This is a genomic window from Megasphaera vaginalis (ex Bordigoni et al. 2020) (assembly GCF_900240295.1).
Lineage (GTDB): Bacteria > Bacillota > Negativicutes > Veillonellales > Megasphaeraceae > Megasphaera > Megasphaera vaginalis.
Window position 1 is genome coordinate 173,015 of record NZ_OEQB01000002.1, and the last position, 115,343, is coordinate 288,357.

At 49.6% G+C, this 115,343-nt stretch carries 92 protein-coding genes, 2 tRNA genes, 1 pseudogene and 2 riboswitches (2 of these 97 running past the window's edge); of the genes and pseudogenes, 79 read left to right on the top strand and 16 right to left on the bottom strand.

Translation table 11 applies throughout. The features are described 5' to 3' along the window. From C0977_RS03455 to C0977_RS03465, 3 genes are all read right to left on the bottom strand, one after another. Positions 1-311: the 5' portion of a uracil-DNA glycosylase gene (locus C0977_RS03455; RefSeq protein WP_101912450.1), read on the bottom strand. 346 nt of this gene lie to the left of the window's left edge; 311 of the gene's 657 nt are visible here — the first part of the coding sequence; it begins with the start codon at positions 309-311; its stop codon lies beyond the left edge, outside the window. After that, positions 308-823 carry a Cys-tRNA(Pro) deacylase gene (ybaK, locus tag C0977_RS03460; RefSeq protein ID WP_101912451.1) on the bottom strand — a complete coding sequence of 172 codons (516 nt, stop codon included), beginning with the start codon at positions 821-823 and terminating at the stop codon, positions 308-310. Before ybaK ends, C0977_RS03455 begins: the two co-directional genes overlap by 4 nt. Positions 824-914: 91 nt before the next feature. Continuing rightward, on the bottom strand, positions 915-1,772 hold the full coding sequence (locus tag C0977_RS03465; RefSeq protein WP_234987558.1) for an EamA family transporter: 858 nt from the start codon (positions 1,770-1,772) through the stop codon (positions 915-917). Between the two features lie 215 nt (positions 1,773-1,987). Between C0977_RS03465 and C0977_RS03470 the strand changes: the two genes are divergently transcribed. From C0977_RS03470 to C0977_RS03635, 33 genes and pseudogenes are all read left to right on the top strand, one after another. Next, positions 1,988-2,776 carry a carbon-nitrogen family hydrolase gene (locus C0977_RS03470; protein WP_101912453.1) on the top strand — a complete coding sequence of 263 codons (789 nt, stop codon included), beginning with the start codon at positions 1,988-1,990 and terminating at the stop codon, positions 2,774-2,776. 15 nt (positions 2,777-2,791) lie between these two features. Continuing rightward, on the top strand, positions 2,792-3,739 hold the full coding sequence (locus tag C0977_RS03475) for an AEC family transporter (RefSeq protein ID WP_234987559.1): 948 nt from the start codon (positions 2,792-2,794) through the stop codon (positions 3,737-3,739). A gap of 30 nt (positions 3,740-3,769) precedes the next feature. Next, positions 3,770-4,945, top strand: coding sequence for a M20/M25/M40 family metallo-hydrolase (locus C0977_RS03480; protein WP_101912454.1), 1,176 nt, complete (start codon positions 3,770-3,772; stop codon positions 4,943-4,945). Positions 4,946-5,125: 180 nt separating this feature from the next. Further along, positions 5,126-5,269 (top strand): acetyl-CoA hydrolase/transferase C-terminal domain-containing protein, encoded by a 144-nt coding sequence (locus tag C0977_RS03485; RefSeq protein ID WP_234987560.1) that lies wholly within the window; start codon positions 5,126-5,128, stop codon positions 5,267-5,269. Between the two features lie 164 nt (positions 5,270-5,433). Then, on the top strand, positions 5,434-5,886 hold the full coding sequence (locus tag C0977_RS03490) for a flavodoxin family protein (protein WP_023053514.1): 453 nt from the start codon (positions 5,434-5,436) through the stop codon (positions 5,884-5,886). Between the two features lie 232 nt (positions 5,887-6,118). Beyond that, positions 6,119-6,886, top strand: coding sequence for an ABC transporter substrate-binding protein (locus C0977_RS03495; RefSeq protein WP_159459023.1), 768 nt, complete (start codon positions 6,119-6,121; stop codon positions 6,884-6,886). After that, positions 6,822-7,067, top strand: coding sequence for an ABC transporter substrate-binding protein (locus tag C0977_RS03500; protein WP_145995067.1), 246 nt, complete (start codon positions 6,822-6,824; stop codon positions 7,065-7,067). The genes C0977_RS03495 and C0977_RS03500 overlap by 65 nt, the downstream gene beginning before the upstream one ends. Positions 7,068-7,377: 310 nt before the next feature. After that, a complete protein-coding gene (locus C0977_RS03505) occupies positions 7,378-8,337 on the top strand; it encodes an ABC transporter substrate-binding protein (RefSeq protein ID WP_101912458.1) in 960 nt (319 codons plus the stop codon). Continuing rightward, positions 8,337-9,344 (top strand): FecCD family ABC transporter permease, encoded by a 1,008-nt coding sequence (locus C0977_RS03510; RefSeq protein WP_101912555.1) that lies wholly within the window; start codon positions 8,337-8,339, stop codon positions 9,342-9,344. Before C0977_RS03505 ends, C0977_RS03510 begins: the two co-directional genes overlap by 1 nt. Then, complete coding sequence (locus C0977_RS03515) at positions 9,341-10,144, top strand: ABC transporter ATP-binding protein (RefSeq protein WP_023053516.1); 804 nt, start codon at positions 9,341-9,343, stop codon at positions 10,142-10,144. The genes C0977_RS03510 and C0977_RS03515 overlap by 4 nt, the downstream gene beginning before the upstream one ends. Positions 10,145-10,255: 111 nt before the next feature. Beyond that, positions 10,256-12,400 (top strand): TonB-dependent receptor plug domain-containing protein, encoded by a 2,145-nt coding sequence (locus C0977_RS03520; protein WP_234987561.1) that lies wholly within the window; start codon positions 10,256-10,258, stop codon positions 12,398-12,400. Next, positions 12,388-13,302 (top strand): ChaN family lipoprotein, encoded by a 915-nt coding sequence (locus tag C0977_RS03525; RefSeq protein WP_081696491.1) that lies wholly within the window; start codon positions 12,388-12,390, stop codon positions 13,300-13,302. Before C0977_RS03520 ends, C0977_RS03525 begins: the two co-directional genes overlap by 13 nt. A 58-nt stretch (positions 13,303-13,360) precedes the next feature. Next, entirely contained in the window at positions 13,361-15,085 is a 1,725-nt protein-coding gene (locus tag C0977_RS03530; protein WP_023053527.1) for an ABC transporter ATP-binding protein, read from the top strand. A gap of 56 nt (positions 15,086-15,141) precedes the next feature. Next, entirely contained in the window at positions 15,142-15,936 is a 795-nt protein-coding gene (locus tag C0977_RS03535) for a pyridoxamine 5'-phosphate oxidase family protein (RefSeq protein ID WP_023053524.1), read from the top strand. 21 nt (positions 15,937-15,957) lie between these two features. Then, the gene (locus C0977_RS03540; RefSeq protein WP_023053522.1) at positions 15,958-16,899 is read left to right on the top strand and encodes a helix-turn-helix domain-containing protein; all 942 of its coding nucleotides are present in this window, start codon (positions 15,958-15,960) and stop codon (positions 16,897-16,899) included. Between the two features lie 217 nt (positions 16,900-17,116). Then, positions 17,117-22,079 (top strand): annotated as a pseudogene (locus C0977_RS03545) (TonB-dependent receptor domain-containing protein). Positions 22,080-22,303: 224 nt separating this feature from the next. Then, positions 22,304-27,052 (top strand): TonB-dependent receptor plug domain-containing protein, encoded by a 4,749-nt coding sequence (locus C0977_RS03550; RefSeq protein WP_101912460.1) that lies wholly within the window; start codon positions 22,304-22,306, stop codon positions 27,050-27,052. Positions 27,053-27,435: 383 nt separating this feature from the next. After that, positions 27,436-28,065, top strand: coding sequence for a MotA/TolQ/ExbB proton channel family protein (locus tag C0977_RS03555; RefSeq protein ID WP_101912461.1), 630 nt, complete (start codon positions 27,436-27,438; stop codon positions 28,063-28,065). Further along, positions 28,058-28,462: an ExbD/TolR family protein gene (locus tag C0977_RS03560; protein WP_081696548.1), complete on the top strand. Its 405-nt coding sequence runs from the start codon at positions 28,058-28,060 to the stop codon at positions 28,460-28,462. The genes C0977_RS03555 and C0977_RS03560 overlap by 8 nt, the downstream gene beginning before the upstream one ends. Before the next feature lie 4 nt (positions 28,463-28,466). Further along, positions 28,467-29,228, top strand: coding sequence for a TonB family protein (locus tag C0977_RS11205; RefSeq protein ID WP_200814202.1), 762 nt, complete (start codon positions 28,467-28,469; stop codon positions 29,226-29,228). 51 nt (positions 29,229-29,279) lie between these two features. Next, the gene (locus C0977_RS03570) at positions 29,280-29,801 is read left to right on the top strand and encodes a flavodoxin family protein (RefSeq protein WP_023054632.1); all 522 of its coding nucleotides are present in this window, start codon (positions 29,280-29,282) and stop codon (positions 29,799-29,801) included. Next, on the top strand, positions 29,802-31,367 hold the full coding sequence (hutW, locus tag C0977_RS03575) for a heme anaerobic degradation radical SAM methyltransferase ChuW/HutW (RefSeq protein ID WP_101912463.1): 1,566 nt from the start codon (positions 29,802-29,804) through the stop codon (positions 31,365-31,367). A 134-nt stretch (positions 31,368-31,501) separates the two neighbouring features. After that, complete coding sequence (locus C0977_RS03580; RefSeq protein ID WP_234987565.1) at positions 31,502-32,320, top strand: class I SAM-dependent methyltransferase; 819 nt, start codon at positions 31,502-31,504, stop codon at positions 32,318-32,320. Position 32,321: 1 nt separating this feature from the next. Then, entirely contained in the window at positions 32,322-32,933 is a 612-nt protein-coding gene (locus C0977_RS03585) for a class I SAM-dependent methyltransferase (protein WP_159459024.1), read from the top strand. Positions 32,934-33,142: 209 nt separating this feature from the next. Then, positions 33,143-35,047 (top strand): fructose-1,6-bisphosphatase, encoded by a 1,905-nt coding sequence (locus tag C0977_RS03590; RefSeq protein ID WP_101912466.1) that lies wholly within the window; start codon positions 33,143-33,145, stop codon positions 35,045-35,047. A gap of 205 nt (positions 35,048-35,252) precedes the next feature. Further along, positions 35,253-35,888, top strand: a complete 636-nt coding sequence (locus C0977_RS03595; RefSeq protein WP_023054656.1) for a GTP pyrophosphokinase — start codon at positions 35,253-35,255, stop codon at positions 35,886-35,888. Continuing rightward, positions 35,888-36,562, top strand: coding sequence for a response regulator transcription factor (locus C0977_RS03600; RefSeq protein WP_306306238.1), 675 nt, complete (start codon positions 35,888-35,890; stop codon positions 36,560-36,562). Before C0977_RS03595 ends, C0977_RS03600 begins: the two co-directional genes overlap by 1 nt. A 17-nt stretch (positions 36,563-36,579) precedes the next feature. Continuing rightward, entirely contained in the window at positions 36,580-37,836 is a 1,257-nt protein-coding gene (locus C0977_RS03605; protein ID WP_101912467.1) for a sensor histidine kinase, read from the top strand. A gap of 66 nt (positions 37,837-37,902) precedes the next feature. Further along, on the top strand, positions 37,903-38,466 hold the full coding sequence (locus C0977_RS03610; protein ID WP_101912468.1) for a flavodoxin family protein: 564 nt from the start codon (positions 37,903-37,905) through the stop codon (positions 38,464-38,466). A gap of 312 nt (positions 38,467-38,778) precedes the next feature. After that, positions 38,779-39,102, top strand: coding sequence for an efflux RND transporter periplasmic adaptor subunit (locus C0977_RS03615; RefSeq protein ID WP_145995068.1), 324 nt, complete (start codon positions 38,779-38,781; stop codon positions 39,100-39,102). Next, the gene (locus C0977_RS03620; protein ID WP_159459025.1) at positions 39,060-39,929 is read left to right on the top strand and encodes an efflux RND transporter periplasmic adaptor subunit; all 870 of its coding nucleotides are present in this window, start codon (positions 39,060-39,062) and stop codon (positions 39,927-39,929) included. Before C0977_RS03615 ends, C0977_RS03620 begins: the two co-directional genes overlap by 43 nt. Continuing rightward, complete coding sequence (locus C0977_RS03625; RefSeq protein WP_101912471.1) at positions 39,926-43,138, top strand: efflux RND transporter permease subunit; 3,213 nt, start codon at positions 39,926-39,928, stop codon at positions 43,136-43,138. Before C0977_RS03620 ends, C0977_RS03625 begins: the two co-directional genes overlap by 4 nt. A 430-nt stretch (positions 43,139-43,568) precedes the next feature. Continuing rightward, a complete protein-coding gene (locus tag C0977_RS03635) occupies positions 43,569-44,756 on the top strand; it encodes an MFS transporter (protein ID WP_023054617.1) in 1,188 nt (395 codons plus the stop codon). A gap of 305 nt (positions 44,757-45,061) precedes the next feature. Here C0977_RS03635 and C0977_RS03640 read toward each other — a convergent pair. Together C0977_RS03640 and C0977_RS03645 are read right to left on the bottom strand one after the other, a co-directional pair. After that, a tRNA-Ala gene (locus C0977_RS03640) sits at positions 45,062-45,137 on the bottom strand. Positions 45,138-45,250: 113 nt separating this feature from the next. Next, positions 45,251-47,155: an ABC-F family ATP-binding cassette domain-containing protein gene (locus C0977_RS03645; protein ID WP_101912473.1), complete on the bottom strand. Its 1,905-nt coding sequence runs from the start codon at positions 47,153-47,155 to the stop codon at positions 45,251-45,253. 182 nt (positions 47,156-47,337) lie between these two features. Here C0977_RS03645 and C0977_RS03650 point away from each other — a divergent pair, with 182 nt between their 5' ends. Genes C0977_RS03650 through C0977_RS10980 form a run of 3 tightly spaced genes read left to right on the top strand, consistent with a single transcriptional unit; the run spans position 47,338 to position 50,113 of the window. Then, the gene (locus tag C0977_RS03650; RefSeq protein ID WP_200814203.1) at positions 47,338-47,649 is read left to right on the top strand and encodes an ArsR/SmtB family transcription factor; all 312 of its coding nucleotides are present in this window, start codon (positions 47,338-47,340) and stop codon (positions 47,647-47,649) included. Between the two features lie 2 nt (positions 47,650-47,651). Further along, positions 47,652-49,589: an FAD-dependent oxidoreductase gene (locus tag C0977_RS03655; RefSeq protein ID WP_200814204.1), complete on the top strand. Its 1,938-nt coding sequence runs from the start codon at positions 47,652-47,654 to the stop codon at positions 49,587-49,589. A 26-nt stretch (positions 49,590-49,615) separates the two neighbouring features. After that, positions 49,616-50,113 carry a DsrE/DsrF/DrsH-like family protein gene (locus C0977_RS10980; protein WP_200814205.1) on the top strand — a complete coding sequence of 166 codons (498 nt, stop codon included), beginning with the start codon at positions 49,616-49,618 and terminating at the stop codon, positions 50,111-50,113. Between the two features lie 134 nt (positions 50,114-50,247). Here C0977_RS10980 and ychF read toward each other — a convergent pair whose 3' ends face one another. Both ychF and C0977_RS03665 read right to left on the bottom strand, forming a co-directional pair. Further along, the gene (gene ychF / locus C0977_RS03660; RefSeq protein ID WP_101912475.1) at positions 50,248-51,354 is read right to left on the bottom strand and encodes a redox-regulated ATPase YchF; all 1,107 of its coding nucleotides are present in this window, start codon (positions 51,352-51,354) and stop codon (positions 50,248-50,250) included. 13 nt (positions 51,355-51,367) lie between these two features. Next, positions 51,368-52,609 (bottom strand): LL-diaminopimelate aminotransferase, encoded by a 1,242-nt coding sequence (locus C0977_RS03665; RefSeq protein ID WP_101912476.1) that lies wholly within the window; start codon positions 52,607-52,609, stop codon positions 51,368-51,370. Between the two features lie 157 nt (positions 52,610-52,766). Between C0977_RS03665 and C0977_RS03670 the strand changes: the two genes are divergently transcribed. Both C0977_RS03670 and C0977_RS03675 read left to right on the top strand, forming a co-directional pair. After that, on the top strand, positions 52,767-53,354 hold the full coding sequence (locus C0977_RS03670; protein ID WP_101912477.1) for a flavodoxin family protein: 588 nt from the start codon (positions 52,767-52,769) through the stop codon (positions 53,352-53,354). Then, positions 53,287-53,949: a flavodoxin gene (locus tag C0977_RS03675; protein WP_231391321.1), complete on the top strand. Its 663-nt coding sequence runs from the start codon at positions 53,287-53,289 to the stop codon at positions 53,947-53,949. Before C0977_RS03670 ends, C0977_RS03675 begins: the two co-directional genes overlap by 68 nt. A 72-nt stretch (positions 53,950-54,021) precedes the next feature. Here the strand turns inward: C0977_RS03675 and C0977_RS03680 are convergent, their stop codons facing one another. The 3 genes from C0977_RS03680 to C0977_RS03690 are packed head-to-tail and all read right to left on the bottom strand — an operon-like array spanning position 54,022 to position 57,093. Further along, on the bottom strand, positions 54,022-55,239 hold the full coding sequence (locus C0977_RS03680; protein WP_023054619.1) for an ABC transporter permease: 1,218 nt from the start codon (positions 55,237-55,239) through the stop codon (positions 54,022-54,024). Next, positions 55,229-55,936, bottom strand: a complete 708-nt coding sequence (locus C0977_RS03685) for an ABC transporter ATP-binding protein (protein WP_101912478.1) — start codon at positions 55,934-55,936, stop codon at positions 55,229-55,231. The genes C0977_RS03680 and C0977_RS03685 overlap by 11 nt, the downstream gene beginning before the upstream one ends. Positions 55,937-55,953: 17 nt before the next feature. Beyond that, positions 55,954-57,093 (bottom strand): efflux RND transporter periplasmic adaptor subunit, encoded by a 1,140-nt coding sequence (locus C0977_RS03690; RefSeq protein WP_101912479.1) that lies wholly within the window; start codon positions 57,091-57,093, stop codon positions 55,954-55,956. A 725-nt stretch (positions 57,094-57,818) separates the two neighbouring features. On the opposite strand from C0977_RS03690, the gene C0977_RS03695 reads away from it, so the two are divergent. The 6 genes from C0977_RS03695 (at position 57,819) to cytX (ending at position 65,780) form a co-directional block, all read left to right on the top strand. Further along, the gene (locus tag C0977_RS03695; RefSeq protein ID WP_101912480.1) at positions 57,819-58,952 is read left to right on the top strand and encodes an acyl-CoA dehydrogenase; all 1,134 of its coding nucleotides are present in this window, start codon (positions 57,819-57,821) and stop codon (positions 58,950-58,952) included. Positions 58,953-58,964: 12 nt separating this feature from the next. Further along, entirely contained in the window at positions 58,965-60,203 is a 1,239-nt protein-coding gene (locus C0977_RS03700) for a CaiB/BaiF CoA transferase family protein (RefSeq protein ID WP_101912481.1), read from the top strand. 15 nt (positions 60,204-60,218) lie between these two features. Then, positions 60,219-61,010: an enoyl-CoA hydratase-related protein gene (locus tag C0977_RS03705; RefSeq protein ID WP_101912482.1), complete on the top strand. Its 792-nt coding sequence runs from the start codon at positions 60,219-60,221 to the stop codon at positions 61,008-61,010. Between the two features lie 63 nt (positions 61,011-61,073). Then, on the top strand, positions 61,074-62,471 hold the full coding sequence (locus C0977_RS03710) for a GntP family permease (protein WP_101912483.1): 1,398 nt from the start codon (positions 61,074-61,076) through the stop codon (positions 62,469-62,471). 479 nt (positions 62,472-62,950) lie between these two features. Then, on the top strand, positions 62,951-64,429 hold the full coding sequence (locus C0977_RS03715) for a helix-turn-helix domain-containing protein (protein ID WP_101912484.1): 1,479 nt from the start codon (positions 62,951-62,953) through the stop codon (positions 64,427-64,429). Positions 64,430-64,471: 42 nt separating this feature from the next. Further along, a riboswitch (TPP riboswitch) is annotated at positions 64,472-64,574 on the top strand. A 48-nt stretch (positions 64,575-64,622) separates the two neighbouring features. Then, entirely contained in the window at positions 64,623-65,780 is a 1,158-nt protein-coding gene (gene cytX / locus C0977_RS03720; RefSeq protein ID WP_101912485.1) for a putative hydroxymethylpyrimidine transporter CytX, read from the top strand. A gap of 2 nt (positions 65,781-65,782) precedes the next feature. Here cytX and C0977_RS03725 read toward each other — a convergent pair whose 3' ends face one another. The 3 genes from C0977_RS03725 to C0977_RS03735 form a co-directional block, all read right to left on the bottom strand. Continuing rightward, positions 65,783-67,318 carry a pyruvate kinase gene (locus tag C0977_RS03725; RefSeq protein ID WP_101912486.1) on the bottom strand — a complete coding sequence of 512 codons (1,536 nt, stop codon included), beginning with the start codon at positions 67,316-67,318 and terminating at the stop codon, positions 65,783-65,785. Between the two features lie 172 nt (positions 67,319-67,490). Further along, complete coding sequence (locus C0977_RS03730) at positions 67,491-68,588, bottom strand: metallophosphoesterase (RefSeq protein WP_159459026.1); 1,098 nt, start codon at positions 68,586-68,588, stop codon at positions 67,491-67,493. 74 nt (positions 68,589-68,662) lie between these two features. Beyond that, positions 68,663-70,738 (bottom strand): transglycosylase domain-containing protein, encoded by a 2,076-nt coding sequence (locus C0977_RS03735; RefSeq protein WP_101912488.1) that lies wholly within the window; start codon positions 70,736-70,738, stop codon positions 68,663-68,665. A gap of 391 nt (positions 70,739-71,129) precedes the next feature. On the opposite strand from C0977_RS03735, the gene ppsA reads away from it, so the two are divergent. From ppsA to C0977_RS03750, 3 genes are all read left to right on the top strand, one after another. Continuing rightward, complete coding sequence (ppsA, locus tag C0977_RS03740; RefSeq protein ID WP_101912489.1) at positions 71,130-73,517, top strand: phosphoenolpyruvate synthase; 2,388 nt, start codon at positions 71,130-71,132, stop codon at positions 73,515-73,517. A gap of 140 nt (positions 73,518-73,657) precedes the next feature. After that, entirely contained in the window at positions 73,658-74,299 is a 642-nt protein-coding gene (locus C0977_RS03745; protein ID WP_023054684.1) for a helix-turn-helix transcriptional regulator, read from the top strand. Position 74,300: 1 nt separating this feature from the next. Next, positions 74,301-75,125, top strand: coding sequence for a pyruvate, water dikinase regulatory protein (locus C0977_RS03750; RefSeq protein ID WP_023054626.1), 825 nt, complete (start codon positions 74,301-74,303; stop codon positions 75,123-75,125). Positions 75,126-75,232: 107 nt separating this feature from the next. Here the strand turns inward: C0977_RS03750 and rpmB are convergent, their stop codons facing one another. After that, a complete protein-coding gene (gene rpmB / locus C0977_RS03755; RefSeq protein WP_023054654.1) occupies positions 75,233-75,424 on the bottom strand; it encodes a 50S ribosomal protein L28 in 192 nt (63 codons plus the stop codon). 403 nt (positions 75,425-75,827) lie between these two features. Here rpmB and recG point away from each other — a divergent pair, with 403 nt between their 5' ends. The 9 genes from recG (at position 75,828) to C0977_RS03800 (ending at position 85,699) form a co-directional block, all read left to right on the top strand. After that, positions 75,828-77,870, top strand: coding sequence for an ATP-dependent DNA helicase RecG (recG, locus tag C0977_RS03760; protein ID WP_234987566.1), 2,043 nt, complete (start codon positions 75,828-75,830; stop codon positions 77,868-77,870). 172 nt (positions 77,871-78,042) lie between these two features. Then, positions 78,043-79,500 (top strand): IMP dehydrogenase, encoded by a 1,458-nt coding sequence (guaB, locus tag C0977_RS03765; protein ID WP_023054597.1) that lies wholly within the window; start codon positions 78,043-78,045, stop codon positions 79,498-79,500. 21 nt (positions 79,501-79,521) lie between these two features. Beyond that, positions 79,522-80,250 (top strand): WecB/TagA/CpsF family glycosyltransferase, encoded by a 729-nt coding sequence (locus tag C0977_RS03770; protein WP_200814206.1) that lies wholly within the window; start codon positions 79,522-79,524, stop codon positions 80,248-80,250. A 14-nt stretch (positions 80,251-80,264) separates the two neighbouring features. After that, complete coding sequence (locus C0977_RS03775) at positions 80,265-80,903, top strand: phosphatidylserine decarboxylase (protein ID WP_023054614.1); 639 nt, start codon at positions 80,265-80,267, stop codon at positions 80,901-80,903. Then, complete coding sequence (pssA, locus tag C0977_RS03780; RefSeq protein ID WP_101912491.1) at positions 80,900-81,577, top strand: CDP-diacylglycerol--serine O-phosphatidyltransferase; 678 nt, start codon at positions 80,900-80,902, stop codon at positions 81,575-81,577. Before C0977_RS03775 ends, pssA begins: the two co-directional genes overlap by 4 nt. A gap of 23 nt (positions 81,578-81,600) precedes the next feature. Then, positions 81,601-82,854 (top strand): glycosyltransferase family 2 protein, encoded by a 1,254-nt coding sequence (locus C0977_RS03785; protein WP_101912492.1) that lies wholly within the window; start codon positions 81,601-81,603, stop codon positions 82,852-82,854. Between the two features lie 9 nt (positions 82,855-82,863). Beyond that, the gene (gene surE, locus C0977_RS03790; RefSeq protein ID WP_101912493.1) at positions 82,864-83,622 is read left to right on the top strand and encodes a 5'/3'-nucleotidase SurE; all 759 of its coding nucleotides are present in this window, start codon (positions 82,864-82,866) and stop codon (positions 83,620-83,622) included. Between the two features lie 160 nt (positions 83,623-83,782). After that, positions 83,783-83,872: riboswitch (glycine riboswitch) on the top strand. A gap of 101 nt (positions 83,873-83,973) precedes the next feature. After that, complete coding sequence (locus tag C0977_RS03795) at positions 83,974-85,356, top strand: alanine/glycine:cation symporter family protein (protein WP_101912494.1); 1,383 nt, start codon at positions 83,974-83,976, stop codon at positions 85,354-85,356. 259 nt (positions 85,357-85,615) lie between these two features. Next, positions 85,616-85,699, top strand: a tRNA-Leu gene (locus tag C0977_RS03800). 143 nt (positions 85,700-85,842) lie between these two features. Here C0977_RS03800 and C0977_RS03805 read toward each other — a convergent pair. Beyond that, complete coding sequence (locus tag C0977_RS03805; protein WP_159459027.1) at positions 85,843-87,144, bottom strand: Na+/H+ antiporter NhaC family protein; 1,302 nt, start codon at positions 87,142-87,144, stop codon at positions 85,843-85,845. A gap of 272 nt (positions 87,145-87,416) precedes the next feature. Here C0977_RS03805 and C0977_RS03810 point away from each other — a divergent pair, with 272 nt between their 5' ends. The 9 genes from C0977_RS03810 (at position 87,417) to C0977_RS03850 (ending at position 98,970) form a co-directional block, all read left to right on the top strand. Continuing rightward, positions 87,417-87,920, top strand: coding sequence for a nitroreductase family protein (locus C0977_RS03810; RefSeq protein ID WP_023054616.1), 504 nt, complete (start codon positions 87,417-87,419; stop codon positions 87,918-87,920). Positions 87,921-87,992: 72 nt separating this feature from the next. Next, positions 87,993-88,289 (top strand): twin-arginine translocase TatA/TatE family subunit, encoded by a 297-nt coding sequence (locus C0977_RS03815; protein ID WP_101912496.1) that lies wholly within the window; start codon positions 87,993-87,995, stop codon positions 88,287-88,289. Continuing rightward, positions 88,267-88,977, top strand: a complete 711-nt coding sequence (tatC, locus tag C0977_RS03820; RefSeq protein WP_023054673.1) for a twin-arginine translocase subunit TatC — start codon at positions 88,267-88,269, stop codon at positions 88,975-88,977. The genes C0977_RS03815 and tatC overlap by 23 nt, the downstream gene beginning before the upstream one ends. Positions 88,978-89,119: 142 nt before the next feature. Continuing rightward, positions 89,120-92,554, top strand: a complete 3,435-nt coding sequence (locus C0977_RS03825; protein ID WP_101912497.1) for a pyruvate carboxylase — start codon at positions 89,120-89,122, stop codon at positions 92,552-92,554. A gap of 60 nt (positions 92,555-92,614) precedes the next feature. Next, complete coding sequence (locus C0977_RS03830; protein WP_101912498.1) at positions 92,615-93,172, top strand: DUF805 domain-containing protein; 558 nt, start codon at positions 92,615-92,617, stop codon at positions 93,170-93,172. A 908-nt stretch (positions 93,173-94,080) separates the two neighbouring features. Next, on the top strand, positions 94,081-95,619 hold the full coding sequence (locus C0977_RS03835) for an L-serine ammonia-lyase, iron-sulfur-dependent, subunit alpha (protein ID WP_159459028.1): 1,539 nt from the start codon (positions 94,081-94,083) through the stop codon (positions 95,617-95,619). A gap of 23 nt (positions 95,620-95,642) precedes the next feature. Continuing rightward, entirely contained in the window at positions 95,643-96,935 is a 1,293-nt protein-coding gene (locus tag C0977_RS03840; protein WP_023054613.1) for a serine dehydratase subunit alpha family protein, read from the top strand. Between the two features lie 11 nt (positions 96,936-96,946). Further along, positions 96,947-97,501 (top strand): helix-turn-helix domain-containing protein, encoded by a 555-nt coding sequence (locus C0977_RS03845; protein WP_023054689.1) that lies wholly within the window; start codon positions 96,947-96,949, stop codon positions 97,499-97,501. Positions 97,502-97,551: 50 nt separating this feature from the next. After that, entirely contained in the window at positions 97,552-98,970 is a 1,419-nt protein-coding gene (locus C0977_RS03850) for a sodium:solute symporter family protein (RefSeq protein ID WP_101912500.1), read from the top strand. Between the two features lie 878 nt (positions 98,971-99,848). Here the strand turns inward: C0977_RS03850 and C0977_RS03855 are convergent. Beyond that, positions 99,849-101,054 (bottom strand): MFS transporter, encoded by a 1,206-nt coding sequence (locus C0977_RS03855; RefSeq protein ID WP_101912501.1) that lies wholly within the window; start codon positions 101,052-101,054, stop codon positions 99,849-99,851. A gap of 185 nt (positions 101,055-101,239) precedes the next feature. Between C0977_RS03855 and C0977_RS03860 the strand changes: the two genes are divergently transcribed. From C0977_RS03860 to C0977_RS03925, 14 genes are all read left to right on the top strand, one after another. Then, on the top strand, positions 101,240-102,172 hold the full coding sequence (locus C0977_RS03860; protein ID WP_101912502.1) for an ABC transporter permease: 933 nt from the start codon (positions 101,240-101,242) through the stop codon (positions 102,170-102,172). A gap of 2 nt (positions 102,173-102,174) precedes the next feature. Continuing rightward, a complete protein-coding gene (locus tag C0977_RS03865; protein ID WP_200814207.1) occupies positions 102,175-103,089 on the top strand; it encodes an ABC transporter permease in 915 nt (304 codons plus the stop codon). Then, the gene (locus C0977_RS03870; RefSeq protein ID WP_101912504.1) at positions 103,086-104,069 is read left to right on the top strand and encodes an ABC transporter ATP-binding protein; all 984 of its coding nucleotides are present in this window, start codon (positions 103,086-103,088) and stop codon (positions 104,067-104,069) included. The genes C0977_RS03865 and C0977_RS03870 overlap by 4 nt, the downstream gene beginning before the upstream one ends. After that, positions 104,069-105,034 (top strand): ABC transporter ATP-binding protein, encoded by a 966-nt coding sequence (locus C0977_RS03875; RefSeq protein WP_101912505.1) that lies wholly within the window; start codon positions 104,069-104,071, stop codon positions 105,032-105,034. Before C0977_RS03870 ends, C0977_RS03875 begins: the two co-directional genes overlap by 1 nt. After that, a complete protein-coding gene (locus tag C0977_RS03880; RefSeq protein WP_101912506.1) occupies positions 105,031-106,617 on the top strand; it encodes a peptide ABC transporter substrate-binding protein in 1,587 nt (528 codons plus the stop codon). Before C0977_RS03875 ends, C0977_RS03880 begins: the two co-directional genes overlap by 4 nt. A gap of 24 nt (positions 106,618-106,641) precedes the next feature. Further along, a complete protein-coding gene (locus C0977_RS03885) occupies positions 106,642-107,595 on the top strand; it encodes a S66 peptidase family protein (RefSeq protein ID WP_101912507.1) in 954 nt (317 codons plus the stop codon). Further along, complete coding sequence (locus tag C0977_RS03890) at positions 107,588-108,739, top strand: amidohydrolase (protein ID WP_101912508.1); 1,152 nt, start codon at positions 107,588-107,590, stop codon at positions 108,737-108,739. Before C0977_RS03885 ends, C0977_RS03890 begins: the two co-directional genes overlap by 8 nt. A 28-nt stretch (positions 108,740-108,767) precedes the next feature. Beyond that, positions 108,768-109,442 (top strand): metal-dependent hydrolase, encoded by a 675-nt coding sequence (locus tag C0977_RS03895; RefSeq protein ID WP_023054640.1) that lies wholly within the window; start codon positions 108,768-108,770, stop codon positions 109,440-109,442. Between the two features lie 247 nt (positions 109,443-109,689). Next, positions 109,690-111,069, top strand: coding sequence for an SPFH domain-containing protein (locus tag C0977_RS03900; RefSeq protein ID WP_101912509.1), 1,380 nt, complete (start codon positions 109,690-109,692; stop codon positions 111,067-111,069). Positions 111,070-111,100: 31 nt separating this feature from the next. Continuing rightward, entirely contained in the window at positions 111,101-112,201 is a 1,101-nt protein-coding gene (locus C0977_RS03905) for a hypothetical protein (RefSeq protein ID WP_101912510.1), read from the top strand. Positions 112,202-112,219: 18 nt separating this feature from the next. Beyond that, positions 112,220-112,987 (top strand): TPM domain-containing protein, encoded by a 768-nt coding sequence (locus C0977_RS03910; RefSeq protein WP_101912511.1) that lies wholly within the window; start codon positions 112,220-112,222, stop codon positions 112,985-112,987. A 23-nt stretch (positions 112,988-113,010) separates the two neighbouring features. Next, on the top strand, positions 113,011-113,931 hold the full coding sequence (locus tag C0977_RS03915; RefSeq protein ID WP_101912512.1) for a hypothetical protein: 921 nt from the start codon (positions 113,011-113,013) through the stop codon (positions 113,929-113,931). Positions 113,932-113,948: 17 nt separating this feature from the next. Further along, on the top strand, positions 113,949-115,037 hold the full coding sequence (locus C0977_RS03920) for a nucleoside hydrolase (RefSeq protein WP_101912513.1): 1,089 nt from the start codon (positions 113,949-113,951) through the stop codon (positions 115,035-115,037). Between the two features lie 12 nt (positions 115,038-115,049). Then, on the top strand, positions 115,050-115,343 hold the 5' end (the start) of the coding sequence (locus C0977_RS03925) for a bifunctional metallophosphatase/5'-nucleotidase (protein WP_101912514.1). The gene runs 1,293 nt beyond the window's last position; the window shows 294 of its 1,587 coding nt (coding positions 1-294); the start codon lies at positions 115,050-115,052; its stop codon lies beyond the right edge, outside the window.

Here is a 115,343-nt window from a genome sequence, read left to right on the forward strand (position 1 = left end):
GCGCAGAATTTTCCTTCGTCCAGCGTCGGCGTCCGGTTGTTGCGCGGGCGGCATTTGACGATATTCGTCACGTAGACTTTGTCGCGCGTGAGGCCGACGCTCCAGAGCGCTTTGTCCAGCAGCTGTCCCGACGGCCCGACGAGGGGAACGCCGTATTCATCTTCCACACTGCCGGGGCCTTCGCCGACGAACATGAGCGGCGCCGTATCGGGACCGGAATTTTGCGTCGGACCGCGGTTTCCTTCGCGGCGTAAGGGGCAGGAACTGCAGGTCAGAAGTCCTTGCAGCCATTCTTCGCGTGTTGCCGTCATGAGCGAACCCTCCCGTCTGTTAAGATAATATCATCCATCGTCAAATCGGCGAAGGTCGCGCCGCTGAGCGCCGTCAGCGCTGTCGGAGCGAGGAGAATCTGCCGGCCCCGCTGACCGGCGCTGATGCTGATCGTTTCCAGGGTCGCCGCCGTGCGGTCGAGGTACGTGGGAAAGTTTTTTTTCATGCCCAGCGGCGAACAGCCGCCGCGGATATAGCCCGTAAGGCCGAGCAGATCCTTTACGTGTATCAAGGCGACGCTTTTATTGCCGCTGCAGGACGCCGCTTTTTTCAAATCCAGTTCCTGGTGGCAGGGAATACAAAAAACGACAGGTCCCGTTTTGTTGCCTTGTGCCACGAGGGTTTTAAAGACGCGTTCCGGCGCTAAGCCGAGGGCTGCCGCGGCATGGATGCCGGAGAGGTCATTTTCGTCGAATGCATATGCCTTTGTCGTGTACGGTATTTTTTCTTTGTCCAGAAGGCGCATGACATTCGTCTTTTTTTGTTTTGTCATGGAAAAGAACTCCTTCGTTACGTATTTTTTTTCTGTTCGCTTTCGCCGCCGGGCCGATTGTCTCTGTTGGCCGTCGGTTTGGCCGTATTCGTCATGCCGCTTTTTTTCCCAAGAGGACGACGGCCGTCAGAATGCAGATGATGCCCAGCACGCCGCTGAGCGTCAGGTCTTCATGGAATACGGCAAATCCCGTGAGCGTCGAGGTCAGCGGTTCTACCGAGGCCAGCACCGAAGCCCGTCCGGCTTCCATTCTTCGCAGCCCGAAGGTGTAGAGAGAATAAGGGAGCGCCGTTGAGAGGAGACCTAGCAGCAAGAGGAAGAAAATGACCGCCGTGTTTTCCATGGCGAGCCGGCCGATTTGGGTAATCCCGCTGAACGGAAGCAGCGCCAGTGAAGCGACGATGAAGGTCCAGCTGGTGACGGTCAGGGGCCGGTATTTTTCCAAAGCATAGTGGCCGAAGACGGAGTACAACGCGTAGCCGAGGCCGGCGCCGAGACCGGCCAGGATACCGGCTGTAGAAACGGAGCCTGCGCCCAGGCCGCTGACCAGAACGCAGCCGGAAAAGGATAGGAGCAGGCAGAGGGCTTTGAGACTCGTGAAACGTTCTTTGAAGAGAACGACTGAGAAGATCATGACGATGCTGGGCGCCGTATACAGGAGAATGGCGGCTACGGAAAGCGTTGTCAGCTGAATAGCCGTAAAATAGCAGACGTTGAAAAAGACGAGACTGCCGATACCGGTGCCGAGAAACATCCAACAATCTTTTTTTCTGATGCGCAGCGAGCGGGGATCGCGTATGACGGCGACGGCAACCAGGATGAGGGCCGTGACCAGCGACCTTCCCAGGGCCAGCTGCAACGGTGACAAGCCGAAGCCCGCAATGGTACGGGAAAAGAGGCCGATAATACCCCAGCAGATACCGGCTGCAATAATACTTAGTGTTGCCATAGTGCGTTCACCTGATTTATCGTGATGTACATTTCCTTTATTAAGCATAGCAGAAATATGGCTGCAGTACTACGGTTTTATAGAGTAAATTTCAGAAAATAACGTATGAAACAGTCGTCGGTCCGGTAGCAGGATGGCGCAGAAGGGGAGGCGTTTCGTTGCATCTGCTGCAGGACTCCTCTATAATACAGGTAGACTATAAAGGGGGCATGAGCATGAAGATTTCGTCGCTGCAAATGCACTTGGCTTTCGGTGAAACGCAGGCCAATTACGACAAGGCGTCCCGATTTTTGGAAAAAGCCGCCGCAGCCGGCAGTGATATTGCCGTTTTGCCGGAGCTTTGGAATACGGCTTTTTATCCCGATGACGTCCGGGAAATCGCCGATCATGACGGCGCGGAGACGAAGGCGTTTCTTTCCCGCGCCGCCAAACGGTACGGCATGAATATCGTCGGCGGTTCCGTAGCCAACCGCCGCGGGGAGAAGCTTTACAACACGACTTTTATCGTTGACCGTGAAGGCAAACTTGTCGGCGAGTACGATAAGGTGCATCTTTTTTCACCGGGTAGAGAAGATGTCGTTTTTACGGCCGGCGAGGCGTTGAACGTCTTTTCTCTTGACGGCGTGACGATGGCGTCTGTCATTTGTTACGATCTCCGTTTTTGCGAATGGGTGCGGCTGACGGCACTTGCCGGGGCGAAGGTGCTCTTCGTGCCTGCGGCCTGGCCGTTGAGCCGAGCCGATCATTGGCAGCTCCTCAATCGGGCGCGGGCCGTGGAAAACCAGTTTTTTGTCGCTTCCTGCAACGGCTGCGGTCAGTCGGGGCCGATGCTGGCTGGCGGCCACTCGCAGCTCATCGATCCCTGGGGCGCCGTCCTGTCGCAAGGCGGCGCGGAAGAGGCCGTACTGACGGCGGCATTCGATTTGACCGTTGTTGATGACGTGCGTCGAAAAATCGACGTCTTTGCCGACAGGAGACCGACGCTGTACGCCGGCACTACGTAACGGAAGGCCGGAATCATGTTGGATGGCGCAGTGCAGGGACTGCAGGGAATTTTTGAAATACTGTTTATCATGGCCGTCGGCTTCGGTATGGCCAGAAAGGGCTGGGTGATGGCGGCGACGAGCGCTCTTTGGACGAAGATCGTCATGAAGGTGGCGCTGCCGTTGTATATGCTCTGCCAAATGGAGAAGGATTTTACGCAGGCGTCGCTGTTGCAACTGGCGCCGGATCTGGCTCTGCCGTTGGCGTCTATGCTTTTGGCTTACGGTCTCGGCCGCTTGGCGGCAAAAGGGCTGAAGATACGAAGAAAACGGCAAGGCATCTTCATTACGTGTTTTTTCATTGCCAATACGATTTTTATCGGACTGCCCGTTAATCTGGCGCTTTTCGGCAGCGGCAGCGTACCGTCCGTCATGCTGTATTACATGGTCAATACGACGCTGTTCTGGACTGTCGGCATGTACCACATCGTCGGTGACGGTCTCGGTGCAGGCGGCAAAATGCCCCTTTTTTCGGTAATGACGCTGAAGAAGATTCTGTCGCCGCCGCTGCTTGCTTTTCTGGCAGGACTGGTGCTGGTGCTTGCCGATCTGCATTTGCCGGAATTTCTGCTCACGTCGTTTCTTTATGTCGGCAATTTGGCGACGCCAATGTCGCTTATGGTTATCGGCATGGAAATGTCGTTTCTTTCGTTGGCCGAAGTTCACTGGGGGAAGGATATTATCGGCGCCTTAGCCGGCAGGTTCCTTGTTTGCCCGCTTTGTGTGCTGGTCCTGCTGCCGTGGATCGGTGTCAGTCCCATGTCGGCCAAGGTCTTCGTCATGCAGGCGGCGATGCCGGCAATGACGCAGATGACCGTTGTGGCCAAGGTTGTCGGCGCCGATGTGGCGTATTCGACGGAGGTCAGCTTTATTTCCATTATGTTGGGAATGGTTGTCATTCCGCTTTATATGATGATCGTATAAAAGATCCGTTTGCTGAAGGGGGCTTTATGAATGGATGGGGAAAAACGATGGCAAGAGGCGTTGCAGGAATATTGCGGCAAGGCCTTTGCCTTGAATTATCAGATTGCCGGCGATCCCGAGCTGTCGGGAGCGGAATATCATGCCTGCGCCGCTTTCGTTCGGGAATGCCGTGCTTTGGGCATGGCGACGGAGGAACGGTTTACGCAGCAGCCGACTGCCTTTCGTGCCGCCGCCTGGCGTGCCGAGCGGCCGCTTTTCAGGGCCGCCGTACTGGCTGAGTACGATGCCCTTCCCGATATCGGCCACGGCTGCGGTCATGCGGCTAACGGTGCGATCAGCTTTTTGGCTGCGGCAGCGCTGCGGCGCTTGGGGCAAGCGGAGGGGCTGCCCTTTGATGTCGATCTTATCGGCACGCCTGACGAGGAACTGCACGGCGGCAAAGTTATCATGTGCCGCGCCGATGTATTTAAGGCTTACGATGTGGCTGTCATGGTGCATGTGTCGGCAAATGAGACGAATCCTAACTGCCGTTTTTTGGCGTTGAATGATTTTCTTATTCGCTTTCACGGTCAGACGGCGCATGCCGCGGCGGTGCCGTGGCAAGGGCGCAACGCCTTGAACGGGGCCATGTTGGCTTTGCATGCCATGGATATGCTGCGGCAGCACGTGCGGCCCGAAACGCGGTTGGCGTCGTGTATCCGCAACGGCGGTTCGGCTTCAAACGTCGTGCCTGACCTTGCCGAGATAGAATGTTGTATCCGCCATAGTGAACGGCCTTATTTAAATCAACTGATCAAACGGGTCATGAACTGCGTCAGAGGGGCGGCTTTGGCGACGGAGACGACCTATGACGTCGAAGAAGTCGGCTGCGCTTTTGACGACCTTCTTTGGAACGAACCGCTGACGGAAATATCGCGCAGCGTCCTACGGGATCTGGACATACCGTTTACGGAACCGGTCTGCGGCGGCAGTTCCGATATCGGCAATGTCAGCTATCAGTGTCCGGCAGTTCATCTTCACCTGGCTATGGGGGATACGTACTATCCGGGCCATACGCGGGAGATCGCCGAAATGGTGCAGCGCAAAGACGTAGAACCCGTTATCGTCAGCGGCGCCGATATTATCGGGCGAATTTTGTTTAAGCTGGCGGCCGACGGCGCTGTCCGTGAGAAGGTCAAACAGGGTTTTCTGGAAGGAACGAGATAAAGAAGGAGAAAGCATTTCACAGCAAAGAAAGTGCGCGTAATGAGTTGGAAAGAAGTTTATGCCGAAAAGATCGTAACGCCTGCCGAAGCCGTCCGAAAAGTACATTCCGGCGACAGCGTGATTCTGACTCACGCCTGCGGCGAGTCGCAATGACTGACCGCCGCCTTGACGGCCGCAGCCGTGACGACGTCACACAACGACGTCGATTATGTGGTCACGGAATACGGCATTGCGCAGTTAAAAGGGAAAAGCCTGCAACAGCGGCGGGAAGCGTTGCTTGCCATTGCTCATCAGGACTTTCGAAAAGAGCTTGCCGGAGCCTGACGTTGATGGAAAGATACAAGAGAGAAGAAATTTTTTTTCTTCTCTCTTTTTTTGTTGTAATTACAATTGACGAAAGAAGACTGTAATGGTACTATTTAATCGGAAAGAATAGATGAAATAAATTATCAATATAAACGAAGAATCTGCTGAAAGGAGAGATCGTTATGAAGTCGATTGTTTTGTATTCCTCATTCACGGGACGGACGAAAGCTGTTGCCGAAGCTGTAGCCAGCGGTTTGCCGCAAGGGACGCCTTGCGTTTCCGTCGAGCATATTCCTGATGATATTGACTCCTATGACTGCGTGTTTTTCGGCTGCTGGGTACATGACGGCGTAGCTGACGAAGGTTCTCAGCAAGTACTGGGAAAGCTTCACAACAAGCACATCGCCGTATTTGCCACCATGGCGGAAGATCCGTTTTCCGATGAAGCGTCCAAGAGCCTGCATAATGCCATTGAGATTCTGCCGCCGGGCAGCCGTGTAGACGGAACCTATATTACTATAGTGCAATCAAAAGAACATTTTATGGATATGATTACGGAGACGCCTCATGATATGGACTTGAGCGGGGCCCGGCTGTTCGCGGAAAACACGTTCAGCCGTATTCTGGCCGCTTGATTGCGGCAGCGGCGGAACCGTTTTGTGATCGCAGGCCTTACGGGGCCGGGGGACGTTGCCGTCATTGCGCTTGGGGCTGCGAAAACGGGGACGCTCTTTTGCGCGGAGAAGTGGCACGGCGTAAAAAAAAATGATAAAATTAAGGTGCATACTGCTGCAGGCGGGTCTTGCAGCAGTTTTTTTACGAATCGGGAGATGTCGCGGTACAGCTGAGCTTGATCCGGAGGGGACTATGTCGTACAGGTATGTTCGCTTTTTCACTATTATACTGGCTGCTGCTTTTGTTTGCGCCGTAGCCTGGGTTTCCTGGGGAAAGACTACTGGCCGGTCAGGAATCATGCAGCGGCTGACGGACAGTACGGGCGCCGTCGTGCTGCTGCCCGCCCATCCGCAGCGCGTCGTCATTTTGAACGCGTCCAATCTGGATCTGTATTACGGCGCCGGCGGAACTGTTGTCGGCAGGCCGCTGACCTCTTCTTTGATGCCGGAGCTGGCGGAAAAGGTAGAGGATATTCCTGCTGTCGGTTCCGTTTATCAGCCGAGTGTGGAAGAGATCGCCGCTATGCAACCCGATCTGGTTATCGGTGACGATGTTCCCTTCCACCGCAGCTTGCGTAACAGTTTGGCGGAAGAAGGAATACCGCTCTATATTAACCGCCTGCATACGTATGATGACGTCTTGCAGACGCTGCGTTTTTTCGGCCGCCTGACGGGACAGGAAGATACGGCGGCGGCCTTGGAAAAGACGATCGCCAAAGAGTATGCCGTCGTTCACGATAAAGCGATCGGTAAAAAAGCGCCGCGGACCTTGATCCTTTTCGGCACGCGCGAGGCCTTACAGATGGCTACGGGAAGATCCTTCAGCGGCGCCTTGCTTAACGAAATCGGCGGTGGTAACATTGCCGATTTCGTTAAGCAAGGCGCCGCTGGTTCCCTTGGACGAAGCCTATATTGCCGCAGCCGATCCGGAGGTCATCCTCTTCATCAACATGGTGCATGATCCGGCCGTAGTGGATTCGTTCCGCAAGGATATGACGGCAGGAAATATCTGGCAGCGTCTCAGCGCCGTCCGCAACGGCCGAGTTCGTTTTCTGCCCGGCGATCTCTTTGCCGTCAATCCCGGATCGCGCATAGCCAAAGCGATGGCCGTCCTCTATTGTCGGGTGTACAGTACGAAATAGGGCGGTGCAGGCGGCGAGTCGCGATCCTTTCCATGTAATCGACAGTCGGTACAATTATCAGCGGTGTTCTGCATTTGTGATACGAGGCATGACGGCCTGTTGCTATCGAAGATGAAAATAAGGGGCTGTAACCGGATGAGTTTATCCGGTTACAGCCCCTTATTTTCATTGTTCGGGAAAACAATAGCGGCGAGCCGTTGATGGCGAAAATATTGGTGTTATATTAATTTTATTTGACAACAATAGAGAAAAAAAGTACAATCTCATTTGAATGATAATAGATGTCATTATCTAAGAAGGAGGCGATTTTTTGGGAAAGCCAATACGTATGTTGAGGATTACAGTGGCTTGCTGCCTTGTGGTGTTGATCGGCTGGCTGGGACTGTACGGAAGTAGCGGCGGTAATAGGGCGGTGCGGCAGGTTACGGACAGTACGGGAACGGTCGTAAACATTCCGGTACATCCGCAACGCGTCGTTTTTCTGAATGTGTCCAACATGGACATGTATTATGCGGCAGGAGGTACGGCTGTCGGTAAGCCGTCGTCGGAGTCCGTCTCGCCGACGTTGCAGGAAAAGACGAAGGACGTTACGGAAGTCGGTATCATTCATAATCCAAACGTTGAAACGATTTTGTCATTAAATCCCGATCTGGTTATCGGGGTCAATGTCCCATTCCATAACAATTTGCGGGCTACGTTGGAAAAAGCGGGGATTCCGTTGTATATCAATGCGCTTGATTCTTATGATGATGTATTGGAAACGCTGCGCTTTTACGGCGAGCTGACGGGACAGGAGAAAAAGGCGGCAGCGGAAGCCGCGCGTATTGAAGAGGTACACCGGCAGATTTTTTCCCGTACAGAAGGGAAAGAAGGTCCGCGAACGTTAATTATCTTCGGCGCACCGGGCAGCTTCAGTATGGCGACGAGCAAGTCTTTCAGCGGTGATTTGCTGACACAACTTGGCGGCGTCAATATTGCTGACGGAGCGGCGGAAATGGAAAGTGGTTTTGTGCCTTTGAGTATGGAATATATTGCAAAGCGCGATCCGGAAGTTATCCTGTTTATCAGTATGGTAAAACGTCCGGCAATCATTGAAAATTTCCAAGAGGAAATGGCCGGAAGTTCACTTTGGCAAGGAGTCAGTGCCGTGCAGCAAGGAAGAATTTATTATTTGCCGGGAGAGCTGTTTGCCGTGAATCCCGGGACGCGCATTGCCGAAGCCTTTGACGTATTGTATAACGATTTGTATGGAAACGGTGCGGCGCAATGATGCTGCGTAACGAAACAACGGATAAACGGCTGGCCTTACGGTATGCCGTCTTGGCAGCCGGACCGATGATACTGGTTGTTCTCCTTTTTATCGGTATTGCCGCCGGCGCCGTTTCGATGACAATGACGGAAATATGGCAGGTTTTGACCGGCGGCGGGCAAGGTGAAAATTATCGCATTATTTATTATCTCCGTCTGCCGCGCGTTTTTTGTGCGGCGCTGACGGGGACAAATCTGGCGCTGGCAGGATGCATACTACAGGGAATATTGCGTAATCCGCTGGCTGATCCCGGCATTATCGGCGTTACGGCCGGCGCCGGATTGGCGGCGATGGCGCTGATGCTGGTCGTACCTGAAATGACGTATCTGGTTCCTTTCGCCGCCTTCCTGGGGGCGCTGGCGGCCGCTGCCGCCGTTTTTCTCCTGGCTTGGGAACGCGGCATCAACCCGTTACGGCTCATTTTGGCCGGTGTCGCTATTGCCGCCTTTTTCGGCGGCGGCACGGCGGCGCTGTCAGTGTTTTTTTCCGATAAAATTCAAGGCACCGTCAATTGGATGGCCGGCGGTTTTGCCGGTGCGAGTTGGCAGCATGTTTTCATGATCCTGCCATATAGCGCTTTCGGCATTGTCGTGGCGTTGTGGAGCTACCGTAAGCTCAACGCCTTGCAACTGGGTGATGATGTGGCCGCTTCTCTGGGCTTACACGTGGAACGGACACGTTTTTTTCTCGTCGCCATCGCCGCGCTGCTGGCGGCATCTGCAGTCAGCGTAGCCGGCCTGCTGGGATTTGTCGGGCTGGTCGTTCCACATATTATGCGTCTGCTCGTGGGATCCGACTTTGAATTTCTTTTGCCGGCTTCAGCTGTTTTCGGTGCCGTTCTGGTTATCGGTGCGGATATCGTTGCCCGGACGGCTTTCAGTCCCGTCGAGGTGCCTGTGGGAATTTTCCTTTCCTTTTTGGGAGCTCCTTTTTTCCTTTATCTGTTGAAGCGGAGAATGAGAACATGAGTGATACTTTGGAAATGTGCGATGTTGCGCTGGGGTACGGCGATCGTGCCGTTGCGGAACATATTAATTTGTCGTTTATGGAGCCGGCGATCGTATCTATTATTGGGCCGAACGGCTCCGGCAAGTCAACTTTGCTCAAGGCTTTGGGACGCTTGCTGAAACCTCGTTGCGGCACCGTTTATTTAAACGGCGACGATATTCGTTCATGGCCGTCGGCGGAAACGGCCAAACGGCTTTCCGTTTTGCCGCAGTCGGCGCAGGCTCCCGGCGATATGACGGTCCGTGATTTGGCTGCTTGCGGCAGGATACCGTACCAGTCGGCGTTTTCCCAATTGCAGGAGACAGATCGGGAGGCTATTGACAATGCGTTGGCGGCAACGGGGTTGCAAACGATGGCCGACCGTCCGCTTGCAGCGCTTTCCGGCGGCGAACGGCAACGGGCTTGGTTGGCAATGGCGCTGGCCCAGGAACCGCAGATTTTGCTGCTCGACGAACCGACGACATATTTGGATATTCATTATCAGTTGGACCTGATGGAACTGATCCGGCAGCTTCACCAGACTTTGCGGATTACGGTGATCATGGTAATGCACGATTTAAACTATGCCGCCCGGTACAGTCAGCGGCTGATTGCGGTGAAAGACGGCGCCGTCATGGCGGACGGTTCTGTGGAAGAGGTGTTTGTACAGCCTGTTTTAGAAGCGCTGTACCAGGTTAAAGCCACGGTATTGAAGGTAGGCGAGGGCGATGTGACGCAGCTTGTTTGTGTGCCGTATAAGACGGAGTGCGGCATGACCTAGAGAAGAGACGTGCTCATGGCATCTTCACCGAAGACAGGCATGCATCGGACCGTTGCGTCAGCATAAAGAATGTATGACTTGGTAAGAATAATGACAAAAGGAGATGATTTGGTGAGAAAAGAATATATACTGCGTGCCGTTATTATTTCCGCCTTATGTACAGGCGGGGTTTGCCACGGCGCCCTGGCGGAAGAGACGGCGGACAAGACGATGAAGAGCAGGGATATCATCGTTACGGCATCTAAAACGGCGGAGGAAATTCGGACGGAGCCGCAGGCCGTAGAAGTGATCACTGCCGATGATATGCGGCGAATGGGGGCTGACGATCTCCTGACGGCGTTGGCTTTGGCGAATAACTTGAATTTATCGAAGGCAACCATGACCGGAAATGCCGTACAGATTCGCGGTATGAGCACCAATCACGTGCTGATTCTCGTCGACGGCAAACGGTATGCCGCCGAAGATACAAATGTGACGACAAATGTATACAACTTGCAGCGGCTAAATGTTGATGATATTGAACGCGTTGAAATCGTTCGCGGCCCTTCCAGCTCGCTTTACGGGTCAGACGCCATGGGCGGCGTCATCAACGTGATCACGAAGGTGCCTGAAAAGGCCGGCGGTAATGTCGGTATGGTGACCGGTTCTTCGTTGACTGCCGGCGCTTTTAATTTCAATTTCGGCAAGCACGGACGTTGGACGACAAGCTTTGACGGCCGTATCGAACAAGAACGAAGGCATAATCGCTATACGCACAGTGAATCGTTGAATCCGATGACGCACCAGGTGTCTTCCGTGACGGACGGGAATACCGGCTCTTATGGCACACGCCGTATGTTCCATTTGGTTTCGCAGTATGATTTTGAAAACGCGAACAAGAATAAGCTGCGGTTTGATGTCGATCTTATGAATGAAGATGCGCGTTCCGATTTTGCGGATACGAAATCCCATATTTATGTTGGCGACGGGTATTTGATGCAAATGGGACCGTTTCCGAAAGCGCCGAAAGATTGGGTCTTGACGAATAAAAATAAACGGGAATGGTATCACAACGACCAATATGGCTTCAGCGTAGAATATACAGGAAAAACGAAACGAAATGCCTATACGTTCCGTTCCTATTATAACGAATTGAAAAAGGATTCCCATCTGTATAACGATCGTGTGCTGCCGAAGGAAAAAGTACGGGTCAACGTGCCGCCTATGTTGATTCCTAAAATAGGGTTTCCTTTTATTGATTATGACTATGGCGCCCAGTATGCGAAAGAAGATACGGATTACGCCAAATACAGCACGTGGGTCACGGAAGCGCAGGATACGCTGTACATCGGTGAGAACCATAACCTGACCTTTGGCGGTGAATACCGAACGCTGGAGTATAAGGGCACACGTCTTAGCGATTCGCCGACAGGCGTCAACAAACGGGCGGAAACACATGGTGTTAATTCTTACGCCGCTTTTATACAGGATCAATGGCAGATCAACGACAAGCTTTATTTGGTGCCGTCTCTGCGCTATGAGCATAACAGCCGCTTCGGCTCGGAAACGACACCCCGTTTAGGACTGACGTATGCGATCAATCCTTATTGGCGATTTAAAGCCAATTACGGTCGTGGCTACAAAGCGCCGTCTATCAGCGAAATGTATATGCGTATGCATCGATCGATGGGCCCCATGTCTGTCAATATTTATGGCAATCCTGATTTGAAACCGGAAAAATCCCGCAGCTACGACTTCGGCGTCGAAATGGAAAAGGGCGCCTGGTTCGGCAAGGTGACGTATTTTAACAATGATGTCAGCAACTTGATTACGACGGATAAGATTGCCGGGACCGATTCCGATTATCACTATATCAACGTAAACGAGGCCGGGATAAACGGTGTGGAAGCGGAAGTTGGCAAGCGTTTGAATAATCGCTGGACCGTTAAGCTGACGCACAATTATCTGGATGCAGTGAATCAGCGGTCGCATCAGCGGCTGAATAACCGGGCGAAGAATACGACGACGCTGCAGCTTATTTACGATGACCATAACGCGGATAAAGGATTCAGCGCGATTCTTTGGGATCAATTCTCCGACAAGTACCGGCTGAATGACCAGGATTACACGTATAATACACTGAATTTTTCGTTTGACAAGCACGTGACGAAGGATATTTCCGTTTATGGCGGCGTGGAGAATATTCTCAATAAAAAGGTGGATGACTTATACGTTGACGGCCGCTTCTGGCGTATTGGTGCGGAATGGCGCTGGTAAGGATGCAGGGTGCCGGGTGGAAAGCGGCGGTTATGGCGGCAGTGTTGTCGTTTTTTTTGACAACAGTTGCAGCTCATGACGTTACTTTTCCAACTGTTGCGCCCCCGTTTTTCTTGGAAGCCGCATCTGGCCGTTTGACGACGGCGGCAGCGCCGGCTGCGGCGGCGCGTGGTTCCCGCGTCATCTTCTTCAATGAATTCCATGACAGCGAGGACTGCCATGCGGCCGAATACGACATTTTGCAGGCCTTGTATGCGCAATACGGCGACAGACTGGTGCTTTCCATGGAAATGTTTGAACGGGATGTGCAGCCTGCTGTCGATGCTTTTTTGCATGGAGAGACGGATGAGGCCGAATTTTTGTCGGCAACGCGCCCTTGGCCGAATTATGATCGGGATTACAGCGCGATCGTTCGATTTGCCAAGGTGCATCGGCTGCCGCTGTTGGCAGCCAATATTCCGCGGCGTATAGCGGCCGTTTACGCGCGAACCGGCTCCTTGGCGGAGCTGGCGGAAAAAGAGCGCGCCTATTTGCCGCTTGTCCGGCGCAAGGGGTCGGCAGCGTATGCGGCAAAATTTACTGCCGTTATGAACCGGATAGGGCAAGTCGGCATGAAGGTGGAAGAAGATCGCATTCCCTTGCTGTATCAAGCGCAGTGCCTGAAGGATGATACGATGGCGGAAACCTTGTCGGCGTACGGGACGGCCCATCCGCAAGCCATCATTTATCATCTTCAAGGCGCTTTTCACGGCGAAGAAGGACTGGGCGTCATCGAGAAGCTGCACCAACTGCAGCCGGCCTGGCGTCTGACGGCGATCACGGCTGTTCGCAAGGGCGAAGGCGATAATGCAGACGTATTGCAGCGTTATCGTTCTTATGGAGACTATTTGTTTATCAATTGACGGAGGGGCTGCAAAGCAGTGTTGCAGCCTTTCTGTACACAGGAGGCGGGCAGTTGGAATGATTCACGCGTTAGTCGCCGGTTATGGACCGTATAAGAAAATTGTTTTTGCCGTTATGCTCGGTTCTGTTGTTACGGCGGCTCTGGAAGTTGTTTTTCCCATGCTCATCCGACAGCTTTTGCAAGATGTGTTGCCCTTGCAGGACGGATACTTGCTGGCGGAACGGTCATTTCTTCTGTTTTCACTCTATCTGCTTTGCCTAGCCGTTACTTTCGGCGTTCACTATTACGGCCGAGCCATGGGCTGTGCCATTGAAAATGACTTGCGATGCAGGCTCTTTGCACATTTGGAGGGCATGCCGTTTTCTTTTTATGACAATATGAAGGTAGGGCAGTTGCTGTCGCGTCTGATCAGCGATATTGCGGAGATCGGGGAGCTGGCCTTTCAGTTACCGAATCTGCTTGTGGTCTGTACGATTACCATGCTTGGCGGCGCTGCCTGTCTCGTATATATTCATTGGCAGATGAGCCTCGTTGTCATGGTCCTGCTTTTGGTAAAAACGGCTGATACGATTATTCTCAACGGTAAGATGAAGACCGCTTTCCACGCAGCGCGAAGAGAAGTGGGCAATTTAGGAGCTTTGGCGACGGAAAGTCTTGGCGCTGTTCGTCTGGTACAGGCTTTTGCCAATGAAGCGAGAGAACGGCGGCGTTTTGCATGTGCCAGTCGTCGCGTACAGGATGCGCAGACGAAAACGGTACGTTGTGAAGCGTATTTGCTCAGCAGCGTGACCTTTTTTTCTCATACCCTTCATCTGCTGATTATCGGCATCGGCGCCTGTCTGATCATGGGCGGATCGCTGACGTTCGCCGATCTGGTCGCGTATTTGCTTTACCTGATGCTTTTTATTCGTCCGATCATGCAGCTTACGTTGCTGACAGAGCGTTATCAGCGCGGTTTGGCAGGCTTTCGTCGTTGTCAGGAACTGTTGGCGGCACCGCCGTTGTGTTATGGCGATGAGAAGGCGATCAGTGCCGGACCGATCAAGGGTGATGTCGTTTTTCGGCATGTGAATTTTTCTTATGACGGCGTGCGCCCCGTTCTTACGGATTTCAACCTGCACATTCGGCCCGGCGAGAAGGTTGCCGTTGTCGGCGCTACCGGAGCGGGTAAAAGCAGTATTGCCAACTTGCTGCTGCGCTTTTACGATTTCCAGTCGGGAGAGATTCTTTTGGACGGCGTTAATATCAGACAATATGAATTGTCCTTTTTGCGGCGGACAATCGGCATTGTGCCGCAAGACGTTTTTCTGTTTTCCGATTCCATCGGCGATAATATTGCCTTTGGCAGAAGCGGCGCTTCCTTTGCTGAAATTCGAGAAGCGGCGGCTGCGGCTCACGCTGCCGATTTTATTGAGGCATTGCCGGACGGCTATGAAAGTTTTATCGGCGAACGGGGTGTCAAGTTATCGGGAGGGCAAAAGCAGCGGTTGGCTATTGCCCGGATTTTTTTAAAGAATCCGCCTGTGTTGATTTTGGATGAAGCCACGTCGGCTTTAGATAATGAGACGGAAAAACAAATCGTACAATCGCTGAAAAAGGTTGCCGAGCAGCGTACGACCCTGGTCATTGCCCATCGTCTGGCAACGGTACAGGATGCCGACAGGATCCTCGTCCTGCAAAACGGCGTTATTGCCGAGAGCGGCAGTCATCAGGAGCTGATGGCGCGGCGCGGTGTGTACTATGAGCTGGCGGCGGCGCAGATCGACGGCGGTAAACGTTGACTGTGTGAGCGTGATGGCGCCTGTCCGGTGTAGAGAATATAGAGGAGAGATGCATAATGGGAAATACGTTATTTGTTTATGGAAAAAAAGAAGGAAGCCAGCGGCTGGCATATCGCGCAGCCTGCATTTTGGCTATGAGCCGTGTTGTTTCCGTCGCGGCTTTGCCGGAACTGACGCCGTACGGTCGGATCGTCGCCGTCGGTTTGAGTGCGGAAGAGTGCGGAATTTTGGCTGCGGCGGTGCCGGCAAAAAAAGGAAAATGGCTGGCATTGGTTGGAGCCGAGGGGGAGGAAAAAGACCTCGATTTATTTGATTTTTCCTGCGCCGTCGGCGACGGCGTTGATCTGGAAACGATACAGTCGGTTGTCGAAGCGTTGCAGGATGCCATGCCGCCGGCTGATGTGTTGCCGCCGTCAATCATTTTGGCACGGATAGAAGACTTCTTGCGGCACCATAATACTTGTGCGCTGGCAACGTCGTATGGAGAAGATGTCAGAAATACGACGATCGAATATGGTTACGACAACGGCATTGTATACCTGTTCAGTGAAGGGGGCAAAAAATTTGCCAATATCTTCCGCAATCCCCGGGTAAGTATAGCCGTATTTGATAACTATATCGATTTCAGTCACATTGGCGGGCTGCGACTGGATGGCATTGCCGCCGTTTATGAGATAGGGCATCCCTTGTACGAGAAAGGGGCGGCATTGCGGGGAATTTCTGTCGAACGCCTGGCCGGCATGGCGGTTCCTCTTCACTTGATCGCCGTGACATTGACGGCAGGAGATTTTCTCTGGCATGGATTTAAGAATGACGGTGGTTTTGCGCATCAACGGTATTACTGGCAATAATCAGTAAAGAAAGGGGGAGAGATGAAACACGTTGAGGAAATGAAAGGATTGCATGGCATTGGCCGTGATCATACGTTTACCATCCATGATGAAACCGGTACGGCGAAAATGCGATATTACGCTGTTCATCCCGGTATTTCTTTAATGTATGCCGACGTGCACATGCCGGGTTTTTCGTGTGAAGGAAGGCCGATGGCAGATGTGTTCGCTATTAACCACTGTGAAGAAGGTCGGATCGAATGCAGCTTTCATAACGGCGAATATCTGTACATGGGGCCGGGAGATATGTCTTTCGGCTGGCGGCGGAGAACGGCTTATTGCCATGAAGCCTTTTTTCCCGCTGCCCACTATCATGGAGTATCGTTGTTGGTCTCCGTTTCGCAGGCGCAGCCTGTTTTGGATTCCCGCCTCGGCGAGGATTCGATTGATTTGCGCCTCTTTTGCTCCCGCTTTTGCGAGGAAGGGGCGGAATTTTCATTGATCATGCAGGAAAATGATGAAATTAAGCACCTTTTCTATGAATTGTATCATGTGCCGGAACGGATCAAGGCGCAGTATTATCGTTTAAAAGTATTTGAAATTTTGCTGTTTCTCAGCATTATTGATGAGCTTTCTGTAAAAAGAAATCCCGTATTTCCGAAGCAGCAGGTCGATATCGTGAAAGCCATTCAGCAGGAAATCACGCAGCATATGGCGCGGCATTTTACGGTAGAGCAACTGGCCAGAAAATATGGAATCGCCCCGTCGACACTGAAAAAATGCTTTAAAGGCGTTTACGGATGTACGATTCCGCAATATATCAAGGAATACCGCATCGGCCAGGCGAAGAAGCAATTGATCCACACGCAAAACAGCATTTTGGAAATTGCCAATAAGGTAGGCTACGAAAATGGCAGCAAATTTGCCGTTGCCTTCCAAAAAATAACGGGACGTCTGCCGGGAGAATTCAGACGAAATTATTAAAAAAAGTCCTTCTCATCTTGAGAAGGACTTTTTTTAATAATTTCGATGTCCAAACGGAGCTTTTTTGAACTGAATGGAGTAGAAGGAAGCAGAACTATTTGATATAGTACGGATAGTGAGAATCAATCTAAAGTATAGAAGCGACAGTTGAAGATCTCGGCTGTATTGCTGTAAGTACGACTGTACAAAAATGCTGGAACTGAGAAAGGATGAAGTTATGAACGGGAAAACTGGTGAAAAGTCATTGCGGCAGGTGCTGCTGACAGCTGCCGTTGCAGCCTGGCTGGCGGTACCGGTCTATGCCGCCGATGTAACGACGCGAGATATACAGGTACAGGCCAACGCGGCGCAGGAAGCGGCGAAATGGGAATCACAACAGGTATCGGTGATTACGCACGAAGATATTGAGAAGAAACAGGCCAAATCCGTAGAGGATATCATTTTCGGTGAAACGGGAGTATCGCGCACTGTTGATGCCATGGGGCGAGTCGGGGTGTCAATCCGCGGCGCTGAACCGCGGCATACGTTGATCCTCGTTGACGGGCAGCCGGTTATGGGCGACTTGGCAAAATATTCGGGTGCTGCCGATGAAGTCATGCGCCTCGGTACGGAAAATGTCGACCACATTGAGATCATTCAAGGGGCGGCCAGCGCAAAGTACGGATCTGACGCCATTGGCGGTGTAGTGAACATTGTGACGAAAAAGGCACGCGATACGGCGGGATTTCAAGTTAATGCCGAAGGATTGCGGCGTGCCGGCGATGGTGACATCACGCCGTTTCAAAATATTTTCTTACGGGCAGATACAGGGAAGATCGGTAATGTGCGCTTAGGTATTTTCGGAAATAAGCGGGCTATTGCCTGTTCTTGCCAGTAACGGCCGCCGTAAATCCGGGCTGAGTTTTGACTACAAGGAGCGTAGTTTTGATCCGAATGTGTTGCGGTATTATGGGAATGCGTCCGATGTCGGGTTGACCGGCTCTTACGATATTAATAAAAATAATTCTCTCGATTTTAAATTTGACAGATATACGGAAGATTTGGTTCGCGATGTCAAGCATTCCGATTCCGATTTGGAACCGCAGCAGCATTTTAAGAGAAATGCCGACAGAAATACGTTTAATTTGGCGTGGAAAGGCCGCCGCGGCAATACGGATTGGACCGTAGAAGGAAATTATACGCGAATGAAAGAAGACGATGTTGCCTTGATCAACTATTTTGGGCGGTCTGCGTATGAAGGGAAAAACGAACTTCGTTATGTCGATGACGTTGATCACCGGCAATATAATTTACAGACGTCGTTCAATACGCAGATCAATGACAGGCATATGCTCAATTACGGCATCGGCTATTCTCATGAAGAAGGCGAAGGCAGCCGCCTGAAAAGCTCACCTCACACACGGACAAAGTACATCGATGCCTGGGACTATGATAAAAATCTGCTCGTCGATAAACTAGACCGTCTGGTTCGCAAAAAAGGCGATACGAGTACGCGGATTTATTCGCACATCCATGATTACAAATTTGACGGCAACGATGCATCGGGCATGCCGCAATGGGATATCAACTATGAATATTACGGCGAAGAAAAGGGAAATGCCAAAACGATTGCGCCGATTAAGTACGAAGACTATGAGAACTATAAATTAGGCGATAAAGGAATGAGGGAGGAGAAAACCGATTGGAGTACGGGCAAAACGAGCTGGGTAATAAAAACAGAATATGACGGTACCGTTCACATGCCGAACGGCGCTGTCGTAGCGGCTGATTCGGATATTGCCAAGCGATATGAGGCGATGTACCATAAGTTGACGAAAGAGAACCCCGGTTATAAAGGAGGGAATATTGTCGGCGCGTATTTTGAATATGGCGAATCGTCAGATGCAAAAAAACGCGCCGAAGCACCGACATTAAACGGCAAAAAATTCCTTGAAGAATTTCGTAACCGTAATCAGCGGATTACGGTTGGCAGCGGCAAAATTACTAAGCATAACGTCTTCCTTTCCGATATGTGGCAAGTTAATCCGGATACGATCATCGTGCCGACACTTCGCTACGATCACAGCAATCTTTTCGGCAGCAATCTTTCCGGCAATTTGGGCTTGACCTATACTGTTGCCGGCAATGCACATCGACGGTTTAAAGCCAATATCGGAACTGGCTATACGGAACCGGGAATGGGCGAGCTTTGGTATAATTGGGAAATGTACGCCAGCAATCCCGTCGGAGTCGGTTATGCAAAATTAGGTTGGTATTGGGCCGGTAATCCGAACTTGAAGCCGGAAAAATCACTGAATTTCGATATGAGTGTGGAAGGAGAAAATAAAAACACCTACGCTCGCCTAGGAATTTTCCATAACCGAATTAAAAACTATATGTCGGTGTACTACACGGGAGCCTTGATGGACTTTGCACCGTATTTGCATGGTGATCGGAAGTATCAGCGCGCTCCCGACATGATTTACAGTTTTAAAAATATCGGCAGAGCCGAAATTACGGGGCTGGAAGCGGAAGTGCGGCAGAAATTGGGAAACCATTGGAGCGCAAAGCTCGGGTATACGTATCTGCACGCTATCAATAAGAGTGATCCTCAAATGCCGCATCGCTTGCTGGATAAACCGATGCATAAAGTGGACATTGGCCTGACCTTTGACGATCCCGTCAGCGGCTGGGGAGCTTCAATATGGGGCGATTACTATATTCGGATGCTCGACAGCAATACGTTGGCGGACAGTGCGAATTATTGGCCCGATATTTTAGATGGTGAAGGCGCCGTCTACAATAAACGCGTTTACCAGGAAAAGACTTTTGGGATTTGGAATCTCCTGTTCCAAAAGAAGTTTGATGAAGATTCCATCGCTTATTTCGGTGTCAATAATGTCTTCAACCATCGCGACGACGATCGGGCGACCCAAGAACGAGTATATCGCTTCGGCGTTAACCTTAAATTGGGGTTCAGCCGGAAAGCAAAAGAAAGGGTCTTTGTACCGAAAGATAAGGCCGGCAAGGCTAACGTGGCGCCGGTCTTGCTGCAAGGGTTCTTGGATCGTCCCTTTGATACGGAAAAAGAGCGCGGCGCGGAACTAATGGGAGAGTATCGTGCCCGTTGGAAGGTTCATGACGGTACGAACCGGCCTCAATCGAGATACCGTGCCGATACCTACGTCGGTACGGCAGCGGCAAATATGAAGGATCAAGGCGAACACGGTTTTGAACAGCGGGTTCGCCTTGGCGTTGACGCTCGTCTCAGTGAAAATACGAACCTTACCGTCGTCGGCAGTGCTTCCGGAGAAAGCGGTGTCGATACGTCTTACGAAACGGAAAGCGCTAAAGGCATTAAGCATCGCCGTCTCGATCGTGTTGATCTTACGCAGCGGGCGCATAAATGGGACTTTTCCATAGGTCGCCTGACGGAACCGATGGGGGTAACGGGATATTGGTTCGGCAAGGAATTTGACGGTGCTCGGGCTGTCTGGACAGGCAAAGAGACACAGATCCGCCTTGGTTACGGTACGTTTACCCACAGTACCGGCATTCCTGATTCGGCGTATACGCACGCTGTCCATGCGACCTTCTTCCGACCTCCTACTATTATGGAATTAGTTGGTATTGATAAAGATGAAATGCCATATGCCGTGCAAAAAGGTACGACGCTGGATAAAACCTATGAGACGGCATATAAGGGGAAAACGGATTCCCTGTTCTTCCTCCAGCAATTGCGGGATGTTTGCGAAGATCCCAAGGCTACGGAAGCGGATAAGTTGGCCGTACTTCAACGGATGCAACGTATTGTTAAACAAGCATATGGAGAAGACCTTTCTCAACAAAGCTTTGCGTTGCGGACTCCTGCATCTGGGTACGTGTTATATAAAATCAGAAATAAAAAGACGCATGAAGAAAAGCTGCAAAAAGTAGACTTGTATTACAGCAATAGAATTGATGCTTGGGACAGTGATGAAATAAAGGCCTTGAAAAAAGAAGTCAACAAAGATGTCTCCATTACTTTAAGCAATGAAAATGCACTGCGCGGACGGAATTATATCGAGGCCAATAAAGATACGTTATTAGCGGCCTATTCAAAAATCGCAAAGGTTTATGCGACGTCCAATTGGAACGGTAAGACTGATGACGAGTTAGGTTCCTCGTACACGTATGTGAAATATAACGGTAGAGACAAGGCCGGTGTTTTATATCAAAGTGATGCAAGCAAACGTGAAGATTACGAGTTTGCCGGGGTAGATGCTATTGTCACCATTGACAGTTATCATTCCGTACCGGGATATGATTCCAGCAATGTCATTACGCCGATTGATCTTTTAGATGGGTTATATAAGGCCAATTACGTTGATACGAACAGCGATCCGCAATACGGTTGGGCAATGCCGCACCTTATGTTCGAATTTTTCAATCGGATGGAAACGGTATTGGAAGCCACTGAAAGCGGAAATCGCTTACCCCGTGAATCCATTGGCAAGATTGTCGGCAATCTGATTAAAACGGAAGGGACAATGCTGGAACGGGATCGGATTCCGGAGCTGGATAAGGCGATATTTGTACAGGCCAAGCATGAAATTACACCGCGGCTTGGCGTACAGGCCTGGTACTTGCGCTCAATAGGCGATGATATCCATACGTTCCTCAACGCGAACGGTAAAAATAATGAACGTCATCGTTTCGACTCGTTGGCAAATGTCATCGGTATCGGTGCAAAATACCAAATTGGTGCCAATACTTCGATTTCCTTTGACTATGGACAGAATAGAACTGATTTTGGCCGGTATATGAATGGCCGGAGTATGTACAGGCATGAACGCGGCACGGCAGACTTTGATCTGTGCGGCCATGAAAATGGCGGTATTCCGCATTTTTGGACGGCGCGCCTCGACATCGGCCAAACCGATACGAATGTCGCCGGCAGCTGGAATGCCTTCGTCGACTACAAGTACTTCCAACACGGCTCCTTCTTCGGAGGCAACGGAACCGAAGCCTTACCGGATCGGTACCTGGACGGCATCAGCAGCTTTACCTTCGGCGGTGGTTATGTTCCGGCAAAGAATTTCCTGCTGGAAGCGTTCTATACCTTTGACGCTAAAGGCATTAACCGTCGTGACACGCTTTACGGTCCGGAAAATTTCCGACTCGGAAACTATACGCGGCTGCAAATGACTTATAAATTTTAATAATAAGTAGTTTCGTACAGGGGAAACTACTTGCTTACACTCCTTTGCTGCAAGGGTTTTGTTGCGGCAAAGGAGTGTTTCTGTTTTTTTAGTAAAAAAGGCAAGTCGGTGTTCGAATGGAGCTTTTTAGAACTAAATGGAGTAGAAAAATAATTAGGAAAAATTTATAATACAATTATATTGATAAATGATAATAAAAATCAAAAGAATGAAAGGAGCAACAAATGAGGAACCGATACGGCATAGCCCGGAAACAAACGGCGCTTTTCTGTGCCGTCTTACTGTGGATGTCGCTGCCTGTCTACGGGGCAGATGGGCCGACGGAGAGTGCCGGCGTTACGACGCGCGATATCCAGGTGCGGGCGGACGCGGCGAAGGAAGCGGCCAAGTACGAGTCGCAGAGCACGACGATCATCACGAAGGAAGATATAGCAAAGAAGCAGGCGAAATCGGTAGAAGACATCATCTTCAATGAAACCGGAATGAATCGCGCTGTGGATGCCATGGGGCGCGTTACTGTTTCGATCCGCGGCGCCGAACCGCGGCACACGCTCATTCTCGTTGACGGGCAGCCCGTCATGGGCGACTTTGCCAAATACAGCGGCCAAGGCGATGAGCTGCAACGGCTGGGAACGGAAAATGTGGAACGCATCGAAATCATCCGCGGCGCCGCCTCGGCCAAGTACGGCGCCGACGCTATCGGCGGCGTCGTCAACGTTATTACGCGCAAACCGGCAAAATCGGCGGGAATGCAGGTCAATGTCGAAGGACGGCGTGTCCGCGGTGACGGCGATTTGTTGCCGTATCCGAGTTTTTTCCTTCGCGCCGATTCCGGCCAGATCGGTAAAATGCGTTTTACCGCTTATGGCGGCAAGCGAGACGTCATGCCTGTTTATAGTGCGGCTCTTTTTCACGGCGGCATGAATACAACAGAGCCGATTCGCAATTCGTTGCGATATTACGGCGCTATTAAAAATATCGGCGTACTGGCAACGTATGACATTGATGCCAGAAACAAGATCGACGTCGGCATAGACCGGGCGAATGAAGAGATGGAACGATTTGTCAAGCATTCTGACGACAGCCCGGATCCCGTAGTCAACTATAGGCGAAAGGTAAACCGTAATACTTACCGTATCGGCTATGCAGGAAACGACGGCGGCAAGACGGATTGGCAGATCGATGCGGATTATGCCAAGATGAGAGAGCATGATATTACCTTGTCTTCCGTTGCGGCGTATTCCTCCTATGAAGGAAAGAATTCTTTGGAATATCTGGATAACATTATACATAAGCAATGGAATATAAAAGCAAGCGCAAATACGCAAATTAATGACGCGCATTTGCTGACCTATGGATTCGGGTACAGCAGGGAAAATGGCGAAGGCAGCCGATTGAAAAGTGCAAGGAATATCAAAACTCAACATATTGATCCTTGGGATTACGATAAAAATCTGCATAGTGATAAAGGTGTCGGCGCGCCGCAATCTCATGTTTACGATTATGCCATGTATCTGGATGAAAAAGGCATTCCCCAGTATGATCAAGCATATGAGTTGTATGGCTATAAAAATGAAGCCGGCAAGTCTGTGGTACCGGCCTATACTTATCAGGATTATGTCGATAATGTGGATGACGAAGAACGCATTGCCGCCTTTTCCCGTCAGCTGCGCGAAGAGAACCCGTCCTTGCAGGTGGAAGACGAATGGGGAGAAATACCTGATGACGATATCGTCATGCGCAGGTATTATGATGCGAAAACGTTGAAGTGGCACGGCAAGACGTTTCAGGAAGAATCGGCCAATCGCTGTAACCGCCAAACGATTGGACAAGCGGAAATCAGCAAACAACATTTCTTCGTTCAAGATACGTGGCAAATCAATAAGGATACGTTGGTGACTCCTGTATTACGATTGGATCACAGCAGTCTCTTCGGTTCGAATGTGAGTTTTAATGTGGGACTTACGCATGCTCTTGGCGGATCTTCCACACAACGGGTTAAGGCTAATATCGGCACCGGGTATACGGAACCGGGAATGGGAGAATTATACTATAATTGGGAAATGTATGCCGGTATGCCTTATGACCTGGGAATAGGAAAGTTAGGATATTACTGGTTTGGCAATCCGAACTTAAAACCGGAGAAGTCATTTAATTTCGACCTTGGCTTTGAAGCGGAAAAGGGTAAGACCGCAACGCGGGTAAATGTGTTCCATAATCGTATTAAGGATTATATGACCACCTATTTTACAGGAAAACTTATGAATTTCTATCCCGATGCGGGTGTAAACACGTGGATCACACCGCCGGACATGATCTACAGCTTCAAAAATATAGGAAAAGCTGAAATTACGGGGCTGGAAGCGGAATTATCCCATCAATTCAATGATCATTGGTCCGGGAAATTGGGCTATACATATTTGCATGCCGTCAATAAAAGTGATCCGGATATGCCCGATCAATTGCTGAATAAACCGCAGCATAAGTTTGATATAGGTGTTACCTATGATAATCGGAAAACCGGCTGGCGAGTTTCTTTGTGGGGTGATTATTACATTCATATGTTGGACAGCAACACGATTGCCAATAATGGGAATTATGTCCATAATGACATCGGTGATGGGCAACCGGTGTATACATTTGCGGAAAAGGGGAAGCAAACCTACCAGAAAAAAACATTCGGCATATGGAATCTCCTGATTCAAAAGAGGTTTGATAAAGATGCGATTGCTTATGCGGGAATAGACAATCTCTTTAATCATCGTGATGATGATCAGGCAACGCAGGAACGGGTATATAAATTCGGTGTAAATATGAAATTCGGAGCTGCGGTGCAACCTGCCGAGAAAAAGGCTGCGGCCCCGAACGTTGCGAAGATATTCACACATAGCGAGCCGTGGTTTATTCATGTGCCGTTTGACTTGCAGAAACCGAAAGGTGTCGCATTGATTGGTGACTATCGGTTGCGTTGGAATGCCTTTGGCGGTAAACAAAAGCCGGCAGACGCCCGGGTTACGGCTGTGTCCAGCGTCGGGTCGGCGTATAAGAATTATCTGGAAAAAGCTGGGCACGGCTTTGAACAGCGTTTTCGACTTGGGCTTGATGCCCGAATCGGCCGGTATACGAATATCACGCTGTTAGGCGGTGCTTCTGGCATAAGCGGCGTCGATACGGCGCAGGACATTGCCGGATCCAGAGGCTTGGGCCGGCAGCGCCTTGAAGCGGTTGACCTCATGCAACATGTGCGTAAATGGGATTTTTCTCTTGGCCGTTTAACGGAACCGATGGGTGTTACCGGCTATTGGTTCGGAAAGACATTTGACGGCGTCCGCGCTATATGGACGAGTGGAAAGAATCAGGTGCGTTTGGGCTATGGCGATTTTAGCGCTAGTACGGGGATCAACGATTCGGCGTACACGCATGCTGTAACGAAGATTTTTATGCGTCCGCCGACTAAACATGAATGGTTGGGGCAGGACCAACCGGAAAATTATGCGCTTCACGGTGAATACAGCGACATGACGATACGGACACCGGGGTTTGAAAGCCTGTATCAGAAGTTGGTGAAAGCAGGCTCCTTGGAGGAAGAAAAGAAAATTATTGATACCTACATGGCCGTTATCAAGAAAGATAAGCCCGGCTTGTATGAAAAACTGAGCAAGCGCAGCGGTCAGTATTATATGAATAGCTATATCTGGAGAAAGGTTACGGTAAAAGACGCGGCCGGCAAGATTGTCAAAGAAGTTATTACTACGGATGTACCGGTCGTATATGTCAAAAATACAACTTTCGATAAAGCGAAGATTCAGCAAGACGGAGAAGAAACATGGCGGCGTCTGATGGCGATGACCGGTGAAAACGGAGAAGAGTGGGATGACTATATTCAAGATTCGTCTTTAGTACGCGAAGGCGCATATCATATAACTTCTGAATTTTACGGCTACGGCATATATACGGGCAAGGAAGTATTGGAAGACCTCGGTGCAGACCACAAAGGAAAACGATACGCAGGGCTTCCTGTGAATAAGTTGAAAGCCGGAGATATTCAGCCGCTGACGCAGGCAGAAGCTAAAAACAGAGCGTCGTCTTCGTTGTGGAACAGAGATACGGCGTGGATGACGGTGTATAAAAAATTGCCTAATGGTAATGGTATTCAAGGCTATAAGGCGGCTCCTATCTCCCCGATCGCTAAGCGCGTGCTTTTCTGGTTGGCAGGGGATATGTGGAAGCCGGAAGATGACAGTACGCTGCCGTTGCACTTATTAGAAAAAGAAGGGTATTTGATCGCGCAGATGGGAACCGTTCTGGTACAGGATCAGCTTCCGGCACTTGATCGGGCCTTCTTCGTCCAGGCCAAGCACGAAATTACGCCGAACTTCGGCGTAGCCGCCTGGTACCTGCGCTCCGTAGGGGACGATAAGCACACTTATGCGGCGGCTCACGGCGACGGCAACGACCTGGCATCTTTCGACACGTTGGCCAATGTCATCGGCATCGGCGCCAAGTACCGCTTTGGGAAGCAGGCGTCCGTATCCTTCGATTACGGCCAGAACCGTACTGACTTCGGCCGGTACATGAACGGCCATACGGTGTACGTTCATCAGGCGGGAACGTCGGGCTTTACGATGGGCGGCAGAACGGGCGGCGGGACGCCGCACTTCTGGACGGTACGATTCGACATCGGCCGGGCCGACACGGACAAGCCGGGAAGCTGGAACGCCTTTGCCGACTACAAATACTTCCAGCACGGGTCTTTCTTCGGGGGGAACGGAACGGAAGGCGTACCGGACCGGTACCTGGACGGCATGTGCAGTTTCACGCTCGGAGCGGGCTACGTACCGGCCAGGAATTTCCTGCTGGAAGCGTTTTATACCTTTGACGCCAAAGGCATCGGCAAGCGGGATACGCTCTACGGCAGTGAAAACTTCACGCTCGGCGATTACACGCGCATTCAGGCGACGTACAGATTCTGACTGCAAGAATGCATTTTTATTCCGCTTTTGCAGTGCGCGGAATTTTTTCTGAACGGCTCTGTTGCAAATTGCGGCAGAGCTGTTTTTCGTGTGGAATGGCTGCGTGGTATACTGTAAACGGAAGCGATTGAGATAGCTTGCCGTATTTTGATCCTTTTATGGATATAATCATAAAGTCGGTGTCCAAATGGAGCTTTTTAGAACTGATTGGAGTAGACAGGATGGAAATACTTTGTTAATATTTGAATGTAATAATTACTCTCAATTAATGACTGAACAGAAGGAGGCGGGTTCGGCAAAATGTAACGGTACGCTGCAGGTGTGTGTCGTGTTTTATTGATGCGATCAGGTATATAGTTGAAGGATAATAGGAGAGTGTCGACATGGAAGGATTTTCGTATTGTATTCATTTGTTTCACAGCGGCGGTATCGTTATGTATCCGCTCTTGCTCTTGTCCGTCATCACGGTGGCAATTGCAGTGGAACGGGGATTTTATTATCAGACGAACCGCAGCGGCTCGAAGAAGTTTTTTCACGGCGTTTATCACGCTGCCAAAACCGATAATTGGTCGGCGGCGGAGCAGCTTTGCAAGGAGTTTCCGACGTCCATCAGCCGAATTATTGCGGCAGGTTTGGCAAATGATGCTTCGGAGATAGCGATGAAGGATGCGTTTGCCGAAACGATGGCGGCTGAAGCTGTCGGCTTCCGCCGTTATCTCGATTACCTCAGCGCTATCGTTACCATTGCGCCGCTTCTGGGACTGCTCGGTACGGTAACAGGAATGATCAATACTTTCAGCGTGCTGGATAACGGCGCCGGCGCCATGGCCATGACGGGCGGTGTCGGCGAAGCGCTGGTCGCTACGGCAACCGGGCTTTGTGTCGCGATCATCGCGTTTTGCGTGTATACCTATTTCAGTCATCAGCTGGACACGATCATTAGCGATACGGAAAGTCTCTGCGTTTCCGTTTTGAACGGAAAAATGAAAAAGTGGGGGAAGGACAATGTTTAATCGCCATCGGATGAAGAGGAAGCCGCAATTTATGATCATTCCCATGATCGATATCATTTTCTTTCTTCTCGTCTTTTTTATGATGAACAGCTTGCAGACGGTGGCGCAGAAAGCCTTGTCCGTACAGCTGCCGCAGGCACAGAGCGCTTCGGCGCCGGCGCAGCTGCCGATTATTCTGACGTTGGATGCCGAAGGGCACATTACAGTTGATAATAAACCGGTCAGCTTGCATGAAGCGGATCAGATCATGAAGCAGCATATGTCGGAAAACAATCATGCTTCCGTTATTTTGCAGGCTGATAAGCGTACGGCGCACGGACAGGTCGTCGCCGTCATGGATATGTTGAAGGGAGCCGGGGTTAAGCGGCTGGCCATTGCTGCAGAGCAGAAAGGATAGGAATGTGAAGAATTTATCATGGATGAAGGCCTATACTGCTTCCGTGATTCTTCATCTCCTGTTGATCGGCATCGGTGTTGTTGTTTTTTCCGGTACGGTGATGGAAAAGGAGCAGCTGTATGTCATTGATTTGCAGACTGGCGAGGTAATCAGTCAGGGCAGCGGCCATGCCGGCGGCGGTGGCGGCAGCGCCGTCGATTTCCCGGAACCGCTGAAAGCGGAGGATGTGGAAAAACGTTTGGCCGAAGTGGAAAAGACGCAGCCTGTTGCGCCGTCTCCGGCACCGCCGGCGGTGCCGGAGACGGCGACCGGTTCACAGCAAACGCCGGCTGCCTCTGAAGCGCACGGAGAGGGTAGCGGCGCCGGCAGTGGAGAGGGCAGCGGCTTGGGTGCCGGTCAGGGCAACGGCAGTGGAGACGGCCAGGGGTACGGAGAAGGCAGCGGCAGCGGACAGGGGAGCGGTGACGGCAATGTTTCCGGAACCGGTACGCAACCTTTTGACGTGGAAGGATTCTGGGGCGCTGTTAACGGCAATAAGCAATATCCACCAATGGCTATCAAACGTCATTTGGAGGGAACCGTCATAATTATGACGACACTGGACGGCGGGGGGAACTGCCTCGGTGTTTCTGTCGCCGCGTCTTCGGGGCACGATATCCTCGATAATGCGGCTGTCAAGGCCGCATACGCGGCGTGCCCGTTTCCAAATGCGAGCGGCAGAACCGTTACAGTTCAGACGTCGGTTCATTTCGGACTTAATGAGTAAGGTGTGAAATAAGGCAGTTATCATATTAACGGTATAAAGGAGAGGATATATTTGAAAACGGTTGTCTTGTACTCATCACGCACTGGGAATACGAAAAAGGTGGCTGAAGCGATCGCTTCCGTCTTGCCGGCGGGCACTCCCTGCTTGCCGGTCGGCGAAGCGCCGGCTGATCTGGAAGAATACGATTGCGTATTCCTCGGCTTCTGGGTAGATCGCGGTACTGTCAATGAGGAAGCGAAAAACGTTTTATCCGGGTTGCAGAATAAGCATGTTGCTGTTTTTGCGACACTCGGCGCACCGCCTGATTCGGTGCATGCCCTGACTGCATTGGACAATGCGGCGGCGTTGCTGCCGTCGGGAAAGGCGCCGGCCGGTCGGTTTATTTGCCAAGGAGCCGTTGATCCCAAGCTGATTGAAATGATGTATCAGAAGTTTCCTGCCGGTTCTCCCCATGGCAAGAGTCCCGAACGGGACGCCATGCATGCCGAGGCGGCAAAACATCCGAATGAAGAGGATTTTGCCAAGGCCAAAGCCTTTGCAGCAGAGGTGTTGAAAGGAGTGGCAGAGGCATAGATGTTGTTACAGGAGTTATATGACAGGCAGTCGCCGGCAGAACGGGCGTTTCTGTTCGGCTGTGAAGGCGTTGATGCGTTGACGGCGGCCTTCCCGCACAAACGAGTCGTTCACGCCGGTTTGGAAGGAACTGTCGTGGCGCCTGCTGAGGCCCAGCAGATATGGAAAGGACTGTTGGCGCAGCCGCCGCAGTCGCAGCCTACGCAGTCCGCTTATATTCATATTCCTTTTTGCAAAACAAAGTGCCTGTATTGCGGTTTTTTTCAAAATGGCGAAAATCAGCAGGCTGAAAACCGATACATAGATTGCCTCTTGGAAGATATCAGAAGGGATGCGGCGCAACCCCGGTTGCGCGACAGTCTGATTCATTCCGTCTTTATCGGCGGCGGCACGCCGACGAGTTTATCCGTTCCTAACGTCAAACGTCTGCTGCAGGCAATTCGCGCGTATTTGCCGTTGGCTAATGATTATGAGCTGACCTTGGAGGGACGAATTCATGATCTGGTACCTGAAAAGATGGAAGTTTGGCTGGCAAACGGTGTAAACCGTATCTCTCTCGGCGTACAGTCTTTTCATACGGCAGTGCGTCGTAATGTCGGCCGTCTTGATGATACGGAAACGGTTTTGAAACGGCTGGCCGCCTTGAAAGCCTATAACCAATGCGTTGTCGTGATCGATCTGATCTATGGGCTGCCGGGGCAGTCGATGGCGGTTTGGCAAGAGGATCTGCGCATTTTATCTGCCTATGATATTGACGGCGCCGATTTATATCAGCTCAATGTTTTTGAAGACAGCGATCTGCAAAGACGAATTGCCGACGGGACCTTGCCGCCGGCGGCGACGACGGCAGAGCAGGCCGAAATGTTTGCCTTTGCCAGGGATTATTTGAAAAAACGCAATTACAGACGTGTCAATATTTGTCATTGGAGCAATACGAACCGCGAAAGAAGTCTCTATAACTCACTGACACGACAAGGCGTACCGATGTTCCCGTTCGGCAGTGGCGCCGGCGGCAACCTTGACGGCTACAGTACGATGCTGCACCGGGCTTTGGAGCCGTACGAAATGGCGGTGGATCAGGGAGAAAAGCCGTTTATGGCGCTGCTGAAGCAATCGGCGCAACAGCCTTTGGTTAATGCGTTGCTGAAACAGTTGGAGCAGCGGTATATTGACCTCCGGCAGCTGGTTTCCTATCAGGAGCGGCTGAAGGAGTTGAAATGGCTCTTCGATTTGTGGCAGGAACGGGGCTTATTGCGCGATAACGGTGTTTGTTACGAACTGACCGAAGCCGGTGAATTCTGGCAGGTCAACATTGCCCAATCTACGTTAGAGTGTATGGAATATTTAGTAACGGGAAAGAAACAGCTCCAGATGCAAGGAGTGGCAGCGCAGGATACGGGAAAGCAAGGGCGTATTGACGCCAAGGCCGAGGCGATCGTAAAGGTCATGAAAGAAATGAAGGAAAATGGCGGCAGCCGTATGGCGGCTATGCAGGAGATGGCGGAAGCCATGCGGTCCATGACGGCAGAGGAAATGCAGGCTGTCATGAAGCGGATGCGGCCGTAACTTGTTTTGGGAAAGGCATGAAATGAGGGGAGAGTATCGTTTCATGCCTTTTGTATGTAACGATACTAAAAAGGTGACAAAAACATAACTTGTATTAAAATGATAAAAAATATCAAAATAAACAAAAAGGAGGCATGATGATGGATATATCCTTGACAAATGTGGCGGAAACATTATTGATTCCCCTTTGGGCCAGAGCATATGAGACGATAAAATCGGGGGAACATTTGGTTGAAGATCCGAAAGCAGTGGCTTTGGTGCATTGTCTTCACTATGATTTTGATAAATTTGCGGCGGCGAAAAAATCACAGGTCGGTGTTGCCATACGCAGTGCTATTCTGGATCGCGAGGTGAAGGCCTTTGTCAAGGAACATGCCAACGCCGTCTGCATCAACTTGGCATGCGGCTTGGATACGCGTTTTTATCGTATCGACACGGGATTTCTCGATTGGTATAATCTTGATTTGCCTGAAGTGATGGAGCTGCGGCAGCAGTTGCTTCCCGATGATTCGTCACGTCTGCACAGTATCGGTAAGTCTCTCCTTGATCCGTCGTGGCCTGATGATGTCATTACGGAAGGCCGCCCTGTCCTTATCCTCATGGAAGGCGCTTCCATGTACTTTTCGGAAGAGGAGATGAAGGTTTTTTTCGCTCTTCTTGCCAATCGATTTACTGGTGCGCATATGTTTCTTGAAGTTATGACAAAGACTTTAATCCGTTTGCAGCATCGGCATGATTCGGTCGATACGAAGAAAACTCCTTTCCGTTGGGGGATCAACGGAATCGACGAGCTGGAGACTTTAAACGGCGCAATTTGTGTCGAACGCCGTTGGACCTTGTATGAAGGATATCGCGATCGTTGTGGATGGATGGGGATCTTTTCCTGCATTCCGTGGTGGAACCATCATATGAATGATCAAATTATTCATCTTCGTTTGCGGGAGGAGCGGTAAGATGAAAGGGTTCTTGAGTAATTTCCGTCATCCCCGGGGATTTTGGGGGCGGCTCCTTTTAAAAGGGATGAATAGCGGACATGCTGCCGTGACGGCGTGGGCATTGACCCATCTTGACGGTTTGTCTTATTCCCTGATTCTTGATATCGGTTGCGGTGGCGGGGCTGCCATGGTTCGGCTTCATGCGATGTATCCGGAAAGTAAGGTGTACGGCCTTGATATTTCGGAAGAGAGCATTGCCTTTGCCGCAAAGACGGTAGAGAAGGAGTTGGGGTCGGTATATACGCTTACCGTCGGGAGCGCAGAGTCACTGCCGTATGAAAATGATCTGTTTCAGCTTGTTACCGCTTTTGAAACGATTTATTTTTGGCCGGATATCGACGGCGCGTTTCGTGAAGTTCTGCGTGTGCTGCAACCTGGTGGGACCTTTCTGATCGCTTGCGAAGAAAGCAGGCCGGATCATACCTTCTGGTCTGATCGGATTGATGGGTTGGTAATCTACACGGGAGAGGAATTGACCCGGCACCTGCAGGCAGCCGGGTTTTCGACTGTTCACAGCGTGCGCGGCAGCGGCGGGCGCCTTTGTGTTGTTGCAGCAAAAGACGCCGAATAGAACCAGCAGAGGCAGTTTGCCAAGTACGTTTTTTCTCGCCGGCAGAAGCCGCCTCTTTGAATTATATGTGGTATACTATATCTCTTTTGGTATACCAATGTCGTATAAAATATAATCAACTAGCCATATATATGATTCTATTGTAAAATAAAATAAAAGCCAGATGATTTTCAGTGTGTCTTATTTTAAGAAAAGAGAGCTGTTTTACTATGGAATCATACGAATTGTATACCCCGGAATACGTGCGTTATTTGGAGCTTCTGGCAAAAGAGTATCCTACGCAGGAAGCAACGTTTACGGAAATTATCAATTTGCAGGCCATTGTCAATCTGCCTAAGGGAACGGAACATTTTATGAGCGACCTGCACGGTGAGTTTGAGGCCTTCTATCACATCTTGAACAACTGTTCCGGCGTTATTCGCGAAAAGGTGGAGCTCCTTTTTTCGGAGTCCCTCAGCCGGCATGAACGGGACGAGTTGCTGACGCTGATTTATTATCCGAAAGAAAAACTGGATTTGTTGGAACGACAGCATAAGGTCAACGCCAAGTGGGCGCGGACGACGCTGCACCAGCTGTTGCTCGTCGCCAAGCTGCTTTCTTCCAAGTATACGCGCTCCAAGGTGCGTAAAGCGATGCCGAAGGAGTTTCGCTTCGTTATCGATGAGCTGCTTCACGCGCAGGCTGACGAAGATAAGAATCGCAGCGTATATCATTCCAAGATTATTGACTCCATTTTGGAAACGGTCAGTACGCGGCAGTTTATTTATGCTCTGGCCGATCTGATCAAGCGGCTTGCCGTAGATCATCTCCATATTATCGGTGATATGTATGACCGCGGGGCCCATGCCGACAAGATTATCGATAATCTTATGCAGCATCATTGTCTCGATCTGCAGTGGGGCAATCACGATGTTCTCTGGATGGGCGCGGCGGCAGGCAGCCTGGCGTGCATTGCCAATGTGCTGCGCAATAATATCCGCTATCATAATCTGGAAATACTGGAAAGCGGATACGGCATCAGCCTGCGCGAGTTCGCCTTGTTCTCCCTGCGCACGTACACGGCGAGAGACGGCATTGAACCGATGGTCAAGGCGATTAATGTCATTCTTTCCAAGTTGGAAGGGCAGGTCATACGGCGTCACCCGGAATACGATATGGCCAGTCGATTGCTGTTTCACAAAATCAATGCGGCGGCAGGGACGATCACGCTGGACGGTACGGTTTATGAATTGTTGACGACAGATTTTCCGACCGTTGATTGGAGCGATCCGTATACGCTGTCGCCGGAAGAGCAGCGGATCATGGCCGAGCTGCGGACGGAATTTTTGGAAAGCGAGCGGCTCCAGCGCCATATGCGTTTCTTTTACAGCCACGGTTCCGTCTACCGCTGCTGCAATGGCAATCTGCTTTTCCACGGCGGACTGCCGGTCAATCAGGACGGTTCCTTTACGGAGATCGTCCTGGAAGGCAAGGCGTACAGCGGAAAGGCGTTCATGGATAAAACCGATCTTTTGGCGCGGCGCGCCTTTGAACGGCGCGATGAATACAGCCTGGATTATATGTGGTATCTCTGGTGCGGCATGAACTCGCCTATGTCGGGACGCGTCGTCAAAACCTTTGAACGCAGTTATATCCGAGACGAGTCGACATGGAAAGAGCCGCAAAATGCGTATTATCGGCTGAATCGGGATAAAGACTTCTGTGTCAAACTGCTGCATGAGTTCGGTATCGATTCGCCGCAAGGCCATATTATCAACGGCCATACGCCGGTTAAGGTGAAAAAAGGCGATACGCCGGTGCGGGCTGAGGGCAAGGCGATCTGTATCGACGGCGGCTTCTGTAAAGCGTATCAGGGCTCGACGGGAATTGCCGGGTATACGTTGATCTTCAATTCCCACGGCATTCGCATCAAGGCGCATTATCCCTTTAAAGATGTACACGACGTGTTGGTCAATAATACAGATATTGATTCCGAATCGATGCAGGTGGAACTGGAACCGAAACGGGTGATGATCGGCGATACGGATAACGGAAAGAAAATTTTGCAGATGATCAGCGACTTGAAGGCGTTGCTGGAGGCCTTCCGCAACAATATCATCCTGGAACGGCGCTGATCGGGAAAGGCCGCAAAGGAACTGCACGGCATGAGTCCTGCCGACTCCGGCCGAAGCGGTTCCTTTTTTTGTTTTGTCCGGGCCGCTGCCCGGCAATTGCGGGCCAAGCGGCTTCGGCGTGCATGGCTGCGTCGCCGGCATGATGAAAACCTGTTGCGGAAAGGTGTATAATGTTAAGACAGTATAGGATAAGGATGTGAGTCCGATGGATGAAGAGAGGACTGTTTACGGCGCTTTCAAACCGGTGTTGCAGCAAGTGCTGGACGATTTGACGGCGGCGATTGAGACGTATAATGCGCAGGAAAAAGAAAAAAGCGGGGAAGCTGCTTATGAGCATCTGATTTACCGCATCAAAGGAGAGGCGAGCATGGCTGAAAAATGCCGGCGCAAAGGGCTGCCGCCGACGGCCGTGTCGGCGCTGCATGAGATCCGCGATGCCATCGGCATCCGCATCGTCTGTCGCTTTATGGAAGATATTTACATGAATATCGGTTATCTGCGCGCTCTTGAAGGGTGTACGATTGTAGCGGAGAAAGATTATATCAAGAACGTCAAGCCGAACGGCTACCGCAGTTATCATCTGATTTTGCAATTGGAGCGTCCCTATCCGGATGCGCTCGGCCGTAATCCGGGATTGTTCTATGCCGAAGTCCAGTTGCGTACGATCGCCATGGATTCTTGGGCCAGTCTGGAACACGAAATGAAGTATAAGCGAGAAATAAAAAACGCCGCTCTCATCTGCCGTGAACTGAAACGCTGCGCCGACGAATTGGCTGCCTGCGACGTGTCCATGCAAACGATCCGCAGATTGATTCGCGATGAAGGGAAGGCGGAAGGGTGATGACGATGAAGATTTTGCTTGCTGAAGATGAAAGGGACATGGCGGCGGCTGTTGCCGCCGTGCTGACACATTCGGGATATGCCGTCGATACGGTTTACGACGGAGCCGCAGCTGTCGCAAAGGCGGCGGAGAACGTGTACGATTGTCTGGTCTTCGATGTCATGATGCCCCATCTCGACGGTATCGGCGCTTTGCGTCAAATCCGCGGCAGCGGCAACGTGACGCCCGTTTTGTTGCTGACGGCGAAGGCTGAAGTCGGCGATCGTATTGACGGCCTTGATGCCGGCGCTGACGATTACCTGACGAAGCCCTTTGCTATGGGAGAACTGCTGGCCCGGCTGCGTTCGCTGACACGGCGTTCCGGCTCCTTTACACCGCGGCTGCTGACCTTGGGCAACGTTACACTGAATGTAGAAGAGCAGGAATTGCAGGGCGACAATTCCATCCGGCTGGCCAATAAAGAAACGAAGCTGATGCAGCTTCTGTTGTTGAATGGCGGCAAGGATTTTTCGACGGAACAGCTTTTTGCGCGGATTTGGGATGATGAAACGGACGTGACGGCAGATATCGTCTGGGTCTATATTTCCTATTTGCGGCAGAAATTGGAAGCCATTGCGGCGACGGTGGAAATCGTCGGGGAAAAGAACGGGTCCTTCGTCCTGCGTGAGATGTAGGCGGAAAGGAGTGCCTCATGAATGTCATTCAGCGTTTGCGCCGAAAGTTCATTTTTGTCGCGACCATCGCCGTTGTCATCATCATTTTCGTCGCTTTGGGACTGATTGATGCGGCCGTTTATTTGCAGGAAAAAGGACAAGTCGAGACGATTATGCAGCGTATCTCCGACAATGACGGCGTACTGCATCATGCGCCGGCGCCCGATGACAACGCCTGGTTTAATCTGAACTGGTCCGACGATACGCCGGAATTTGCCTATCAAATCCGCTATTTCAGCATTCTCGCCGATAAAGACGGCATCGTCAAGCGGGTCAATGTCGATCACATCGCATCATTTACGGAAGCGGAAGCGGTCCAGTATGCGCAGACGACACTGGATGCGGGACAGGAGAAGGGGTTTTTTAAAAAAAATTTGGCCACGTACGCCTACTGGATTACGGTCCGGGCAAACGGCGATCACCTGATCGTGATTATGGACTGTACGCGAGATATGGCGGCTGTCGACACCTTCATCCGCTCGTCCGTGCTGTTGGGAATCATCTGCATTCTGCTTTACGTGCTGATCGTCGCCGCCATGTCGAAGGTAGCCGTTCGTCCGTTTGTGGAGAACATGGAAAAGCAGAAGCGCTTTATTACCAACGCCGGTCATGAACTGAAGACGCCGGTAGCCATTATTTCGGCCAACACGGAAACGATGGAACTTATTAACGGCAAAAGCGAGTGGACGACGAGTATCCTGAAACAGGTAAGACGTCTGTCCAATCTGATTAATGACCTGATTCTTCTGGCGAAGATGGATGAAGAGGCGCAGGCGGAGATCACCTTTGAAGCGGTCGATGTTACGGCTGCCGTGAACGCCGTCGCCGATTCGTTCCGGCAAGTTCTCGTTGACAGCGGCAAGAATCTGGTAACGACGGTGGAGGCAGATGTATCGATTCCGTCACAGGAAAAGTTTCTCTATGAAATGATCAACATTCTCGTTGATAACGCCGTAAAGTATTGTGATGACGGCGGTACGGTTGCCGTGACGCTGCGGCGTCGCAAAAAAGGGAAAGGCGCCGTTTTTGCTGTGGCCAATACGTATGTCGGCGGGGAAACGGCTGATTATACGCGCTTTTTTGAACGGTTCTATCGCGGCGATACGTCGCATAACAGCAAGAAATCGGGGTACGGCATCGGCTTGTCCATGGCTGAGGAATTCGCCAAAATCCTGCGCGGCAAACTGCAGGTGTCGTATCGTGACCGTATGATCACCTTTACCGTTACCTTCTGAGCGGCTCTTGCCAAAAAAAGATATATATGGTACTGTTTCCGTATAACTTAAGAAGGGGTGATAGAGATGAACGTAATCTTATTGAACGGCAGCCGCCGTGAAAAGGGCTGTACGTACACGGCGCTGCAAGAAGTTGCCGCTCCGTTGACGGAGCAGGGGATCGTCACGGAGATTATTCATGCCGTGCCTACGGACGCCATTGTCCGGGAGACGGCGGAAAAACTGCAGGCAGCCGACGGGCTGGTCATCGGCTCTCCTGTTTACTGGGCGTCACCGTCCGGAGAAATCGTTACCTTTATGGATAAGCTGGCCGCTGTCGGGGGCAAGTATATGGCCCATAAGCCGGCGGCTGCCGTTGCTTCGGCGCGACGCGCCGGCACGACGGCGACGCTCGATGTGTTGTATAAGTACCTGGCTTACCATGAAACGCTGATCGTTTCGTCGAACTACTGGAATATGGTACACGGCAATACGCCGGAAGAAGTAAAGCAAGACGTCGAAGGGCTGCAGATCATGCGTATTTTGGGACGGAATATGGCTTGGGTTCTGCAATGCCTGGACGCCGGCAGGAGAGCGGGCGTTGCAATTCCGACCGCCGAAGCCAAGTTGTACACTAATTTTATTCGCTAAAGACCGGTGACGTGACCGACGGCGAACCTTTTCGTTTGGTTACTGCAGGCAAAAACGCTTCCTCCGTAGGGGGAAGCGTTTTTTTGTGAACAGTGACGCAATCGGTACTGCGGGAAAGGCGTTTCGAGAGTTAAATAATTTTTAAATAAAGAGATCGGCTGAAGGTGTTTTAGTTGCGGAACCATCATCCGGTCAGTATAATTCAATTATGAGGCTGTCATGACGTTGTTGTTTTATGCCGGCCCGGGTAAATTGTTACACATGAAGCGAGTCGTTGATCGTCAGTTTATGCGAGGGGCGCAATAAGAGAAGATGAACATGAGGAATTTGGGGAAATACAAGTACGTGGCGATCGTTGCCATCGTGTTTTTAGGCATCGCCGGCATACGCAGCTACGGGCAGCCTGCGGCGAAGGTGCAGGGGAATAAGGCAGTGGCCGTGTCCGTGCAAAAGGCGGCGGAAAAGATGGTGCCGCTGACGCTGGATGCAGTCGGCACGGCGCAGCCGGTCAATTCGGTAACCGTTATTCCGCAAGTTACGGGGCGGATTACGGCAGATACTATGAGCCGGGGCAGGAGGTGGAGGCCGGGCAGGTGTTGGCGCAAATCGATCCGGCTCCTTTTCAGCAACAACTGAATCAGGCCGAAGCCCAATTGGAGGCGGCACGGCGCAATGATACGTACAACACGGATACGGCTGCAAGGTACGGCGAGCTGTATCAGCAGGGAACCGTTTCCCGACAGGAATATGAGCAACAGTCCAGCACCGCCGGAGTTCAGGATGCAACGGTCCGGCAATTGGAAGCGGCTGTGGAGAATGCCAGAATCAGTTTGAATCATGCGCAGATAACGGCGCCGGTTTCCGGTCGCACAGGGGCGATCGGAGCGAATGTGGGAGCTATGGTTACGGCCAATCAGACGCAGATCGTCGTAATCAATCAAATGAATCCGATCTATGTGCAGTTCACGATTCCCGAGGCCAGTCTGCCGCAGGTCAGCGCCGCTCAGGCGGCGCAGCCGATTCAAGCGACGGTCAGAGAAGCGGAGAAGGGAAATGTCCTGGCAGTCGGCAAGGTGACCTTTATCGATAATACGATTGATCGGACATCCGGAACGATCGGGTTGAAAGCGGAGTTTTCGAATGACGGGCTGAAATTGTGGCCAGGTCAGTTTTTGCAGGTGCTGCTGCAACTTGGTGAGCCGAAAAAGCGCCTTGTCATTCCCGCTGCCGCCGTCATGGACGGACAGAAGGGGAAATATGTATTTATCGTTCAAGATGATCATACCGTCGCGATACGGCCCGTTGAGGTTTCCGGCGTGTCGGGCGATCTGGCAGTGATCAGTAAAGGCGTATCCATAGGAGATACGGTTGTTACAGACGGGCAATTGAACCTGAAGGACGGCAGCGCCGTATCTGTAAAACCTGCCGTTTCGGCAAGCCCGTCAGAGGGGGATGGAGCATGAATTTATCGGCATTATGGATCAGACGTCCGGTCATGACGATCTTGGTGATGATCACGATCTTCTTTTTCGGGCTGGTCAGCTATCAGCAGTTGCCGGTCAATGATCTGCCGAACGTCGATTATCCGGGGATTCAGATTTCGGCGTCCTTATCGGGAGCCAGTCCGGAAACGATGGCGTCTGCCGTGGCGCAGCCGCTGGAAAAACAACTGTCGACGATAGCCGGTGTGGAATCCATGTCTTCTGTCAGCTACACGGGGAAGACGACGATCAATATGACTTTTTCGCTGGATCGGGATATTGACGGTGCGGCAAATGATGTCAGCGCGGCGATTTCGGCGGCGAGCAAAAAACTTCCGGCCAATATGTCTTCGCCGCCGACATTTTCGAAGGTCAATCCGGCCGACCAGCCGATCATGCGGTACGTTATTTCTTCGAAGACCATGAAACCTGCAGATATAGAGAATTATGTGCAGGAGCGGCTCATCCCCGCCCTTTCCGGGATTAACGGCGTCGCGCAGGTACAGGTACTGGGTTCCGCGCAGTATGCCGTCCGGGTGCGCATCAATCCGGATAAACTGGCGTCGCTGGGGATCGGTATCAACGAAATCAGCAGCGCCATCAGTCAGGCCAACGTCAATATGCCGGGCGGTACGATTGCCAACGGATCTACCAGCTATAACATCAATTCGTCCGGGCAGCTGTTCAAGGCGGCAGAATATAATGACCTGATTATCGCTTATAAAGATAATAATCCCGTACGCATTCGAGATATAGGACAGGCCGTAGACAGTAATGACAATGAAAAAAGCTTACGGACTTTTATCACGCCGGATGATACGGCGCAAGGCGTGTTCATTTCCGTTTATAAACAACCGGGGTCCAATGCGGTAGAAGTAGCTCAACTGGTAGCGGATAAAATGAAAGATGTCGGCGATTCGCTGCCTCAAAGTCTGACCGTCTCCGAATTGTATAACAAGACCAATTATATTAAGGATTCTGTGCGGGATGTGCAATGGACGCTGGCATTGACGATTCTGCTGGTCATCGGTGTCGTTTTCTTTTTCCTCGGCAACTGGAAGAGCACGATCATTCCCGGTATTACGGTCCCGTTAGCGCTTATCGGCAGTTTTATGGTCATGAAGCTGTGCGGGTTTTCTTTAAATAATATTTCGTTGATGGCCCTGTCTCTGGCCGTCGGCTTTGTCGTAGACGACGCCGTCGTCGTTATGGAAAATATTGTGCGGCGCGTGGAAGCAGGGGAAGATCCCAAGTCCGCGGCGTTTACGGGTTCCAAAGAAATCGGCTTTACCGTGTTGTCCATGACGCTTTCGCTGGTAGCCGTCTTTATTCCCATCCTCTTTATGAACGGCATTGTCGGCCGCCTTTTTCGGGAATTTGCCGTCAGTATCGGCGTCGCCATTTTATTCTCCGGGTTTGTTTCCCTGACGCTGACCCCGTTGATGTGCTATCATCTGGTCAGCCGGCAGCGGGATGGCGATAAAAAAGGGTATCTTCGTTTGTTTAATATCGGTTTCGACCGGCTGAAAGGAACATACGCCAAGACTTTAGCCGCAGCGCTGAATCATCCTGTGAAAGTCTTCGCTGCGACGGGCATGATTTTTGTTTTGGCCGCTTTTTTATATACGCAGATCGATAAGGGGTTCATTCCCAGTCAGGATATGAACAATTTCAATATAAAAGTGCAGGGAGCTGACGCGGCGTCGTTTGACTATATGGTCGATCACGAGGCGCAAGTCGACAAAATCGTGCAACAGATTCCGGGATTGCGGGGAGCGCTGACGAATGTGGGATCGCCTACATCCAACGCCGCGTCCATCAATGTCAGTCTGGTAGATAAGGGCAGCCGACAGGAATCGGTCAGCCAGATTATCAGTGAGCTGCGCCCCAAACTGGCGGCGATTCCAGGCATAAAAGTGTCGATGTCCAATCCGCCTGCCATTAATATAGGCAGCAAGCAGAGTTCCGGAACAGGGCAGTATACGCTGACGAGTTCCGATCCGGACTTGTTATACAAGGCTGCCGCGGATATGGAAGAAAAACTTGCCGCGCTGCCCGGTATTCTTGATGTCAATTCATCCATGCAGATCAGCGTGCCTACGCTGTATTTTGAAATTGACCGCGACAAAGCCGCTATGCTGGGCATCTCGGCGAATCAGATTCAGGATGCGTTGTATTCGTCCTTTGCCGACAGGCAGGTCAGTACGATTTCTACGGCCAGCAATACGTATAATGTCTGGTTGGATCTGGGGAAACAATACCAGTCCGATCCATCTATGCTTCAACGGTTGTACATCAAACCGGGAACCGCCTCCAATTCCTCAAGCGGTAAAAGCAGTGCCGGTAAATCGACCAATACGGCTTCCGGTACGATTTCAACCACGACTTCGGCGTCTTCAGGAGATACGAGTCTCAGCGCCAATTTGGGTAATACGGCAAGCAGCGGTTTGGTGCCGCTGTCTTCGTTAGGCCATTTTACGGAGAAAACCAGCTCTCTATCGGTCAGCCATAGCGGCCAGATGCCGGCAGTAACCTTGCAGTTCAATCTTCAGCCGGGATATTCCATCGGCAGCGCCGCTGCCGATATTCAGAAAATCGCCGCCACGGCTTTGCCGGCAGGGGTAACCGGCTACTTTGAAGGCAGCGCTTCTGCCTACGCGGCTTCCTTTGCCAATATGGGATTTCTGTTGCTGGTGACGATCTTCATCATTTATGTCGTCTTGGGGATCCTTTATGAAAGCTTCATCCATCCGATTACCATCCTGTCGGCGTTGCCGTTGGCAGGGGCGGGCGCGTTGATCTTCCTGATTCTCTTTCATATGGAATTGGATATCTACTCGTATGTCGGTATTATCATGCTCGTCGGCCTGGTCAAAAAGAACGGCATCATGATGATTGATTTCGCCTTGTCGGCGCAAAAGCGGGAGCACTTATCGGCGCGGGAGGCGATTTGCGAAGCCTGTCAAACGCGGTTCAGGCCGATTATGATGACTACGTCGGCGGCGATTCTCGGAGCTTTGCCCATCGCCTTGGGTCTGGGAACCGGAGGGGAAGCCCGGCAGCCGATGGGCGTCGCCGTCGTTGGCGGCCTGCTGGTGTCACAGCTGCTTACCCTTTATGTGACGCCGGTCTTCTATGTGTGGCTTCATGGCTTGCAGGAACGATTTACAAAACGAGCCTCGTCACGGTAAGGAAAAAGCAAGAGGTGAAGAAAATCCGCCTTCGCCCGTGCAGGGAATTGAGGTTTGCCTTTTCTTGCAGACTGCATTGTCCGGGAGGGCAGCCGGGAAAAGAACGGCTGCTGTCCGCGTTGGCAATGGCGTTGAAGGGCGGGCTGTATAAGGTTTTTTTTAGCTTTCGGACGGAACGGAAGACGGCCGTACATGCCGAAGAAAAAGGTTGTCCTGTTTACCAACCAAAAGGACCGCTTCTCAGGGAGCGGTCCTTTTGGTTGGGCGTGGCGGCGATAAGCGGAAGCGGCGGGCGTACTCGCTGTATTCCCCTTATTGTTCTTTATTCACGGATAAAAGGGCGTATAATAATAGTCATCATTATGTGCAGGAAAACGAGTTGCGGCAGTGGCTCAGGAAACGACACGAGGAAGATGGATAGGTCATAGATATGGAAAAATGGAAACAAAATTTATGGATTTGCTGCGGTGCAGGTTTTATCGTTTCTATCGGGATGAGTCAATTGGCGCCGATGTTGCCGCTTTATATTTCAACGATGGGGGTGACGGCGACAGACGATATTGAACGTTGGTCCGGTATTATTTATGGTTGTAATTTTATTAGTTTAGCCGTTTTTTCGCCGATTTGGGGGCGTTTATCAGATCGATATGGCCGTAAACCGATGGTTATGCGCGCCAGCTTATGGCTTTCCTTCATCATGGCGGGAATGGGATTGGCGCAATCGGTATACCAGTTGGCGGCGCTGCGGTTGGCACAAGGCGCGATGAGCGGGTTTCAAGCCGCCGTGATTCCGCTTATTGCGCAGGAATCTCCGAAAGAGCATTCCGGCTGGGCTCTGGGGATGTTTTTTACCTGTCAAGTCAGCGGCAATCTTTTGGGACCCTTGTTGGGCGGGTGGCTTTCGGAAATTATCGGGATTCGCCATACGTTTTTCTTCATTGGATTTTTTTGCTTTCTCGGTTTCTTAGCGCTCTTTCGGATTCATGAAACGGTGCGGCCGCAAGTTGCGGAAAAGGCACGGACATTACGGGAAACATTTCGTCAGTTACCACAGCTGCAACTTATTATCGGTCTGTTTGTTACAACGTTGGTGATGCAATTCGCAACGATGTCGATTCAACCGATTATTACGGTGTATATCCATCAACTGATTGGGGATACGGATCATTTGGCGCTGATTGCCGGCGCCGTTTTCTCGGCGGCGGGCTTTGCCAGTATGCTTACGGCTTCTCATATTGGCGGTATAGCTGATCGCGCAGGCTCTCAGAAGGTTCTCCTGTTTTCCCTGTTTTTGGCGGGACTGTCTTTCATTTTGCAAGGAGTCGCCGAAAATCCTTTAGAACTTGGCATTTTACGCTTCCTGTTGGGAATCGCCCTGGCCGGCATGCTGCCTTCGGTGAATAATTTAATTCGCCAATATACGCCGGCACTTTGTTTGGGGCGAATTTACGGATTTAACCAATCAGCCCAGTTCTTAGGTATGTTCGCCGGCGCCGTTTGTGGCGGTCAATTGGCAGCGCTTATCGGAATTCGGCATCTTTTCTTCGTAACGGCAGGACTGCTCCTGCTCAATGCGTTTTGGTGCTGGCGCATGGTTTACCGATCCGTTTATGATTAAAGGGCGCGCAGGTTTTGTGCGGAATAGCCAGTAAAACACTAACCATACCGAATGAGGCGTTTTGCTGTCACTTCTTTTGCACAGCGGAAAAAAACGGCAGATCCTGTTGGAATGACGGGTTTCATCAACAGATGGACAAAAATGCCTTATAAGAAAAAAGCACAGGTTGCCGGTGCTTTTTTACGTGCATATTGCGAAAGGCGGAAAGTATGGGGATACAAAGAGTAAAAAACAGACGGGCTATGAAAATTTCATAAAAAGGAAAGAAGATCTTCCCGTTTTACGAGAAGACCTTCTTTCCTTAATGGTGGAGATAAGCGGGATCGAACCGCTGACCTCTTGAATGCCATTCAAGCGCTCTCCCAGCTGAGCTATACCCCCATGTATCATGCATAACGCCGATAAATATATAATAGCATGAAACGGAGAACTTTGCAAGAAGTTTTTTGCCATCTGTCGGGATGGAGTATCCTTTATTTCACAGAAAGGGCATATTACTGTTTATCACATAGGGCTTCCCATTTTTCATAGGCTGCTTCCAATTCGTCCTGGACCTTCATGTATTCATTATTGATAGCGGTCAACTCGTTCGGATTTAGTTGCATTTCCGGCTGGTTCATCTGGAATTCGTACATTTTCAACGTTGCTTCCCATTCGGCGATTTTCATTTCCAGTTTGTCAATTTGTTGTGCCGTGCCGTATGATGGCGTTTTCGCCGCTGCGTTTCGAGGGGCCGCCATGGCGGGCGGTGAGATCTTTTTGGCTTCTTTCGCCGGTTCTTCTGTCCGCTTTTTTTCAGACAGTTCAACCGCTTCCTGCTCTTTTTCCCGGTAATACGTGTAATTGCCGAGATAGTCTTTCAGCTTTTTATCTTCAAGTACCAAGGTGCGTGTCGTTATTTTATCGAGAAAATAGCGATCATGGGAAATAATCAAGTACGTGCCGCCGAATTCGAGGAGAGCTTGTTCCAGTATTTCCCGTGTCGGGATGTCGAGATGATTTGTCGGTTCATCGAGAATGAGAAAATTCGGTCCTTGCAGGAACAGTTTCAAGAGAGCCAGGCGGGCCTGCTCGCCGCCGCTGAGACTGTCGACGGTTTTAAAGACGTCGTCGCCGCGGAAGAGAAATCTGCCCAACAGGGAACGAGCTTCCTCTTCACCGTAACTGAAGGACTGCATGAGTTCTTCCAAGACGGACCAAGGACCGTGAAGATCCGTATGCTCTTGTGCGAAATAGCCGATATGCACGCGGCTGCCTAATGTAATGTGTCCTTGTGTTGCCGTTTTTTCACCTAAAATCATCCTGACCAGCGTCGTCTTGCCTGCACCGTTAGGGCCGATCAGGGCGGCGGCTTCACCACGGCGCAGAAGCAGCGACAGATGGCTGAAGAGTTCATTTTCGCCGTAGCCGCCGCAGATGTTGTCGAGGACGAGTACCTTTTGGCCGCATTCTTCAACGGGAGCGAAGGAAAACTGGAGAGTGGTCGTTGCAGCGGTCAGTTCGATCCGCTCCAGCCGCTCTAGCTGGGATTGTCTGCCGCGGGCTTGTTTCGCCTTGATGCCGGCTTTGTACTTGCGGATATATTCTTCCGTCTCCTTGATGTGTTCCTGTTGTTTTTTATAGGCGCTTTCCAATGTTTTGCGCCGTTCCTGCCGTTGCGAAACGTAACGCGAGTAATTGCCTTTATATTTGGTAACCGTCCCCTGATCCAGTTCCAATATGCCTGTCGTGACTTTGTCGAGGAAATAGCGGTCGTGCGAGACGATCAGAATCCCGCCGCCGTAGGACAGGAGATAAGATTCCAACCATTCGAGCATAGCCATGTCAAGATGATTCGTCGGCTCATCGAGAAACAGGTAGTCCGGTCGGCGAACAAGGGCTTTGGCGAGATTGATTCGTGTCTTTTGCCCGCCTGAAAAGCCTTGTACCGGTCTGGTCATGTCTTGTTCCGTAAAGCCGAGTCCGTAGATGATTTTTCGCGTCATGGCTTCGTAAGCGAAGCCGCCGAGCCATTCGAATCGATCCTGAAGGCGGGCATAGCGATTGATGAGCTCCGTGTTGTCCGGCATTTTCTGCATCGCCTGTTCCGTCCGTTTTAACTGTTCTTCAAGATGATGAACGTCCTTCCACGCGGCGTCGACAATCTGCTGCAACGTTACGGACTCGTGGAAAGAAATATCTTGTTGCAAGTAACCGATACTCTCGCCGTCGGAAGTAATCAAAGCGCCGCCGTCATAGTCTTCTTCTCCGATGAGACATTTTAAAAGCGTCGACTTCCCGGCGCCGTTGGCGCCGATCAAGCCGAGACGTTCACCGCGCCGGAGTTCAAAAGAGACGTCGGAAAAAATCGTATGCACGCCGAAGGCCTTGGCGAGTTTCTGTACTTTTATGCTGCCCATTGTTGTTCCTTTCTTGTTTTTCTGTCAATAACTTTTATTATACCATATTTGATTAGGCAAGGAAGGCCTCCGAAAAATTTCAAAAGAAGCTTGACAAGACGACTAATATATTTTATTATTTGAATATAAGGATATTCAAATAATAAAATATTCAAATAAAGTGATAAGTAAGAGGAGAAATTATGATGGAAATGAAAAACCAGGCCATGGTTAAAGAGACGGCGGAATTGTTGAAGGTTATTGCACATCCTGTGCGGCTTTGCATTGTGCATGGTCTGTGGCGCAACGGGCGCTGCAACGTATCGCATATGCAGTCCTGTTTGCAGGAGCCGCAGTCAACGATTTCACAACATCTGCAGAAGTTGCGTTTGGCCGGGATTGTAACGGCAGAGCGGCACGGCGTGGAAATTACGTACGCCCTGGCCGATCCGGTGATCAAGCAGGTATTGTCTATTCTATTTCAAGGAGAAGCGCAAAAAAAAGGAGATGACTGAATATGAAACGGTATATTATTGTCGGCGGTGTGGCCGGAGGTGCGTCGGCAGCGGCGAGACTGCGCCGATTGGATGAAGACGCGCAGATCATTTTGGTGGAACGGGGCCCCTATATTTCGTTCGCCAATTGCGGGTTGCCTTATTATGCAGGCGACGTCATCAAGGACCGTTCCCGTCTGCTGGTCCAGACCGTTGCGTCCGTACATGGTCGTTTTAACATCGACGTGCGGACGGAAAGCACTGTCGTCGCCGTTCATACGGCGAAGCGGACTGTGTCGATTTCGCACAACGGCACTGTCTATGAAGAACCGTATGACGGGCTGATCCTGTCTCCGGGCGCAGTGCCGTTGAAACCGCCGATTCCCGGTATTGACAGCGAAAAGATTCTTATGGTACGTACGATTCCCGACATCGATAAGGTACGCGCGATGGCTGACCGTTTTGCCGGAACGGGCAGCGCAGCCATTATCGGCGGCGGTTTTATCGGCATAGAAATGGCGGAGAACTTGAGGCGGCGCGGTATGGAAACGACGGTGATTGAAGCGGCTCCGCATATTTTGGCGCCGTTTGATACCGATATGGTTTTGCGGGCTGAACGGGAATTAAATGAGCATGGCGTCGGTTTGCTTTTGCAGGATGGCGTGCAGTCCTTTGCCGAAGACGGCGGTAAAGTGGTTATTACGACGCAGAGCGGGCGGCGCCTGTCCGTCGATTTTGTCGTCGCGTCTATCGGTATTCGTCCAGATACGGCGTTTCTCCGCGACAGCGGTATCGCCTTGAATGAGCGGGGATATATTATTGTTGATGAGACGATGGCAACGAATACTGCTGACGTTTACGCCGTCGGTGACGCCGTTCAGGTGCGCCGCCTTCATTCCGAAATGCCGTTGACGGTGGCGTTAGCGGGGCCGGCTAATCACCAGGGGCGTATTGCCGCCAATAACCTTGCCGGCCATGCCGAACGTTATCAGGGAGCGCAGGGAACGTCGATCGTTAACGTCTTTGACCTGGCTTTTGCCGCTACCGGTGAAAATGAACGGGCTCTGCAGGCGCGAGGACAGGCGTACCGTTCCGTGCGGGTTTACGCTGATAATCATGCCGGCTATTATCCCGGCTCCGTTAAGATCGCCATCAAGTTACTGTTTGCGCCGGATACGGGCGTCGTCTTGGGGGCGCAGATCTATGGCGCTGACGGTGTCGATAAGCGCATTGACGTTTTGGCTACGTTGCTGCGTCAAGGCGGTACCGTACGTGATCTGGCCGAATTGGAACTGGCCTATGCACCGCCTTTCGGCTCCGCCAAAGATGCCGTCAATATGGCCGGCTTCGCGGCGGAAAACGTGTTGGACCGATTGACGCAGACCGTTACGTACCAGGAAATGCAGGCTGCCGTCGCCAATGGGGCCGTTCTCCTCGATGTTCGTCCTGATGAAGGCTATGTACCCGCTCCGATCGGGCAGCCGCTGCATATACCGCTGGCGCAGCTGCGGGAACGGCTGGCCGAACTGGATCGGCGTAAGGAATATATCACGACTTGTAAAGTCGGACAGAATGCGTATTACGGCGAACGACTTTTGCGTCAGCACGGTTTCCGCGTGAAAAGCCTGCAAGGCGGCCTGATGAATATTATGGACCAGCGTTTTACCGCCAGTCCCTCCGCCGCGCCGGCCGGGCAGGAGCGCTGTGCAGTCGTTGCAACTGATGGCGCCGTTCCCTTCGACCGGGACTTTGACGTGACGGGAATCTCCTGCCCGGGACCGATGCTGAAGCTCAAAGAGGCCATGGATATGTTGCCTGATGGCGAAGTCGGTCGATTTACCGCTTCTGATCCGGGGTTCTGGCAAGACAGCGAGGCTTGGTGCCGGTCAACGGGAAATACGGTAGTCCACAGGGAAAAGAGCAACGGCCAGGTCAAGGTCTGGGTGCGCAAGGGGGAGTAAGAGAGGCAGTGCAGGACGTGAGCCCGATGACGGCTGCTGCACTGCCCGGAGTGAAAGACGATAAGACGATTATCGTTTTCAGCGGTGATTTCGACAAGGTGATGGCCGCTTTCGTCATTGCCAACGGAGCGTTGGCGATGGGCAAAAAGGTAACCATGTTCTTTACCTTTTGGGGGCTTAATGCGATCCGCAAGCCTCAACGGACGGGAATCAGAAAAAAATTGCTGGAAACGATGTTTGAATGGATGATGCCGCGCGGCAGTCGCAACCTGAAACTGTCGAACATGAATATGTTGGGAATCGGCACCAAACTGATGCGCAAGATCATGGCCGATAAAAACATTTCGTCATTGGAAGAGCTCATTGCCGGTGCGCAGGCACAGGGGGTCCGTATTCTGGCTTGTCAGATGTCGATGGACGCGATGGGACTGCGGCGGGAAGAACTGCTCGACGGGGTGGAAACGGTCGGCGTCGGGACCTTCTTGGGCGCCTCGGAAGAGGGGAACATGACGTTGTTTATTTAAATGTCTCCGATTGCGTCGGCGTGCCTGAGGGCTCGCACAGACTGTCGGGAAATAGAGATAACGGCTTTTCGCCGCCTCGGCGGATAGGGTCTGAAAGATATAAAAAGGACTGTCATTGACAGTCCTTTTTTTGATCAGACGTTGAAACGGAAATACGTGACATCGCCATCTTGCATGACGTAGTCCTTTCCTTCGAGACGGATAAGGCCTTTCTCTTTGGCGGCCTGTTCGCTGCCGCAGGCAATGAGATCTTCGTAGGAGACGATTTCGGCGCGGATAAACCCGCGTTCAATATCAGTGTGAATCTTGCCTGCCGCTTTCTGCGCTTTCGTACCGTCGGTGATGGTCCAGGCGCGGACTTCATCGGCGCCGGCGGTAAAGAAATTGATCAGCCCGAGGAGCGCGTAGGCTGCTTTGATCAATTTGTCCAGTCCCGCTTCGGGCAGCCCCAGTTCTTCCAAGAACATGGCCGCTTCGTCGGCAGGCAGTTCGGCAATTTCCGATTCGATTTTAGCGGAAACAGCAACGACTTGGGCTCCTTCCGCTTTGGCGAAGGCGACTACCTTTTGGACAAACGGATTTTCAGCGGCCGTTGCCACTTCCTCTTCGGCGACATTGGCGATGTAGAGGACCGGCTTTAATGTCAGCAGATTGAGTTCCTTGATCAACGGCAGTTCGTCTTTGGTCAAGGCCGCTTTGCGGGCAGATTCTCCGTTTTCCAGTGCCGTCAGGACTTTCTGCACGACGGCCAGCTCCGCTTTGGCGTTCTTATCGCCGCATTGGGCGATCTTGGTGATCCTGTCGGCCCGTTTTTGCGTAGTTTCCAGGTCGGCGAGACAGAGCTCCGTATTGATTGTTTCTATATCGCGGAGCGGATCGATGGAGCCGTCCACATGGGTAATATTGGAATCTTCAAAGCAGCGGACGACTTCGGCAATGGCGTCGGTTTCACGGATATGGCTCAAAAATTTATTGCCCAGGCCTTCTCCTTTTGACGCGCCGGCGACGAGCCCGGCAATGTCGACAAAACGCATGACGGCGGGAATCGTTTTTTTCGGCACATACATGTCGGTCAGAATCTGAATCCGTTTATCCGGAACTTCTACGACGCCGACATTCGGTTCAATTGTGCAGAACGGATAATTGGCCGCTTCTGCTCCGGCCTTGGTGATGGCATTGAAAAGGGTACTCTTGCCGACATTCGGCAAGCCGACAATGCCTACTTCAAGATTGGTGCTCACTGTTCAACCACCTTTATGCTAATAAATGCAATGCTGCAATGCGGCGTATCGCTTCTTCCGTATTTTCTTTCGTGCCGAAAGCCGTCAGGCGGAGATACCCTTCGCCATGGGGGCCGAATCCGGATCCCGGCGTTGTGACGACATGCGCTTTTTCGAGCAGCAAATCAAAGAAATCCCAGCTCTTCATGCCGTTTGGGGTCTGAACCCAGGCGTAAGGCGAATTCGTGGCGCCATAGACGGTATAGCCGGCAGCCTGTAAGCCGTCACGGATAATGTGCGCGTTGTTCATGTAATAGTCGACATCGGCGAGGCATTGCCGTTGGCCGGCTTCGGAATAATAAGCTTCCGCGGCGCGTTGGATGATGTACGGCGTGCCGTTGAAAAAGGTGCATTGACGGCGGTTCCACATGGGGTTCAGTTCGACAGGCGTACCGTCTGTCCGATAAGCCATGCAGGCTTTCGGAACGACGACATAGGAACAGCGCGTGCCCGTAAAACCGGCACACTTGGAATAGGAGCGGAGTTCGATGGCGACTTCTTTCGCGCCGGCCACTTCATAAATGCTGTGGGGCACATCCTTTTCCGTTATATAGGTTTCGTAAGCGGAATCGTAAATCAGAACGACTTTATTTTCTTTGGCATAGGCAATCCAGGTTTCCAGTTCTTTTCTCGACATTGCCGTTCCCGTCGGATTGCTGGGATTGCAGAGATAAATGATATCGACTTTTTCGGCAGGCGGCTGGGCTTTAAAGCCGTTTTCCGGCGTGCAGGGCAAATAGACGACGCCGCTGTAAATGCCTTTGTCGGCGTCAAAAGCGCCCGTGTGGCCGAGCATGACATTGGAATCGAGATAAACGGGATAGACGGGGTCCGCTACGGCGAACCGCATATCATTGCCGAAAATTTCCTGAATACAGGCAACGTCCGTTTTGGCGCCGTCGCCGACAAACACTTCATCGGGATCGAGCGTAACGCCGCGTTTTTCGTAATCTCCCTTGATGATGGCCTGACGGAGAAAATCGTAACCCTGCTCGGGACCATAACCGCGGAACGTTTCCGCTTGGCCCATTTCGTCGACAGCTTTATGCATCGCTTCAATGATTGCCGGCGCCAGAGGGCGCGTGACATCGCCGATACCGAGGCGAATGATGGAAGCGTCGGGATGTGCCTTGGAAAAGGCGTCCACTTTTTTGGCAATTGTAGCAAAGAGATAATTGCCGGGGAGTTTTAGATAATGTTCATTTACATGAGCCATGCAATGCCCTCCTTAAATTCACATACCGTTTTGTGTAAGTAACAACTTTTATTGTACTACAAGGGGACCGTATTGCAAAGTTTTCCCTTTCGTCCCTGGTTATGATAAAATAAAATAATAATCATTCGAAAAGCTATTTATAGAGGAGGACGCGCAGATGAAAGCAGCAATTTTCATGGGGAGCCCGCGGAAAAAGGGGAATACGGCACAATGTCTTACGCCTTTTTGTGAAGAATTGTCTCGCAGCGGCGCCGCATATACGGTGACCTGGCTTTACGATAAAACTATTTCTCCTTGTATCGCCTGTCGCGGCTGTCAAAAGGACTGGTCCGGGTTTAACTGCGTGATTGCCGACGATATGCAGGATATTGCCGTCCAGGTTATGGACAGCGACCTGATCGTCTTGGCGACACCGATTTACTCATGGTACTGTACGGCGCCGATGAAGGCAATGCTTGACCGTTTGGTCTATGGACTGAACAAGTATTATGGCGAGGAAGTGGGGCCGTCGCTGTGGGCCGGAAAACGTCTGGCCGTTTTTACGACGTGCGGGTATAAGCCGGAACATGGAGCCGACCTGTTCGTTGCAGGGATGCGCCGTTACTGCAAACATTCCAAGCTCACCTATGTCGGCTTGTTTGCAGAGCGCCATTTAGGCTACAACACGGTGTTTATGGATGAAAAAAAAGCGGACCACGCGCGGCAATTTGCGCGGGACATGGTGCAAGCCTGTTCACTTGGCTGAGGTAATCGTCCGGCGTCTTTTGGATGCCAAGGATCACACGAATTATCATTGCAGAAAGGTAGATATTATGAACGAATATACGGCGAAAAAATGTCTGGTTGCCTATTTCTCTCATCGGGGCATGAATTATATGAGCGGTAAGATTGTCGATCTGCAGCGCGGTAATACGGAACGGGCTGCGGAAATCATTGTACAGTTGACCGGCGGTACGGCATTTCGCATCGAAACGGAAGCGGAATATCCCTATGAGTACAGGGAAACGGTAGCGGCGGCCAAAGAGGAGAAAAAGACGCAGGCCCGTCCGGCGCTGCGCCATAACGACCTTGATGTGGCGGATTACGATCTTCTCTTTCTCGGGTATCCCAATTGGTGCGGCACGATTCCGATGGCTGTCGCCGCCTTTTTGGAAAGTCATGATTTCTCCGGCATGACGATCAAACCGTTTTGCACGCATGAAGGCAGCGGCTTCGGTACGAGCCTTCAAGACATCTTGGCCCTTTGCCCGTCGTGCCGACTGGAAGAGGGGCTGGCTCTTTTCGGTACGACTGTCGGTGACGCCGAGAGTGATATCCGGCACTGGCTGTACCGGGAATAAATGAAAAAAACGTTCTTTCCGATCCCCCTTTTTCGGGAGTGTTGGAAAGAACGTTTTTTTTTATTTCCGTTGTTATTCGTAGCGGAGCGCTTCGATCGGATCGAGCCGGGCTGCTTTCCGGGCGGGGTAAATGCCGAAGAAGAGGCCGATACCGACGGAAAAACAGAAGGAGACGATGATCGGAGCGGCTGTGACGACGGGCGTAAATTTGCCGCTCATGCGGATCGCTTCGGCGAGACCGACGCCCATGGCGACGCCGAGCAGACCGCCGATGACGCCGATGACGACGGATTCGATCAGAAATTGCAGCATGATCGTGCGGAAGGTGGCGCCCAGCGCTTTGCGGATACCGATTTCACGAGTTCGTTCCGTAACGGAAACCATCATGATATTCATAATGCCGATGCCGCCGACGAGCAGCGATATGGCGGCAATGCTGCCTAAGAAGAGCGTCAGCATCGTCGTCGTGCTGGTCATGGTCTCCATGAGGCTCGTCAGGTTGCGAACGGTGAAATCGTCTTCCTTGGTGCCGATAATGTGGTGACGCTGACGCAGCAACGTTTCGATCTGGCTCTGGACACTTTCGATTTTATCGGCGCTGGAAACCTGCACATTAATGGTCTTAACGTAGGTAATACCGAGCAGTCGTTCTTGCGCCGTCGTCAAGGGAACGATGACGACGTCGTCCTGATCCTGTCCCATTGACGACTGGCCTTTCGATTCCAGGACGCCGATAACGCGGTACGGTTGATTGTTGATGCGGATCGAACGGCCGACGGGATTGACGCTGTCGAAAAGATTGCCGGCGACGGTCGGGCCGATGACGGCGACGCGGTTGCGCGAATCCAGGTCGGCTTGACTGACGAAGGAACCGGAGGTGACGGAAAGCGAACGAATATTGAGGTATTCCGGCGTGACGCCGTAGACCGTCGTATTCCAGTTTTCATTGCCGTAGACGATTTGGTAGGATTTATTGACTGTCGGAGAGACGTAGTCGATGTCCTTGATTTTTTTCTTAATGGCATCGGCGTCATCCAGTTTGAGTTTTTCACCGGACCCGGCGGCTGTGCGGACGCCGCCGGAATTTGTGGCGCCGGGGATGATGATCAGCATATTGCTGCCTAAGCTGGCAATGGAGTTGGTTACATTCTGCTTGACGCCCATGCCGATGGAAATCATGACGATAACGGCGCCGACGCCGATAATGATACCCAACATGGTGAGAATGGAGCGAAGTTTGTTCGAGAGCAGGGCGGAAATGGCAATGCGTATGCTTTCACTAAACAACATCCATGACCACCCCTTTTCCGGCATCTTTCGTGATCAGACCGTCGGCAAGCAACAGCTGACGGCTGGCGCAAGCTGCGATTTCCGGTTCGTGCGTAACCAGGATGACCGTCTTTTTATCTTTGTGGAGCTCTTCGAAAAGGCTCATAATATCCCGTGTCGATTTGGTGTCGAGATTACCCGTCGGTTCGTCGGCCATGATAATATGCGGGTTGTTGACCAGCGCTCTGGCAATGGCGACGCGCTGCCGCTGTCCGCCGGATAATTCATTCGGCTTGTGATCGGCCCAAGTACCGAGACCGACGGCTTCCAGCTTGGCTTTGGCCCGCTGCGTTCGTTCTTTATGACCGACACCGGCATACACCAGGGGAAGCGCAACATTTTCAAGGGCAGATATGCGGCCTAAGAGGTTAAAATTTTGAAAAACGAAGCCGATTCGTTTGTTTCTTGTTTCGGCCAATTCATCATCAGTCAGATGAGCGACTTCCTGACCGCCCAGTACATACGAACCTTCCGTCGGTCTGTCGAGACAGCCGAGGATGTTCATCAATGTCGACTTGCCGGAGCCGGACGGTCCCATCAGCGCGGCGAATTCGCCTTCTTTGATTTCCAACGAAATGCCGGCCAACGCGGCAAAGTCTTCGCTGCCGATGTGATATATTTTCCGTATATTTGTAAGCTTTATCATTGCTTGATCCATATAAGTCCGCTCCTTACCTACATTGGCGGAGGCCCTTGCCTGCTGCTCTTTGATGAAGACGAAGAAGATGATGATGATTTGGAAGCCGTGTACGAAATGGAAACCTTATCGCCATCTTCCAAACCGCTGGTAATTTCGACGTATTCATCACTGTATATGCCCGTCTTGACGGGGACTTGCTCTGTTTGTCCGGCAGCATTGACGCGCAATACGTAGGAACCGTCATTGTTGGTTTTTAAGGCGGCAATGGGGATGGCCAGCGCATTTTCTTTTTCTGACGTGTTGATGTCGACACGGGCCGTCATGCCGAGCCGCAATTCATCGTTCGGGTCGTCGACGTCCAGCGTGACATAATAGTAGATGACGCTGGCCGTTGAAGAGGATGAAGAGGACGAAGAGGAACTGGATGTCGTATCCCAGGTGTTGCTCGTGTCCGTCTTCGATATTTTTGAAACGCGGGCCGTGAAGGTGCGGCCTGTATACGTATCAACCGTAAAGGTTGCCGTCTGGCCGACTTTGATATTGCCGATATCGGTTTCATCTATTTTCGCGAGGATCTGTTTTTGCGAAGTATCGGCAATACGCATGATGACTGTCGGGCTGCTGTTGCCCTGGACGGCCATCGTGCCTGCCGATTTCGGTTCGCCGACGACAACGCCGTCCATGGGCGCCGTAATGACCGTTTCGGCGACATCCGATTCAGCGGCCGTTAAACTGCTGACAGCCGTATCGTAGTCATAAGCAGCGTTATCCAGATCCTGCTTGGCGCCGGCGCCGGCTTCGTAAAGGGATTTGGCCCGTTCATATGCTAATTGCGTGTTAGTTACCTTATACTGCGCCTGGTCGCGTTTTGCTTCATAATCCTTGCCGTCCAAAGTGGCGACCGTTTCGCCTTTGGTTACGGTATCGTTTTCTTTAACCAGAACGGAACTGATGCGAGCCGTGATTTTCGGGGATACTTCGACGGAATTTACGGGGCTGATCGTACCGGTGGCGGAAACGGTGGATTTCAAATTCATGCGGGATACCTCGGCCGTCTCCACTGCCGAAGCCTGGCTTGCCGCTTCTTTTGCCTGGTAGTATTCATAAGCGCCGAAGGCGCACGCCGCGATGATAATGGCGGCAATCGCCATTTTCACTTTACTGTTTACTGTCATGTCATCACCTGATCGTTTTATGTTGTAATTGAGTATGGATATAACGCGAATCTTAAAGAATTCGCAGTTGCAACTCAGTATACCATGAATCGGGCAGGCGTGAAAGATTCGACAGGCGTCGGAGCGGATATTTACAACAAACTGTAACAAAATGACGGGAAACAGATGCGATGCCGAAGGATAAGATTGAAACCATCGTTAATCATGAAAAAGAGGTATGATGAAAACGTCGCCATCGTGCTGCTCGTGGTGTTGCCATGCGCGGGGAATACGGCTGCCGCAGCGGCGTTTTTTGCCTGACGTAACAGGACCTGTACCTGTAAATAATATGAAAATATACTATCCCGCTTATCTCGTTGTGTGCACAAAATGAGAAGTGATACTTAGGGATAAAGTATATTGTATATATCCATAACCGCATAAACTATCAAGATATCCATGAATACCTGAGAAATGTATTCATGGATATCCCCGTAGTAATACTGACATATTTATAATTTATAAATATGTCAGTATTACTTTATAAAGGTATGGGCCTGATTATAAAAATATGGAAAGAAAAAACATAGACAAATAATAGACAAAAGAAACTGCAAAATGGAAAAAATATCATAAATTTTCGGTTAAAAAGTCTAGGAAATGTGCATATTATTCCATGTAAATTTTGCGTAATATGGACATATGGACAAAACATATGTACCTGTGAGAAGGAGTTGAACTTGATTATGGTATTAAATGACGATCAGAAAATGATTCAAAAAATGACAAAAGAAATTGCACAGAAAGTTATTGCCCCCCAAGCGGCTTATTACGATCGGACGGAAGAATTCCCTTGGGAAAATGTCAAGAAACTGAGTGAGATGGGGTTCATGGGCATGGCTGTTCCCGAAATTTATGATGGCGCTGAAATGGATATGGTTTCCAGTGTTGCAGCATTGGAAGAAATATCAAAGGCATGTGCATCAACAGGAACTATTATGGCTGTTCATAATTCGGCAGGGATTTTACCGGTTTTAAATTTTGGTTCTGAAGAACAAAAAAAGGAGTATTTACCTAGACTGGCGACGGGGGATGCTGTTGGTGCATTTGCTTTGACGGAACCGGGAGCAGGGTCCGATGCGGCGAAGGTGATGACAACGGCTGTTGAGGATAAGGAATGTTATGTATTAAACGGGAGTAAGTGTTTTATTAGTAACGGAGGAGCGGCGGAAATATTTATTGTATTCGCATCAAAAGACAAAACAAAAGGGGTAAAAGGATTATCTGCCTTTATCGTTGAAAAAGGTGCTCCCGGTTTTTCTATTGGAAAACATGAAGAAAAAATGGGGATTAGAGCATCTTCCACCGTAGAATTGATTTTCGATAATTGCAGGATCCCTAAAAAAAATCAATTAGGCAAAGATGGGGAAGGTTTTAAAATTGCAATGGTAACTCTCGATACAGCTCGAATCGGAATTGCTGCGCAGGCTGTAGGTATTGCTGAAGGCGCATATCAGGAAGCAGTGGCATATGCAAAAGTAAGAGAACAATTCGGTAAACCGATTTGTTATAACCAAGCCATTGGATTTATGTTAGCGAATATGGCGATTAGCATTGAGGCGGCAAGGCAGCTTACTTATCATGCAGCTCAATTGAAAGATAATCGGCAAGCTTTTGGGAAAGAAGCGGCTATGGCTAAAACCTTTGCATCGGATGTTGCTGTTCAAGTAGCGTTAGATGCGATTCAGATTATGGGGGGATACGGTTATTCCCGTGAATATCCTGTAGAAAGAATGCTTCGAGATGCAAAAATCACACAAATATATGAAGGTACAAACCAGATTCAACGAGTTGTAATTAGTCGTTCGATCTTACAATAGGGAGGAGATAGTATGCTGCAACCTTTAAAAGGCGTTACAGTTATTGATTTAACGTATTTTGTCGCAGGTCCTGGAGCTGCGAAAATTTTAGCGGACTGGGGGGCCGATGTTATTAAAGTGGAACCTCCGTTTGGCGACCCGATTAGAACTTCAGGAACATCGCTTCAAGCGCCGATTGAAGAAGACTGCAACCCCTTATATGCCGCTTTTAACTCAAACAAGAGAGGCTTGGCTCTTGATTTGAAAAATGAAGCAGGTAAGGCGGTCCTCAATAAATTGCTTACAACTGCCGATGTTTTTTTATCCAGCTATCGGACGGGAGCCTTAAAAAGATTGGGGCTGGACTATGAAACACTTCATGAAAAGTATCCTCATCTTATTTGGGCTCAATTAAACGGATATGGTGACTTTGGGCCGGTGAAAGATAATCCGGGGTTTGATGTTGTGGCTTTTTGGGCGAGGAGTGGAGCGATGATTGACTTTCCTGAAAAGGAGACATCGCCTATTAACGCTCCATACGGGTTTGGTGATGCAACAACTGCATGTTCTTTGGCGGGGGGGATTGCAGGCGCACTGTATCAGAAGGAAAAAACCGGTAAAGGGTGTAAGGTTATGACCTCTCTTTACGGTCAAGCGATTTGGAACAATGCCGCCTTGGTTATGGCTACACAATATGGTGATGAATATCCTAAAACGAGGAAAAATCCAATGTCGCCGGTGATGGATAGCTTCCAATGTTCTGATGGAAAATGGATTTATATGAGCATTTTACAACATGACCGCTATTATAACACTTTGATGAAAGATGTTATTGACCGCCCGGATTTAGTCGATGATCCTCGTTTTGCCAAAGCTGTTGACGGGAAAAAGAATGCTGTCGAGTTAGTGGAAATTATTAGCCAAGGATTTGCTAAATATACACAAGCAGAAATGGCTAAAAGGCTACATGATGCCGATATTGCATATGATTGCATTCAGCATGTCAAAGATACATTAAATGATCCACAAGCGTTAGAGAACCAGTATATTGTGCCAATAAAAAACTTTGATGGCAGTGAAACGAAACAAGCGATGACACCTGTGAGATTTTGTGATATTGAACCAACAACTCCAGTTGATATTGCACCGACAGTAGAACTTTTAGCACCCAAAATTGGCCAAGATTCCGTAGCAATTTTGAAGGAATATGGGTATGCTGATGAGGACATTGATGAACTGGTTCAAATTGGCGCTGTATTTACAGCTAAATAAAGGAGAGAAGATAAAATGGAACTGTCTCAGTTGAATAATATACTTTTTGAAGTAGAGGAAGACATTGCCACAATCACAATTAATCGACCGAAGGCTTTAGATGCGTTAAATCCCGAAACGGTGATGGAATTAGGAGCCTGTATTGATGTTTTAGAGAAGGATAAGTCCGTTAAAGTCGTCGTTATTACAGGTGGGGGCAATAAATCTTTTGTTGCGGGAGCGGATATAGTCGCTATGTCGACGATGAATTCCATTGAAGGTCGAGATTTTGGTAAACTGGCTCAAGATACTTTTACGCGGATTGAAAATTTGCCGCAACCGGTTATTGCAGCTGTGAATGGATATGCATTAGGTGGCGGCTGTGAATTGGCGTGTGCTTGTGATTTTCGCTATGCATCGGAAAATGCGAAGTTTGGGCAACCTGAGGTTGGTCTTGGTGTTACGCCTGGATTTGGAGGAACACAACGATTACCAAGAGTTGTCGGTAGAGGATACGGCAAAGAATTAATTTATACCGCCAAATTGATTAATGCTGAAGAAGCCTATCGCATTGGATTAGTTAATTTAGTGGTTCCGCAAGAAAATTTAATGAAGGAAGTAATAAAAACGGCAAAACTAATTGCTTCAAAAGGCAAAATTGCTGTGCAATTATCAAAAGCTGCTATCAACAGAGGCATTAATTGTGATGTTATTACAGGTATCGCTTACGAAGATGAAGTTTTTGCTATCTGTTTTGCTACGGCAGACCAAAAAGAGGGCATGGGAGCTTTTGTGCAAAAAAGAGAGCCGCACTTCATTGGAAAATAACTATATGTATAGGAGAGTGCATGCCCTCTCCTATACATATAAAAACTAAAGGTGGTGTAATCAATGGAAGTTTTAATGATTATTATCAGCTTGGCCTTATTAGTAACAATTGCATATCGTGGCTTTTCCGTTATTCTATTTGCCCCTGTTTGCGCATTGGTGGCGGCTAGTATGGCCAATTATCATTTATTGCCTGGATATACAGAATTGTTTATGGGTAAAGCGGTTGTATTTGTTAAATCCTTCTTTCCTGTTTTTTTACTAGGTGCAGTTTTTGGTAAGATAATGGAAGAGACAGGGATGGCACGGAGCATTGCTGGGATCGTTATTAAAAAACTGGGTAAGGATAAAGCTATCTTATCAGTTTTGGCAGTATGTGTTATTTTAGCGTATGGAGGCGTTAGTGTTTACGTAGCCGTTTTTGCAATTTATCCTTTTGCCGCAGCTGTGTTTAAAGAGGCGAATATACCTAAGAAGTTAATTCCGGCAGTACTGGTAGCGGGCCTTCTGACGATGGTTATGGATTCAGCGCCAGGGACACCTCAGTTGCAAAATATTATTCCTACCGTTTACTTGGGAACGACTATTTATGCCGCTCCTATTTTAGGCACGATTTGCGGTACAGCGACTTTGGTCCTTTGTTATTTATATTTGAATTGGAGACGTAAAGTGGCTGAGAAAACAGGGGAAGGATATGGGAACCATACGTTAAATGAAACCATCGTAGATCCCGATCAACCTACTCCTCCATGGTATTTATCCGTTTTGCCTTTAATTACGGTGTTAGGAGTTAGTTTCTATTTATCATTTGTTTTTACTTGGGATACAACATTAGTTGAACCATTCCAAAAAATGGGACTTCCTTTGACTGCTAAAAGTGTAAAAAATGTTGTATCTATTTGGTCGCTCATTATAGGTCTTTTAGTGGCTATTATCTTGGCATGCGTGTTAGGTAGAAAGTTTATGTCAAAGAGTGTAAGCATGAAAGCGGCCTTAAATGCAGGAGCGATTGGGTCTCTATTGGCGATTATGAATACGGCATCTGAAGTCGGGTATGGTAGCGTGATATCATCATTGCCGGGGTTTACCGAAATTGCCAATTCGTTGTATGGCATTGGGGCCGGTATGCCGTTGGTAAATGTTGCCATTATGGTAAATGTGTTAGCTGCAATTACCGGATCGGCAACCGGCGGACTTGGTATAGCTTTAGAAATATTCAGTCAGCACTGGCTGGAAACAACTGCTGCGGCAGGTATACCGGCAGAGGTTGTTCATCGCATTGCTTCTATGGCTGCCGGAGGGATGGATACATTACCTCATAATGGCGCCATTATCACGACGTTAGCGATTTGTGGGTTAACTCATAAAGAATCATACAAGGACATTTTCGGAGTAACCTTATTGAAGTTTGCTATGGCGTTTGTAGCAGTGTTTTTATATATGTTAACGGGAATTGTTTAGAAAAAATCAAATAAAAGGCGCTGCTTTTATAAAATTTAAATAAAAGTAGTGCCTTTTGTTGTACATGAAACCCATTCGGGAAGAAAAACTGCGCCGTCTACAGGGCAATACGGGAGCGTGCAGAGGGTATGATACGATGCATTATGCATTTTTTATATATAGAATATAGCAGGGAAAGTTAACGGTGTTTATCCGTTTACAATATGGAGGCGGATGGCTTGTATATATACTGAAAGAGAGGGATAACTTAAGGGGCGATATATTGAATTGGCCGCGAAAATAATATTATGCCAAAAGTTAAAAATATGCGGCGTTGTTTTATATAATTCCTCCTTGTTTTATAGAATAATAAAATCTATGGATCGGATTAATCTTTCAAATATCGATATGAAAGGTGGGAGGACTGTCTGTTTAAGTTGTTGACCAGAATTTAATATATTGTGTTCATATGATAAACTATAAAGGAGAGGAGGGGTAAAGTGAATGATTATGCAGAAGGGTTAAAGGAGTTATTAGAATTCGTTAATATAAGGTATAGTGTATTATCAAAAGAGATCGGTTATGATTTATCGTATGTCAGCAAATGGGTAACAGGAGCCAGATTACCTGCTGCTAAAAATGTCGATTTAATCAATCAAAAAATAGCTAATGCAGTTACGTTGGTTACGATAAAATTGAAATTAAGTGAAGAACTTAAAAAACGGTTTTTAGATTCTAAGCATATTTCCGATCAGGATTTAGAATTTGAGATATATCAATATTTGAGTAATCGATATAGACGGTCTATTGGAACCAAAAAAAACAAGCAGGCGATAGAAACTGAGCATACAAATAAATCGGCTATTGGTGTTACTGATTGTCAGGTATTAATTTCTAATGTCATTGATACCTGTCTAGGTAATGAAGCTGCCGAAATAGATATATTGATTACCGGTGATTTTATTAGTTTGATGCAAAATAAATTTTGGAGTACTTTTTATCGGGAATCATTAAAAAAGTGTTTTTGTAAGATAGATTTATTGATCAATTTTGAACGTTTAAAGGATGATCCGGTTTCTCATATGGGAGATTTGTTCCAGTGCCTTAATGACTTTTTGGACTTTGATTTTACGATTCATGAAAAAATATCGGATCAATATAGCAATATTATCGTAATAAAAAATAAAGCGGTAATTTATTATTACTTAAATGTAGAAGGATATATTGATTTGTGTTCGGTGATTACCGATTCGGAACAAGTGGCTGTGATTTTTGAAAAATGCAGATCATTTATGGCGACATTGCCGGTAGTATTGAAGCCTAAGAAAACGTTGGGCATGGAACGTTTTGGATATAGGGATACATTCTATACATCAGATGAATTTTTCTTTTTTTGTGTAAACGGATTTGAGTTTTTATTGCCTGATAAGGTGTTTGATTCGATGTTATTAAAAGCTAAAATGGGAGATTTGGATCCGGCTACTGAAGAATGGGTCGAACGTGTTAGGGCTATTTGGGAAAATTTGATGGTAAGAGTATCATTGCGATTTATGTTGCCGACAAATTCCATTATCCGATTTTTAGAGACGGGGGATATTCAGCTTACTGATTTTTCCTACCAATTAACACCGGAAGAAAGGCGAGATCATGTTAAAAATATTTTAGAGGTTATGAAATTGAACCCTAATATTACGTTCGGTGTGTTATTACCGACAACAGAAAAATACAGCGGAACTAATTTTACGAATCTTTCATTTAATACGAATTATTCCACTGGATTTTTGAAGAAAAATTTGCACTATATACATCGCAGCACAAATCCTATCTATTTTATTAATAATCCCTTACTACTACAATATTTTCAGCAGTTTTTTGAACATCAGAGAAAAAGCAGACATTATAAAGAATATACTGTTGATCAATTAGCTAAATTGTATGATCAATATAAATTTTTAATGGATTTTCTTTTTGAAAAATGAGCAGCCTATTTGACAATGAATATCAGTCGGTTTATACTGTGAGTGACGATTAAGGGGAGCGCGATCACTGCTGAGAGGAAGACGAACTTCGACCCTAGAACCTGATGCGGATAATGCCGCCGTAGGAACAGTAAGTATACTTAGTGAGAGCATCTCTGTGATGCTCTTTTTTTTGTGAAGGAGAACATGTGTCATGGAAACAGAAAAGACTTCAGTTTGGAATAATGGGCTCTTATGGTTCGGCGCCGGTATTTCCATTGCCGAAATATTAACGGGAATGCTGTTGGCTCCTTTAGGGTTTGCTGAAGGGAGCGCGGCAATTTTGATCGGCCATGTTATCGGCGGCGCCGTTATGTATTATGCCGGACTTATCGGTGCACGTACCGGCAAAAGTGCGATGGAAACGGTGCAAATTTCCTTCGGGCAAAAGGGGGCGCTTCTTTTTGCCGGACTCAATGTCATTCAGCTTGTCGGCTGGACTGCCGTCATGGTGGCCAGTGCCGCCGTTGCCGCGAATACAATCGCCGGCACGGGAACTTCGTTTTGGAGTGTGATCATCGGCGCGTTCATCGCTTTGTGGATTCTTTTGGGTTTGAAGAACCTGGGAAAACTCAACGGGGTGGTCATGGCCGCTTTATTGTTGCTCACGATCGTTTTGAGTGGTGTCGTTTTTCATGGCGATGTGTCGCCGTCTGCAGGTGATATGACGTTTGGAGGCGCCGTCGAGCTGGCTGTTGCCATGCCGCTTTCATGGCTGCCGGTCATTTCCGATTATACGCGGACGGCAAAACGGCCGCAGCTAGCTACGGCGGCAAGCTGCGGCGCATATTTTGTTGCCAGTTGCTGGATGTTTCTGATCGGTATGGGTGCGGCTTTATACACCGGACAGGAGGATATTGCCGCAGTTATGGTTGAAGCCGGATTAGGTGCGGCGGGGATTTTGATCGTTTTGCTGTCGACGGTTACGACGACTTTTCTGGATGCCTTTTCCGCCGGTGTCAGCGGTCGGCGATTGCTGCCGCAGTTTTCGGAAAAGGGGTTGGCCTTGATCGCTTGTGTTGCCGGCGTGGTCTTGGCCATTTTGGCTGATGCAGAACGGTTTCAGGATTTTCTTTACCTCATCGGATCGGTCTTTGCTCCGATGACGGCCATATTGCTGACCGATTATTTTCTTCTCAAAGAAGATCACGGGGCTTCGGCTGTGAATTGGCTGAATCTCGTTCTCTGGGCAGGCGGATTCTTTCTTTACCGTTTTTTCCTTGACGTGGAAACGCCGTTGGGCATAACATTTCCTGTCGTCATCATCATTATGGTTATCAGCGCAGCATGCCACAAGGCGCTGCGGCGATAAAATTATTTTTTAAAGCTTCTCGAAGAAAGCGCATTCATTGCAATGTGAAGGGCTTTCAGGCGAGGAGCTTTTTTATACATATGCGACTCCATACGGCGCAGGATGTCTCCCAGGGAGGTGACGGCTTCCACGATGTAGGGCCCTTTATTGAGCATGACGCATTCCGCCCGTTCACCCATGGCCGCGTCGGTGATTTCCGCCCGTGACGGCAAACCGGTCTTGACCATGTTTTCCAATACTTGCGTGGCCCAAATAACGGGGACGTGGGCGGCTTCGCAGATCCAGAGAATCTCTTCCTGCAATTCCGAAAGGCGGTGGTAGCCGACTTCCACCGCCAGATCGCCGCGGGCGATCATAACGCCGAACGGATGGCTTGAAGCTGCCTGCACGATAATCTCAGGCAAGTGCTGGACCGACTCTTTTGTTTCCACTTTGGCAATGATTCCGATCTTGCGCGCGTCGTCGCCGCGGCGTTTTTGCAGTTCCTGTTGGAGGAGACGGACATCGGCGGCCGATTTTACGAAGGAATAGCCGACAAGGTTGGCGTGGGCGGCGATGAAATCCAGGTCGTCCAGATCTTTTTCCGTCAACGGAGAAATCGGCAGCGGCGTTTCCGGGAAATTCAGACTCTTTTGATTTTTCAGTTTACTTCCCGTCGGCCTGGCATAGGTCAGGCGTATGTATGCCCCCTGCGGCGTAATTTCACTGATGCGGCCTTGTACTTTTCCTTCATCAATTAAGACGGGATCGCCGATCTTCAAGGTTTTAAAGATTTCGGGAATTTTGCAGGTAATGACGATGTCGCCTGCATAGTCAGCAGGATAGCTGTCAATGGAATGGGCGGCGAGAAATACTGTATCGCCAATAAACAGTTTGGTGTCCAACCCTTTGACGAGAATTTCGTCAATACGTATTTTCGGCCCCGACAGATCCATGTAAATCTTGCAGGGGCGCCGGTTTTCCGCGGCGGCGCGGCGGACGTTGTCGATCATGCGCTGCCAGATTTCCTTGTCATCATGAGCGCAGTTGATACGGGCCGTGTTCATGCCCGAGCGGATGAGGTCGTCAATCAGCGTATAGTCGTCGGCGGCTTCTGTCGGCAGTGTTACCATGATATGTGTATACGGTTCGCCTTGGCTGCCGCCGAAAAGGGCGGAGGTATTATGGCGCAGCAGTTTTTCACCGTGAAAAAACATTTTTTGCGGCGGATAGTCGATTAACTCCTGATCGCTTTTGCCGCAGATACGCCCTAAAGAGGCCATGACGGCGTCGAGATTGACGATCGTTCTGGCTTCACTTCTGCCGAGTGAGGAGAGGCCAAGGGAAAGGAGATTACTTTGCAGATCTTGCAGATCACGGCTGCGTAAAGCCAAATAAAAGGCCAAATTTAAAGCACTGTAGAGAAATGTTTTTCTGTAAATATACGGTCGCCATGTTTTGAACAGGTCCAGACCGTCGCTGAGCACATCGTGACGCAGCGCATATAAACGATCATATAAGTGGTTTAAATAGTATTGCCGTCCATTGTCTTCTGTCATGTTCTTTCCTCCTTGCCGCCGATCTGAAATACATGGTTTATCTAACTATTTTAGCAAATTTTACCGTCTTATAGAGAGTGTTTTTATCGAATAATGTAAAAAATAGGAAAAATATGTACGTCCCGACAGCCGTTCTGCTGACAACTGCATAAGAGATGAGACGGATTTGGCATCAATCTTTCTGCGCCTTTATCGTTATACAGAGGATTTCCGCTCTTGTTCCGAGGCGGAACGGCATGCCCCAGAAGCCGCAGCCGCAGGAAACGACGGCCGTCATGGGGCCGAATGTTCTACAGCCGTAGTTCAATGTATATAATCGGTTTGTTACACAGGTGGCCGGGAAAAATTGGCCGCCGTGAGTGTGGCCGGCCAAATACAGATCGTATCCTCGGCGATATGCTTCTTCGATACGCAGCGGTTCATGATCAATAAGGATATTCAGCGGCGTTTTTGCGGCAGCCATGACGGCCTTGTCGCGGCTGTGCAGATAGTCATCCATGCCGGTCAGCGAAATATCTTCCCTGACGGAAAGTTGTTCGTTTCGAAGGAAACGAATCGGGAAAAAAGCGTCGGCTTCTTCCTGTATATCACTGAAGAAATAATCGTGGTTGCCATAGACGGCGTATATTCCGAGAGGCGCTTCCAGGCGTCGAAAGGCGGCATAACTTTTATCACGTAAAACAAAATCGAGATTTCCGTCGATCATGTCGCCGCCGAAAATGATGATGTCACCATGCAGGCTGTTCAATTGCTGTACGAGGCGGCGGCTGTATTTTTTGCTGAGAAGCGGACCGAGATGAATGTCCGTCGCGAAGATAAGCTTTATGTCCGCTGTAATAACGGCAGAGGGGATGATGACGTTTTTTATTTTGATCTGCAGCGCCAGATACGTGCCGTAGAGAAACAGGCACACGATGGCCGTAAGGCCGCAGATGCCGAAAGAAGGAAGCCATTCCCGCCATTGCGGAAGCATGCCTGACAGGAAGGAAAGGAGAAAGGAAACGGTGAACAGGAGAAAAAGGAGAAACGAATAGAGACTGAAAATCAACCAGTAGCCGCCGATCCAAGCGAGAATTTTTATTGGCAGCACGGGCAGGTTGTCCATCGCGTTGTGAGAGACGGCAAAAGCTGCGGATAAAGCCAGAAACAGCCATAAGAACAGAACGGAGGATACGCCGGGAAATGCGGTGCCGTACATCAGCCAGGCGGCAGCGGAACCGATTGCCGTTAAGACGGCGATATTACGAAAGAAGAGTCTGCGATTATGCATGGTAATACGGCCTCCTTTACAGCTTACGATATAAAAAATGCAGCGGTACAGACGCTGCATTTTTTAGTAGGTTATTATTCTCGTTTATTGTTTCGAGACGGCGATTCTTTCGATTGGTCCGATTCGTCGTCCGTATTACGTGTGCGGTCTTTGGTCGTGTCGCTTTGTTCGCTGTCGGTTTTTCCTTTATCCGTTTTTACGTTTTTCTTGTCGGCTTTCTTATCGGTTTTGCTCTTTTCTGTCGCAGTGTTGTCTTCTTCCGGTTCTTCCCGGATAGGCGCCATGCCGGCAGGCACGTCGAAGTCTTTCACCGATTCGTCGGCGACAGCGGCAGACATATAGTCATGCCAGATTTGAGCCGGTATTGTGCCGCCGTACACTTCACCCAGCGTTTCCGAGCCGGTATCATCGCCGATCCAGACTGCCGTAACGATATTCGGCGTATATCCGACGAACCAGGCGTCTTTATTGTCGTCCGTCGTACCGGTCTTGCCGGCGGCAGGTCTGCCGATGGCGGCTGTTGTGCCCGTGCCGGAGGTCATGACGTCAGAAAGCATATCAGTCATCATATAGGCTTCTTTTTCCGTAAGGACTTGTGTTTTTGTCCGTTCGCTTTCGAGGGAATTATCTTCAATAACATTACCGTTGCGGTCGAGGATTTTGACGATTCCCGTCGGCTTTATGAATACGCCTTTGTTGGCAAAGGTGCCGTAAGCGCCGGCTATTTCGAGCGGCGTTACGCCGTGCGTCAGGCCGCCGAGGGCCATGGCCAGGTTGGAGTCGCCGTTTTCCAGCGTGGTAATGCCCATCTTGCGGGCGTTGGAGATAATATTATCCGTGCCGACTTTATCGGCAACTTGAACGGCAACGGTATTAATCGAAAGCGTTAATGCCGTACGCAAGGAAACGGAACCGCGATATTGCCTGTCGGCGTTTTGCGGATGCCAATTGCCGTATGATATTTCTTCATCATTTATGTGTGTAGAGGGACTCATGTCATGTTGCAGCGCCGTAGCGTAAACAAAAGGCTTGAAGGCGGAACCGGGTTGGCGAACGGCCATCGTGGCGCGGTTGAAGCTGTCCTGGTTGCGGCCGCCGACCATGGCGAGAATATAGCCGGTATGAGGGTCTAGAGATACAATCGCGCACTGCGGTTGCGTCAAGCCGTTGGCATCTTCGTAATTATCGGGAAGGTCTGCCAAGGCTTTTACGGCGGCGTGCTGTTTTTTCGTGTCCAAAGTCGTGTAAATTTTCAACCCTTCTTTATACAAAGCGTCGTCGCCGTATTTCTTCGCAATTTCCTGGGATACGTAATCAATGAAAGCAGCAGTCTCGTTGTTGGCAACTGTTGATTTTTTCTTAACCAGTTCCAGATCGGCGTCTTTTGCTTTCGTTGCTTCGCTTTCGCTGATGTAGCCGTATTTTACCATCTGGCTGAGAACGACATTCCTTCTGGCGATCCCTTCATTCAGATTTGTCAGCGGCGAATAATAATTCGGGCTTTTCGGCAGACCTGCAAGCATAGCGCATTGCGTCAAATTCAATTCCGTTACATCTTTGCCGAAATACGTCTGTGCCGCCGTTTGGATACCGTAAGCACCTTGCCCGAAGTAAATCTGATTCATATACATTTCGAGGATTTCTTTTTTGCTGTATTTCCGTTCGATTTCCAACGCGAGCATGGCTTCCTGTATTTTTCTCTTCAACGTTTGCTCCTGCGACAGGAAAGCGTTTTTTGCCAGCTGCTGCGTTATCGTGCTGCCGCCCTGGGCGATGCCTCTGTTGGTCACATTGGTAATGACTGCACGAACGATGCCGATGGGGTCAATACCGATATGGTCATAAAAGCGGTTATCTTCAGCGGCAATAAAGGCATTCTGCAAATTCTGAGGAACTTTGTTGATATCAATAGGCAAGCGGTTCTGATCGGAGTGCAGCGTAGTGATCAGGCGTCCTTTGTTGTCGAATACTTGTGACGAAACGGCAGGTCTCATATTATTTCCGACAGCCGGAAGACTTTGATAGGCTGCGAAAATATAACCGAAGCCGATACCGGCAGCAATGACGATACATAGCGCTACGAGGACGCGTAAGAAATGGGTTGAACTGCGTTTCTTCACGTGTTTTGCCCGGCGTCTTGGTGTATACATAAATCCTCCTGTGTGGGGCTGCGTTGGTGCCTCTCCGTTAGTTGTTTATACCTTTTGCGGTATCATGAATTATAATTACTATTGTTTATTATATCACAATTAAATGCATCGTCACATATAAAAAGTCATAAAATTATGAGAGGAAAATGAGTGCCTGCCGGGCAGGTCATACTCATAAAAAACGAAGGAAGAGCAAGTCCGTACGAGAGGAAAACAGCGGGCATTGCTTGCAGCGGGATTTGTTCAATAGTGTATGTTATATGTAAAATAAATATCACAATATGACCGAGACAAGTCGGGATATTTTGTTGACAACTTAGAATTAATGATGTACTATAATGGCAAATATATTTAATTTAGTATATGCAGTTTATCATCAGGAGGTATGAGGATGGATAGAAATACGGCTTTTGTACTGTGGTTTGATGAATTACGGCGTTCAGATGTTGATCTGGTAGGAGGAAAGTCGTCCTCGTTAGGCGAATTGACATCGCAAACGAAGGTTCCCGTTCCGTACGGTTATGCCACGACGGCTGCCGGCTACAGGCATTTTATGGAAGCCACAGGCCTTAACGGCAAGATCAAAGAACTCCTGACAGGCCTTACGGATGTGGAAGATCCGGTACAGCTCCGCGATGTTACGGCAGCTATCCGGAAAGCCGTCTGTGATGCGGATATGCCGCGTGATTTGGCCGATTCGATTCGCCAGAGCTATATTGAATTGGGAGAAAAGGTTGGGCAGGCGGACCCGTATGTTGCCGTTCGTTCCAGTGCGACGGCGGAAGATTTGCCGGATGCCAGTTTTGCCGGTCAGCAAGATACGTATCTGAATGTTAAAGGCGCCGACATGGTCATTCAAAAAGTAAAAGAATGCTATGCTTCCACTTTTACCGATCGCGCGACGTATTACCGGACGAAGAAGGGGTTTGACCACCTGGAAGTTGCCCTCAGCGCGGCCGTACAGATGATGGTGTTCTCTAAAGCCGCCGGCGTTATGTTTACTGTCGATTTGGTTACGGGCGATGATTCGACGATCACTATTGAAGGAGCCTGGGGCCTTGGTGAATATGTCGTACAGGGCACGGTTACGCCGGATAATTTTAAAGTGAAGAAAGATGATTTGACCATTTTATCAAAAATGGTCAATACGAAGCCGGTTATGCTGGTTCGTAAAGAAGGCGGCGATTGCGAAGAAGTGGTCGTGCCGAGGGAACAGCAGAAAGAACAGGTCATTACGGAAGAACAGATTAAGGAACTGGCATCGTACGCAAAAGCGATTGAAGCCCATTACGGCTGCTATATGGATATGGAATGGGGCGTCGATGAACGGGACGGCAAGGTATGGTTGCTTCAGGCACGGCCGGAAACGGTCTGGTCGAAAAAGAACAGTGAAAAGAAGGGCGCATCGGATGCTTCCGCCGTAACGTCGAATCGTGTCGTCATTGTGAAGGGACTCCCCGCCAGCCCCGGCAACGCAGCCGGCAAGGCGCATGTCATTTTGGATCCGGCACAGATCGGCGAATTTAAAGACGGAGAAATCCTTGTTACGACCATGACGGCGCCGGATTGGGTTCCGGCCATGAAAAAAGCAAAAGCCATCGTTACCGATGCCGGCGGGATGACCTGCCATGCTTCCATTGTCAGCCGTGAATTGGGGATTCCGTGTATTGTCGGAACGAAGAGCCGCAGTGTAGAAGCGACGACGACGATTGCTGACGGCATGGATATTACGGTAGATGCTACGAACGGCATCGTCTATGAAGGGATCGTGGCGGATATCGTCAAACTGGTCGCTGCGAGCGGCGCTGCGGCAACTGTCGTCGCAGCCGAACCGGTGCCCGTTACGGGAACGAAAATATATATGAATCTGGGCAATCCGGATCTGGCTGAAAAACACGGGAAGCTGCCGTGTGACGGTATCGGCTTGATGCGTGAAGAGTTTATCTGGACGACATTCATTCATGAACATCCGTTGTATTTGATTGAAATCGGCCATCCCGAACGCGTTGTCGATCAGCTGGCCGATGGTATGCGCAAGGTATGCCAGGCGCTGGCTCCGCGCCCCGTAACGCTTCGCTTCAGTGATTTTAAATCGAGCGAATATCGTAATCTTAAGGGCGGGGATAAGTATGAGCCGCAGGAAAGCAGCGCGCTTTTGGGCTGGCGCGGCGCTTCCCGCTACTACGACCCGAAATATACGGAAGCTTTCAAATTGGAACTGAAAGCCGTTAAAAAAGTTCGTGAAGAATATGGCTTCAAAAATCTCAATGTCATGATTCCTTTCTGCCGCCGCGTCGATGAAATGGAAAAAATCGTCGCGCTCATGGCAGCAGAAGGATTGCATCGCGGGCCGGATTTTAAAGTATGGCTCATGGCTGAAATTCCCTCCAATATCATCTTGGCAGATCAGTTTAACCGGTTCGTTGACGGCTATTCCATCGGCTCCAATGATTTGACGATGCTGATCATGGGCTGCGACCGCGATAATGATACGGTGGCTCCTCTCTTCGACGAACGAAATCTCGCTGTGAAGCGTGCCATCAGACATTTGATTTCCGTCGCTCATAAAGACGGCAAGACTGTCTCCATCTGCGGGCAGGCTCCCAGCGTATATCCTGATTTTACGGAATTTCTGGTCAAGAGCGGCATCGATTCGGTTTCGGTCAATCCCGATGCCGTCATCTCTACGCGCAAGAGCGTCGCGCAGATTGAACAGCGGATTTTGATGGATTCCTTAACCGGAAGGGGTCGCGTCGATACAGAAGATTATACGTGGTAATCTGTTGCGGAAAAAAGGCGATGCCGAAAGGGATTTCCCTTTTCGGTTCGCCTTTTTCCTGTATATTGTGTATACTGTTTATAATAGTATAAAATATGTTTGGTGGAAATCTGCGAAAAACAGGAGGTGACAAGGAAATAATGTTATCGGAACGTCAAGAGACGATATTGCAGATCGTCAGAGAAAACAGCCCGATTACGGGACAGCATATTGCCGACAGGCTCCACGTGACCAGGGCGGCGCTGCGTTCGGATCTGGCAATATTGACGATGCTGGGGCTGATTGATGCCAGACCTAAATTGGGGTATTTTTTTACGGGAAATAAAGAAAAAGATCTGCTCTCTCGTGTTATCACGGACATTCGCGTCAGTACCTGTTTGTCACAGCCCGTTATCGTCGGCGAGCATACAAGTGCTTATGATGCTATTATCGCCATGTTTACGGAGGATGTGGGCACTGTTTTTGTCGGCAATGAGAACATGTTGCTCGGCGTCGTATCCCGTAAGGATCTGTTGAAAACGGCAATGGGAAATAACGATCTGCAATCTTTGCCTGTGCGCATGGTCATGACGCCTGTAAGCAAATTAATTTATGTCGAAGGCGATGACAAGGCGCTCTTTGCGGCGCAACGCATGATCGAATATGAAATTGATTGTCTGCCTGTCGTGCGGGTGCTGCCCAGTACCGAAGGAAAGAAAAAAGATCTGCAGATCATCGGGCGGATTTCCAAAACGAACATTACCCGTCTGTTTGTGGACTGCGGTATGGGAAGGAGAGCTTAAATTGCCATTACCGATTATTTACGCCTGCTCCGATTCGCTCGGCGATACGGCCGAACGTGTTGCCAGAGCGGCGGCCAGTCAATATGACCAGGAGAAATTCAATATCATACGAGTTCCTTATATCCGGTCGGAACAGCAAATCGAAGAACTGGTCAAAAAGGCTGCGACAGCGCATGCCATGATTTGTTATACCGTTATTTCCCCGACATTGCGTCGCAAGTTGCAGGATATGACGGCCAATTTGGATATTCCCGTTATTGATATCATCGGGCCGATGTTAGCCGGTGTCGGCAGTATTGCCGGAACGGAACCGACGTTGCGTGCCGGGATGATTCACCAACTCGATAAAGAATATTTTCGTCGCGTCGATGCCATTGAATTTGCCGTTAAATTCGACGACGGTAAGAATCCCCTCGGATTTTTGAAGGCCGACGTCGTTATCATTGGCGTGTCGCGTACGTCAAAAACGCCGCTTTCCATGTATTTGGCGCATAAACGGATCAAAGCCGCCAACTTGCCGTTGGTCCCGGAAGTAGCCTTGCCGCAGGAATTGTTTGAAATCCCGGCCCGGAAAATCGTCGGCCTCGTTATTGATCCTTTCAAGCTGAATTTTATTCGCTCCGAACGGCTGCGGGCCATGGGATTGGAGCCGAACGCCAGCTATGCCAATGTCGAACGTATCAATGAGGAACTGGAGTATGCGCGAGGCGTTATGCGCAGGTTACATTGTCCGGTTATCGATGTCTCTTCAAAGGCCATTGAGGAAACGGCGAATCTGATAATGGATATAGTCAAACGCAATGCCGATCTGTATGAAGATGAATAATATAAAAAGGACCGATCAGTTGATCGGTCCTTTTGGTTGTCATAGAAAGGACGGGTATAAACCATAAAAAGAGATGACTCATGAGAATCATCTCTTTTTATGGGGGATTAAACATCACGCTGTACTTTGCCGGAACGAAGGCAACGAGTGCAAACGTTGATGCGTTTCACTTCGCCGTCTACAACTGCACGTACTCTTTGGATATTCGGCTTCCAGGTTCTTTTCGTTTTCAAATGGGAATGGCTGACATTCATGCCGGTAACTGTACCTTTGCCGCACACTTCACAATAATTTGCCATGACATACACCTCCTTGCATACTGCCACAGTACAACATAAAAATAATAGCACAAAAAAAGCGGTAAAGCAAGGTTTATTTCGGGAATCCTTTTCTGCTCGTACAAGCAGACTTTGCCATAGAACCGGATTTTCGGGAGATGCCCGCGCTGTTCATGACTGTCAGGGTTTTCGAGAAAAGGATGCGCAGGGCGCTCTACTGAAAAACTCATTTCCTTTTTCCGAATGAGACACTGGTGAACGGATTCGGCAGGTGAATGGTTATCGAATGCCTGGCCGAGGGACCATGAATCGGTGTGCCGGGCCTTGGACCTCAGGCTTTGCATGTGTGTGTCAGCTTTTTAGCGGCGGAAAACGAGTATGGTATAATAAAAAAAAAAGAGATACAGCAACAAGGAGCATGAGCATGAGCCAGTCCATTCGACAACTAAAGGGAATCGGGTCCAGAAAGGAAATCCTTTTCAACCGGCTGAACATCTATACTATAGGCGACTTACTGCAATTTTTTCCGCGTTTTTACGAAGATCGCAGTACGATTGTCCCGATCGGACAGACCGATACGGCGAAGGAAGATTCGGTACTGGTGTCCGGTTCGGTGTTGTCCGTTCAAGAGATCAGGCCACGTCGCGGGATGACGATCCTGAAAGTCGTTCTGACCGACGGCAGCGGCGCCGTGGAACTGGTTTGGTTCAATCAACCGTTCAAAAGAAAGCAGTTTAAAAAAGATATGACCGTGACGGCGTTCGGCAAAATGGAGTGGGCTTACGGCCACAGGCAAATGAATAACCCGGAAACGGAGGCCGGCCACGTTGAAGCCGACGGATTCGTACCGGTCTATGCCCTTACGGACGGACTTTATCAGACTGATGTGCGTCATGCCGTCTGTCAGGCTCTTGCTGCAGCCGGAGCGGAGCGGTCTTTGCTGCCTGTCGCATTATCGCCGCAGTTGGCGGCTGCGGATTCCACACGATTACTATCTGTATATAAGGCGATGCACTTTCCCGATAATCTGGCACTGCAGCAGGAGGCGAGAACACTTCTTGCTTTTGACGAGCTTTTTGCCATGCAACTGGGGTTGCTTTTGCGGCGCCAGTATGTCAAGCGGGCGCAAGGCATTAAATGCAGCCCCAATGGCAGGTTGCTGAAACGGTTTATCGAACGATTGCCCTTTGCGTTAACGAAAGGGCAGATCCGGGCTTTTTTGGACATCGCCGGCGATTTGGAAGGAGAGACGCCGATGCAACGCCTGATTCAAGGCGACGTCGGTTCCGGTAAAACTGTCGTTGCAGCAATGGCTCTGGCGAAAATCGTCGAGAACGGATATCAGGGGGCTTTGATGGTGCCTACGGGAATTTTGGCGGCACAACATGCGGAGGCGTTTCGTGCCTTTTTTGACGGATTGCCTGTTCGTATCGCCTTGTTGACGGGCCGGACAGGCGTGAAAGAACGGCGGGCCATACTGGAAGACCTGGCCGACGGTTCCATTGATATCCTGATTGGGACGCACGCCTTGATTCAGCGCGATGTCGTCTTCCGTTCCCTGGCGTTGGTCGTGACTGACGAGCAGCATCGTTTCGGCGTACAGCAGCGGGCTGCGTTGCAGGAGAAAGGCAGTTCTCCCCATGCGCTTTTTATGACGGCAACGCCGATTCCGAGGACGTTGACGCTGTCCGTATACGGCGATCTGGATGTTTCTTCCATTCACGAGCTGCCGCCAGGCAGAAAGGAGATCAAGACGTACGCTGTCGGAGAAGGCATGAGACAACGCATCTATCGTTTTTTGGCGAAGACGATGGCGCAGGGACAGCAGTGCTATATCGTCTGTCCGCTGGTGGAAGAGTCGGAAAAGAGCGACTTGCAGGCGGCGACAGCGCTGTACGAAGAACTTTGCACCACCGTTTTCCCTTCATACCGTTGCGGTTTGGTTCACGGCAGAATGGCGGGAAAAGACAAAGAAGCGGTGATGGAGGCGTTCCAGTCCGGTGAGATCCGGCTTTTGGTGTCGACGAGCGTTATCGAAGTAGGCGTCAATGTGCCCAATGCCACGGTCATGGTTATTGATGGCGCCGAGCGTTTCGGCCTGGCACAGCTGCATCAACTGCGCGGCCGCGTCGGACGCGGCAATATGCAGGCTTATTGTATCCTTTTGGCCAAAGGCGGAAATGACGATACCAGACAGCGGCTGCAATGGATGGAAACGATTCATGACGGGTTTCTCCTGGCTGAAAAAGATCTGCTGCTGCGCGGATCCGGACACCTTTTCGGGCTGATGCAGCATGGTCTTCCCGATCTGAAAGTTGCCGATATCGTTGCCGATATTCATTTGCTGACCCGGGCTCGGGATGAAGCGGTACGCTATATCGGGCAAAGCGGATTTTCGCGAGACACTGTGTTGCGGCAGTTGAATGTGCGTTTTGCACGAAGCTTTGAGGGATTGTTGCAAAATTAAGATAGCTAAAACGATTTATCTTTCGCGCAGTGTAAGGCGCCGGACTGGAGCAGGCGTCGTCGATAAAATTACCTTCCTGTGTGTACATAAATAAGAAATTCCGTTATAATAAGGGTTAAATCTGTTGGAGATACTTTCTTCATTCTTATATTTTTTTACAAGAGGTGCAAATATGAGATCTGATAAATTTGGTATGCAAGGGCTGACCTTTGATGATGTATTGCTGGTGCCGGCGAAGTCCGATGTTTTGCCGAAAGATGTCGATGTAACGACCAATCTGACGCGCGATATCAAGCTGAATATTCCGATCATGAGCTCCGGTATGGACACGGTCACGGAAGCGCCGATGGCGATTGCCGTTGCCCGTGAAGGCGGTATTGGCGTCATTCATAAGAATATGTCCATTGCGGCGCAGGCTCGTGAAGTCGACAAAGTAAAGCGTTCCGAACACGGCATCATTATTGATCCGATTTTTTTGCACCCCGATAATCTTTTGGCCGATGCCAATGAGTTGATGGGAAAATACCGCATTTCCGGAGTGCCGATCACTGTTGACGGCAAGCTTGTCGGGATTATCACCAATCGTGACATGCGTTTTGAAGAAGATATGAGCCGGCGTATCGGCGACATCATGACGCAGGAACATCTGGTAACGGCGCCTGTGGGCACCTCGCTTGCCGAGGCTAAGGAAATCTTGCGCCAACACCGCATTGAAAAATTGCCGTTAATCGATAAAGAAGGCAATCTGCAAGGGCTGATTACGATCAAAGATATTGAAAAAGCTACAAAATATCCGAATTCGGCCAAAGACGACAACGGACGTCTGCTCGTTGCCGCTGCCGTAGGCGTAACGCATGACATGATCGATCGTCTGGACGCCTTGGTTGCCGCTAAGGTGGACGTTGTCGTCATCGATACGGCTCACGGCCATTCGTTGGGCGTACTGAATACGCTGAAAGATATTAAGAAGGCCTATCCGAACTTGCCGGTTATTGCCGGTAATGTGGCTACTGCCGCTGCTACGGAAGCGTTGATCGAATGCGGCGTTGACGCTGTCAAGGTCGGTATCGGACCCGGCTCAATCTGTACGACTCGGATCATTGCCGGTATCGGTGTGCCGCAGATCACGGCTGTTTACGAATGTGCGCAGGCGGCGCAGCGTTTCGGTATTCCCATTATTGCCGACGGCGGTATTAAATATTCCGGCGATATGGCGAAAGCTATTGCCGCCGGAGGTAACGTCGTCATGATGGGGAATCTCCTGGCCGGTACGGAAGAAAGTCCGGGCGAAACGATCATTTATCAAGGCAGAAGCTACAAAGTATATCGCGGCATGGGCTCTCTCGGCGCTATGGATAAGGGAAGCAAGGACCGCTATTTCCAGGAAGATGCGAAAAAACTGGTACCTGAAGGCATTGAAGGGCGCGTACCGTATAAAGGCGCTGCTGCCGATACGATCTTCCAAATGGTCGGCGGTCTCCGCGCCAGCATGGGATACTGCGGTTGTCGGACTATCAGGGATATGATTGAAAATACGCAATTTATCCAGATCACCAGTGCAGGTTTGCGCGAAAGCCATCCTCATGACATCAGTATTACGAAAGAAGCGCCCAATTACAGTGTGAACTAAGTATTACGTCGGAGGAGTACTGTGGAAAGTAAAATTGACATATTGTCTGTTCCCATATGGAACCTGACACTGGAAGAAGCGAAAGATCTCGTCTTTCAGTGGATTGAAGAGGGGAAAGCGGCTTCCATTGCCACGGCAAATGCGGAAATGCTGATGCGGGCGAAGGAAGATGAGGAATTGGCGAATATTTTGCGGCATGCGGATTTGGTCGTTCCTGACGGAGCCGGCGTTCTTTGGGCGGCAGAGCAGCAGGGGAAAAAGTTCAAAGAACGGGTCGCCGGCTTTGACTTGTCGTGCCGTCTCTTACAGGAGGCGGCGGTACGCGGTACGAAAGTCTACTTTTTTGGCGGCGCGGAAGGGATTGCGGCGGCGGCGGCCCAAAAGGTTGCTGCAATGTATGGTCCCATCTCCGTTGCCGGCGTTCATTCGGGATTTTTTTCTCCCGAAGACGAGACGGACATTATCCGTGAGATTTGCGATACAGGCGCGCAGATACTGCTGGTAGCGCTTGGCGTGCCGAAACAGGAGAAATGGATAGCGCAGCACTTGTATGAATTGGGGCCTTGCGTCTGTATCGGCGTCGGCGGTTCCCTCGATGTGTTGGCCGGCAAGGCGCTGAGGGCTCCGAAATGGATGCAAGAGCACCGTCTGGAATGGTTTTTCCGGCTGTACAAGGAACCGACTCGCTTTAAACGGATGTTGGCACTGCCGCGTTTCGTGGCAGCCGTCAAAGCGCAGCGGCGGTCCTGAAGGGAGGGGGTAGTATGACGAAGCCCTATATTATTGAAGACGGCTATGTCTTTATTGCAGTTCCCCTGATTCTGGCGGTATTGGCCGGTATGTTTCTGAATCTCTATGTCGCGGCGGTACCGGCGCTTCTTGCCGTCTATTTCACCTATTTTTTTCGCAATCCGAAGCGGTGCGTTCCTCGTGACGAGTCGGCGCTGGTGTCGCCGGCAGATGGCAAGGTGATGAGCGTGGAAGAGGTGGAGGACGACCTGTATTTAAATGCGCGATGCCGGAAAATAGTCATATTTCTTTCCATTTTTGACGCTCATGTCAATCGGACGCCTTTGGCCGGAACCATCAAGTTCCAGCAATATACGTGCGGCCGTTTTCGGCCTGCTTATAAGGATGGCGTCGGGTTTGAGAATGAACGGTATTCTCTCGGCATCGAAAATGAACGAACCCGCATTTTGGTTACCCTTATTGCCGGCGTTTTGGCGCGGCGCGTCGTTTCCTGGGTCACATTGGGCGATACGCTGCTTCACGGTCAACTTTACGGCATGATCAAATTCGGTTCCTGCATTGAAGTTTTTGTAGAAGATAACGTCGACATCTATGTCAAAAAGGGCGATTTTGTTCGTGGCGGAGAAACGATCATAGGGAGGATTGTAGAATGAAAAAAGTAATCCCATGCTGCTTTACATCGGGAAATTTGATTTTTGGATTTATCTCTATCGTGCTGACGGCGCAGGGGAATTTTTTCTGGGGCGGCGTTTGTATTTTATTAGCTACGCTCTGCGATGCCTGCGACGGCAGAAGCGCGCGTTATTTGGGGGTCAGCGGTGAATTCGGCAAGGAATTGGACTCCCTGTCGGACTGTGTTTCTTTCGGTGCCGCTTCGGCCTTTTTGATCTATTCCTATGCGCTGCAGGATTTGGGCTGGATCGGGGTCGTTCCGGCGGCTCTTTATGCTGCCTTGGGTGGTCTGCGTCTGGCCCGGTTCAATTTGAATACGACTGTTGTGCACGGTTACTTTATGGGGATGCCGATTCCGAACGGTGGTTGTCTTTTTGCTACTTTTGTCATGTCCGGTGTTCACATTTCGCCTGTTCTGGCTGCTATTATCGTGCTGCTTGTGGGGTATGATCTGGTCAGCGAGATCCATCATCCCGACTTTAAAGGGCAAAGCGCCGATGTGTTGCACGTGCCGGCTCTTGTAGCAGCACTCGTGTTGGGCGCTGCGGCGCTTTATTTTGTTGATTGGCGCTTGGTTATTTGTATGCCTTTCGCACTGTATATTGTTTTCGGTTTAGTCAATACGGCGATGAATGCAGTTTCACCGGCTAGATAGTATTGCCGAGGAGAACGTAACGTATGGAACATTTTCTGGATATCGTCATGGTACCCATACAAGTGATTATTGTTTTCTACACCCTATATTACTTTGTTTTGGCTGTTTTTGGCCTGATGAAGCGGCAAGAGCATATTACGGCAGCGCCGCGGCATACGTTTGCCGCCGTTATTTGCGCTCATAACGAAGAAAAGGTCGTCTGGCAGCTTATCGATAATTTGCAGGAACTTCACTATCCCCGTCAGATGTATGATATTTATGTCGTTGCCGATAATTGTACCGATCACACTGCAGCCATCTGCAAAGAGCACGGCGCAACGGTGATGACTCGTGTCAACAAGGAAGAAGTCGGCAAGGGATATGCTATGGATTGGATGTTTAACCGACTGTTGGCACAGGAAAAGCAATATGATGCGTTTGTTGTTTTTGATGCCGACAACTTGGTTCATCCCGAGTTTTTGCGCGAAATGAACAATCATCTCTGCAAAGGGGAACAGGTCATTCAGGGATATATGGATTCGAAGAATCCTACGGATACGTGGATTGCCGGAACTTTTTCCATCGCATTTTGGCTGATCAATCATATGTGGCATCTGGCAAAATATAATGTCGGCCTTTCCACGGCGCTCGGCGGTACCGGCATGTGCATTGCTACCGATATTGTGCGTAAATACGGCTGGGGCTGCGACTGTCTGACGGAAGACATGGAGTTTTCCATGAAGATTCTGCTTGAAGGCGTACGTACTTGTTGGGCCCATGACGCTATTATTTATGATGAAAAGGCCCTTGGTTTTATGCAGTCCTGCAGACAGCGGAAGCGCTGGGCCCAAGGGCAGTGTGACTGCGGTGAACGGTTTATACCGAAGCTGTTCGCCCGCGGCATCCGTACGGGGAACATTCGGATGTTGGATGGCATTATTACCTTATCACAGCCGTTTTTTATGATGATGTCGACAATATATGCCTGTCTGGCCTATATTAATGCGGCATACATCCCTTTTTACACCAACATTTTGAACCAACTTGTACCGGTACAAATTTGGACTATCTTGGCAATAGGGCAGTATCTTATTCCCGTTATTGTGTTATTGCAGATTAAAGTACCGTTAAAATCGTGGCTTTATTTGATCGTATATCCATTATTCATGTACAGTTGGATTCCTGTTAATTTTTTGGGCTTCATCGACCGGCACAAAATGCAATGGAGCCATACGCTTCATACGCGCGCCGTTTCCTATGACTCGGCGGCGTTGTTGCGAAAAGAGAACAAGAGATAGGAGTAATTTATGCATATTCTTTTGACAAATGATGACGGCCTGCAGGCCAGGGGGTTGCAAGTCCTGAAACGGGAGTTGGCGGCTTTTGCCGAACAAATCACTGTGGTGGCGCCGACGGGGCAGCGCAGTGCGGCATCTCATTCGATGACCATCAATAGGGATTTGTACTGTCGGGAAGCAGAGCAGACGCTGCCGCATGTGCGCGAAATCGCAGTCAGCGGCACGCCCGTCGATTGCGTAAAGATGGCGATGGAGTATTTTTTAGTCGACAAGTACCCGAATCTGATTATTTCCGGCATCAATGACGGGTATAATCTGGGCAGTGACGTCCTTTATTCGGGAACTGTTTCGGCAGCGATGGAAGGACCCTATTACCAGGTGCCGGCAATGGCGGTTTCCATGCGGGATATGACGGATGAGCGTTGTACGCAGACGGCTCGTCTGGTTATTGCGGTCATTGAATCCGTCTTTGTAAAGGGGAATTTTCCCGGCGTTCTCAACGTAAATATTCCCCCTTCAGGAGAAATTTCCTTGAAGAATGCCCGCGTTGTACCGCAAACGGTACAGATATATCATAATATCATTGCGGAAAAAGAGGATATCGACGGCAGCGCTTGTTATCGCATTGTCGGTGACATCGACATGGAGACGGCTCCGGAAAATACCGATGTGGCTTGTATCCGCCAAGGTCATGTGGCTCTTACGCCGTTGCGGTGGCAGCAGACGGCTTTTGCCGTTATGGATACGATCAGAGAATATATTTCCTGAAAGGTCGGAAGAAACGATTTTTCGACCTCTTGCAATTTGCGAATGAAAAGTCTATAATGATAATATAATCATATAGCGAGTGAATGAAATATACGGGAGAAGGCTTTACAGTCTACCGAAGGAGTTAAACTCTCAGGTGTCGCAAGACGGGACCGTATACGGACACAACTCTGGAGAGTCCCATTGGGCGCCGAAGGTGCACGGAATCTGTGATTCCTTATCTCTCAGGCAAAAGGACAGAGACAGCGATAAACATGCTCCTTGTTTTTATGCGCGTGTTTTCTCAACCTATCTTCAGAGCGTCATGCTGATGATAGGTTTTTTAATTTATAGTTAAAGGAGAATGCACTTATGAATTTGGACATGTTGAATGCGATTGACAGCTTTGTTTGGGGACCGCCGTTGCTTTTTCTGCTTATCGGCACGGGCATTATGCTTACGTTCCGGCTTCGCGGGTTGCAGATCACGCAGTTGCCGCGTGCCTTGAAGTTGATTTTTACGGCGAAAAATCAAGGCGAAGGGGATATCGACAGTTTTAAAGCCTTATGCACAGCGTTGGCTGCTACTGTCGGTACCGGTAATATTGTCGGTGTTGCCACGGCTGTTCATGCCGGCGGCCCCGGCGCCGTATTCTGGATGTGGATGGCCGCGTTGATCGGTATGGCCACTAAATACGCGGAAGGCTGTCTGGCCGTCAAATACAGAACGATCGATAAAAACGGGGAAATTTCCGGCGGCCCTATGTATTATATTGAAAATGGTCTCGGGAAAAAATACAAACCCCTTGCTACGCTTTTTGCTTTTTTCGGCGTACTCGTCGCTTTTTTCGGTATCGGTACTTTTGCCCAGGTCAATGCCATCGTTGAGATCACACAGCTTGCGGCCGACGTTCCCGTCACCTATACGGCCGTCGTACTGACCATTGTCGTAGCCGCCGTAACGATTGGAGGCCTGCAGTCCATTGCCAGAGCGGCTTCAAAGATCGTACCGGCCATGGCAGTTATTTACGTGCTTTCCACCCTTGCTTTTTTAGGTGTTTTTTATGAACAGATTCCGGCGGCCGTTGCCGAAATCATTCATGATGCATTCAATCCGACAGCTGCGGCAGGCGGGTTCCTCGGCGCGACAGTTCTGGTTGCCATGCGCAACGGTGTGGCCCGCGGCGTTTTTTCCAATGAATCCGGGTTGGGCAGCGCTCCGATTGTCGCTGCCGCGGCAAAAACGAAATGGCCTGCGGAACAAGGCTTGATTTCCATGACGGGCACGTTTATTGATACGATTATCATTTGTACGCTTACCGGGCTGGTGCTGGTTATCAGCGGCGCCTGGATGGGGGATCTGAACGGGGCCGCACTGACGAACGTTGCGTTCTTGCAGGCCTTTCCGAATACAGGCAGTATTATTCTCTGTATCGGGTTAACGCTATTTGCGTTTACGACCATTCTCGGCTGGAACTACTATGGTGAACGATGCGTTGAGTATTTGGCCGGCGTCAAGGGTATTATGCCTTATCGTATTACCTTCATTATTCTTGTTGCCTGCGGGGCATTTTTAAAACTGGAAGTTATTTGGGTCTTGGCTGATATCGTGAACGGGTTGATGGCTATTCCGAACCTGATTGCACTCATCGGGCTGAGCGGTGTTGTCGTTGCCGAGACCAAGGCATATCTTGCGCAGGTAAAAGAGGAAGAACAAGAAGAAAATATACTTGTCGATCCCGTTGACGGCCATTGATTAAGAAGACATAAAAAGGAACGGGAACAGCGTCCCGTTCCTTTTTATGTCTATAAAAGTCTTGGCTGAGACGGGCATTCCGTTTTTACGAGGCAGGGAGCGCAGGGCCGTCATTGATGGCAGAAAATATATTCGGATGGACAGATTCTCGTTGTAATCCATTCCGAATGATAGGACATGGACGAATGGAAAACTTATTGCTTGACTGCTGATGATAATATGATATAATAAATCTTGTCTTGAAGAACTCTTAGACTATGCCGGAGTGGCGGAATGGCAGACGCACCTGACTCAAAATCAGGCGGGTAACACCGTGTGGGTTCAAGTCCCACCCCCGGCACCATGATCGATTCATCAATAAGCACCCGTAGAGGGTGCTTATTTTTACAGATTTTTTTACGAAAATACTTGCGCATAGACGAATGGGACAATCTTCATCGGGAGAGATGTCGCAAGGCGGGGTTTTTCGTATGAAGAAACAGATCGTTAACCGTGTATATTGCGGTACCGATCTTGTATCAAACCGCATAGGGGCTGCAGATATAAATAAAAAGCGAAGTACAGGCAGGCAGCAGGAGCATCCAGCGTTGCCAGCGGTACGGCGGCAGCGATGCTCCAGGGGATGAGGGCGGCAATTACGATGATCGTGTCTTCCAAGGTCAGCATCATTCGTGTTTTATCGGGAATAATCTCTTCGCACAGTTGCTTTGTCAGGATAGAGGCGAGGGTCTGGTTGCAGGCGATCATGGCAGTCAGGATCGAAACGATTACAGTACAGCCGTAGGCCGATACCAGTGCGGCTCCTTTGCGGATGTATTTCTTTATCCCACGGAGCAGATCGGTATGCCGAAAAATACCGGCATACGAACAGGATAAGGCCACCAGGGCGGCGGGTTTTGCCATGGCAATTATACCGCCGCCGTTCATCATCGGGGCCAACTGCGCTGTCGGTGCGGCATAGCCCCATAACAGCATCGGGATGATCGTGAGAAGCGCTTCATGTTGCAGCAGCGCGCAGAGACACAGACTGATTACGATGCTGACCGTCATCGTTACACGAACATCAATCCGTAAGAGGGAAAGAAGGATGACGGCGGCAGCCGGCAGCAACGTCATACTATGCAGGGCAAATGAATCTTCAAACAGCGATGACGTTTGTAAGGTGACGGACGCATCCGTATTGGCGTATCGTCCCAGCAGCAAATACAGTGCGGCGGTCACGAAAAAAGGAATGACAGCGCTGCGAGCCATGAGACGAAGATTATGATAAAAAACGGTTCCCGTAATGGAGGAAACGACGAGGGCGCTCGTTGACAGCGGCGAACAGCGGTCTCCAAAAAAAATACCGCTGAAGACGGCCCCGCCTGTAAAGAGTGGCGAAACTCCCAGCACATGGCCGGCGGACATGCAAATAACGCCCATCGTTGCCGCCGTGCCGAAAGAAGTTCCGATCAATACGGACAGCAATGCGTTGAGGAGAAAAGCGGCGATAAGGAAAAGGTCGGGTCTTATCATATCCCCGGCGAGAGAAACGATGTAAGGAATCGTACCGCATGCCCGCCATGATACGGTGATCATGCCGATTAAGACGAATACCGTCAAGACAGTGCGCACGGTCAGCAGGCTTTCTACAGTCATGGACAGCAGTTGCCGGATACGGCAGCCGTAATGGAGACCATAGAGAAAAAAGATGATATATCCGAATGACAGTGCGTAGAGAATGGACAGATCAAAATGCAGACAGAGCAGGAGTCCGCTGCAGAATAAAAGTAAGGTCAACAGAGCCAATATATATTCCTCCCACATATACGGGTATGCCGCCAGGCACGTGGACGGTCCGGTACGGATATGTAAAATATATTACATTATAGATCATAGAGGAAAAAGATGCCAGAACTGTCGGTGATTTTTCCGAGTGATTAGGAAAGTGATGCGGCGGCAAGTTGAATGGCCGGACTGCGGTGTTTTCCGCAGACGAGATGGACGCCGCTACTTTTTTATCAGGCACCCATTGTGATATAATAACGACATATAGTGTATGTGGAGGGAGTCGATCAGAAATGAAGGAAATTTTTGAAAGACGGAGCGTGCGGAAATTTTTACCGACTCCGGTGGAAGATGCGAAAATTGAAGCCTTGCTTCGCGCCGGTATGGCAGCCCCTTCTGCGGGCAATCAGCAGCCGTGGGAATTTTATGTCGTACGTGACAAGCGCGTTTTACAGACTTTATCTCATATCAGTCCGTATGCGGGTTGCGCAGCGAAAGCGCCGGCTGCGATCGTCGTCTGCAGCCGTGATGAAAATCTTCGTTTTCCGGCGTTTATCGGATTGGATCTGAGCGCTTGTGTGGAAAATATACTCATTGAAGCGGTATATCAGGGCTTAGGCGCCGTTTGGCTCGGGGTCACACCGTATAAGGCCCGTGAAGCCAATGTGCGGCGTGCCATCATGTTGCCTCAGGGATATACGGCGTTTGCCATCGTCTCCTTCGGGTATGCCAACGATAATAAAGACGGTCGCGGCGGTGAAGACCGCTACGACGCTTCCCGCGTTCACTATGTATGAAAACGGATATAATGGTGGCTCCTGTTTCCGGCAGGAGTCATTTTTGCTGATCAGCGGAAATGAGAGGATATCATGTTTAATATCGGAATGAGTGAAATGGTCGTTGTATTGATTGTGGCATTACTGGTTTTCGGTCCGCAGCGGCTGCCGGAAATAGCCAAAATTTTAGGAAAGAGTTTTACGGAATTTCGCCGTGCCGGACGGGAAGTGATGGAGGCTGCCGAAAAAATGCAGGATATGGCAGACGAAACGAAGCATACGGCTAAAGAAGCGATCACGATTGATGCTGAAATCATGACGGAGGAGAAGGAACGTATCGCGGGAAGCGCGCAGAAAGAAGGGAGCCATGATGAAAAATACGGTAAATGATGAGATGCCTTTAGTCGATCATCTGCAGGAATTCCGACGCCGGCTCCTGGCTTGTCTGGCCGTCGTTGCCGTAACAAGCGCCATTGCTTACGCTTATGTCGACGAACTGATCGCCTTGCTTTCGGAGCCGGCAGGAAAGCTCTATTTTATGAACCCGGCGGAAGTCTTTTTCTCTTATCTTGAAGTGGCCGTGTTCACCGGTGTGCTGACGGCATTTCCCTTTATTTTCTATGAACTCTGGGCGTTTGTACGTCCCGGACTTCGTGCTGCCGAGCGGAAATTGCTTTGCAGACTGTTGCCGGCAGGCGTCTTTTTGTTTTATGGCGGTCTCCTTTTTTCCTATTTTTTGGTTCTGCCGGCGGCGGTACGTTTTTTTATGGGGTTTGCGACGGAAACGTTGCAGCCTATGTTTTCCCTTGAATCCTATTTATCTTTCTTCGTCGCGTTGGTATTACCCTTTGGTATCGTCTTTGAGTTGCCGTTGTTGCTTCTTTTTCTGGCCAGAATGGGGATTGTTTCGGCGGCAATGTTGCGGCAAAAGCGACGGCTCCTTATCGTTTTCGCCTTCGTTTTTGCCGCTGTCGTATCCCCGACGACGGATATTTTTACACAATGCATGATTGCCGTACCCATGATTCTCCTTTATGAGATCAGTATTGTGTTGGTCAAATGGCTTATACAAAAATAAATTGTATACAGTATTTATGCCTTTCCGAGAGCGGATCTCCTTGTATTCATGCGGCTTTTTGATATAATATAAAAATACAGTGTGTCAGCTATTGTGCTGACAGATTGGTATGGTTCCTAACATTTTTGTAGGGGGTTATTGTATGAAAAAAATAAATTCGGTTTTAGTTGCCAACCGCGGTGAAATTGCTATTCGCGTCTTTCGCGCCTGCAATGAACTGGGGATTCGCACCGTTGCTGTCTATGCAAAGGAAGATTCACTCTCGTTGCACCGTTTCCGTGCCGATGAATCTTACCTGGTCGGAGCGGGCAAAAAACCGGTTGATGCTTACTTAGATATTGAAGATATTATCCGCATTGCTCATGAACATGATGTTGATGCCATTCATCCCGGATATGGCTTTTTGTCGGAAAATGCCGATTTGGCGAAGCGTTGTGCCGAAGAAGGCATTATTTTTATTGGCCCTCACGTTGAACACCTGATCATGTTCGGCGATAAGATCAATGCCCGCATTCAAGCCAAAAAGGCCGGTATCCAGTATATTCCCGGCAGTGACGGCCCGGTCATGAATTATGAAGAGGTCGAAAAATTTGCCAGAGAAGTCGGCTTCCCGATTATGCTTAAGGCTGTCAACGGCGGCGGCGGCCGCGGGATGCGCATGGTCGATCATATGGCGGACTTGCGGGAAGCTTACGATCGCGCCAAATCGGAAGCCAAATTGGCTTTCGGCAGCGATGAGATTTATTTGGAAAAGTGCATCATTAATCCGAAACATATTGAAGTACAGATTATCGGTGATGAACACGGCAATGTCATGCATCTTTTGGAACGGGACTGTTCTATTCAGCGCCGTCATCAGAAGGTAGTCGAAATAGCGCCGGCTTTTTCGCTGCCCGAATCACTGCGTCGCGATATTTGCAACGCCGCCTTGAAGCTGATGAAAAACGTCGGCTATGTCAATGCCGGTACCGTTGAGTTTCTGGTAACGCCGGATCATCAGTTCTATTTTATAGAAGTAAATCCTCGTGTCCAAGTTGAACATACGGTAACGGAAATGGTTACAGGCATCGATATCGTTCAAACGCAAATCAAGATCGCCGAAGGATACGCGCTGACGAGTGATGAAATTGCGATTCCATCGCAGGAATCGGTACGTTGCCAGGGTAACGCCATCCAATGCCGTATTACGACGGAAGATCCGATGAACAATTTCATGCCCGATTCCGGTAAGATCATGGTCTATCGTAGCGGCGGCGGCTTCGGCGTTCGCCTTGACAGCGGCAATGCTTATACGGGCTCGATCATTACGCCGTATTATGATTCCTTGCTCGTGAAAGCTACGACGTATAGTCTGACACATGCCGGAGCAGTTCAGAAGATGCTGCGTACATTAAAAGAATTCCGAATTCGCGGCGTCAAGACTAATATCGGATTCTTGATTAACGTTTTGAGTAATCCGCTTTTTGTCAGCGGTGATTACGATGTCAATTTTATCGACGAACATCCGGAACTGTTTCATTTACCGGTTATTCAGGACCGCGGCACGAAGCTTTTGAAATACATTGGCGATACGACGATCAACGGATACAGCGGGTTAGGTCATCAGGAAAAACCGGAATTTGACCCCCTTGAATTGCCGTCTGCAGTAAAAGGCGATTTTCCGTCCGGGACAAAGCAGCTCTTCGATTCCATGGGACCGGAAAAGTTTTCACAGTGGATATTGGCTCAGAAGCAGGTCCTTTTTACCGATACGACGATGCGTGACGCTCACCAGTCGCTGATGGCGACACGCGTGCGCACGATAGACATGCTGCGGGTGTTGGAAAGCGCATCGAAAAAACTGCCGAATTTCTTCTCCTATGAATGCTGGGGCGGCGCAACTTTTGATGTAGCCTATCGATTCCTGTACGAAGATCCGTGGGAACGCCTCCGCCAGATGCGCAAAAAAGCGCCGAATATCCTTTTGCAGATGCTGATTCGCGGAGCTAATGCAGTCGGGTATACGAGTTATCCGGATAACGTCGTCAAAAACTTTGTCGACCTTTCGGCGAAGAACGGTGTCGATGTCTTTCGGGTCTTTGACAGTTTAAACAGTCTTGACAATATGTACGGTACCGTTCAGGCTGTTCGCGAAACAGGTAAGATTGCCGAAGTGGCGCTCTGTTATACAGGGGATATCCTTGACGCATCCCGTTCCAAATACAACTTGGACTACTATGTGAAGATGGCCAAGGAGTTGCAACATGCCGGCGCCAATATTATCGCGATTAAAGATATGGCCGGCCTTTTGAAGCCGGAAGCCGCGTACCGCCTTGTATCCGCCTTGAAAGACGCGGTTACATTGCCGATTCACCTGCATACGCACGATGGCTCCGGCAACGCCATTACGACCTATTGCCGCGCCGTTGACGCCGGCGTTGATATTGTCGATGTCGCCTATTCCGCCTTTGCCGGCGGCACGAGCCAGCCGAGCATGAGCACGCTGTATTATGCTTTGAGCGGCAAAGACCGGCAGCCGGCTATGAATGTCGATGCCATGGAAGAAATGTCCCGTTACTGGGCTACCGTTCGTCCGTACTACAAAGGGGTCGATAAAGCCGAACCATATCCGAATACGGAAGTCTATCAACATGAAATGCCTGGCGGACAATTTTCCAACTTGCGTCAGCAGGCGAAGGCCGTCGGATTGGGCGAACGTTGGAATGACGTCAAGAAAATGTACCATGCCGTCAATATGATGTTCGGCGATATCATTAAAGTCACGCCGTCGTCCAAAGTCGTCGGTGATATGACGCTCTTTATGATTCAAAATGACCTGACCGAAGAAGATATTCTGAAAAAAGGCGATATTTTGGACTTTCCGCAGTCTGTCGTCGAGTTCTTTGAAGGGCGCATCGGGATTCCGTATCAGGGATTCCCGCAAGAATTGCAGAAAATCATTCTTAAAGGGCTCCAGCCGTTGACCGAACGTCCCGGCAAATCCCTGGCTCCCGTTGATTTGGAAGCAACGCGGAAAAAGTTGGCCGATGCGGGTTATAAGCATGAAGATGAAGATGTAAACGCATACTGCCAGTATGCCAAAGTCTTTGTCGACTATAATGAAAATGTCAAAAAATACGGTGACGTCAGTGTTCTTGACACGCCGACCTTCTTCTTCGGCATGCGGAAGAATGAGGAAATTCATGTTGAAATCGAACCGGGGAAAGATCTGGTTATTACGCTGGTTAATATCAGCGATCCCGATGAAAGCGGCATGCGCAATATTACCTTTATGTTCAACGGCGCCGAACGGGAAATCACGGTGCAGGACAAGAGCGTGGACATGAAGACGGTAACGCGGCGGAAAGCCAATCCCGACAAGATCGGCGATATCGGAGCCACCTTATCCGGATCTGTTGTCAATGTGCTCGTTTCAAAGGATCAGAAAGTGAAGAAAGGCGAACCGTTGGTTGTTACAGAAGCGATGAAGATGGAAACGACGATTACGTCGCCGATCGACGGCGTTGTCAAAGATATTTTCGTTTCCAAGGGACAGCCGATTATCAGCGGCGACTGCCTGGTGGAAATCGGAGAATAAAGAAACAGCAAGGACGGAAACCGAAGGGCTTCCGTCCTTTTTTTCAGCAAAGGAGCCCATATGTCAGCAAGACAAGAAAAAATCCTTTATTGCCGCCGTTGCGGAGCAGCATTGGAAGCGGGGCAGCAATATTGCGCATACTGCGGCGTAACCGTTCCCGCCGACGCGATGAACGACGAGCTTTTGGCCCATATGGGGGCGAAAGGATTTATCGAAAATTTTCAATATGTCTTGAAAGAGAAGTATGTCGTTTGTGCAGGTCGCGCTTCGCGCGGCGAGTATTGGAATTTCCATGCCGTTTATTTCGGCTGCCTCGATATCTTGGGCTGTCTTTTGTTCCTTTCCGCCACCGTGTTTTGGGCCGCCGTCGTTTCGTTTGCGCTGCTGACGGCTCTTCCCTGCGTGTGCCTCTCGATTCGTCGTTTTCATGACCTCAACAAAAGCGGTTGGTGGCTATTCAGCAACGCAATTCCTTATGTAGGCCCTTTCGTCTATATCTGGTTTCTCGTACGCGCAGGGGACGAAGCGCCTAACCGCTATGGCAGGAGGCTGAACTGCGTTTCCCTTACGGCAGCAGAAGACAGACGTATCGGCAGGGGCCGTTCGCCGCAAGGTTGACAGGTTGTAGTCTAATGGAGCGGCATTCGTTATTTTGCTCGTTTTTATTTACGTTGTTTCTGCTTTGCAAGAATTGTCGTTGACACTGATATAAAGAATATCCACTTAAAAAATTATGAGTATGCCTTTAATGTAGGTATCGTAGGAGATCTTTTTGGAACTTCCTTATATAGCGTTTTTTTATAAGTGTCCCTCTAGCTCAGCTGGAGGGATTTTATATATTTTTTCATATAGTTTATCAGTAAATCTATTCAATTCGCATGCTGTTGCAGAAAACTGTTTGTCTTGTATTACAATGGCGGAAAAACGTTTATAACTATGGTAAAAATTTATCGATATCTCAAAGATAGTTTTATTATTGAAAGTGTTATATAAGGGGGATTATTGTATCTAGATATGGAGGAATAATATAGAGAAACAAGAACGTTATTATGGTAGAATACTGTAAATCTAGATAATTGAAAATTAATACGATTACAAGAAGAAATCTGAATAAAGAGAATATTTCAAGATTGAATAGATGAAAGTATGAAAAGAACTATTTAGTTAACTTCGATGTAGAATGCGAATAATCTAGTGTAATGGTATGTTATATTTATTAATTATGTGAGAATACAGAATGGATATTAAATTATAATTAGTGGTGAGAGAAGTACACTATTTCTTTAATAACTAATTTGAAGATAATATTTACATTGGAATAAGACTAAAATTATAAAACCACTGCTTTTATTAAAAAAACAAAATAAAATTAAAATATTTCGATAAAAATATAAAATATAATATTGATTTTATTGAAAAGTAAATGTATAATGAGACATAATACAATTATATTTAATAAATTAAATTATATTTAACTAACTATTCCTGTATTGAAAGGAGAATGATTTTATATGAGGAGTTATAGTTTGTTTGATTCGGTAGGGCCTATTATGCATGGCCCATCAAGTAATCATACGGGGGGAGCTGTACGATTAGGGTTTTATTATCAAAAAATTATTGGAGGATTACCTAAAAAAATTATCTTTTTATTTCATCCGTTCTTAATGAAATTTTATAAAGGCCATGGGACGCACCGGGCTCTTATGGCAGGCCTATTAGGGATGAGAGAGGACGATCCCAATGTCAATCACGCACTTCATAATATGCAAGAAAAAGGTGTTGACATAATCTTTCAACCTACTCATAAAGTTAATCCAGATAGAAATCTTATGGAAATATGTGCAGTACATGAAGGCATTGATTGGGATATACATGGAATTTCCGTGGGTGGGGGTAATATCGTTATTGATAAAATAAACGGATTAGAAACGAAGATAACAGGGGATACTCATTTATATTTTTATTTACTCAAAGATGCAATAGATTTAAAAGAAATTTCAGAATTTATAGATGCTCAAGATATCAATGGCTATGCAAGTAAACAAGGATATTTTTTTTATATATCAACGAAATTTCCGATTGAAAAAAGTGTATTGATGAGAATAGAAAAAAGGGTTAATAATATTGTTCTTAAACGATATGTTGAGCCACTTCATCTGTTTTCGGAAAAGAGCACTGCCTCTCCTATATTTAGGACATTCAGTGAGTTAGAACAATTAACCGTATTGAAAGATATTTGTGAAGTAGCTATTGACTATGAATGTGCCCGAAGCTTGGTTACGCGAGAGCAGGTTTTAAATGAAGCTATAAAAATAGTGGAGGTTGAAGAACAAGCAATAGCGAAAGGATTAATGGGAAATATTTCCTTAATTGGTGGTTTTGTTGGAGATAGCGATGGGAGATTAGTGGCTGAGTATAGTAAAACCGATAAAACGATTACCGGCCCAATGTTTACGATGGCGATGGCAAGAGCTCTTGCTATTTCGGAAATTAGTGCTGGAGGAGGGCTTATTGTTGCTGCTCCAACTTGTGGTTCTGCGGGAACATTACCGGGTATTATATTTTCCGTAGGAGAAAGATACGGTGCTAATCGGGAGACTCTGGCTAAAGCCTTTTTGGTAGCGGCAGCATTAGGGACTATAGTTGCCAATAAATCCAGTTTTTCTGGAAGTATTGGGGGATGTCAGGTTGAAGTAGGTGTTGGCGCTGCCATTGGAGCGGCTGCTAGCGTTTGGTTAGCTGGAGGATCATTCAAGCAAATTAAAAATGCTTTTGCAATTGCTATGAAGAACATATTAGGACTCACTTGTGATCAACCAGTTAGTCCAGTTGAAATACCTTGCATAAAAAGAAATGCCATGGGTGTTGCAGTTGGACTTATGGGGGCAGAATTGGCTTTAGCAGGGGTAGAAAGTGCCATTCCAGCGGATCAAGTAATTGATGCCTTGGTAGATACAGCAAGACGAATACCTAATGAACTGCGATGTAGTCAAATTGGTGGATTAGCATCTACAGACATAGCTCAAGAATTAAAAAAGAAGTGGAATGAAAAAGTTCAATCATGAATATAGAATGGAGGGAAGGAAATATGGATACAAAAATTAAAAATTTATTAGAGATACTTAATAAAGAGGTATCACCTGCCTTGGGATGTACGGGACCAACTTCCGTTTCTCTAGCAGCAGCGAAGGCTTATGATGTTATAGGAGGGGAAATCGAAAAAATTCATGTACTTATGGATCGCGATACCTATAAAAATTCTATTTCAGTAGGCATTCCTGGAACAAGTCATAAAGGCTTAGATGTTGCCGCTTCCTTAGGGGCGATAGCAGGAAATGCAAAGAAAGGATTAGAAGTTTTGGCTGGTGTTACTCCGAGTAAAGAAAAAGATGCTTTGGATAAAATTAAAGAAGGAAAAGTTATCGTTGATGTGGCTTGGAATCGTACTGGTATGAATTTGTTTATTGATGCCACTGTATACACCAATAAAGGGTATGGACGGGCTATTATTTATGGGACACATACCAATATTGTTTATCTTGAATCAAATAATAAAATAATTAAGGGTTCGATAGATGCAGCAGAGGATTCATCATATAAACTTGATGCACCTATTAGTAATTATGAAATAAATGATTTTATTAATTTTGCAAAACTCATTGATATAAATGAATTGGGAATTGTAAAAAAAGCAATTGAATTAAATTTTGCACTTGCCAATGCTGGATTAGCAAATAAAGCCGGATCAGGTTTTGGTGTAGGATGGGGGACTTTTGATCAAAATAATGTTGTATATAAAGCCAGAACTTATGTTGCGGCTGCAGGGGACGCGAGAATGTGTGGGGAGAATCTTCCTGCTATGAGTTGTGCTAGTAGTGGAAATGTAGGTATTACTAGTTCTGTTCCAGTAAAGGTTTTTGGAGATTTTTATGAATATTCTAATGACAAAATTATTCGTGCTGTAGCATTGAGCTTTTTAGTCACGATTTTTGCGAAATGTCACATTGGGCGATTATCCCCTGTTTGTGCATGTTCTATTGCAGCTTCATTAGGTGTTGCAGCTGGATGTGGCTTTTTATGTGACTTGGAAAACATACAAATTGAACATGCTATTAGTAATATCATAGGAGCAATCGGAGGAACATTGTGTGATGGAGCCAAAAATGGTTGTGCAATAAAGCTTTCAACAAGTATTGGTGTGGCAATTGAAAATGTTATGCTCGTAAAATCTGGCGCTTATATTAATAATGATGAAGGATTGGTAGGAGAAAATGCAAATGAAAGTCTTGCTCTTTTAGGAAAAATTGCACGTGAAGGTATGGTTTCAGCAGATATAAAAATGTGTGAGGAAATTATTAAGCGTAATAAATTAAGGAGATAATACAATATTTTATGAATAATTATTGCTTAGGGAAGAACATTTCACAATTACGTTTATTAGAGGGATATTCACTGAAAGAATTGGCAAGTAAAGTGGAAATCAGTTTATCTATGCTTTCTCAGATTGAGCATGGTAATGCCAATCCTTCATTGAAGACATTGGAAGCTATTTCGTGTGCGTTAAAAGTACCCATTGTGAGATTATTTTCTGAAACACAAACCGTTAATGATTTGATTGTACGTTCCAATAAAAGAACTTCAATTATATTTCCAGAGTCCCCGGGCTTGGAATATGAGGTTTTGACGCCTAATCGTAGTAGTTCATTGGCGATGCTGATTTTAACGTTAAAAGCACATGGCAGTTCAGGTATCCAAAAAACTAAACATACTGGTGAAGAAATTGCCTATATATTGGAAGGGAATGTGCATCTTGTCCTTGATAATGAGGAAGTCAATCTAAATACTCATGATAGTGTAAGAATACCGCCGGGAATAACGCATCAATGGGTTAATGTCGGTGATGATGTAGTTCGTATTTTATTTGCCGCATCACCGCCAAGAATTTAAGAGAAAAAAATTATAAAATTATACAATAATGTACGAGGGAGGGAATTATCATGGGTGTGTCTACGGGAAGTATATTTATTATTGTTTTTAGCACCTTAGCTGTACTATTAGTTGCCGTATTAATTTCTTGGTGGGTTGGTAGAAAATCGACTGGAAGTGATTGGGCCGTAGCCGGTCGCAGCTTACCTTTGTATGTTATTGTTGGAACCCAATTTGCAACAGCTCAAGGTGGCGGATTTCTTACCGCCCATGTTGGAAATGGATATGCTGGAGGATGGTCTGCTTTAACATATGGATTATTTGTAGCTATTGGTATGTGGGTTATTTGCCTTATTGCAAAATGGATGCGTAGTCAGGAATTTTCAACTATACCGGATATTATGGAAAGATTGTATGGTAAAAATAAAACATTAACTGTCATATCATCATTTTTAACAATGGTTGTACCCTTTGGATGGGTTATTGGAAATCTGATTGCTTTTGGAAAGCTTTATTCCGGATTAACTGGCCTTTCAACTACTACCTTAGTATTGGCATTTGCCGTCATTAGTTTATTATTGGTATTACCTGCTGGATTAAAATCAGTTGCTTGGGCAGATTTCTTTTTTGGATGTCTTATGGGACTAATTTGTTTGGCAACATTATATTTCTTGTACGATATGGGAGGCGGATTTGGCAATGTTATGGCTAAAGTACCGGATAATTTAAAGTCTTTTCCTGGTGGAATGGCAAGCCTAGGCTGGGGAACAGTTATACTCTGGTTTATGGCGGTTATTCCTGGTAGTTTAACAAATCAAATGTATTTTCAGCGTATTTTTGCTGCAAAAGATATAAATTATGTTAAAATGAGTTTATTTCTTAGCGGGGTAGTAATTATTATTTCTGAAATTTGGGCATCTTTATTTGGGATGGGGATTAGGGCAATGAATCCTGGCTTAGAACGAGAAATGGCAACTGGCTGGTTTCTAACACAAATTCCAGTTTGGTTTCTAGCTTTATATGCAGGATTAATTGTATCTGCTATTATGTCAACTGTTGCTAGTGGCATTCAATCTGTGGCATTAAATGCGGTAAATGATATTTATAAAAAGATACTTAATCCTGGAGCGACTGAAAATGATATGAAGCATAAATCTAAAATAATTTCAGTTATAGTTACATTTTTAGCTGTAGCTATAGCCCTAGTATATCCGCGTGTACTTAATGTTATTGTTGCAACTTATGCTTTTTCAGCAGCGGGGCTTATGTTCCCGATATTTGCGGGAGTATTACTGCGTAGAAAAAATTTAATTACGGCCAAGTCAGTAATTATTAGTATGATAGTGGGCTTTATCGTTTGCTTTGGCGCAATGTTAATGGAAACTGTTATTCCATATGCTATTTATGGACTGGCGGGGTCTGGAATTGCATTGATCATAGCCTGTATGATTTTTAAAGATGATAAGAAAGTTGCAGGGAATATGGGGTAGATAGAAAATTGAATATAAACCTAGCCACCATATATTTTATAGTGGCTAGGTTTATTGTTGTATCTGTGGAATTAGTACAATTACTTTTAGATATAAAAGTGCAAAAAGATTTTGGATGAAGCTATTAATCGAGAAGAAGTGTTAATTTATTAGTATTGTTATATCCTATTTATTAGGCATAGATAATATTAGGTACATAAATAGATAATTTGAGAGATATAAAAATTCAGAAACGGACTTAAAAATGTGAAAATTAATGCTCATTATTGTCGTGAAGGGGATGGACTTTTTAAAGTTTTTACAGTTTTATCTTGAAATGGAGAAATCAGGCATTATCTATATGTAGATTAGAAGTGATGCTTAGATATATAATGTTTGGAATGATAGTATCGTTAATTTATTAAGATTCCTTACTGGCATGTTTTGCGTGCCGAATATTTACTTAGGAGAATTGTTAAGCTATGGGATGGTATCTAAAGAAAAATAATAAAAGTAGTTGTTCTGCCTGTTGAGTATTCAGGTAAATTTTATCGGGGTTTTCTAATAAAATGAATGTGTTACTTCATAATAGGCGGTGTCATCCGAATCATGGCTAATATATATGATATGTAAGTCAATGATGAAACGGCTCTTCTGGACAACAGGTGAAGTAATATTATTTTTAATAGAAAAAATGGGGTCAAAGGTTAGAAATAATTGGGCATAAACTTACCTGCGATATAAGGAGTAAAATGCTTTATATACTAGTGTAAAACCAATAAAGATTTTAAAGCGGATAAAACAACCGGTTGTAAGATATTGGAATAATTACATTCAAAAAGCTAAACGTCTCTCACTAAAACTTTTACTAGTTTTAGTGAGAGACGTTTTTATAATTATTATGTTGTGCCGGGATGCGGCGTCGTTATGCGTCCCGTATGACGGCGCACGATGATGCTGATGGAGAGTAAAATCAGGCCGGCGGCGATGAAGACGTAATGCATGCCGCAGAAGGTAGCGATCAGCCCGCCCAGGAGAGGCCCGGCCATGGAGCCGATCTGCTGCGCCGAAAAGAGGAGGCCGAATACGCGTCCCTTGGTGTGGGAGTCGGTGTTTTGAGCCAGAATGGCATTGATCGAAGGATAGATGCCGGAAAAGAACAGTCCGACGCAAAATTGCGATGCTGCGAACAGATACAGGTCGCGAGGCAGCGATTGGATAATGCTGAAGATTCCGGCCAAGGTCAAGGCATAGGTCAGCGACTTATGGAATCCCTGGTGCTGTCCGAAGCGTCCCCAGAGCGGCGCCGATATGGCGCTGGCAAAGCCGCTGAGCGAGAAGACGAGGCCGGCGACGAAGATGACGTTGTCCAAATTGCCGGCAAGTTCCGTAATATATGTCGTCAAGACAGGCTGCACGATGAGGATGACCATTTGCACGAAAACGCCGAAAAGCAGCATATCGCGGATCAACGGATTTCGCCAAAGGCCGGAACCGCTGGTTTCCGGATGCCCCGGTGCCGGCTCTGCAGCCAGACTGTCAGGAGGTTCTTTGACAAAGAACAGAAGAACCAGAAAATTGAGGAAAAGAGCTGCCGCGGCCAGAAAGAATGACATGCGCATGCCGAAGACTTCCGCTAAAAGTCCCCCGAAAAGCGGCCCGATGACACCGCCTGCCGTCAGGCCTCCTTGCATGATGCCGAGACAGATGCCCATTTTTTTCGGCGGCGCATAGGTGGTCATAATTGCCAGTTCCATCGGCCACAAGCCGGCAGCAAAACCTTGAAACATCCGCATGAACGTTAACTCCAGCGGTGTCGTTACGATGCCGCCGAGAAAATAACTGATGGCCAGAAGAAAGCTGGCTCGAATCGCCATCAGCCGTTTTCCCCGGCGATCGGCCATGCGTCCCCAAATCGGGGCCATGATGGCGCTGACGGCGAAAGTTGAGGAAAAGACAATGCCGGACCAGATATTTACCGATGACGGATCCACGCCGAGCTCATGGGTCAAATAGACCGGCAGGAAAGGGATCAGCATGGTATAACTGGCAGACATAAAAACGACATTACATGTCAGTATGGCTAAACAAAATTTCCAATTCATGGAGGTTCACTCTTTCTAAAATCAACTGTCAGTGTAATTTCCTTATTATAAAACGATTGTTCTCTCTTTTCAATACGAATTATCAAAGTTTTTTTAAGAAGAGGGCCATGCAGGCGCACTTCCTTTTTCGCAGCGGCAAGCTTATAATTATGGGTATAGTATAGCAATGGAAATGGGGAAAAAAGATGTTTTTTTACTGCTTGAAACGTTTGGTCGGCGCTTGTCTCGTCTTGTGGACAGTTGTGACGATCACCTTTGCCCTGATGCATGCCATCCCGGGCGGTCCGTTTACGGCAGAAAAGAAATTGCCGCCTGTCGTTTTGGCTGCCGTGGAAGAACGGTATCGTCTCGACCAGCCGCTTCTCGAACAATATGCCGATTATTTGGAACATGCGGCGGTATTCGATTTCGGCCCTTCCTTCAAATATCCGGGGCGGACGGTGAACGAGATCATTGCCGAAACGTTACCCGTTTCGGCAGAACTTGGGGCGATTGCTTTGTGTCTGGCTCTCGGCGTCGGCGTTTTGGCCGGCATGGCGGCGGCATGGCATAAAAACGGCGCCCTTGACTACGCGCTGATGCTTGGCGCCACGCTGGGTGTATCGGTGCCGAGTTTTATTTTGGCGGCGTTGCTGGTTCAGCTGTTTGCGTTTACGTGGCCTGTTTTACCGGCAGCGCTATGGAAAGGGCCGTCTTATGCCGTTTTGCCTGTTTTTGCCTTGGCGGCGCATCCGACGGCCTTCGTCATGCGGCTGACGCGGGCCAGCTTTCTTGACGTTTTGTCGCAAGATTACATGCGTACGGCGCGAGCCCGCGGTGTCGGGACCTTTTCGCTGCTCTGTCGTCACGGTCTGCGCAATGCTTTGCTGCCGGTCATCACGTACATCGGCCCGCTGGCGGCGTCGTTGCTGACCGGCAGTTTTGTCGTTGAGACCGTCTTTGCCATCCCCGGTTTGGGGCGGTATTTTGTCACCAGCATTTACAATCGCGATTATACAGTTATCCTCGGGATAACGATTTTTTACAGTTTTTTGATTATTGTCATGAATTTACTGATTGATGTCATCTATCCTCTCGTAGATCCGCGGATTTCCCTGACATCGGAACGGGAGGGATGAGCATGGACAGACTTGATTTTCAGCCGCTGCCGCCGTCTGCACGACGGCCAGTGTATATCCCGCCGCAAACGTTGCGTGATCGCAGTTGGCAGCGCCTGAGACAGAACCGGCTGGCTCTCTGGGGCATCGGCATTGTTTGTGTCATGTCCGTAGCGGCGCTTGTCGGCCCCTGGCTTTCTCCTTATACGTACGGCGAACAGAACTTTGCCGCCGCCAACGCGTATCCGTCTGCGGCGCATTGGTTCGGCACCGATACGTTAGGACGCGATCTTTTTACGCGCGTTCTCTACGGAGCGCGGATTTCGTTGTCTATCGGCATCGCCGCCAGCTTGATCAATCTGTTCATCGGCGTTCTTTACGGCGGCATTGCCGGTCTGGCCGGCGGTAAAACAGATCGGATCATGATGCATGTTATTGATATCCTGTATTCGATTCCCATGCTGCTTTATGTGATTTTGTTCATGGTCGTCTTTAAGCCGGGACTGCTCAATATTTATCTTGCTTTGGGCATCGCGTACTGGCTGAATATGGCGCGTATTGTACGCAGCCAGGTTTTGACCTTGAAACGGCAGGATTATGTTCTGGCGGCGCGGTCCTGCAACACGTCGGCGTGGCAAATACTGCGGCGTCATATGATACCGAACTGTGTCGGGCCGATTATTGTAACCATGACCTTATCTATTCCCGACGCCATTTTTACGGAAGCCTTTCTCAGCTTTATCGGTCTCGGCGTAGCGGCGCCTATGGCCAGCTGGGGAGTATTGGCGTCGGAAGGGATCAACAGTATCCGTTCTTTTCCGTTTCAGCTGTTTTTCCCCGCCCTTGCCTTGTGTATCACGATGCTCGGCTTTATGTTTCTCGGCGACGGGCTTCGCGATGCCCTGGATCCGCGCGATGGGAAGGGGGAAAGCCGATGAAGCCGCTTTTGGAAATTGCCGGCTTGTCCGTTTCGTTCCGTACGTACCGAGGGCTGTTGGAGGCCGTTCACGGTGTGTCTCTCCAGGTTTATGCCGGGGAAACTGTCGGGATCGTCGGCGAATCGGGATGCGGCAAATCGGTTACGACGCAAAGTGTCATGAAATTGCTGCCGCGTAAGGAGACGGTTTATACAGGCGGTACGATTACCTGGGACGGCAAGGACATTACGCAATATGACGAGCAGGCGATGAACCGGCTGCGCGGCAAAGAGATGACGATGATTTTTCAAGATCCCATGACGGCGCTGAATCCGGTGCTGTCCATCGGCAGTCAGTTGCGGGAGGCGCTTCGGACGCAGCGTCGCTTGTCTCCCGCGGCGGCGGCAACGGCTTCGCTGGAATTATTGCGGGCTGTCGGGCTGACGGCGCCGGAAAAACGTCTTCGGCAGTATCCGCATGAACTTTCAGGAGGCATGCGGCAGCGTTGTCTCATTGCCTTGGCTCTGGCTTGCCGGCCGCGCTTGCTTTTTGCCGATGAACCGACGACGGCTCTTGACGTGACGACGGAGGCGCAGGTATTGGCGCTGTTGGAGAACTTGCAGCGGGAGCTGCAGATGGCCGTTGTCCTCGTTTCCCATAACCTCGGCGTCATTGCCCAGCTGTGTCGGCGTGTCTACGTGATGTATGCCGGTACGGTTGTGGAGGAAGGGATGACGGAGACGTTGTTCGTCGCGCCGGCTCATCCGTATACGCAAGGTTTGTTGGCTTCATTGCCGGATCCGGAGAACAGGGAAAAGAAGCTGATCGGCATTGACGGACAGGCTCCTGACTTGTTCCACTATTCCCGGGGCTGTCGTTTTTGTCTGCGCTGTCCTCAAGCGATGTGTATCTGTTCGCGTCGCGAGCCGCCGACGTATGAATTGAGGAACGGACAAAAGGTGAGCTGTTGGTTGTATTGTCCGGAGCGGGGAGGAGTATAATGGCGTTTCTCGACGTTCGTCATCTTACAAAAGAATTCATTGCCGAACGGGATTTTTTCGGCAGAGCAAAAAAAACGGTTACGGCAGTCTGTGATCTTTCCCTGACCATAGAGGCGGGGGAAACAGTCGGCTTGGTCGGCGAATCGGGTTGCGGCAAATCGACCTTTGCCCGTACCGTTCTCGATCTGTATCCGAAAACGGCAGGCGAGATATTCTGTGACGGCGTCAGGCGGGAGTCGATGGGTGAGGCGGCGTTCAGGCGGAAGATACAAATGATCTTTCAAGATCCGTATGCGTCTCTCGATCCGCGGTTGACAATCGGCGAAAGTATTGCCGAACCGTTGCGTAATTACGGGTTATATCCGACCGGAGAGGAACGGGAGCGGCGCGTTGCCGCGTTGCTGGAGCAGGTCGATATGCCGCGTGAAGCGGCGCAGCGTTATCCGTACGAGTTTAGCGGCGGCCAGCGGCAGCGTGTCGGCATCGCCCGGGCGCTGGCGTTGGAACCGGCCTGTATTTTCTGTGATGAACCGATATCGGCTTTGGATGTGTCGGTACAGGTGCAGATTGTGAACATGCTGCAGCGACTGCAACAGGAAAAGGGGCTGGCGTATCTTTTTATTGCGCACGATTTGGCGATGGTCCACCATCTGAGTCACCGCATTGGCGTCATGTATCTGGGGCGGCTGGTGGAATTAGGCACGAGTGATGCCGTTTACAAGACGCCGATGCATCCCTATACGCAGCTCCTGCTGTCATCTATGGCCAAGGCCGATCCGCGGCAAACGCGCAGAGTCGTTCCTGTCGGAGAAGTCCCCAGCCCTTTCGCCGTGCCCGAAGGGTGCGTATTTCATCCGCGCTGTACTGCGGCAACAGCGCGTTGCCGTTGCGAGATCCCGAGCTGGCGTGAAGTCGGTGCCGGTCATTTCGCCGCCTGCCATTTTGCAGGAAGGGGAAGATCATGAGAAAATTGGTTCTTATACTCCTTTGCGCCGTTGCTGTTTTTGCGCTCGGCGGGTGTGGTCCCGCCGAACGTACCGATACGGTGCGATATGTGCTGGAAGCGGAACCGGCCAGTCTGGATCCGGCCATGACGACGGCGCTGCCTGAAAATATAGTGGAATTGCAGCTGTTTGAAGGGCTGACGCGGCTGGACGATCAGGATGTGCCGCAGCCGGCACTGGCGGAGCGGTGGGACGTTTCGGCAGATGGACTGACGTATACCTTTTATTTGCGGCCCGGTCTCCACTGGAGCGATGGGGTTCCTCTGACGGCAAGTGATTTTGAATATGCCTGGAAGCGTGCTCTTGATCCTGACGTGGCTTCGGAGAATGCGTATATGATGTTTCCTCTGGTGAACGGAGAAGCGTACTTCAACCGCCAGGTTGACGCCGCCGCCGTCGGGGTTCATGCCGTCGATGATCGGACGCTGATCGTCAAATTGGCAGCGCCGACAGCGTATTTTCTCAGTTTGACGGCTTTCCACAGCTACTATGCCGTACCCCGGCATGTTGTCGAAAAAGCGCCGCAGACGTGGGCTTCGGGCAATATGCCCATCGTCGGCAGCGGACCGTATACAATCAGCAAATGGATCCATGCCAGTGAGATCGATTTTGTAAAAAACGAAACGTATTGGGATGCCGCTTCCGTTACGTTGCCGCAGTTGGAGTTTCCTATCAGCGATTCGCAAGCGACGCGGCTGACGCTGGTCGAAAGCGGGCAGGCCGATATGATGGTCGAACCGCCGCCTGCCGACGAAACGCGGCTGGAGGAAGCCGGGCTCTATCATGTCGCGCCGTATTTAGGCTCTTATTATTACGTTTTCAACGTGACGGCCAAGCCCTTTGACGATGTACGAGTCCGCAAAGCTTTCGCGCTGGCTGTCAGGCGCCGCGCGCTGATTGCCAATGTCGTGCGCAGTCGTAAACAGCCGGCCTATGCCTGGGTACCGCCGGGCCTGGTCGATCCGGCGACGGGCGTCGATTTTCGTACTGCCGGCGGCACGGTGCTGCAGCCGGAAGACGCGGCGGCGGCGAAAGCGCTGCTGCAACAGGCCGGTTATGACGACGGCAGTAAGCTGCCGGATATTCGTATTCTCTTTAATACGAGTGAAATGCATAAGGCGATCGCCGAAGCGCTGCAGGCCATGTGGCACGATGAACTGGGGGTTACCGTCGGGCTCGTCAATCAGGAGGCAAAGGTTTTTATGGCCAGCCGCAGCAGCGGCGATTTTCAAATTGCCAGGGCTTCATGGGTCGCCGATTATGCCGACCCGATGACGTTTTTGTCCGTTTTCGCCGATGCCGAAAACGACGCGCAGTACCACAATGAACGGTATACCGAATTGATTCACGCGGCCCAGCAGACGAATGACGCGGTGCTGCGCATGAAGCTGATGCACGAAGCGGAGAATATCCTTTTTGATGATTGCGTCATCATTCCCATTTACTATACGACACAACCCTTTGTCGCTCAGCCCTATGTAAAAGGATATCGCTGGTCGTCTCTGGGACTGGTCGACTTTAAGCGCGCTTACATAGAAAAATAAAAGGCAGAAAGAAGGATAAAGATTATGGAATCGTATAGACTGGGACGAGGCCTGCGGCAGGGCGATACGATTGCGATCGTGGCGCCGGCAGCCCCCTTGGCTGCCGAGGCAGTGACGGGAGCGGAACAGGTGCTGCGCGATCTCGGCTATGTTTCGGTTCTGGGGCGTACTGTCGAAGAAAGCTGGGGCTATCTTGCCGGCAGTGACGAATTGCGGGCTCGCGATCTGGAATGGGCCTTTGCCGATCCGGCTGTGCAGGCGATCCTCTGTCTGCGCGGCGGTTACGGCACGACACGATTTTTGGATTTGCTTGACTACGACAGGATCCGCGCCAATCCGAAGCTGTTTATCGGCTTCAGCGACATTACGGCTCTGCATACGGTTTTTCGCCAACGCTGCGCCATGGCGACTATTCACGGTCCCATGGCCTTGTCTCTCGGCAGGGAGCCGACGGCCTATACGCTGGGACAGTTTGCCGCCGGATTGCAGGAGCCGGTGCCGGCAGGCCCCCTGCAATTACCGCCGGGCCGGCAGTTGGAGCCGTTGGTTCCGGGGACGGCGTCCGGTACGTTATGCGGCGGCAATATGATGCTGCTTTCCGTGACGACCGGTACGCCGTACGCGTTGGACGGCACTGACGGCTTGCTGTTGTTGGAGGAAATTGGGGAAGATGCCTATGCTCTCGACCGCATGTTGCGTCAGTTCGAGCAGTCGGGGCTGATCGCGAGAGCAGCGGGCATTCTGTTCGGGACCTTTCATGATTGTATGCCGACAGAAAGCGGGGACGGCGAGTTCACTGTCAGAGAAGTGGCTGCGTATTATGCCGAGCGATGGGGAAAACCGGCGCTTTGGGGCGTGCCGGCAGGGCATGAGAAAGACAATGCCTGGCTGCCATTCGGCGTGCCGGCACGCATGGAGGTAGGCGTCTCGGAAGCGGTGCTTACGATAGAAAAGGTAAAGGAGCAAAGGCATGAATAAAAAAGAAAGGAAAGACGCCGCTTGCCGTCGCGTCGATGAGTTGGAAGAGCTGATCCGCGGCATTGCCGTCTACATCCATGAGCATCCTGAATTGGGCGGCCAGGAGGAATTGGCGGCGGCCTATTTACGGAAAATTTTAACAACAGCAGGCTTTGCCGTCGATAATCCGATTACCGATGTATTTCCTACGGCGTTCCACGCCGTTTACGGCAACGGCGCCAAACAGATCGCCTTTTTGGCCGAGTACGACGCTCTGCCGGAAATCGGACACGGCTGCGGACACAACTTGATTGCCGCCATGAGCGTCGGTGCCGCTTTAGCTTTTGCTGCCGTTGCGGCAGAGGAAGCGACGGTGCACGTTTTCGGCTGTCCTGCCGAAGAGACGGCAGGCAGCAAAGTATACATGAGCGAACGGGGTCTTTTCGACGAGATGGACGCGGCGCTGCTGATTCATCCGGCAACGGATCGTACGGCTATAGGCGGCACTTCTTATGCGACACATCCGCTGCAGTTCACCTTTACGGGCAAAGCGGCGCATATTGCTGATAAAACGTATCACGGCGTCAATGCGTTGGATGCCTTAGTCGATTTTTACGGCGCATTACAAGCATTATCCGCTCAGTTTACGGAAGAACATCTGCTTGGCGCAATCATTACCGATGGCGGCACAGCGCCGAATATCGTGTCTGATAAAGCGGTCATGAAGGCGACGATCCGCGCCCTGCAGGCGGCGTATTTGGAAGAGACAATGCTGCCGCAGATCCGCGACCTGGCGGAGGAAACGGCGGCACGGCACGGCGCTTCTGTCGAGATGGTCCATTATGAACCGCTGTATAAGGAAATGCGCAGTGATCCGCGCCTGGATGTCTATTTTGCTGAAGCCTTCAGCGAGTTATATGAAGAGTTTACCGTTTTGGATGATGACTTTGCCGAAGGGTCGACTGATGTCGGCAATGTCAGTCAGGCGACGCGGGCCAGTCAGCCGGAGATCTGTATCGGCTATCACATCGGCGCGCATACGCCGGAGTTTGCCGCCGCGGCGATCAGCGACTTAGGCCTCATGCAGGCCGTCACCGGAGCGAAAGCCATGGCGCGCGTCGCTGTAGACGTGATGTTGGAAAAGGCGGAAAACCCCTTGTTTTAATGATGTCACGTGAAAGGAGCGGATACCATTGGATGTACGTTTGACGTATTACGGACATGCCTGTTTTTCATTATCGTGCAATGCGGTAACCTTGATTGCCGATCCCTTTTTTACGGGCAATACATGGCGTAAGGCCGCAGCCGAAGATATTTCTTGTCACTATATTTTTGTCAGTCACGGACATCACGACCATTATGGCGATGCGGACAGTATTGGCGGCAGAAATGATGCGCTGCTGATCGCTTCCGCCGAAGTGGCCGCCAAAGGTGCGGCAGCCGGCTTGCGCACACATGCCATGCACCTGGGCGGCAAGAGCGATTTTCCTTTCGGCTCCCTGCGACTCGTGCCTGCTTTTCATGGAGCCGGCGTTCCCGGCGGTCATGCGGCAGGCGCTTTGATCACCTTCTTCGGCAAGACGGTTTATTTTGCCGGCGACACGGCGTTATACAGCGATATGAAGCTTTTGAATCGTTTTGGCGATATCGACTGCGCCTTATTGCCGATTGGCGACAACTTCACGATGGGGCCGGAAGATGCTCTCTTGGCGGCAGACTGGGTCAAGGCAAACGTGACGATCCCCATTCATTACGGTACGTGGCCGGTCATTGAGCAGGATCCGCAGGCCTTTGTCGAGGCTTTGACAACGCAATACGGACGGCGGGGACTGGTTGTGGAACCGGGCGGAACCCTGCTTTTACCCTAACGGCGGCGCAGCGCGAAGAGACTAGAAACGAACACCATTTTCAACAATGCTGTATGTTGGAAATGGTGTATTTTTTTGCCGGTCAGCTTCGACAACGGAATCGGTTTTCCATTGCAAAAAAAACAGTTGTTCTCCTGTTGGAAATATGGGGGACTTTTTTGGACATGTACGGTATGCTGTAAACAGGAAACGTGTTTTTCGTACAGTTATTGCCAACACCGGTATCGTTTTGAAAGGAGGAGCCTTTATGGGACTTATCAAAGCAGTAATGGGCGCGACGGGCGGCGTCTTGGCCGATCAATGGAAAGAGTACATTTACGGTGAAGAAATGCCGCCGGAAATTCTCGTCAGCAAAGGGAAAAAACGGACGAGCGGCCGCAGTTCCAATACCAGCGCCGAAGACAACATCATTACAAACGGTTCCGTCGTAGCCGTCAATGAAGGACAATGCATGATGATCGTTGAACAAGGCAAGATCGTGGAAGTTTCGGCGGAGCCGGGAGAATTCGTCTATGACTCGTCGACGGAGCCGTCTATTTTCGCCGGTGAATTGAAGGAGACTGTCGTTTCCGTCTTTAAAAATATCGGCAAACGTTTTACCTTCGGCGGCGGTGCCGGTAAAGACCAACGCGTTTATTACTTCAATACGAAGGAAATCATGGGGAACAAGTACGGTACGCCTTCGCCCATTCCGTTCCGCGTAGTTGACGAACGGGCGGGTATCGATTTCGACATCACCATCCGGTGTTTCGGCGAATACAGCTATAAGCTGACGAATCCGCTTCTTTTTTATACGAATGTGTGCGGCAATGTCGACGACGTTTATGAACGGGAAACGATTGACGGACAGCTGAAAACGGAATTGCTCACATCGCTGCAGTCCGCTTTTGCGAAGATTTCTGAAGCTGGTATCCGTTACAGTGCTTTGCCGGGGCATACAGACGAACTTGTGAAGATATTGAACGAGGTCTTGAGCGGTAAATGGCGGGATTTGCGCGGCATAGAAATCGTTTCTTTCGGTATTTCCAGCGTCAAGGCCGATGAGAAGGCGGAGGAACGGATTCTGTCCATGCAGCAGCGTGCGGCTTTTACCAATCCCACGTTGGCAGCTGCGCAGCTCGTCGGAGCGCAAGCGGAAGCGATGACGTTGGCAGCGTCCAACGAAGGCGGCGGCAGTCCGGCCCTTGCGTTTATGGGCATGAACATGGCCGGTATGGCAGGCGGCATGAATCCGGGAAATTTGTATGCTATGGGTCAACAACAGCAAATGGCGCAACCGCAAATGGCGCAACAGCAAGGCGGCGGTGTTGCCCCGATGGGACAAGCGGGAGCGGCGCAGCAGCCTGCCGGAGGCTGGACTTGTACGTGCGGGCAAGGCGGCAATCAAGGAAAGTTCTGCAGCAATTGCGGTTCGCCGCAACCGCCGCCGAAGACGGTTGAAGGCTGGACCTGCGCGTGCGGACAGATGAACAAAGGCAATTTTTGTTCCGCTTGCGGTGCGAAGCGGCCTGCAGGGGCTCCTCTTTACCGCTGCGATAAATGCGGCTGGCAGCCCGATGATCCCCATCATCCGCCGAAATTCTGCCCGGAATGCGGCGATCCTTTTGACGATAACGATAAAGCATAGCTGATGATGTGTGTGAAAGGGTGTGAGCGTGATGGCCGATACCTCTGTAAGTTATAAATGCCCTAAATGCGGCGGACCCCTCAACTTTCAGGCAGGAGCGGAAAAAGTAAGCTGTGAATACTGCAGTTCCGAGTTCGATGTAAAGACGATTGAAACCTTATTTTCCCAGCAGGAAGAGATTGCCGCGCAGAATGCAGCGGCAGAAGAAACGAAATGGAAGCCCGAGGAGGCCGGGTCTGAATGGGACAGCGGCGAGACTGACGCTTTTCAGGTGTTCACCTGCTCGTCTTGCGGCGCCGAATTGGTTACGGACGGATCGACGATGGCAACGGAATGCTGTTACTGCGGCAATCCGACGATGTTGCCGGACCGTTTCGCGGGCATGCTGAAGCCTGATTACGTCATTCCTTTCAAGAAGACGAAGGAAGACGCCGTTGCGGCTCTTAAAGCATTTTACGGGAAGAAACGCCTCTTGCCGTCCAATTTCAAGAGTAACAATCGCATGAAAGAGATACAGGGACTCTACGTGCCTTTCTGGCTCTTTGATTCGACCGTGTCGGGAACGATGACCTTTTCGGCCGAACGTATTTCTGTTTCCACGACAGATGATAAAGAAATTACGGAAACCCAAGTCTACCGCTGTCGTCGAAAAGGCAGCGCCGATTTTGAAAGGATTCCCGTCGACGGCAGTACTAAAATGGATGATACGTTTATGGAAAGTATTGAGCCTTTCGATTATCAGGAAATGCAGCCCTTTTCCCAGGCCTATTTTACCGGCTATATTGCCGACAAGTATGATGTCGATGCCGCTGCTTCCGTTGGCAGAGCTGATGAACGGGTAACGAACAGTATGACGGAGGAGTTGAAAAGGACCGTTAACGGATATGATGCCGTACGGCGTGAATCCTGCAACATTGTCAAAGTCGGCGGCAATGTTTCGTATGCCGTAGTACCTGTTTGGATCCTGACGACGCGGTATGAGAATAAACCGTATACTTTTATGATGAACGGACAGACCGGCAGGCTTGTAGGCAGTCTGCCCATTGACAAAGGTAAGCTGCGAAACTATTCCATCATCGGTTTCATCGCTTCTTTTATCGCTATTTACGGCATTACGTCGCTGATCATATGACGAAGGAGGCGGACGTAGATGAGAAAAATAACAACGTTATTCTTTTCGGTGTGTTTTATCTTTCTGTTGAGTCTGGCTTCGTTTGCGGCGGCGCCCCGATTGGTGGACGAAGCGAATCTGCTGGATGCATCGGCACAAAAACGCGTGACGGCAGTCCTTGATCAGGTGAGCGACAAATATGGGATGAACATTGCCGTTGTGACGATGAAGTCGGCAGGTGATAAGAAAGTCGGGAAGCTAGCCAACGAAATCCTGGATAAACGGTATCGCGGTGCCAAAGGCGGCGCGATGGTGCTGCTGATCGTTATGAGTACACGAGACTGGTATATCTCTACCGATAATACGGCACGGCAGGCAATTACCGATGCCTTCGGCATCGATAAAATGGAAGAAAACATCGTGTCGGAATTATCGAAAGGAAAGTATGAAAAAGCGTTTACGGAATATGCCGGTACAGCAGATACGCTGATGAGTTTCTATCAGAAAAATGGGCGGGCCATGGCATGGAACGACGAAGTTTGGTGGCTTCCTTTGGTTATAGCCCTAGGCGGCGCCGGGTTGTTGACTTTCGGTTTGCGGAAGTGGCTGGTCGGATCCATGAGTAATGTTAAGGAACAGGTATCAGCAGACGCATATATTAAAGACGGCAGCTTCAATTTGACAGATTCCGATGATATTTATTTGTATACAGATGTTCATGTCAAAACGATACAAAAGAAGGGCGGCGGAGGAGGCAGATACTCTGCTGCCGACAGTGAACATGGCGGCGGAGGCGGTAAATTTTAAGCCGGCCGAAAGAGGTGAAACAGATGAAAATGTGGCTTAAGACGGTGTTGTGCAGTGCGCTGGCAGCGGCGGCGGTGATGCTGTCCGGATGTGGCGACAACAGTATTACCGGCATGGTCTCGAAAGACGGCACGGCCCTCAACTGCGGTGATCAAAACGCTCACGTCATGGCGATGGAAGGGCCGGATGTTAAGGTGCAGTTTTCCAACAGTGCCCTTATTTGGCAGGATAATGCCATGTATCTTCTTTCCAAACAAAACGAACTGTTGAAATTTACGATTAAGGATAAAAAACTGGTAACTGGAGAGAACAACGGTGTTATAGCCCAAAATGTCCGCGCCTTGAGCGGAACGGACGGCAAGAGACTATATTTCAAGACAAAAGATCAAGCGTTGAAATATATTGAAGACGGCAAGGAATATGAAACGGGCTTTAAAGATTACGGCTGGTTTGTTCCGGCGGAAGACGGCAAGCACGGCGTTGTTTGGTTCAATTCGGGACAGATTTATATCGTCGGCGTCGACAACGGTAAAGTGTCGCCGGCGAAGGAACCGTTGGTTCCGGATCCTCCCTTCTCCGGCGCTACTTGGTGTGCGATCAAAGACAATACGATCTATACGGACGGCAGGGAGAAAGGCGCAGATCGGAAGTTCGAGAATATCACGCGGATGGACTTGGAAGGAAAGGTACTTAATACGTACGGGCCCTATAAAGAAAGCGCCCTTTACTACGCTGTAACGAAAGACTATCTGTGCATTTATAGCAGAGGGGAAGACGGGGTGCGTGTGTATCGGTTGCGTGACGGCTCTTTCGTCGGCTCGCTGACGAAAAACGATATTAAGATGAAGGGCGGTGCTTACGGTATTTACGCGTTGGAAAAGAATACCATCGCGCTGGTCACCGATTATGAAGGACTTCATCTCTGCCTTATCGCACTTTCGTAACCGAATGGAGGAGACATATGATGAAGAACCGTTTTCTCACGGCAATTTTAGTTGGCATGATGTTCTGTTTTCTGACATCGGCAGTTTTTGCGCAAGACAAGAAACCGGTCATTCTTGATGCCGATATGGTCGAACTTTTTGATGACGGTATGGCCATGCTGATGCTGGCTCGCTCTGAAGAGGTCGAGCTTCTCGGCGTCACCGTCGTTATCGGCAATACTTGGGTAGAAGACGGAACGGCCAGCGCCTTGCGGCAGCTTGAAGGAATCGGCAAAGAAAAAGAAATACCCGTTTATATGGGACGAAACAGAACGACGCGAAGCGGCCGTTTTGCCGCTCTGCAAGCGGAGCAGGTGCTTTTCGGGCGAGGCGCAGACAGTCACCTCGGCGCTGCGGGATATGCGCAGCCGGCAAGTTGGCAGGACGCCTATGCGGCCAAATTCCATCGTCGGCCGCAATCGGTTCCGGCGGCGGACGACGCCGTTGATTTTATTATTCGTACCATCAAAGCCCGGCCTCACGAAGTGACCGTCGTCGCTATCGGAACGGCGGCCAATTTGGCGGCAGCTTTGCAGAAGGCCCCGGAAATAGCCCCTCTTGTCAAACAGGTGTGCTACATGGGCGGCGCCTTCTTTGTCGGCGGCAATGTTATGCCGGCAGCGGAATTTAATTTTTGGCTTGATCCGGAAGCGGCACGGACGGCATTGCGTGCTCCTTTTGGGGAACAGGTGATCGTGCCGTTGGATGTTTGCGAAAAAGTTCATATTACGCAGACCCAGTTCCGGGAGATATCGGCGCGGCTGCATAATCCGGTTTTTGCCGACATGTGGCAACATCACTGGATGTATCCGCTCCTGCGGGACGGTGCGGCTTTCAATAATTACGTCTGGGACGTGATTGCCGCCGCTATCGTTATCGATCCGTCGCTGATTTTGGAAGAAGAGAAATGCTTTGTCGATATTAATGACACGTATTCGCCGTCGTACGGCCAGTCGCTGGCATACAGAGGCGCAGCGCCGGCAGGAACGCAAGCGGCGCGCATTATCAAGACGGTAGATGAAAAAAGACTTTGGCAGATGATATATCGGGTTTGCGACGAATTATAAGGAGTCGATGTGATGAAAGGAAAATTAGCGGCGTTGGCTGCATTCGTGCTGCTGGCGTGGGGGCCGGCCATGGCCGCGGACCTGTCGAATCTCGTCATTCTTCATACGAATGACAGTCACGGTTTTGATCAGATGACGGAAACAGAACAAGGGATGGCCGTCGTGGCGGCTTTGAAGAAGGAGTATGAGAACCAGGGACGTGACGTCTTGCTTGTCGACGGAGGCGACGCCATTCAGGATAATAATCTCGTCAATCTCAGCAAAGGCAGATCGGCCATCGCTATTATGAACAAGGCCGGTTATGAT

Excerpts from the sequence above, each read along its gene's own strand:
- C0977_RS03645 (WP_101912473.1), bottom strand. The coding sequence starts at position 47,155 with ATGGGCAGCATAAAAGTACAGAAACTCGCCAAGGCCTTCGGCGTGCAT.
- rpmB (WP_023054654.1), bottom strand. The coding sequence starts at position 75,424 with ATGGCAAATTATTGTGAAGTGTGCGGCAAAGGTACAGTTACCGGCATG.
- C0977_RS03670 (WP_101912477.1), top strand. The coding sequence starts at position 52,767 with ATGAAAGCAGCAATTTTCATGGGGAGCCCGCGGAAAAAGGGGAATACG.
- C0977_RS03525 (WP_081696491.1), top strand. The coding sequence starts at position 12,388 with ATGGCGCTGGTAAGGATGCAGGGTGCCGGGTGGAAAGCGGCGGTTATG.
- C0977_RS03920 (WP_101912513.1), top strand. The coding sequence starts at position 113,949 with ATGATGAAGAACCGTTTTCTCACGGCAATTTTAGTTGGCATGATGTTC.
- C0977_RS03815 (WP_101912496.1), top strand. The coding sequence starts at position 87,993 with ATGTTTAATATCGGAATGAGTGAAATGGTCGTTGTATTGATTGTGGCA.
- C0977_RS03795 (WP_101912494.1), top strand. The coding sequence starts at position 83,974 with ATGAATTTGGACATGTTGAATGCGATTGACAGCTTTGTTTGGGGACCG.
- C0977_RS03745 (WP_023054684.1), top strand. The coding sequence starts at position 73,658 with ATGTTATCGGAACGTCAAGAGACGATATTGCAGATCGTCAGAGAAAAC.
- C0977_RS03850 (WP_101912500.1), top strand. The coding sequence starts at position 97,552 with ATGGGTGTGTCTACGGGAAGTATATTTATTATTGTTTTTAGCACCTTA.
- C0977_RS03625 (WP_101912471.1), top strand. The coding sequence starts at position 39,926 with ATGAATTTATCGGCATTATGGATCAGACGTCCGGTCATGACGATCTTG.
- C0977_RS03900 (WP_101912509.1), top strand. The coding sequence starts at position 109,690 with ATGGGACTTATCAAAGCAGTAATGGGCGCGACGGGCGGCGTCTTGGCC.
- C0977_RS03710 (WP_101912483.1), top strand. The coding sequence starts at position 61,074 with ATGGAAGTTTTAATGATTATTATCAGCTTGGCCTTATTAGTAACAATT.
- C0977_RS03910 (WP_101912511.1), top strand. The coding sequence starts at position 112,220 with ATGAGAAAAATAACAACGTTATTCTTTTCGGTGTGTTTTATCTTTCTG.
- tatC (WP_023054673.1), top strand. The coding sequence starts at position 88,267 with ATGATGAAAAATACGGTAAATGATGAGATGCCTTTAGTCGATCATCTG.
- C0977_RS03725 (WP_101912486.1), bottom strand. The coding sequence starts at position 67,318 with ATGACAGAAGACAATGGACGGCAATACTATTTAAACCACTTATATGAT.
- C0977_RS03675 (WP_231391321.1), top strand. The coding sequence starts at position 53,287 with ATGAAAAAAAAGCGGACCACGCGCGGCAATTTGCGCGGGACATGGTGC.
- C0977_RS03515 (WP_023053516.1), top strand. The coding sequence starts at position 9,341 with ATGAGTGATACTTTGGAAATGTGCGATGTTGCGCTGGGGTACGGCGAT.
- C0977_RS03590 (WP_101912466.1), top strand. The coding sequence starts at position 33,143 with ATGGAATCATACGAATTGTATACCCCGGAATACGTGCGTTATTTGGAG.
- C0977_RS03690 (WP_101912479.1), bottom strand. The coding sequence starts at position 57,093 with ATGACAGTAAACAGTAAAGTGAAAATGGCGATTGCCGCCATTATCATC.
- surE (WP_101912493.1), top strand. The coding sequence starts at position 82,864 with ATGCATATTCTTTTGACAAATGATGACGGCCTGCAGGCCAGGGGGTTG.
- C0977_RS03535 (WP_023053524.1), top strand. The coding sequence starts at position 15,142 with ATGGGAAATACGTTATTTGTTTATGGAAAAAAAGAAGGAAGCCAGCGG.
- C0977_RS03605 (WP_101912467.1), top strand. The coding sequence starts at position 36,580 with ATGAATGTCATTCAGCGTTTGCGCCGAAAGTTCATTTTTGTCGCGACC.
- C0977_RS03890 (WP_101912508.1), top strand. The coding sequence starts at position 107,588 with ATGAATAAAAAAGAAAGGAAAGACGCCGCTTGCCGTCGCGTCGATGAG.
- C0977_RS03810 (WP_023054616.1), top strand. The coding sequence starts at position 87,417 with ATGAAGGAAATTTTTGAAAGACGGAGCGTGCGGAAATTTTTACCGACT.
- C0977_RS03635 (WP_023054617.1), top strand. The coding sequence starts at position 43,569 with ATGGAAAAATGGAAACAAAATTTATGGATTTGCTGCGGTGCAGGTTTT.
- C0977_RS03490 (WP_023053514.1), top strand. The coding sequence starts at position 5,434 with ATGAAGTCGATTGTTTTGTATTCCTCATTCACGGGACGGACGAAAGCT.
- C0977_RS03475 (WP_234987559.1), top strand. The coding sequence starts at position 2,792 with ATGTTGGATGGCGCAGTGCAGGGACTGCAGGGAATTTTTGAAATACTG.
- C0977_RS03695 (WP_101912480.1), top strand. The coding sequence starts at position 57,819 with ATGGTATTAAATGACGATCAGAAAATGATTCAAAAAATGACAAAAGAA.
- C0977_RS03600 (WP_306306238.1), top strand. The coding sequence starts at position 35,888 with ATGACGATGAAGATTTTGCTTGCTGAAGATGAAAGGGACATGGCGGCG.
- C0977_RS03480 (WP_101912454.1), top strand. The coding sequence starts at position 3,770 with ATGGATGGGGAAAAACGATGGCAAGAGGCGTTGCAGGAATATTGCGGC.
- C0977_RS03855 (WP_101912501.1), bottom strand. The coding sequence starts at position 101,054 with ATGAATTGGAAATTTTGTTTAGCCATACTGACATGTAATGTCGTTTTT.
- C0977_RS03775 (WP_023054614.1), top strand. The coding sequence starts at position 80,265 with ATGACGAAGCCCTATATTATTGAAGACGGCTATGTCTTTATTGCAGTT.
- C0977_RS03875 (WP_101912505.1), top strand. The coding sequence starts at position 104,069 with ATGGCGTTTCTCGACGTTCGTCATCTTACAAAAGAATTCATTGCCGAA.
- C0977_RS03595 (WP_023054656.1), top strand. The coding sequence starts at position 35,253 with ATGGATGAAGAGAGGACTGTTTACGGCGCTTTCAAACCGGTGTTGCAG.
- C0977_RS03685 (WP_101912478.1), bottom strand. The coding sequence starts at position 55,936 with ATGGATCAAGCAATGATAAAGCTTACAAATATACGGAAAATATATCAC.
- C0977_RS03530 (WP_023053527.1), top strand. The coding sequence starts at position 13,361 with ATGATTCACGCGTTAGTCGCCGGTTATGGACCGTATAAGAAAATTGTT.
- C0977_RS03610 (WP_101912468.1), top strand. The coding sequence starts at position 37,903 with ATGAACGTAATCTTATTGAACGGCAGCCGCCGTGAAAAGGGCTGTACG.
- C0977_RS03735 (WP_101912488.1), bottom strand. The coding sequence starts at position 70,738 with ATGTATACACCAAGACGCCGGGCAAAACACGTGAAGAAACGCAGTTCA.
- C0977_RS03845 (WP_023054689.1), top strand. The coding sequence starts at position 96,947 with ATGAATAATTATTGCTTAGGGAAGAACATTTCACAATTACGTTTATTA.
- C0977_RS03705 (WP_101912482.1), top strand. The coding sequence starts at position 60,219 with ATGGAACTGTCTCAGTTGAATAATATACTTTTTGAAGTAGAGGAAGAC.
- C0977_RS03555 (WP_101912461.1), top strand. The coding sequence starts at position 27,436 with ATGGAAGGATTTTCGTATTGTATTCATTTGTTTCACAGCGGCGGTATC.
- C0977_RS03885 (WP_101912507.1), top strand. The coding sequence starts at position 106,642 with ATGGAATCGTATAGACTGGGACGAGGCCTGCGGCAGGGCGATACGATT.
- cytX (WP_101912485.1), top strand. The coding sequence starts at position 64,623 with ATGGAAACAGAAAAGACTTCAGTTTGGAATAATGGGCTCTTATGGTTC.
- pssA (WP_101912491.1), top strand. The coding sequence starts at position 80,900 with ATGAAAAAAGTAATCCCATGCTGCTTTACATCGGGAAATTTGATTTTT.
- C0977_RS03785 (WP_101912492.1), top strand. The coding sequence starts at position 81,601 with ATGGAACATTTTCTGGATATCGTCATGGTACCCATACAAGTGATTATT.
- C0977_RS03540 (WP_023053522.1), top strand. The coding sequence starts at position 15,958 with ATGAAACACGTTGAGGAAATGAAAGGATTGCATGGCATTGGCCGTGAT.
- ybaK (WP_101912451.1), bottom strand. The coding sequence starts at position 823 with ATGACAAAACAAAAAAAGACGAATGTCATGCGCCTTCTGGACAAAGAA.
- C0977_RS03465 (WP_234987558.1), bottom strand. The coding sequence starts at position 1,772 with ATGGCAACACTAAGTATTATTGCAGCCGGTATCTGCTGGGGTATTATC.
- C0977_RS03580 (WP_234987565.1), top strand. The coding sequence starts at position 31,502 with ATGATGATGGATATATCCTTGACAAATGTGGCGGAAACATTATTGATT.
- hutW (WP_101912463.1), top strand. The coding sequence starts at position 29,802 with ATGTTGTTACAGGAGTTATATGACAGGCAGTCGCCGGCAGAACGGGCG.
- C0977_RS03865 (WP_200814207.1), top strand. The coding sequence starts at position 102,175 with ATGGACAGACTTGATTTTCAGCCGCTGCCGCCGTCTGCACGACGGCCA.
- C0977_RS03730 (WP_159459026.1), bottom strand. The coding sequence starts at position 68,588 with ATGCATAATCGCAGACTCTTCTTTCGTAATATCGCCGTCTTAACGGCA.
- C0977_RS03585 (WP_159459024.1), top strand. The coding sequence starts at position 32,322 with ATGAAAGGGTTCTTGAGTAATTTCCGTCATCCCCGGGGATTTTGGGGG.
- C0977_RS03510 (WP_101912555.1), top strand. The coding sequence starts at position 8,337 with ATGCTGCGTAACGAAACAACGGATAAACGGCTGGCCTTACGGTATGCC.
- C0977_RS03550 (WP_101912460.1), top strand. The coding sequence starts at position 22,304 with ATGAGGAACCGATACGGCATAGCCCGGAAACAAACGGCGCTTTTCTGT.
- C0977_RS10980 (WP_200814205.1), top strand. The coding sequence starts at position 49,616 with ATGACGGCTGCTGCACTGCCCGGAGTGAAAGACGATAAGACGATTATC.
- C0977_RS03870 (WP_101912504.1), top strand. The coding sequence starts at position 103,086 with ATGAAGCCGCTTTTGGAAATTGCCGGCTTGTCCGTTTCGTTCCGTACG.
- C0977_RS03615 (WP_145995068.1), top strand. The coding sequence starts at position 38,779 with ATGAACATGAGGAATTTGGGGAAATACAAGTACGTGGCGATCGTTGCC.
- C0977_RS03650 (WP_200814203.1), top strand. The coding sequence starts at position 47,338 with ATGATGGAAATGAAAAACCAGGCCATGGTTAAAGAGACGGCGGAATTG.
- guaB (WP_023054597.1), top strand. The coding sequence starts at position 78,043 with ATGAGATCTGATAAATTTGGTATGCAAGGGCTGACCTTTGATGATGTA.
- C0977_RS03665 (WP_101912476.1), bottom strand. The coding sequence starts at position 52,609 with ATGGCTCATGTAAATGAACATTATCTAAAACTCCCCGGCAATTATCTC.
- C0977_RS03680 (WP_023054619.1), bottom strand. The coding sequence starts at position 55,239 with ATGTTGTTTAGTGAAAGCATACGCATTGCCATTTCCGCCCTGCTCTCG.
- C0977_RS03495 (WP_159459023.1), top strand. The coding sequence starts at position 6,119 with ATGTCGTACAGGTATGTTCGCTTTTTCACTATTATACTGGCTGCTGCT.
- recG (WP_234987566.1), top strand. The coding sequence starts at position 75,828 with ATGAGCCAGTCCATTCGACAACTAAAGGGAATCGGGTCCAGAAAGGAA.
- ppsA (WP_101912489.1), top strand. The coding sequence starts at position 71,130 with ATGGATAGAAATACGGCTTTTGTACTGTGGTTTGATGAATTACGGCGT.
- C0977_RS03840 (WP_023054613.1), top strand. The coding sequence starts at position 95,643 with ATGGATACAAAAATTAAAAATTTATTAGAGATACTTAATAAAGAGGTA.
- C0977_RS03860 (WP_101912502.1), top strand. The coding sequence starts at position 101,240 with ATGTTTTTTTACTGCTTGAAACGTTTGGTCGGCGCTTGTCTCGTCTTG.
- C0977_RS03830 (WP_101912498.1), top strand. The coding sequence starts at position 92,615 with ATGTCAGCAAGACAAGAAAAAATCCTTTATTGCCGCCGTTGCGGAGCA.
- C0977_RS03915 (WP_101912512.1), top strand. The coding sequence starts at position 113,011 with ATGAAAATGTGGCTTAAGACGGTGTTGTGCAGTGCGCTGGCAGCGGCG.
- C0977_RS03655 (WP_200814204.1), top strand. The coding sequence starts at position 47,652 with ATGAAACGGTATATTATTGTCGGCGGTGTGGCCGGAGGTGCGTCGGCA.
- C0977_RS03560 (WP_081696548.1), top strand. The coding sequence starts at position 28,058 with ATGTTTAATCGCCATCGGATGAAGAGGAAGCCGCAATTTATGATCATT.
- C0977_RS03825 (WP_101912497.1), top strand. The coding sequence starts at position 89,120 with ATGAAAAAAATAAATTCGGTTTTAGTTGCCAACCGCGGTGAAATTGCT.
- C0977_RS03700 (WP_101912481.1), top strand. The coding sequence starts at position 58,965 with ATGCTGCAACCTTTAAAAGGCGTTACAGTTATTGATTTAACGTATTTT.
- C0977_RS03880 (WP_101912506.1), top strand. The coding sequence starts at position 105,031 with ATGAGAAAATTGGTTCTTATACTCCTTTGCGCCGTTGCTGTTTTTGCG.
- C0977_RS03905 (WP_101912510.1), top strand. The coding sequence starts at position 111,101 with ATGGCCGATACCTCTGTAAGTTATAAATGCCCTAAATGCGGCGGACCC.
- C0977_RS03470 (WP_101912453.1), top strand. The coding sequence starts at position 1,988 with ATGAAGATTTCGTCGCTGCAAATGCACTTGGCTTTCGGTGAAACGCAG.